Source organism: Arthrobacter sp. N1, from assembly GCF_048288285.1.
Taxonomy (GTDB): Bacteria; Actinomycetota; Actinomycetes; order Actinomycetales; family Micrococcaceae; genus Arthrobacter_D.
Map to the genome: position 1 here is coordinate 1,482,706 of NZ_CP102608.1, position 115,343 is coordinate 1,598,048.

Annotated in this window: 101 protein-coding genes, 1 tRNA gene and 2 riboswitches (2 of these 104 only partly in view); of the genes, 66 read left to right on the forward strand and 36 right to left on the reverse strand. The window is 69.8% G+C overall.

Annotated features, from left to right (window positions below; all coding sequences use genetic code 11):
• A protein-coding gene (locus NVV32_RS06615; RefSeq protein WP_055771856.1) for an S-(hydroxymethyl)mycothiol dehydrogenase crosses the window boundary here: on the reverse strand, positions 1 to 309 show its beginning. 777 nt of this gene lie to the left of the window's left edge; 309 of the gene's 1,086 nt are visible here — the first part of the coding sequence; it begins with the start codon at positions 307 to 309; its stop codon lies beyond the left edge, outside the window.
• Positions 310 to 418: 109 nt separating this feature from the next.
• Entirely contained in the window at positions 419 to 676 is a 258-nt protein-coding gene (locus NVV32_RS06620) for a mycoredoxin (protein WP_055771854.1), read from the reverse strand.
• A gap of 163 nt (positions 677 to 839) precedes the next feature.
• Between NVV32_RS06620 and NVV32_RS06625 the strand changes: the two genes are divergently transcribed.
• The 5 genes from NVV32_RS06625 (at position 840) to NVV32_RS06645 (ending at position 5,009) form a co-directional block, all read left to right on the forward strand.
• Positions 840 to 1,142, forward strand: coding sequence for a chorismate mutase (locus tag NVV32_RS06625; protein ID WP_082471544.1), 303 nt, complete (start codon positions 840 to 842; stop codon positions 1,140 to 1,142).
• 173 nt (positions 1,143 to 1,315) lie between these two features.
• Complete coding sequence (gene thrS, locus NVV32_RS06630; RefSeq protein WP_055771851.1) at positions 1,316 to 3,328, forward strand: threonine--tRNA ligase; 2,013 nt, start codon at positions 1,316 to 1,318, stop codon at positions 3,326 to 3,328.
• Positions 3,328 to 3,963: an HIT family protein gene (locus NVV32_RS06635; protein WP_055771847.1), complete on the forward strand. Its 636-nt coding sequence runs from the start codon at positions 3,328 to 3,330 to the stop codon at positions 3,961 to 3,963. Before thrS ends, NVV32_RS06635 begins: the two co-directional genes overlap by 1 nt.
• Positions 3,963 to 4,583: a phosphatidylinositol phosphate synthase gene (gene pgsA, locus NVV32_RS06640; RefSeq protein ID WP_055772325.1), complete on the forward strand. Its 621-nt coding sequence runs from the start codon at positions 3,963 to 3,965 to the stop codon at positions 4,581 to 4,583. Before NVV32_RS06635 ends, pgsA begins: the two co-directional genes overlap by 1 nt.
• A 225-nt stretch (positions 4,584 to 4,808) precedes the next feature.
• Positions 4,809 to 5,009 (forward strand): hypothetical protein, encoded by a 201-nt coding sequence (locus tag NVV32_RS06645; RefSeq protein WP_422391768.1) that lies wholly within the window; start codon positions 4,809 to 4,811, stop codon positions 5,007 to 5,009.
• A gap of 119 nt (positions 5,010 to 5,128) precedes the next feature.
• Here the strand turns inward: NVV32_RS06645 and NVV32_RS06650 are convergent, their stop codons facing one another.
• Together NVV32_RS06650 and NVV32_RS06655 are read right to left on the reverse strand one after the other, a co-directional pair.
• Positions 5,129 to 6,370, reverse strand: coding sequence for an acyl-CoA dehydrogenase family protein (locus NVV32_RS06650; protein WP_055771841.1), 1,242 nt, complete (start codon positions 6,368 to 6,370; stop codon positions 5,129 to 5,131).
• 62 nt (positions 6,371 to 6,432) lie between these two features.
• Positions 6,433 to 7,044, reverse strand: coding sequence for an AmiS/UreI family transporter (locus NVV32_RS06655; protein WP_055771838.1), 612 nt, complete (start codon positions 7,042 to 7,044; stop codon positions 6,433 to 6,435).
• A gap of 35 nt (positions 7,045 to 7,079) precedes the next feature.
• Positions 7,080 to 7,193, reverse strand: a riboswitch (SAM riboswitch).
• A gap of 199 nt (positions 7,194 to 7,392) precedes the next feature.
• On the opposite strand from NVV32_RS06655, the gene NVV32_RS06660 reads away from it, so the two are divergent.
• Both NVV32_RS06660 and pdxS read left to right on the forward strand, forming a co-directional pair.
• Complete coding sequence (locus tag NVV32_RS06660) at positions 7,393 to 8,496, forward strand: spore photoproduct lyase family protein (RefSeq protein ID WP_055771836.1); 1,104 nt, start codon at positions 7,393 to 7,395, stop codon at positions 8,494 to 8,496.
• A gap of 284 nt (positions 8,497 to 8,780) precedes the next feature.
• The gene (gene pdxS / locus NVV32_RS06665; protein WP_235498966.1) at positions 8,781 to 9,629 is read left to right on the forward strand and encodes a pyridoxal 5'-phosphate synthase lyase subunit PdxS; all 849 of its coding nucleotides are present in this window, start codon (positions 8,781 to 8,783) and stop codon (positions 9,627 to 9,629) included.
• Positions 9,630 to 9,722: 93 nt separating this feature from the next.
• On the opposite strand, the gene NVV32_RS06670 is transcribed toward pdxS, so the two are convergent.
• Together NVV32_RS06670 and NVV32_RS06675 are read right to left on the reverse strand one after the other, a co-directional pair.
• On the reverse strand, positions 9,723 to 10,493 hold the full coding sequence (locus NVV32_RS06670) for a GNAT family N-acetyltransferase (RefSeq protein WP_055771830.1): 771 nt from the start codon (positions 10,491 to 10,493) through the stop codon (positions 9,723 to 9,725).
• A gap of 25 nt (positions 10,494 to 10,518) precedes the next feature.
• Positions 10,519 to 12,528, reverse strand: coding sequence for a M3 family metallopeptidase (locus tag NVV32_RS06675; RefSeq protein WP_422391769.1), 2,010 nt, complete (start codon positions 12,526 to 12,528; stop codon positions 10,519 to 10,521).
• A 202-nt stretch (positions 12,529 to 12,730) separates the two neighbouring features.
• Between NVV32_RS06675 and NVV32_RS06680 the strand changes: the two genes are divergently transcribed.
• Both NVV32_RS06680 and NVV32_RS06685 read left to right on the forward strand, forming a co-directional pair.
• Entirely contained in the window at positions 12,731 to 14,305 is a 1,575-nt protein-coding gene (locus NVV32_RS06680) for an alpha/beta hydrolase domain-containing protein (protein WP_055771825.1), read from the forward strand.
• Between the two features lie 93 nt (positions 14,306 to 14,398).
• Positions 14,399 to 14,932: a tetratricopeptide repeat protein gene (locus tag NVV32_RS06685; RefSeq protein ID WP_055771820.1), complete on the forward strand. Its 534-nt coding sequence runs from the start codon at positions 14,399 to 14,401 to the stop codon at positions 14,930 to 14,932.
• A 44-nt stretch (positions 14,933 to 14,976) separates the two neighbouring features.
• Here NVV32_RS06685 and NVV32_RS06690 read toward each other — a convergent pair whose 3' ends face one another.
• From NVV32_RS06690 to NVV32_RS06705, 4 genes are all read right to left on the reverse strand, one after another.
• Positions 14,977 to 15,588, reverse strand: coding sequence for a hypothetical protein (locus NVV32_RS06690; protein WP_422391770.1), 612 nt, complete (start codon positions 15,586 to 15,588; stop codon positions 14,977 to 14,979).
• Between the two features lie 261 nt (positions 15,589 to 15,849).
• On the reverse strand, positions 15,850 to 16,209 hold the full coding sequence (locus NVV32_RS06695; RefSeq protein ID WP_055771814.1) for a VOC family protein: 360 nt from the start codon (positions 16,207 to 16,209) through the stop codon (positions 15,850 to 15,852).
• 137 nt (positions 16,210 to 16,346) lie between these two features.
• Positions 16,347 to 17,117, reverse strand: coding sequence for a type 1 glutamine amidotransferase (locus NVV32_RS06700; protein ID WP_055771810.1), 771 nt, complete (start codon positions 17,115 to 17,117; stop codon positions 16,347 to 16,349).
• Positions 17,117 to 18,388 carry a MurT ligase domain-containing protein gene (locus NVV32_RS06705; protein ID WP_422391771.1) on the reverse strand — a complete coding sequence of 424 codons (1,272 nt, stop codon included), beginning with the start codon at positions 18,386 to 18,388 and terminating at the stop codon, positions 17,117 to 17,119. The genes NVV32_RS06700 and NVV32_RS06705 overlap by 1 nt, the downstream gene beginning before the upstream one ends.
• Positions 18,389 to 18,732: 344 nt before the next feature.
• Here NVV32_RS06705 and pdxT point away from each other — a divergent pair, with 344 nt between their 5' ends.
• From pdxT to NVV32_RS06750, 9 genes are all read left to right on the forward strand, one after another.
• Entirely contained in the window at positions 18,733 to 19,473 is a 741-nt protein-coding gene (gene pdxT / locus NVV32_RS06710) for a pyridoxal 5'-phosphate synthase glutaminase subunit PdxT (RefSeq protein WP_422392015.1), read from the forward strand.
• A gap of 2 nt (positions 19,474 to 19,475) precedes the next feature.
• Entirely contained in the window at positions 19,476 to 20,231 is a 756-nt protein-coding gene (locus NVV32_RS06715; RefSeq protein ID WP_152814686.1) for a YebC/PmpR family DNA-binding transcriptional regulator, read from the forward strand.
• 45 nt (positions 20,232 to 20,276) lie between these two features.
• Positions 20,277 to 20,846 carry a crossover junction endodeoxyribonuclease RuvC gene (gene ruvC / locus NVV32_RS06720; RefSeq protein WP_422391772.1) on the forward strand — a complete coding sequence of 190 codons (570 nt, stop codon included), beginning with the start codon at positions 20,277 to 20,279 and terminating at the stop codon, positions 20,844 to 20,846.
• A 123-nt stretch (positions 20,847 to 20,969) separates the two neighbouring features.
• Entirely contained in the window at positions 20,970 to 21,656 is a 687-nt protein-coding gene (gene ruvA, locus NVV32_RS06725) for a Holliday junction branch migration protein RuvA (protein ID WP_422391773.1), read from the forward strand.
• Positions 21,653 to 22,768, forward strand: a complete 1,116-nt coding sequence (gene ruvB, locus NVV32_RS06730) for a Holliday junction branch migration DNA helicase RuvB (protein ID WP_422391774.1) — start codon at positions 21,653 to 21,655, stop codon at positions 22,766 to 22,768. Before ruvA ends, ruvB begins: the two co-directional genes overlap by 4 nt.
• Positions 22,769 to 22,868: 100 nt before the next feature.
• A complete protein-coding gene (yajC, locus tag NVV32_RS06735) occupies positions 22,869 to 23,462 on the forward strand; it encodes a preprotein translocase subunit YajC (RefSeq protein WP_422391775.1) in 594 nt (197 codons plus the stop codon).
• 82 nt (positions 23,463 to 23,544) lie between these two features.
• Positions 23,545 to 25,314 (forward strand): protein translocase subunit SecD, encoded by a 1,770-nt coding sequence (gene secD / locus NVV32_RS06740; protein ID WP_055771791.1) that lies wholly within the window; start codon positions 23,545 to 23,547, stop codon positions 25,312 to 25,314.
• Positions 25,311 to 26,309, forward strand: a complete 999-nt coding sequence (gene secF, locus NVV32_RS06745) for a protein translocase subunit SecF (RefSeq protein WP_055771789.1) — start codon at positions 25,311 to 25,313, stop codon at positions 26,307 to 26,309. Before secD ends, secF begins: the two co-directional genes overlap by 4 nt.
• Before the next feature lie 197 nt (positions 26,310 to 26,506).
• Positions 26,507 to 28,918, forward strand: a complete 2,412-nt coding sequence (locus NVV32_RS06750) for a RelA/SpoT family protein (RefSeq protein WP_422391776.1) — start codon at positions 26,507 to 26,509, stop codon at positions 28,916 to 28,918.
• 112 nt (positions 28,919 to 29,030) lie between these two features.
• Here the strand turns inward: NVV32_RS06750 and NVV32_RS06755 are convergent, their stop codons facing one another.
• The 3 genes from NVV32_RS06755 to NVV32_RS06765 all read right to left on the reverse strand — a co-directional run bounded on the left by NVV32_RS06755 (position 29,031) and on the right by NVV32_RS06765 (position 31,598).
• Positions 29,031 to 29,678, reverse strand: a complete 648-nt coding sequence (locus NVV32_RS06755; RefSeq protein ID WP_055771785.1) for a hypothetical protein — start codon at positions 29,676 to 29,678, stop codon at positions 29,031 to 29,033.
• A gap of 106 nt (positions 29,679 to 29,784) precedes the next feature.
• Entirely contained in the window at positions 29,785 to 31,101 is a 1,317-nt protein-coding gene (locus NVV32_RS06760; RefSeq protein ID WP_422391777.1) for a DUF349 domain-containing protein, read from the reverse strand.
• Positions 31,098 to 31,598 carry a hypothetical protein gene (locus tag NVV32_RS06765; RefSeq protein WP_422391778.1) on the reverse strand — a complete coding sequence of 167 codons (501 nt, stop codon included), beginning with the start codon at positions 31,596 to 31,598 and terminating at the stop codon, positions 31,098 to 31,100. The genes NVV32_RS06760 and NVV32_RS06765 overlap by 4 nt, the downstream gene beginning before the upstream one ends.
• Before the next feature lie 372 nt (positions 31,599 to 31,970).
• On the opposite strand from NVV32_RS06765, the gene hisS reads away from it, so the two are divergent.
• A complete protein-coding gene (hisS, locus tag NVV32_RS06770) occupies positions 31,971 to 33,299 on the forward strand; it encodes a histidine--tRNA ligase (protein ID WP_422391779.1) in 1,329 nt (442 codons plus the stop codon).
• On the opposite strand, the gene NVV32_RS06775 is transcribed toward hisS, so the two are convergent.
• Positions 33,286 to 34,569 (reverse strand): APC family permease, encoded by a 1,284-nt coding sequence (locus NVV32_RS06775; RefSeq protein WP_422391780.1) that lies wholly within the window; start codon positions 34,567 to 34,569, stop codon positions 33,286 to 33,288. The two genes, hisS and NVV32_RS06775, sit on opposite strands and share 14 nt — an antisense overlap.
• Positions 34,570 to 34,768: 199 nt before the next feature.
• Between NVV32_RS06775 and aspS the strand changes: the two genes are divergently transcribed.
• The 9 genes from aspS to hisF all read left to right on the forward strand — a co-directional run bounded on the left by aspS (position 34,769) and on the right by hisF (position 42,719).
• Positions 34,769 to 36,547, forward strand: a complete 1,779-nt coding sequence (aspS, locus tag NVV32_RS06780) for an aspartate--tRNA ligase (protein ID WP_422391781.1) — start codon at positions 34,769 to 34,771, stop codon at positions 36,545 to 36,547.
• Positions 36,548 to 36,710: 163 nt separating this feature from the next.
• Positions 36,711 to 36,853, forward strand: a riboswitch (FMN riboswitch).
• Positions 36,854 to 36,967: 114 nt separating this feature from the next.
• Positions 36,968 to 37,651 carry a nicotinamide riboside transporter PnuC gene (gene pnuC / locus NVV32_RS06785; RefSeq protein ID WP_055771779.1) on the forward strand — a complete coding sequence of 228 codons (684 nt, stop codon included), beginning with the start codon at positions 36,968 to 36,970 and terminating at the stop codon, positions 37,649 to 37,651.
• Positions 37,648 to 38,706, forward strand: a complete 1,059-nt coding sequence (ribD, locus tag NVV32_RS06790; protein ID WP_422391782.1) for a bifunctional diaminohydroxyphosphoribosylaminopyrimidine deaminase/5-amino-6-(5-phosphoribosylamino)uracil reductase RibD — start codon at positions 37,648 to 37,650, stop codon at positions 38,704 to 38,706. The genes pnuC and ribD overlap by 4 nt, the downstream gene beginning before the upstream one ends.
• A 103-nt stretch (positions 38,707 to 38,809) precedes the next feature.
• Positions 38,810 to 39,463 carry a riboflavin synthase gene (locus NVV32_RS06795; RefSeq protein WP_422391783.1) on the forward strand — a complete coding sequence of 218 codons (654 nt, stop codon included), beginning with the start codon at positions 38,810 to 38,812 and terminating at the stop codon, positions 39,461 to 39,463.
• On the forward strand, positions 39,460 to 40,212 hold the full coding sequence (gene ribB, locus NVV32_RS06800) for a 3,4-dihydroxy-2-butanone-4-phosphate synthase (RefSeq protein WP_422391784.1): 753 nt from the start codon (positions 39,460 to 39,462) through the stop codon (positions 40,210 to 40,212). The genes NVV32_RS06795 and ribB overlap by 4 nt, the downstream gene beginning before the upstream one ends.
• Positions 40,209 to 40,694, forward strand: a complete 486-nt coding sequence (gene ribH, locus NVV32_RS06805; protein ID WP_422391785.1) for a 6,7-dimethyl-8-ribityllumazine synthase — start codon at positions 40,209 to 40,211, stop codon at positions 40,692 to 40,694. The genes ribB and ribH overlap by 4 nt, the downstream gene beginning before the upstream one ends.
• A gap of 71 nt (positions 40,695 to 40,765) precedes the next feature.
• Positions 40,766 to 41,029, forward strand: a complete 264-nt coding sequence (locus tag NVV32_RS06810) for a phosphoribosyl-ATP diphosphatase (RefSeq protein WP_055771768.1) — start codon at positions 40,766 to 40,768, stop codon at positions 41,027 to 41,029.
• 66 nt (positions 41,030 to 41,095) lie between these two features.
• Positions 41,096 to 41,938 carry an ATP phosphoribosyltransferase gene (gene hisG, locus NVV32_RS06815; RefSeq protein WP_055771765.1) on the forward strand — a complete coding sequence of 281 codons (843 nt, stop codon included), beginning with the start codon at positions 41,096 to 41,098 and terminating at the stop codon, positions 41,936 to 41,938.
• Positions 41,939 to 41,948: 10 nt separating this feature from the next.
• Positions 41,949 to 42,719 (forward strand): imidazole glycerol phosphate synthase subunit HisF, encoded by a 771-nt coding sequence (hisF, locus tag NVV32_RS06820; protein WP_055771761.1) that lies wholly within the window; start codon positions 41,949 to 41,951, stop codon positions 42,717 to 42,719.
• Positions 42,720 to 42,748: 29 nt separating this feature from the next.
• Here the strand turns inward: hisF and NVV32_RS06825 are convergent, their stop codons facing one another.
• On the reverse strand, positions 42,749 to 43,393 hold the full coding sequence (locus NVV32_RS06825) for a TIGR03085 family metal-binding protein (protein WP_422391786.1): 645 nt from the start codon (positions 43,391 to 43,393) through the stop codon (positions 42,749 to 42,751).
• 81 nt (positions 43,394 to 43,474) lie between these two features.
• Between NVV32_RS06825 and hisI the strand changes: the two genes are divergently transcribed.
• The 11 genes from hisI (at position 43,475) to pyk (ending at position 59,035) form a co-directional block, all read left to right on the forward strand.
• Positions 43,475 to 43,927, forward strand: coding sequence for a phosphoribosyl-AMP cyclohydrolase (gene hisI / locus NVV32_RS06830; RefSeq protein ID WP_055771754.1), 453 nt, complete (start codon positions 43,475 to 43,477; stop codon positions 43,925 to 43,927).
• 5 nt (positions 43,928 to 43,932) lie between these two features.
• Positions 43,933 to 45,486 carry an anthranilate synthase component I gene (locus tag NVV32_RS06835; RefSeq protein ID WP_055771751.1) on the forward strand — a complete coding sequence of 518 codons (1,554 nt, stop codon included), beginning with the start codon at positions 43,933 to 43,935 and terminating at the stop codon, positions 45,484 to 45,486.
• A complete protein-coding gene (locus NVV32_RS06840; protein ID WP_422391787.1) occupies positions 45,483 to 46,346 on the forward strand; it encodes a Trp biosynthesis-associated membrane protein in 864 nt (287 codons plus the stop codon). The genes NVV32_RS06835 and NVV32_RS06840 overlap by 4 nt, the downstream gene beginning before the upstream one ends.
• A gap of 143 nt (positions 46,347 to 46,489) precedes the next feature.
• Complete coding sequence (locus NVV32_RS06845) at positions 46,490 to 46,738, forward strand: HGxxPAAW family protein (RefSeq protein WP_082471566.1); 249 nt, start codon at positions 46,490 to 46,492, stop codon at positions 46,736 to 46,738.
• Positions 46,739 to 47,566, forward strand: coding sequence for an indole-3-glycerol phosphate synthase TrpC (gene trpC / locus NVV32_RS06850; protein WP_422391788.1), 828 nt, complete (start codon positions 46,739 to 46,741; stop codon positions 47,564 to 47,566).
• A gap of 263 nt (positions 47,567 to 47,829) precedes the next feature.
• On the forward strand, positions 47,830 to 49,134 hold the full coding sequence (trpB, locus tag NVV32_RS06855; protein ID WP_422392016.1) for a tryptophan synthase subunit beta: 1,305 nt from the start codon (positions 47,830 to 47,832) through the stop codon (positions 49,132 to 49,134).
• Positions 49,131 to 49,991: a tryptophan synthase subunit alpha gene (gene trpA, locus NVV32_RS06860; RefSeq protein ID WP_422391789.1), complete on the forward strand. Its 861-nt coding sequence runs from the start codon at positions 49,131 to 49,133 to the stop codon at positions 49,989 to 49,991. The genes trpB and trpA overlap by 4 nt, the downstream gene beginning before the upstream one ends.
• Positions 49,988 to 51,097 carry a prolipoprotein diacylglyceryl transferase gene (gene lgt / locus NVV32_RS06865; protein ID WP_422391790.1) on the forward strand — a complete coding sequence of 370 codons (1,110 nt, stop codon included), beginning with the start codon at positions 49,988 to 49,990 and terminating at the stop codon, positions 51,095 to 51,097. The genes trpA and lgt overlap by 4 nt, the downstream gene beginning before the upstream one ends.
• A 329-nt stretch (positions 51,098 to 51,426) precedes the next feature.
• Positions 51,427 to 56,046 carry a glutamate synthase large subunit gene (gene gltB, locus NVV32_RS06870; RefSeq protein ID WP_422391791.1) on the forward strand — a complete coding sequence of 1,540 codons (4,620 nt, stop codon included), beginning with the start codon at positions 51,427 to 51,429 and terminating at the stop codon, positions 56,044 to 56,046.
• Complete coding sequence (locus NVV32_RS06875) at positions 56,039 to 57,496, forward strand: glutamate synthase subunit beta (RefSeq protein ID WP_055771726.1); 1,458 nt, start codon at positions 56,039 to 56,041, stop codon at positions 57,494 to 57,496. The genes gltB and NVV32_RS06875 overlap by 8 nt, the downstream gene beginning before the upstream one ends.
• Before the next feature lie 48 nt (positions 57,497 to 57,544).
• Positions 57,545 to 59,035 (forward strand): pyruvate kinase, encoded by a 1,491-nt coding sequence (pyk, locus tag NVV32_RS06880; protein ID WP_422391792.1) that lies wholly within the window; start codon positions 57,545 to 57,547, stop codon positions 59,033 to 59,035.
• Positions 59,036 to 59,135: 100 nt separating this feature from the next.
• On the opposite strand, the gene NVV32_RS06885 is transcribed toward pyk, so the two are convergent.
• Positions 59,136 to 59,738, reverse strand: coding sequence for an ANTAR domain-containing response regulator (locus NVV32_RS06885; RefSeq protein WP_422391793.1), 603 nt, complete (start codon positions 59,736 to 59,738; stop codon positions 59,136 to 59,138).
• A 146-nt stretch (positions 59,739 to 59,884) separates the two neighbouring features.
• On the opposite strand from NVV32_RS06885, the gene NVV32_RS06890 reads away from it, so the two are divergent.
• Together NVV32_RS06890 and NVV32_RS06895 are read left to right on the forward strand one after the other, a co-directional pair.
• Positions 59,885 to 59,969: transfer RNA gene (locus tag NVV32_RS06890), tRNA-Leu, on the forward strand.
• A gap of 621 nt (positions 59,970 to 60,590) precedes the next feature.
• Entirely contained in the window at positions 60,591 to 61,460 is an 870-nt protein-coding gene (locus NVV32_RS06895) for an acyltransferase (RefSeq protein ID WP_422391794.1), read from the forward strand.
• Between the two features lie 394 nt (positions 61,461 to 61,854).
• Here NVV32_RS06895 and NVV32_RS06900 read toward each other — a convergent pair whose 3' ends face one another.
• The gene (locus tag NVV32_RS06900; protein WP_422391795.1) at positions 61,855 to 62,025 is read right to left on the reverse strand and encodes a hypothetical protein; all 171 of its coding nucleotides are present in this window, start codon (positions 62,023 to 62,025) and stop codon (positions 61,855 to 61,857) included.
• A gap of 86 nt (positions 62,026 to 62,111) precedes the next feature.
• On the opposite strand from NVV32_RS06900, the gene ligD reads away from it, so the two are divergent.
• The 3 genes from ligD (at position 62,112) to NVV32_RS06915 (ending at position 64,356) form a co-directional block, all read left to right on the forward strand.
• Complete coding sequence (gene ligD, locus NVV32_RS06905; RefSeq protein ID WP_422391796.1) at positions 62,112 to 63,134, forward strand: non-homologous end-joining DNA ligase; 1,023 nt, start codon at positions 62,112 to 62,114, stop codon at positions 63,132 to 63,134.
• 143 nt (positions 63,135 to 63,277) lie between these two features.
• Complete coding sequence (locus tag NVV32_RS06910) at positions 63,278 to 63,901, forward strand: hypothetical protein (RefSeq protein WP_422391797.1); 624 nt, start codon at positions 63,278 to 63,280, stop codon at positions 63,899 to 63,901.
• 71 nt (positions 63,902 to 63,972) lie between these two features.
• Positions 63,973 to 64,356, forward strand: a complete 384-nt coding sequence (locus NVV32_RS06915; protein ID WP_152814638.1) for a response regulator transcription factor — start codon at positions 63,973 to 63,975, stop codon at positions 64,354 to 64,356.
• Positions 64,357 to 64,391: 35 nt separating this feature from the next.
• Here NVV32_RS06915 and NVV32_RS06920 read toward each other — a convergent pair whose 3' ends face one another.
• From NVV32_RS06920 to NVV32_RS06940, 5 genes are all read right to left on the reverse strand, one after another.
• Positions 64,392 to 64,883: a hypothetical protein gene (locus NVV32_RS06920; RefSeq protein ID WP_422391798.1), complete on the reverse strand. Its 492-nt coding sequence runs from the start codon at positions 64,881 to 64,883 to the stop codon at positions 64,392 to 64,394.
• Positions 64,883 to 65,062 (reverse strand): hypothetical protein, encoded by a 180-nt coding sequence (locus tag NVV32_RS06925; protein ID WP_055771699.1) that lies wholly within the window; start codon positions 65,060 to 65,062, stop codon positions 64,883 to 64,885. The genes NVV32_RS06920 and NVV32_RS06925 overlap by 1 nt, the downstream gene beginning before the upstream one ends.
• 144 nt (positions 65,063 to 65,206) lie before the next feature.
• On the reverse strand, positions 65,207 to 66,502 hold the full coding sequence (locus NVV32_RS06930) for an alpha/beta hydrolase-fold protein (protein WP_422391799.1): 1,296 nt from the start codon (positions 66,500 to 66,502) through the stop codon (positions 65,207 to 65,209).
• Between the two features lie 2 nt (positions 66,503 to 66,504).
• Positions 66,505 to 69,192 carry a bifunctional lysylphosphatidylglycerol flippase/synthetase MprF gene (locus tag NVV32_RS06935; RefSeq protein ID WP_422391800.1) on the reverse strand — a complete coding sequence of 896 codons (2,688 nt, stop codon included), beginning with the start codon at positions 69,190 to 69,192 and terminating at the stop codon, positions 66,505 to 66,507.
• 157 nt (positions 69,193 to 69,349) lie between these two features.
• Positions 69,350 to 69,838: a hotdog fold thioesterase gene (locus tag NVV32_RS06940; RefSeq protein ID WP_082471536.1), complete on the reverse strand. Its 489-nt coding sequence runs from the start codon at positions 69,836 to 69,838 to the stop codon at positions 69,350 to 69,352.
• A 172-nt stretch (positions 69,839 to 70,010) separates the two neighbouring features.
• Between NVV32_RS06940 and polA the strand changes: the two genes are divergently transcribed.
• The 3 genes from polA to rpsA all read left to right on the forward strand — a co-directional run bounded on the left by polA (position 70,011) and on the right by rpsA (position 75,783).
• Entirely contained in the window at positions 70,011 to 72,659 is a 2,649-nt protein-coding gene (polA, locus tag NVV32_RS06945; RefSeq protein ID WP_055772303.1) for a DNA polymerase I, read from the forward strand.
• Positions 72,660 to 72,717: 58 nt separating this feature from the next.
• A complete protein-coding gene (locus NVV32_RS06950; protein ID WP_422391801.1) occupies positions 72,718 to 74,016 on the forward strand; it encodes a GNAT family N-acetyltransferase in 1,299 nt (432 codons plus the stop codon).
• Between the two features lie 294 nt (positions 74,017 to 74,310).
• On the forward strand, positions 74,311 to 75,783 hold the full coding sequence (rpsA, locus tag NVV32_RS06955) for a 30S ribosomal protein S1 (protein ID WP_055771683.1): 1,473 nt from the start codon (positions 74,311 to 74,313) through the stop codon (positions 75,781 to 75,783).
• A 108-nt stretch (positions 75,784 to 75,891) separates the two neighbouring features.
• Here the strand turns inward: rpsA and NVV32_RS06960 are convergent, their stop codons facing one another.
• Genes NVV32_RS06960 through NVV32_RS06970 form a run of 3 tightly spaced genes read right to left on the reverse strand, consistent with a single transcriptional unit; the run spans position 75,892 to position 78,242 of the window.
• Positions 75,892 to 77,079 carry a class I SAM-dependent methyltransferase gene (locus NVV32_RS06960; protein ID WP_422391802.1) on the reverse strand — a complete coding sequence of 396 codons (1,188 nt, stop codon included), beginning with the start codon at positions 77,077 to 77,079 and terminating at the stop codon, positions 75,892 to 75,894.
• A 34-nt stretch (positions 77,080 to 77,113) separates the two neighbouring features.
• Complete coding sequence (locus NVV32_RS06965) at positions 77,114 to 77,518, reverse strand: hypothetical protein (protein WP_321166898.1); 405 nt, start codon at positions 77,516 to 77,518, stop codon at positions 77,114 to 77,116.
• A 10-nt stretch (positions 77,519 to 77,528) separates the two neighbouring features.
• Positions 77,529 to 78,242, reverse strand: coding sequence for a GAF and ANTAR domain-containing protein (locus tag NVV32_RS06970; protein WP_422391803.1), 714 nt, complete (start codon positions 78,240 to 78,242; stop codon positions 77,529 to 77,531).
• A gap of 236 nt (positions 78,243 to 78,478) precedes the next feature.
• Between NVV32_RS06970 and NVV32_RS06975 the strand changes: the two genes are divergently transcribed.
• Positions 78,479 to 78,817, forward strand: a complete 339-nt coding sequence (locus NVV32_RS06975) for a hypothetical protein (protein ID WP_055771672.1) — start codon at positions 78,479 to 78,481, stop codon at positions 78,815 to 78,817.
• A 126-nt stretch (positions 78,818 to 78,943) separates the two neighbouring features.
• Here the strand turns inward: NVV32_RS06975 and NVV32_RS06980 are convergent, their stop codons facing one another.
• The gene (locus NVV32_RS06980) at positions 78,944 to 80,659 is read right to left on the reverse strand and encodes a RecQ family ATP-dependent DNA helicase (RefSeq protein WP_422391804.1); all 1,716 of its coding nucleotides are present in this window, start codon (positions 80,657 to 80,659) and stop codon (positions 78,944 to 78,946) included.
• A 141-nt stretch (positions 80,660 to 80,800) separates the two neighbouring features.
• On the opposite strand from NVV32_RS06980, the gene coaE reads away from it, so the two are divergent.
• From coaE to NVV32_RS06995, 3 genes are all read left to right on the forward strand, one after another.
• Positions 80,801 to 81,802 (forward strand): dephospho-CoA kinase, encoded by a 1,002-nt coding sequence (coaE, locus tag NVV32_RS06985; RefSeq protein WP_422391805.1) that lies wholly within the window; start codon positions 80,801 to 80,803, stop codon positions 81,800 to 81,802.
• 132 nt (positions 81,803 to 81,934) lie between these two features.
• Positions 81,935 to 84,010, forward strand: coding sequence for an excinuclease ABC subunit UvrB (uvrB, locus tag NVV32_RS06990; RefSeq protein WP_422391806.1), 2,076 nt, complete (start codon positions 81,935 to 81,937; stop codon positions 84,008 to 84,010).
• Positions 84,011 to 84,325: 315 nt separating this feature from the next.
• A complete protein-coding gene (locus NVV32_RS06995; RefSeq protein ID WP_422391807.1) occupies positions 84,326 to 85,408 on the forward strand; it encodes a TerC family protein in 1,083 nt (360 codons plus the stop codon).
• 220 nt (positions 85,409 to 85,628) lie between these two features.
• Here the strand turns inward: NVV32_RS06995 and NVV32_RS07000 are convergent, their stop codons facing one another.
• The 4 genes from NVV32_RS07000 to NVV32_RS07015 all read right to left on the reverse strand — a co-directional run bounded on the left by NVV32_RS07000 (position 85,629) and on the right by NVV32_RS07015 (position 90,799).
• Positions 85,629 to 86,933: an alpha/beta fold hydrolase gene (locus tag NVV32_RS07000; RefSeq protein WP_422392017.1), complete on the reverse strand. Its 1,305-nt coding sequence runs from the start codon at positions 86,931 to 86,933 to the stop codon at positions 85,629 to 85,631.
• A gap of 35 nt (positions 86,934 to 86,968) precedes the next feature.
• Positions 86,969 to 87,442, reverse strand: a complete 474-nt coding sequence (locus tag NVV32_RS07005) for a GNAT family N-acetyltransferase (protein WP_422391808.1) — start codon at positions 87,440 to 87,442, stop codon at positions 86,969 to 86,971.
• Positions 87,443 to 87,508: 66 nt separating this feature from the next.
• On the reverse strand, positions 87,509 to 90,052 hold the full coding sequence (locus NVV32_RS07010) for a DEAD/DEAH box helicase (RefSeq protein ID WP_422391809.1): 2,544 nt from the start codon (positions 90,050 to 90,052) through the stop codon (positions 87,509 to 87,511).
• Positions 90,053 to 90,160: 108 nt separating this feature from the next.
• Positions 90,161 to 90,799: an MBL fold metallo-hydrolase gene (locus tag NVV32_RS07015; RefSeq protein ID WP_055771648.1), complete on the reverse strand. Its 639-nt coding sequence runs from the start codon at positions 90,797 to 90,799 to the stop codon at positions 90,161 to 90,163.
• Positions 90,800 to 90,944: 145 nt separating this feature from the next.
• Between NVV32_RS07015 and NVV32_RS07020 the strand changes: the two genes are divergently transcribed.
• The 13 genes from NVV32_RS07020 (at position 90,945) to secG (ending at position 105,468) form a co-directional block, all read left to right on the forward strand.
• Complete coding sequence (locus NVV32_RS07020) at positions 90,945 to 91,322, forward strand: GntR family transcriptional regulator (protein ID WP_055771645.1); 378 nt, start codon at positions 90,945 to 90,947, stop codon at positions 91,320 to 91,322.
• Positions 91,323 to 91,407: 85 nt separating this feature from the next.
• Positions 91,408 to 94,320: an excinuclease ABC subunit UvrA gene (gene uvrA / locus NVV32_RS07025; protein WP_422391810.1), complete on the forward strand. Its 2,913-nt coding sequence runs from the start codon at positions 91,408 to 91,410 to the stop codon at positions 94,318 to 94,320.
• A 77-nt stretch (positions 94,321 to 94,397) separates the two neighbouring features.
• On the forward strand, positions 94,398 to 95,063 hold the full coding sequence (locus NVV32_RS07030) for an HAD hydrolase-like protein (protein WP_422391811.1): 666 nt from the start codon (positions 94,398 to 94,400) through the stop codon (positions 95,061 to 95,063).
• The gene (locus tag NVV32_RS07035; protein ID WP_055771639.1) at positions 95,050 to 95,718 is read left to right on the forward strand and encodes a lysophospholipid acyltransferase family protein; all 669 of its coding nucleotides are present in this window, start codon (positions 95,050 to 95,052) and stop codon (positions 95,716 to 95,718) included. The genes NVV32_RS07030 and NVV32_RS07035 overlap by 14 nt, the downstream gene beginning before the upstream one ends.
• 104 nt (positions 95,719 to 95,822) lie before the next feature.
• On the forward strand, positions 95,823 to 97,871 hold the full coding sequence (gene uvrC / locus NVV32_RS07040; protein WP_422391812.1) for an excinuclease ABC subunit UvrC: 2,049 nt from the start codon (positions 95,823 to 95,825) through the stop codon (positions 97,869 to 97,871).
• Positions 97,872 to 97,989: 118 nt separating this feature from the next.
• Positions 97,990 to 98,889 (forward strand): RNase adapter RapZ, encoded by a 900-nt coding sequence (gene rapZ, locus NVV32_RS07045; RefSeq protein WP_055771633.1) that lies wholly within the window; start codon positions 97,990 to 97,992, stop codon positions 98,887 to 98,889.
• Positions 98,889 to 99,914, forward strand: coding sequence for a gluconeogenesis factor YvcK family protein (locus NVV32_RS07050; RefSeq protein ID WP_422391813.1), 1,026 nt, complete (start codon positions 98,889 to 98,891; stop codon positions 99,912 to 99,914). The genes rapZ and NVV32_RS07050 overlap by 1 nt, the downstream gene beginning before the upstream one ends.
• A 10-nt stretch (positions 99,915 to 99,924) precedes the next feature.
• The gene (gene whiA / locus NVV32_RS07055) at positions 99,925 to 100,905 is read left to right on the forward strand and encodes a DNA-binding protein WhiA (RefSeq protein WP_055771628.1); all 981 of its coding nucleotides are present in this window, start codon (positions 99,925 to 99,927) and stop codon (positions 100,903 to 100,905) included.
• Between the two features lie 129 nt (positions 100,906 to 101,034).
• Complete coding sequence (locus NVV32_RS07060) at positions 101,035 to 101,664, forward strand: superoxide dismutase (protein ID WP_422391814.1); 630 nt, start codon at positions 101,035 to 101,037, stop codon at positions 101,662 to 101,664.
• Positions 101,665 to 101,955: 291 nt separating this feature from the next.
• A complete protein-coding gene (gap, locus tag NVV32_RS07065) occupies positions 101,956 to 102,966 on the forward strand; it encodes a type I glyceraldehyde-3-phosphate dehydrogenase (RefSeq protein ID WP_055773523.1) in 1,011 nt (336 codons plus the stop codon).
• Between the two features lie 12 nt (positions 102,967 to 102,978).
• Entirely contained in the window at positions 102,979 to 104,229 is a 1,251-nt protein-coding gene (locus tag NVV32_RS07070) for a phosphoglycerate kinase (RefSeq protein ID WP_422391815.1), read from the forward strand.
• A 119-nt stretch (positions 104,230 to 104,348) separates the two neighbouring features.
• Complete coding sequence (tpiA, locus tag NVV32_RS07075) at positions 104,349 to 105,164, forward strand: triose-phosphate isomerase (protein ID WP_422391816.1); 816 nt, start codon at positions 104,349 to 104,351, stop codon at positions 105,162 to 105,164.
• A gap of 52 nt (positions 105,165 to 105,216) precedes the next feature.
• Positions 105,217 to 105,468 carry a preprotein translocase subunit SecG gene (secG, locus tag NVV32_RS07080; RefSeq protein WP_055773518.1) on the forward strand — a complete coding sequence of 84 codons (252 nt, stop codon included), beginning with the start codon at positions 105,217 to 105,219 and terminating at the stop codon, positions 105,466 to 105,468.
• A 75-nt stretch (positions 105,469 to 105,543) separates the two neighbouring features.
• On the opposite strand, the gene pgl is transcribed toward secG, so the two are convergent.
• From pgl to tkt, 6 genes are all read right to left on the reverse strand, one after another.
• Positions 105,544 to 106,359 carry a 6-phosphogluconolactonase gene (gene pgl, locus NVV32_RS07085; RefSeq protein ID WP_422391817.1) on the reverse strand — a complete coding sequence of 272 codons (816 nt, stop codon included), beginning with the start codon at positions 106,357 to 106,359 and terminating at the stop codon, positions 105,544 to 105,546.
• Positions 106,349 to 107,293, reverse strand: coding sequence for a glucose-6-phosphate dehydrogenase assembly protein OpcA (locus tag NVV32_RS07090; RefSeq protein ID WP_422391818.1), 945 nt, complete (start codon positions 107,291 to 107,293; stop codon positions 106,349 to 106,351). The genes pgl and NVV32_RS07090 overlap by 11 nt, the downstream gene beginning before the upstream one ends.
• Complete coding sequence (zwf, locus tag NVV32_RS07095; protein ID WP_055773515.1) at positions 107,290 to 108,834, reverse strand: glucose-6-phosphate dehydrogenase; 1,545 nt, start codon at positions 108,832 to 108,834, stop codon at positions 107,290 to 107,292. The genes NVV32_RS07090 and zwf overlap by 4 nt, the downstream gene beginning before the upstream one ends.
• 2 nt (positions 108,835 to 108,836) lie before the next feature.
• Complete coding sequence (locus tag NVV32_RS07100) at positions 108,837 to 110,483, reverse strand: glucose-6-phosphate isomerase (protein WP_422391819.1); 1,647 nt, start codon at positions 110,481 to 110,483, stop codon at positions 108,837 to 108,839.
• 5 nt (positions 110,484 to 110,488) lie between these two features.
• On the reverse strand, positions 110,489 to 111,601 hold the full coding sequence (tal, locus tag NVV32_RS07105; RefSeq protein WP_055773512.1) for a transaldolase: 1,113 nt from the start codon (positions 111,599 to 111,601) through the stop codon (positions 110,489 to 110,491).
• Between the two features lie 67 nt (positions 111,602 to 111,668).
• Complete coding sequence (gene tkt, locus NVV32_RS07110; protein WP_422391820.1) at positions 111,669 to 113,855, reverse strand: transketolase; 2,187 nt, start codon at positions 113,853 to 113,855, stop codon at positions 111,669 to 111,671.
• 430 nt (positions 113,856 to 114,285) lie between these two features.
• Here tkt and NVV32_RS07115 point away from each other — a divergent pair, with 430 nt between their 5' ends.
• Complete coding sequence (locus NVV32_RS07115) at positions 114,286 to 115,230, forward strand: heme o synthase (RefSeq protein WP_422391821.1); 945 nt, start codon at positions 114,286 to 114,288, stop codon at positions 115,228 to 115,230.
• 65 nt (positions 115,231 to 115,295) lie between these two features.
• Positions 115,296 to 115,343 carry the start of a dihydrodipicolinate synthase family protein gene (locus NVV32_RS07120; protein WP_422391822.1) on the forward strand. Its footprint extends 852 nt past the window's final position, so 48 of the gene's 900 nt are visible here — the first part of the coding sequence; its start codon is at positions 115,296 to 115,298; its stop codon lies off the right edge, out of view.

A 115,343-nucleotide genomic window follows, 5' to 3' on the forward strand; every position in this document is an offset into this window, starting at 1 on the left:
CTCGCCGCGGCGGCACGCCCGGCACTCGCCGCAAACGGCGCGCCAGTTCAGGATCACGCGATCACCGGGCGCCACCTGCGTGACGTCGTCACCCACGGCGCTCACGACGCCGGTGGCCTCGTGTCCCAGCAGGAAGGGGAAGTCGTCGTTGATGCCGCCCTGCTTGTAGTGCAGGTCGGTGTGGCAGACGCCGCACGTGAGGATGTCGACGAGGGCCTCGCCGGGACCCGGGTCCGGCACCAGGATGGTCTCGATGGTGGCGGGGGCGTCCTTCGCCCGCACCACGACTCCCTGAACTCTGTGCACCATGGTCTCGCTGTCCTTCCGCTGGGTACCTGCTGGCGGTCGGACCGCGTCCTGCCGGTCCGCCGTTCCCCAGCATAGGGGGACGGCGGACGAGGACGGCGCCGGGTCCGGGCTAGACGGAGAGGCGCGTCCTCACATCGGCGACGGACGGGTTGGTGGCCGTGCTGCCGTCCGGGAAGATCACGGTGGGGACGGTCTGGTTGCCGCCGTTGAGGGACGCCACGAGCTCGGCGGTGCCCTCGACCTCCTCGATGTTGACCTCCGTGTAGCCGATGCCCTGGGCGTCCAGCTGCGACTTCAGGCGTCGGCAGTACCCGCACCACGAGGTGGAGAACATGGTGATGGTTCCGGCGTCGGGCGTGTAGTCCACGGTGCTCCTCGAATCTGCGTGCGGTTCTCCCGCACGTGCTCTGATCGGTCAGCGGTCGGCATTCCCGCCCGCACCCTCCTCAACGCGCGTGGTGGGGCGGGCATTCCACGACCGACCCGCCGCCCCTGGCGCGCGCCGACCGGGGCGACGGTAGGCTCACGGCATGCCCGGAGCGAACGAAGAGCAGAACGCGATGCAGCTGGCGGCGGTCCGCGTGGCCATCAACGAGGTGGACGAGCAGCTCGTCTCCCTCATCTCACGGCGCGAGCGCCTGGTGCGGCGTGCAGGTGCCCTGAAGCAGGACGACGCCTCCGTGCGCGCGCTGGCGCGGGTGGAGCAGGTGATCACGAACGTCCGGGGCTACGCGGCCAGGCTCGGGGTGGACCCCACGGTCGTCGAGCACACGTACCGCGCGATGATCTCGGCGTTCATCGACCTGGAGCTGAAGGTGCGGCGCGAGGGCTGACTCCCCGTCGGACCTCCGCCGGTTTCCTGTGGCTCCCGCCGGCTCCCTGCAATGAGCGTGTTGGTCGGCCGTCCGCCCAGCCGATACGATCAGGACGGCGGTCCCGTGCCCTACCGGGTGCCGCCGTGCCCGTTCGGGCGACTATTTTCCACCCAGCACCGAGGAGACCTCCCGTGTCAGCGCCGCAGCCCCTGAAACTCATCGTCGACGGCGAAGAGAAGCAGGCGACCACGGGTACCACCGGCACCGAGCTGTTCTCCGAGCGGCGCGACGTCGTCGTCATGCGCATCGACGGGGAGCTGCGCGACCTCGACCAGGTTCTGCCGGACGGTGCGACCGTCGACGGTGTCACGCTGGAGGACCCGGCCGGGCTCGAGGTGCTCCGCCACTCCGCCGCGCATGTCATGGCCCAGGCCGTGCAGCAGCTGCGCCCGGGCGCGAAGCTGGGGATCGGCCCCTACATCACGGACGGTTTCTACTTCGATTTCGACGTCGAGGAGCCCTTCACGCCGGACGAGCTGAAGCAGCTCGAGAAGATGATGCTCAAGATCGTCAACGCCAACCAGCGCTTCGTCCGCCGCGTGGTGTCCGAGGACGAGGCCCGTGAGGCCATGAAGGACGAGCCGTACAAGCTCGAGCTCATCGGCCTCAAGGGCGGTGCCACCGAGGAGGACGGCGCCTCCGTGGAGGTGGGCGCCGGCGAACTGACCATCTACGACAACGTGGACCGCAAGTCCGGGGACGTGATCTGGCAGGACCTCTGCCGCGGGCCGCACCTGCCCAACACCAAGCTCATCTCCAACGCCTATGCGCTGACCCGCTCGGCCGCCGCCTACTGGCGCGGGAGCGAGAAGAACAAGCAACTGCAGCGCATCTACGGCACGGCCTGGCCCACGAAGGACGCGCTCAAGGCGTATCAGGAACGCCTGGCCGAGGCGGAGCGCCGCGACCACCGGCGCCTCGGCACGGAACTCGATCTCTTCTCCTTCCCGGACGAGCTGGGTTCCGGGCTCCCGGTGTTCCATCCCAAGGGCGGCATCATCCGCAAGGAGATGGAGGACTACTCCCGCCGGCGCCACACCGACGCCGGGTACGAGTTCGTCTACACACCGCACATCACCAAGGGCCACCTCTACGAGGTCTCGGGCCACCTCGACTGGTACCGCGACGGCATGTTCCCCGCGATGCACGTCGACGAGGAGCTCAACGAGGACGGCACGGTGCGCAAGCCCGGGCAGGACTACTACCTCAAGCCGATGAACTGCCCCATGCACAACCTGATCTTCCGGTCCCGTGGACGCTCCTACCGCGAACTGCCGCTGCGCCTGTTCGAATTCGGCTCCGTGTACCGGTACGAGAAGTCGGGCGTCGTCCACGGCCTGACGCGCGTGCGCGGCATGACCCAGGACGACGCGCACATCTACTGCACGCGCGAGCAGATGAAGGACGAGCTCACCGGGACGCTCACCTTCGTGCTCGGCCTGCTCAAGGACTACGGCCTCGAGGACTTCTACCTCGAACTCTCCACCCGCAACCCGGAGAAGTCCGTCGGATCGGACGAGATCTGGGACGAAGCCACGCGGACCCTCGCCGAGGTCGCCGAGGCATCGGGCCTCGAGCTCGTGCCCGATCCCGGGGGAGCGGCGTTCTACGGGCCGAAGATCTCCGTGCAGGCCCGGGACGCGATCGGACGGACGTGGCAGATGTCCACGATCCAGCTGGACTTCAACCTGCCCGACCGGTTCGAGCTCGAGTACCAGGCGGCGGACGGTTCGCGCCAGCGGCCCGTGATGATCCACCGGGCTCTCTTCGGCTCGATCGAACGCTTCATGGGAGTCCTCACCGAGCACTACGCGGGCGCCTTCCCGGCCTGGCTCGCGCCGGTGCAGGTGCTGGCCGTCCCCGTGGCCGAGGCGTTCAACGAGTACCTGTACGACGTCGTCGACAAGCTCAAGTCCCAAGGGATCCGCGCCCAGGTGGACGCCGGCTCGGACCGCTTCCCGAAGAAGATCCGGACGGCGAGCAAGGAGAAGGTGCCCTTCGTGCTCATCGCGGGCGGCGAGGACCAGGAGGCGAACGCCGTGTCCTTCCGGTTCCGGGACGGCAGCCAGGACAACCAGGTGCCCGTGGAGGAGGCCGTCCGGCGGATCGTGGAGGCGGTCCGCAGCCGGGAGGCGACCGTCTGATGGCGGGGGCGGACGGAGTGGACAGGCCCGTGGAGGGCGCCGCACAGGGGTACCCGGGTGATGCCGCGGTGACCGACGGCTTCGAGCTGGCGGGTGTGCCGGACGCCTTCCAGCGCCTGTGGACCCCGCACCGCCTCGCGTACGTGAAGGGCGGCCAGGACCAGGTCGGCTCCGAGGAGAGGTGTCCCTTCTGCCGTGCCCCCCGGCTCAGCGACGAGGAGTCGCTGATCGTGCACCGCGGGACCCACGCGTTCGTCCTGCTCAACCTGTTCCCCTACAACGCCGGTCACCTGCTCGTGGTCCCGTACCGGCACGTGCCCGACTACACGGACATCGACGAGGCGGAGACGGCCGAGGTGGCAGCCCTGACCCAGACCGCCATGCGCGTGCTGCGCCGCGTCTCCCACCCGACAGGCTTCAATCTCGGGATGAACCAGGGGGCGACCGGCGGGGCCGGGATCGCCGCCCACCTCCACCAGCACGTGGTGCCGCGATGGGGTGGGGACGGCAACTTCCTGCCGATCATCGCGCAGACCAAGGCCATCACCCAGACCCTCGGCGAGGTCCGGGCGCAGGTCGCCGAGGCATGGCCCTCGCGTGGGGACGACGCCGCCCCGCCGGAACCGGGCTCCTGATGCTCAACAGGTACGCCCGGGGCTTCTTCACCCGGCTGTTCACCCCGCTGGCGCGGTTGCTGCTGCGCTGGGGTGTGACGCCTGACGCCGTCACCATCGCCGGCACCATCGGGGTGGCAGGCGGTGCGCTGGTGTTCTACCCCCTCGGACAGCTGTTCTGGGGGACCGTGGTCATCACGCTCTTCGTCTTCTCCGATGTCATCGATGGGATCATGGCACGCCTGAAGGGGCACGGCGGCTCCTGGGGCAGCTTCCTCGACTCGACGCTCGACCGCATCGCCGACGGCGCGCTGTTCACGGCGGTCGCCATCTGGTTCTTCACCGGCGGACAGAATCCCGCCATCGCCGTCGCCGCCCTCGCCTGCCTCGTGCTCGGCATGCTCGTGTCCTACGCGCGGGCCAAGGCGGAGTCCCTGGGCTTCACGGCCAACGTCGGGGTGGCGGAGCGGGCCGAGCGGCTCGTGTCGGTCCTCGTGGTCACCGGGCTGACGGGCCTCGGGTTGCCGGAGGTCGTCCTGTTCACCGTCCTCGTGATCCTGGCGCTGGCGAGCCTCGTCACGGTGTACCAGCGTGTCCGCGCCGTGCGGAGGCAGTCGCTCGAGGCGGCGTCGCCCTCCTGACCCCACGCCGACGGGCCCACGCAGCGCGTGGCCGGGCCGGTGAGCAGCTGAGCGTCCCCGCACCCGTGCACGGTTGTGCGCACGGGTGGTCCAGCCGCCGGGTCCTGGTGCCACCGTCGTCCCTTGCGCCCGGCACCGATGCGTCCCGTCCGTCCGGCACCGATGAGTACCGTGCGCCCGGACCGTCTAAGGGGCACCGATGCTCCACGACGGAAGGACGGCGTCATGCCACCCCTCGGATTCCTGCCCGCGGACCTGCACATCGTCTCGCAGGGCGATCTCCTCCTCCTGCAGGCCGGCGGCACTGCCCGTGACCACCGCACCGGGCCCGGCGCCGGGAGCCGCCGGTGCCCGCCCTGGCCCGACGAGGCGGTCGACCGCGTCCTGGACGAGCTCGAGCGCAGGGACGCCGCCGTGCTGCAGTGACCCCGCCGTGAGTCACTCCCTGCGTTGCCGCGTGACGGTGACGGACGTGACGGACGCGACGGACGCGACGGACGTGACGGACGCGACGGACGCGACGGACGCGCCGCAGTCCCTCGGCATCAGGCGCCCGGCGCCGGCGCGGACCCGATGGACCAGATCCGCGGTGGTACGGCGCCGTTGACCGAATGGTCACCGACGATCCTGGCCTTGAAGACCCAGGGGTTGTGGTTGGCGGCGGTGCGCGCGTTGCGCCAGTGGCGGTCGAGGTTCTTCGCCGTGCTCACGCCCGAGGCCGCGAGGGCGCCGAAGACGTCGGACGTAGCCCGCGTGGCGAGGGCGGACAGGATCACCTGGGCCTTCGCGGTCTCTAGCTCGGCGACGTCGTTGCGCCGCTCGTCCTCGGCCTCGTCATCGAGGAACGCGCCCTCGTAGGCGTGCTGCAGCGCCCGCGCGGCACGCTCGACCGTCGCCTCCGCCGCATACGCGGCCGCGGACACCTCCCCGACGACCTGCAGGATCTGGGGATCGGCCGCGAAGGATGGAGCATTCCCGTGGCTGAAGATCCGCGTCCTGGTCCGGACCTCGCGGGCGACGTCGTGCTCCGCGCCCTTGATGGTCCCGGCAAGGACCGCAAGCAGCACCGCCTGGTAGAACGCGGTCTGGTAGGCGAACCGGGTATCGAAGTCGATGACGTTCTCGGCGTCGACGCGTGCTGCGTCGAACGTCGACGTCCCGGAGCCGGTGGTCTGCTGGCCGAAGCCGTCCCAGTCGTCGGCGTGCGTGACCCCCGGCTGGTGGGCACTGACGACGGCGATCACCTTGACGCCGTTGTCGGTGCGCTGGGCGAAGGTGTCGATCCAGTCGGCGAAGATGCTGCCTGTGGAGTAGTACTTGGTGCCGCTGACGAGGAACCCCCCGGAGTCCGGATCGGGACTGACCTTGGTGATCACGTCGCCGATCGTGACGCCGCCCACCTCGGTCCAGGAGTTCCCGACCGTCTCGCCGTCGACGAACCGCCTGAGCCACGTCTCGCGGTGCGGGCCCGAGGAGACCAGCCGGTCCTCCACGAAGGCGAAGTGGCCACGCAGGGCCTGCGGGATGTTCGGGTCGGCCGCGGCGAGCTCGGTGAGCAGCCGGAACAGCTGGGGTAGGGAGGCGCCGAAACCGCCGGCGGCCACGGGGACCCGGAGGGCGCCGAAGCCCGCGTCGATCAGGGCACGGATCTCGGCGCGGGGGAGTTCGTGCTCACGGTCCCGCCGCGAGGCTCCGTCGGCGATCCTGGCGAAGAGCGGGCGGAAGCGGGCGGCGAGGAGCTCGTAGTCGGCATCGGCAGTGCGGGTGATGTTCGTGATGGTGGTCATGACGGACCTTTCGATGAAGGGATGCAGGGCGGACAGGGCGCGGGAGGGGTGTAGAGCGGTTGTCAGGCGTCGACGGCGACCGGCTGCGCGGCGATGACCGGTACGGGCCGGCCGCCGAGGGTGACGGCGACCGCGAAGAGGGCACCGAGGACCACGGCCGTCGCGATGACGGCCGTCGTCCCGCCCGGCCAGGCGCCGTTGAGGCCGAGCAGCGCGGGGACCACGGTGCTGATTGTGCCCACGAGGATCGCGCTCCAGCCGGTGACCCGCGTGAGGCGCTCCGCGCCGCGGGCGAGGAGCAGGAAGAACAGGGTCCAGAGCGCGGCCCAGCTGATCCAGAGCACCGAGCTCACAGGGTCCTCGCGGGCTGCCGTGCCGGCGAGGACGAGGGCGAGCACGGCGACGAAGCCGCAGAACCAGCCGACGCCGGCCGATCCGAGGCCTGCGACCGAGCCCAGCCCCACGTACAGGTAGGTCAGGCCGAACAGGACGATCCCGGCCGCCGATCCGGCGGCGCCGGGATCGGACGAGGCGACGAGCAGCGCCACGACCAGTTGCAGCAGGCCGATCGCGATGTTGAAGAAACCGGCGTCGCGCGGGGTCACGCGGCCGAGCAGGGAGACGCCGTTGATCAGCAGGGCGGCCCCGGAGAGCAGGAGGCAGATGTACGACATGGGTGTCCCGTCGTCAGGACGCGGACCAGGGGTGCGCGCCGTGCTTGCCCCGACGCGGGCTGCGCGGGGCCTGATCGTCACCTGGGGCACCCCGCCACGGAGGGGGTTGCCGTCCGACGAGCCAGGGCTTCGCGTCGGAACTCTTGATCTGTCCTCCGAGGCTAGGCCGTCCCACCGCCGGTGTGCCGGAATGCGTCGGAGCGTGACCCCCGATGACCTCCGATGACGCCCCGCAGCCTCACGTGGCAGACCGGGATGCTCGGTCCGCCTCGCCCCGGAGACCGGTGCCCGACACCCGTCGCCCGCGGAACATAAGCACCCTTCGCAGTGTTGTAGAAGGTGATGACGATGCCCCAGGAACAGGATCTGACCACGATCACCCCCACGCGCCTGTGGGTCCCGCGCCATGTGCTGATCACGCGTGCAGCCTCCGACCTGCCGCACACCGCGGAGATCGTCCGCCGCTGTGAGGCAGCCGGAGTGGAGGACATCCGCGTCCTCCCCGGTAACGCCCTGACGGGGCTCCGCGGCGCCACGGAACGGGAGACCTATGCGTCGGCGAAGAACACTTTGGCCGTCGTCGTCGCACCGCCCAGTGCGCTGAAGCCCCAGCCGATCCCCCCGAGTGCCGACTGGCGGATCGACCTCGCGAAGGGTTGTCCCGCCCACTGCCAGTACTGCTATCTGGCCGGCTCGCTCCAGGGTCCGCCGGTGACCCGCGTCTACGCGAACCTCGACGACGTCCTCGACGGGGTGCGCACGCACGCCGGCCGGGGTTCCGTGACCAGCGGCACCATCGAGCGAGGTGGCGAGGGCACCACCTTCGAGATGTCCTGCTACACCGATCCGCTCGGCATCGAGAACGTGACGGGCTCGCTCGCGGCGGCGATCTCCCGCGTGGGCTCGGGAGAATTCGGCGAGGACGTCCAGCTGAGGTTCACCACGAAGTTCGACGACGTCGGCGAGCTGGTGACGCTGGATCACGGCGGCCGGACACGGGTGCGCTTCTCGGTCAACGCCGCCGAGGTGGCCAACCGCTTCGAGGGCGGGACGGCCAGGATGCCCGCACGGCTCACGGCGCTCCGCGCGGTCGCGGCGGCAGGCTACCGTGTGGGCCTGACCATCGCCCCCATCATGCCCGTCCCCGGCTGGCGTGAGCAGTACGGCGCGTTGCTCGACGACGTCGCCGCTGCCCTCGACGGCATCGAGGACGTCGACCTCACGGCCGAGATCATCACGCACCGGTTCACGCCCGCCAGCAAGGAGGTGCTGCTCGGCTGGTACCCGCGGACGAAGCTCGAGATGGACGAGGACCTGCGGAGCCGGAAGCGCTCGAAGTTCGGCGGGATCAAGTACGTGTACCCGAAGCAGACGATGAGCGAGATGCGGACCTGGTTCGTCGACGAGCTCGAGCGGCGTGTCCCGGCGGCGCGCCTCCTCTACTGGACCTGATCGGGGCATCCGGGCGTATCCGCCCGGTCCGCTGAAATCCAGGTGCAAGCCCCGTGATAGGACCGCCCCTGGCCGAGCGCCACGGCCTGTCAGCACCCACCGCCCCCCTGGAAACGGGCGGGCCGGCAGCTCTCCCGGGGGCCGCCACGGCGGCCGGAACAGTGCCCCGGGCGTCGTATCATGAAGGGTCAGCTTTTTTCTACCTTGAGGGGCAAGTTGTGTCCACCGTTGAAGACAATTCGGCAACCACAGCACAGACCGGCGGGAGCCGGGTCAAGCGGGGTATGGCTGAAATGCTCAAGGGCGGCGTCATCATGGATGTCGTCACAGCCGATCAGGCCCGCATCGCCGAGGACGCCGGTGCAGTGGCCGTCATGGCGCTCGAGCGGGTTCCCGCGGACATCCGCGCCCAGGGCGGCGTGTCCCGGATGAGCGATCCCGACATGATCGACAGCATCATCGAGGCCGTCTCCATCCCGGTGATGGCCAAGGCACGCATCGGTCACTTCGTCGAGGCGCAGGTCCTGCAGTCGCTCGGCGTCGACTACATCGACGAGTCGGAGGTCCTCACGCCGGCCGACTACACGAACCACATCGACAAGTGGAAGTTCCAGATCCCCTTCGTCTGCGGTGCCACCAATCTCGGTGAGGCGCTGCGTCGCATCAACGAGGGCGCTGCGATGATCCGCTCGAAGGGCGAGGCCGGCACCGGTGACGTCTCGAACGCCACGATGCACATGCGCACCATCCGTGCGGAGCTCAACCGCTTGTCCTCCATGGCCGAGGACGAGCTCTACGTCGCCGCCAAGGAACTCCAGGCGCCCTACGAGCTCGTCAGGGAGGTAGCCTCGGCCGGCCGCCTCCCCGTGGTGCTCTTCACCGCCGGCGGGATCGCGACGCCGTCGGACGCCGCGATGATGATGCAGCTCGGCGCGGACGGCGTGTTCGTCGGTTCCGGCATCTTCAAGTCCGGCAACCCGGCCGAGCGCGCCAATGCCATCGTCCAGGCGACCACCTTCCACGACGACCCCGACATGATCGCCAAGGTCTCGCGCGGGCTCGGCGAAGCCATGGTCGGTATCAACGTGGACGAGATCCCGCAGCCGCACCGCCTCGCAGAGCGCGGCTGGTAGTACTGCCCGTCCCCGATCAGGGACGCGAGGACCTCAGGAGGACCGCAGCCCGCACGGGCTGCGGTCCTCCTGCCGTTCCCGGCCGGAACCGGCCTACCGACCGGCGGACCCGTCGAGCTGCAGCGAGAACGTCTTCCCGCGGCCCAGCAGCGTGAAGCCGCGTCGGGAGAAGAACGCATAGCCCTGGGGAGTGGCGTTGACCGCGAGGTCGAGGGCTCCGGCTGCCGCGGCCCGCCGTGCCGTCGTCGCCACCAGGGAGGTCGCCAGTCCCTGCCGCTGGTGATCCGGCAGCACCTCGAGGTGATGGATGCCGCCGAGGCCGCGCAGTCCGGCGACGCCGGACGGGTAGAACGAGTAGGCCGCACCGGTGATGTTGCCGGTACCGGCGGACCGCGACACCGCATGCCACGCCTGGCGGGGCTGCGATCGGACCACTCGCAGTTCCTGCGCCAGGGGTCCGATGTAGTCGGGCACCTCGTCCGTCAGCCGGGCGGCGCCCGCGTCCCCGCCGCCGTCGTCGCCCTCCTTCGCCACGCCCGCGCCACCGGTGACGGCCGACACCGGTGCGGCCATCCACCACGGCTGCCAGCTCGGCTCGAAGCGCAGGTCCCCGAGCTCGACGGCGTCCACGGCCCCGTTGAGCCACACGCGGACCGAGGCGGCGCCGAGCCGCACTCCTTCGGCCAGCGCGGGCCGCACGGCGGTGGCACTGACCGCGGAGGGGAACATCAGCCCGAGCTCACGCCGCGCCGGCAGCCAGACCCAGGTGTTCCCGTGCGTCGAGAACGTCTTCCCACCCGTCGCCGTCGCCAGCGCCGCCGACCATGCCGTCTCCAGCCGCTGGCACTGCGCGATGGTCACCATGCGGGTGCGCCCGCGCGGACGCGTCTCACGCGAGACCGCGACGCACGAGCAGGGGCTGCAGGTCCGCGTCGCGTCCGCGGAACCGGCGGAAGGCCTCCAGCGGATCGATGCTGTTGCCCCGTGACAGCAGCTCGCGCCGGAAGTGGTCGCCGTTCCCGCGCGTCAGGCCGCCGGAAGTCCTGAACCACTCGACCGTGTCGGCGTCGAGCATCTCGCTCCAGATGTAGGCGTAGTAGGACGCCGCGTACCCGCCGGCGAAGATGTGCTTGAAGTAGGACGTACGGTAGCGCGGCGGGACCGGCGCGAAATCCACCCCCGCGTCCGCGAGGGCGGCGGCCTCGAAGGCGAGCGGGTCCTCGACCACCGTGCCGGAGGGGATGGAGTGCCAGGCGAGGTCCAGGAGGGCGGCGCCGAGGTAGGCCGTGGTCTCGAAGCCCTCGCCCCAGGCGCCCGCCGCGTGGATGCGGTCGATGACGTCCTGGGGGAGCGCCTCCCCGGTCTCGTGGTGGCGCGCGTAGTTCGCGACGATCTCGGGCCACAGGATCCACATCTCGTTGACCTGTGAGGGGTATTCGACGAAGTCGCGCGGGACGGCGGTCCCGGCGAACAGCGGGTAGGTGACGTCCGAGAACAGGCCGTGCAGGGCGTGGCCGAACTCGTGGAACGTCGTGACCACCTGGTCGTAGGACAGCAGCGTCGGTTCGCCCGTGCCCGGCTTCGACAGGTTCAGGTTGTTGACGACGACGGCACGCGTGCCCTCGAGCGCGGACTGGTCCACGAACGAATTCATCCAGGCACCCCCGCTCTTGGTATCGCGCGTGTAGTAGTCGCCGAGGAACAGGCCCAGCCCTGACCCGTCCGCATCGAAGACCTCCCAGACGCGGACGTCCGGGTGGTAGCCGACGAGGTCGGGGCGCTCCGCGAAGCTGAGTCCGTACAGCCGGTTCGCGGCGTGGAAGACGCCGTCGTTGATGACGCTCTCCAGTTCGAAGTACGGGCGCAGTGCATCGAGGTCCACGTCGAACTTCGCCTTCCGCACCCGCGACGCGTAGAACGCCCAGTCCCACGGCTCGATCGGGTGCCCGGCCTCGGCCTCGAGTTCCGCGGCCTCGGTCCTGGCGTTACGGACGGCCGGAGCGGCCAGCTCCCGCATCCGGTCCATGATCGCGGCGAGCGACGGCGCCGTCTGGTTGTCGGTCGCCGCCGCTGCGTGCGTGTCGAATCCGAGCAGGGCTGCGCGTTCGGCGCGGAGGGTCGCCATGCGGGTCGCGATCGCGAGGGTGTCCGCCTCGTTGCCGCGCGCTCCGCGGTTGACGGACGCCTCGTGGAGCCTGCGGCGGACGTCCCGGTCCGTCAGCAGCTCCAGTGCGGGCTGCGCGGTCGGCAGGATCAGGGTCAGCAGGTACTTGCCCTCGTGGCCCGCCTCCGCGGCAGCTCCGGCGGCGGCGGAGACGGCGTCGGAGGAGAGGCCGTCGAGTTCCTCCGCGCGATCGAGGAGCAGCGCCGAATCGTTGGTGTCCTTCAGGAGTTTCTGGGAGAACTCCGTGCTGAGGGCCGAGAGTTCGGAGTTCAGTCGGCGCAGGGTCACCTGGGCGTCGTCGTCCAGTTCCGCACCTGCCCGGACGAAGCTGCGCAGGTACTCCTCCACCAGGCGCACGGATTCGTCGTCGAGCCCGTCGAGCGGCACCCGGCGGAGACGCTCGAACAGTGGCCGGTTCAGCTTGATGTTGTCCTCGTGCTCAGCGAGCCTCGGCGCCACCTGCTGTTCGAGATCCTGGATGAACGGCGTCGCGTGGCTGACCGAGTTGCTGAAGAACACGCTCGCGACCCGGTGCAGCGTACGCCCGGCACGCTCAAGTGCCACGACCGTGTTCTCGAAGGTCGGGGCCTCGGCCGAACCCGTGACGGCGTCGATCTCCGCGAGGTGCTCGGCGAAGCCGGCGTCGAAGGCGGGCAGGTAGTGCTCCTCCCGCAGGGAGGCGAAGGGTGGCAGCTGGTAGTCGAGGGTGCTCGGCTCGAGGAAAGGGTTGCTCATGAGAACTAACTTTTGCACGTTGTTGCACGTATGCGCACCACCCTTGACCCGTCCGGATCACGCTCCCTAGGGTCGGGAATGCTTCGCTGCCTGATGATCGGCGTCCTTCCGGGGGCGCCACCAGGACAGGGGCGGCCGGCACAGGAGCCGGTTGCCGCGGAGCACGCCGGGCAGCGCAGCCCGGTCCCGAGAAGGAGCACCCATGAGAACCCGTTCCCGAACATCCGTCCTGCTGACACTGTCGCTGGCCCTCAGCGGCGTCACCGTCGCGGCCGTCCCGGCAGTAGCGGCACCACCGCCGGCTCCCGCCCGCGTCGTCGCCCCCCTCGCCGCCGACGGGACGACGCCGATCCCGGCCGTCGAGGGCCCCCTCGCCTCCACGGCGGAGTCCTACCCCTTCGGGGCGGCGGACCACCAGGAGGTCCCGCAGGACCTCGCCCGCCTCGGGTACGTGGAGGAGGAGTACCTCGTGAGCGGTACCTCCAACGTCTACACATGGCCTGCGGCAGGGCCCGCCGAGATCCGGACCCCCGACGCCCCGTACAGCACCCGCGTACTGGTCCGTAAGCCGGCCAGGGGCCAGGCGTTCAGCGGCAACGTGGTCGTCGAGATGCTCAATCCGAGCAACCTCTTCGACCTCAACATCGGCTGGGCCGTGGCCCAGGAGCAGATCGTCGCCAACGGTGACGCCTGGGTGGGCATCACCGCCAAGCCGATCGCCGTCGAGGCGCTGAAGAACTTCGACGCGGAGCGGTACGCCTCGCTGTCCTTCGCCAATCCGCTGCCCCTGACCGATCCGGCGAACTGCGCCACGGTCGCCGCCGACTCCTCCAGGACGACGGAGAACGGCCTGATCTGGGACATCTACTCGCAGGTGGGTGCCTGGCTGAGGAGCGACGACGCCACGAACCCGCTGCGCTACGGCGCGCGGACAACCCGCGTGGAGCACGCCTACGGCTTCGGCTACTCCCAGACCGGTGGCTTCCTCGTGAACTACATCAACGGCGTGCACCCGCTCGTCGTCGAGTCGGACGGAGCGCCGATCTACGACGCCTATCTCGTCGCCGTCGCCGGTGGCGCCTTCGCCGGCGCGTACCCCATGAACCAGTGCGAGCCCGCGCCACCGGCCACCGACGTCCGCCGCCAGTTCAGGGACGTCGGCGTGCCCATCATGCGCATGATGTCGCAGTCCGACTATCTCCTCGGCATCGGCTCCCGCCGGGAGGACAGCGATGCGCCGGGCGACCAGTACCGCCACTACGAGATGGCAGGCGCCGGCCACGCGACCCCCGACGAGCTCACGTTCTCGGCGTCCTCCGCAGACATCCTCGCCGCGGACCGCGCCGTCCCGCCGGCATCCTGCAACGAGGGGCCACGCAGCCGGTTCCCGAGTTCGATCTTCTTCAACGCAGCGCTGCGGAACCTCGACGCCTGGGTGCGCGACGGCGTCGCGCCTCCCCACGCGGAGCCCATCCTGGTGCGCAACGGCGCGCCGGTCCTCGACCGGTTCGGCAACGTGCAGGGCGGCCTCCGCTCGCCGTTCCTCGACGCGCCCACCAGCACCTGGTACGGCACGGCGACGGGCGCGTCCTTCTGCTTCATCGCAGGATACGAGCGCCCGCTGTCCCAGACGGTGATCGACAGCCTCTACCGGAACCACGGAGCCTACGTGAAGGCGGTCAAGGACAGCGCACGCAGCCTCGAACGTGAAGGGTTCCTGACCGCCTACGACGCACGCGAGCTGCAGAGGGACGCCGCGCAGAGCAGGATCCCCTGATGGTGGGATGAACGCAGAGAGGCCCCCGTTCCGGCGGGGGCCTCTCTGCGTGGACGGCCTGCAAGGGGACATCGGCTGTGGCAGGGTTGCCGGATGGACGAGCAGACCTGGGAACAGCAGATCGGGACCTACTGGGAGCAGGAGTTCGACGACACGCGTCCCGAGGAATCCCTCGTCCGGATGCGGGACCTGGCCGCCGTGCGGCCTGACGGCGATGCGGCAGCCCTCTTCGAGTACGCCGGCGTGCACGACGCCCTCGGTCTCGAACACGAGGCGATCCCCCTCTATCGTGCGGCGATCCGTGCGGGTCTCGAGGGCGAGCGCGCCACCCGCGTGGTCATCCAGCTGGCCAGCACCCTGCGCAACGTCGGCGCGTCGGCCGAGGCGGTGCGGATGCTCGAGTCGATGCCGGCGACGGAGGCCGACGAGGCGGCGCGTCAGGCCTTCCTGGCCCTCGCGCTCTACGACGAGGGACGCTATGGCGATGCCCTGCGCACCGCACTCGCAGCCCTGATCCCGACGCTCGACGGCTACCGGCGAGCCCTCGGTGCCTACGCCGACGAGCTGCCGAGCACGACGCCGGACCGCGGCTCGTCCCCGCAGCCTGTCATGGATCGCCCTGAGTGACGTGACGTGACGTCCGTCCTCCGCGGCACGGTCACGGCCGGCCTTCACCCCACGTGGCGGCGAGCGCGGTCCAGGCTGTCCTTCCCGTGGCGAGCGGGGTCCTGGCTGTCCGTGCCTGGGCGGTTGCGCGTCCTGAACGCCTCCGCGCCGAGGGTCGCAGCCGTGCTGCCCACGCCGAGGACCAGGCCGATGCGGGTATGCGGAAGCCGCGTGCCTCTGTCCGCAAGGCGCTCCCCGACACCGAAGACGAGCCGTTCCATTCCGACCGTCAGCGCGACGCTTCCGCCGAGGAAAGCCACCGCTGCTCCCGCGAGCACCACCGCGTGACGTACGGGGTGGCGCATCGACGACCGGAAGCGCGGGCCCCGGTGGGTGCCCGAGCGTCCATCGGTGGTCGACCGGGGTGATGGAGGATCGGCGGCGACACCCGGGTCGCCGGGCTCCGGCTCCGGTGCAGTGTCCTCGCCGGGTGAAAGCCTGCCGCGTCTCATCGCCGCGATCCCGTAGGCCGCACTGGCGGTGAGGATCATCGTCTTGGCGACGACGCGCACCGGCCTGCTCGTGGTGTAGTCGGGCAGGGCGTACCAGAGGATGATGCCCAGCCCGGACAGGAGATCGGCCAAGAGCGGGAGGGGAGGTGTGGTCTTCGGCGACATGGGATCCACGCTACGGACCCGCCCGGCGCGGGCGCATCCGCCCTCGTGCTGATCCCGGTGTCCTCCGCGCGGAGGATGGCCGCCCGTCCGGCGGAGGAGAACACGCCCAGCCGGCGGAGCAGAAGGCGCTGGACGCCAGGGCGAAGTCCGCTGGACCCCGGAGCAGAAGGCGCTGGAGGCCGGAGCGAGGTCCGCCCGGACACCGGCCGTGCCCGCCCCGGAGTCGGGCGGGCACGGCGTCGGGTCCACGTCGTCCGCAGGTCAGCCGTTCGGGGGCGTGTAGAGCTGGAGGTCGTTGCCCTCGCTGTCCTTGAACGGGAGGATGCGACCCCACGGGTACTCGCTGATGTCGCCCTCCACGGACGCTCCACCCCGGGCGGCGATGCGCTCGAGCTCGTCCTCGATGGAGCCTTCCGGCTCGAGGCTGATGACGGCTCCGCCGCCTGCTCCGCCATGGGTGGCCTCCCGTGCGTTGAGGCCGATGGTGAGCCCGCCGGCGTCGATCTCGGCCCACTCGTCCTCCTGCATGCTGACGTCCAGTCCCAGGGTGTCCCGGTAGAAGGCCAGCGCCCGGTCCATGTCCTCGACGGGGACCCAGACGGTTGCTACTCCCTTGGCCATGATGCTCCTTCCGCGGATCCGGAGGGGATCCAGAGGGTTCACGGACCCGGCCGGGCCCGTCCCTCGGCACGCTACCGGCCGGTCGGAGCCGACGCTCCGGAGGAGAGGACCCTTGACGGCGGCTCGCCCGTGCTGTCCTACCGGGGGCGCTCGGCGGCGTGGCGGCGCGCGAGATCGGCCAGGGAATCGTCCAGGCCGTCGGCGTCGAAGGAACCGAACCTGCGCTCGGCGGCGGTGCGCAGGAGGAAGTCGGCGATGGCCGGGTTCTTGGGCAGGAGCGAGCCGTGCAGATAGCTCGCCACGATGTTCCGGTAGCGCGCCCCCTCATGCTCGTCCTCAGCATTGTTGCCCGCGCCCTTGACGACGGTCGCGAGCGGCCTGACGCCTTCGCCGAGGAAGGTCTGTCCGCTGTGGTTCTCGTAGCCGTGGATGTCGCCGAATTCCTCGCTGGTGGCGACGACGTTGCCGATCAATCGCTCCGTGCCACCCCGGGTTTCGAGGTCCAGCACGCCGATCCCGGGGATCACGGTGCCGTCGTGTGTCCGGAACTCCCTCCCGAAGAGCTGGTACAGACCGCAGATGAGCAGCATCGGCGTACCGTCTTCCGCGAGCTCGCGGAGACGCGGAGCGATCGACTGGAGGTCGTCCTGGATGACCACCTGTCCGCTGTCCTGTCCGCCGCCACCGATGATGACGTCGATGTCCGCGGGGAAGGCGTCGCCGGCGTTGTGTTCGAGGATCTCGGCGCCGTAACCGCGCCAGGCGAGCCGCTGCTTGAGGACCAGGACGTTGCCGTAGTCGCCGTAGATGTTCATCTCCCGTGGGTACAGCTGCAGGATGCGCAGCGTCCCCTTCGCCGGATCGGCAGGAGCCTCGCTGAGGTGGCTGGCGGACGGTGCATCGGTCATCAGGAGACCACCTCGACCTTCGTGATCTTGGAGAGTTCGCGGCGCACGGCGAGCATCGCCGTGTAGGTGCAGAAGATGCGCTTGGGGTGGCCCGCCGAACCGCCGATGAACTGCTTGAGCCCGTCCGGGATGTCGGTCTCGACGGCGCCCACGCGGACGTCGTCGTACTTCAACCGGAGCGCCATGTCGTAGGCGCGGACGCCGCTGACCATCTCCACGCCGCCGAGTCCGAGCGAGTCGAAGTCGACGTCCCAGAGCCAGGACATGTCGCGCCCGTCGGCGTAGTTGTCGTTGATCGCGATCATCGTCGCGCAGCCGGCAGGATCGAACGACTTCAGCCCGAGCCGGAAGCCACTCGGGTTCTTCACCAGGACCAGTTCCAGGGGAAGGCCGTCGACGACGAGGCTCTCGCCCCGTCCGAACGCGGGCTCGACGGCGGCCAGGGACGCGTACAACCGGTCGTCGTCGGCGGTTCCGGCCATGACGGTCCGCGCCGCAGCGAGCGCGGCGGCCGCGTTGAAGATGTTGTAGACGCCCCGGAGGCGGAGATCCGTGCGGGTCACCGTGCCGTCCGCCTCGAACTCGGCGGAGTTACCGTCGACCGAGCGGAGGACCACGTCAGCGGGCAGGGCGGAGGCGGGAGCGGTGCCGGCCGCGCCGCGGAGTTCGTCGTCGTTCGGGAACGTGCTCCGCAGTGATGCGTCGAGGCCGAAATAGACGACGTCGGCGGTCGTGACCGATGAGGCGATACCGGCGACGCGCGGGTCCTCGCGGTTGAGCACGACGGTGCCCGTCGTGGCCAGGGCGATGCGCTCGAGCAGCCGCGTGGTGGCGTCGATCTCGCCGAAGCGGTCCAGCTGGTCGCGGAGCACGTTGAGGAGCAGGGAGAAGCGTGGGGGGACGAGCTTGACGAAGTGCACCGCGTGCGCCTCGTCGAGCTCGAGCACGGCGACGTCCGCCGTCAGGCGGCCGCGCCAGTCCACCTCGCCGAGCAGTGCGGCGGCCACGCCGCGCGTGAAGTTGCTGCCGGTGCGGTTGGTGAAGACTTTCAGGCCCTGGCCCTCGAGGAGCTCCACCACCATCTTGGTGGTGGTCGTCTTGCCGTTCGTCCCGCTGACGACGACGACGCCGCGGGGGAGGTTGGACAGCGCGCGGGCCATGAACCCGGGGTCGAGGCGCTCGACCACGAGGCCGGGAAGGGCGGAGCCGCCGCCGCGCAGGCGGGACGCGATGCGCACGGCCTTGCCCACGAGGACTGGAAGGGGATTCATGCCTCCACGATATCGCCGGGCCGGTGTTCTTCCCGCGAGGCGGGGGACGAGGCGCTCCCGGCCGGGGCGGCTACGCCCGGCCGACGACCTAGAATCGAGGGATGACCTCCCCGTCCTCCTCGGCGCCCCTGCCGACGTCGGTCCCCGTATCCGATGAGCCGATCGACGCTCCGATCGACGCGCCGATCGACGCTCCGATCGATGCGCCGGCCGACACCCGTCGATCCGGCGTGCGTCCGGTCGGCGTGCCTCCGGCCGGCGGGCGCCCGGTCTCCGGGGATCGCGCGACCACGGAGGGGAGGGCCGCGGCCGGACGGCGCGTTGTCGTCGTCGGGGTCCTCGCGGTGCAGGGCGACGTACGGGAGCACATCGCGACGATCGAGTCGCTCGGCGGGCGCGCCGTCACGGTGCGGCGTCCGGCGGAACTCGCCGCTGTGGACGGCCTCATCATCCCCGGCGGCGAGTCGACCACCATCGACAAGCTGACGCGCACCTTCGGGCTGGCCGCTCCGCTGCGCGAGCTGATCGTCGGCGGCCTGCCCGTGTACGGATCCTGCGCGGGCATGATCATGCTCTCGGATGTCATCGCCGATCCCGCCACCGACCGCTCGGGCAATCCGCAGCAGACGTTCGGCGGGCTCGACATGGTGGTGCGGCGCAACGCCTTCGGACGCCAGCGCGAGTCCTTCGAGACCGACCTCGACTTCGCGGAGCTGGCGGCCACGGGCACCGCCGCGGCCGGGGACCCCGTGCGCGCGGTCTTCATCAGGGCGCCCTGGGTCGAGAAGGTGGGCGACGGCGTCGAGGTGCTGGCGCAGGTGCCCGCCGCCGGGACACCCCGGGCGGCACCCCGGGACGACGTCGGTGACAGTTCTTACGGCGGTGGCTCGAGTGATGGCTCAAGCGATGGCTCAAGCGACGGCTCCGGCGGTGCGACGGACGGCGCAGGAGCGGACTTGGAGCCGGTCGCTAGAATTGTCGCAGTGCGTTCGGGCAACCTGCTGGCCACGAGTTTCCACCCGGAAGTGACGGGTGAGCGGCGGGTCCACGAACTCTTTATCCGGATGATCAGAGGAGAAGCGTAAGCATGTCGGGGCACTCCAAGTGGGCAACCACCAAGCACAAGAAGGCGGCGATCGACGCCAAGCGCGCGAAGTCCTTCGCGAAGCTGATCAAGAACATCGAGGTCGCAGCGCGCGCGGGCGGTGCCGACGTCGCCGGTAACCCCGGCCTCGAACTCGCCGTCTCGAAGGCCAAGAAGACCTCCGTGCCCATCGACAACATCAACCGCGCGGTGAAGCGCGGCGCGGGCCTGCTCGGCGAGGCCGTCGACTACCAGACCATCATGTACGAGGCCCGTGGGCCCCAGGGCTCGGCGCTCCTCATCGAGTGCCTCACGGATAACAAGAACCGTGCTGCCTCGGAAGTGCGGCTCGGTATCTCCCGCAACGGCGGGACGATCGCCGACCCCGGATCCGTGGCCTACCTCTTCGCCCGGAAGGGCGTCGTCACGCTGCCGAAGAACGGACTGACCGAGGACGAGCTCCTCATGTCCGTGCTCGACGCCGGCGCCGACGAGGTCAAGGAATCGGCCGACACCTTCGAGATCGTGTCGGAGCCGCAGGACCTCCGTGCGGTCGTCGAGGCCCTCGACGCGAGCAGCATCGAGTACGAGACCGACGAGGTCGAGTTCGTCCCGTCCATGCAGGTGGACCTGGACTCCGACGGTGCGCGCAAGTTCCTGAAGCTCGTGGACGCCCTCGAGGAGCTCGACGACGTCCAGAACGTGTATTCGAACGCCAACCTCTCGGACGAGGTCCTGGCCGAGCTCGAGGACGACTGACATCGTCCTGCTTGTCGGCGTCGTCCTGCTGACCGGATCCGCCCGGTGACCTACCGTGTCATGGGCGTGGACCCCGGCCTGACGAGGTGCGGCCTGGCCGTCGTCGACATCGAACCGAACCGGCGCTCGACGCTCGTGGCCGTCGGCGTCGTCGGGACGGAGGCGGGCCGCAGCCTGGACGAACGGCTGCTCGTCATCTCCGAGGCGGTCGACACCTGGCTGGACCTGCACAAGCCGGAGGTCCTCGCCGTCGAGCGCGTGTTCAGCCAGTTGAACGTGAGCACCGTCATGGGGACGGCCCAGGCGTCGGGCGTGGTCATCGTCGCGGCCGCACGCCGCGGGATCCCCGTCGCCCTGCACACGCCCACCGAGGTCAAGGCCGCCGTCACGGGGAACGGGCAGGCGGACAAGGTGGCCGTCACCAAGATGGTCACGAAGATCCTCCGCCTCGACACCCCTCCGCGGCCGGCGGATGCCGCCGACGCGCTGGCCCTCGCCATCACCCACGCGTGGCGCAGGGGAGTGGGGCAGCAGGGCGCCGCGGTGTCCGGCGGCTCGCTCACTCCGGCGCAGCGCCTGTGGGCCGAAGCGGAAGCCAGGGCCCGACGCCGGTAGGCCCGCTCCGCGGTGTGGCGGCTCGATCGCACGGCGTGACGCCGGTACCGTAGTGCATTAGAACGTATGTTCGACACCGGGCGCGCCCGGTCCATCCATCCGCACGTGCCTCTGGAGCTCCTCATGATCAGTTCCCTCCGCGGGACAGTGACCCACGTGGGCCTGCACTCCGCCGTCATCGACGTCAACGGCTTCGGCATGCAGGTCCAGGCCACCCCGCAGACCCTCTCGGGATTGCGGACGGGCGAGGAGGCCAGCGTCGCGACCGCGATGATCGTGCGCGAGGACTCGATGACGCTCTTCGGGTTCGAGGACGCCGACCAGCGCGAGGTCTTCGAGACGCTCCTCGCCGTCAGCGGCGTCGGTCCGCGTCTGGCCCTGGCCGTGCTCGCCGTCCACACCCCGGACGCCGTGCGCATCGCGGCGTCGTCGGGCGACGACAAGGCCTTCAGCAAGGTACCCGGGATCGGTCCCAAGGGCGCGCGGCGCATCGTGCTGGAACTCGCGGGCAAGCTCGTGCCGCTGGAGGCGAAGCCCGGCGTGTCACCGCAGTCCTGGCAGGGCCAGGTGCTCACGGCCATGATGGGCCTCGGCTGGTCCGAGAAGGACGCCGGAGCGGCGATCGACGCCGCCGTCGCCGAGGCGCCCGAGGTCGCCGCGTCCGGCGACGTGGGGCAGATCCTCAAGCTCACCCTCCGCAGGCTCGGCCAGGACGGCGCGCGCAGCTCCGCCCGGTCGACCACCCGGGGTCCGCGCACTCCTGCGGGCGCTGCCGGCCGGGCCCAGGCCGATGCCGGGGTGGGCGCATGACCGATCACCACCCCGAGGACGTGCCGCTGGTCGCGCCCTCGGCCGACCCGGAGGACCGCGCCGTCGAGGCAGCGCTCCGGCCGAAGAACCTCGACGACTTCGTCGGGCAGAAGCGCGTCAGGCGGCAGCTCTCGCTGGTGCTCGAAGCCTCCCGGCTGAGGGGGCGCAGCGCCGACCACGTCCTGCTGTCCGGCCCTCCCGGGCTCGGGAAGACGACCCTCGCCATGATCATCGCCGCGGAGATGAACGCGCCGCTGCGCATCACGTCCGGGCCCGCCATCCAGCACGCCGGCGACCTCGCGGCGATCCTCTCGTCGTTGACGGAGGGGGAGGTGCTCTTCCTCGACGAGATCCACCGCATGTCCCGGCCCGCCGAGGAGATGCTGTACATGGCCATGGAGGACTTCCGGGTCGACATCATCGTCGGCAAGGGACCCGGCGCCACCGCCATCCCTTTGGAGCTGCCGCCGTTCACGCTCGTCGGAGCCACGACGCGAGCCGGCCTCCTTCCCGGCCCGCTCCGGGACCGGTTCGGCTTCACGGGGCACCTCGAGTTCTACTCCACCGAGGAACTCGAGCTCGTGCTCCGCCGCTCCGCGATGCTGATGGACATGAAGGTCAGTTCGGCGTCCTTCGCGGAGATCGCCGGCCGCTCCCGGGGGACCCCGCGCATCGCCAACCGCCTGCTACGGCGTGTCCGGGACTGGGCGCTCGTCCACGGCGTCGACCTGATCGACGCACGGTCCGCCAGTGCGGCGCTGGACATGTACGAGGTGGATGCGCGCGGGCTCGACCGGCTCGACCGCTCTGTGCTCACGGCCCTCATCACCAAGTTCAACGGAGGGCCGGTGGGACTGTCCACCCTGGCCATCGCCGTCGGTGAGGAACCGGAGACCGTGGAGACCGTGGCCGAGCCCTACCTGGTGCGTGAGGGCATGCTGGGACGCACCCCGCGGGGGCGGATCGCGACCGCCGAGGCCTGGAAGCACCTCGGCCTCGTGATGCCCGCCACCGTGGCCGCAGCCATGCCCGAGGACCTCTTCTCCGTCGCGCCGGAGGACCTGATGGGCAGCGAATCCGCGATCGACAGCTGGGCCCGACCGGACCCGTGACGCGGAAGCGGTCAGGATTCCCCTTTACACTGGTGTCTTCGTCTGTGTGCCGGGGCACATCCCTGCCGCACACACCCAGACCCACGAACGGATTCGCCCAGTGCTTGCACACGTAGTTGCCCAGACCGCATCCGAAGATGCTCCTCCCTTCGACATCTTCTCGCTGCTGCTGCCCCTGGCGCTGGCGTTCCTGATCTTCACCATGTTCCGGCGGCAGCGTAAGTCGCAGCAGCAGGTCAAGGAGATGCGGACGCAGATGGAGCCGGGCACCGAGGTCATGACGCAGTTCGGTCTCTTCGGCACCATCGTCTCCATCGACCAGGAGAACAACAAGGCCGTCCTTGAACTGTCGCCCGGCACCTTCGCGACCGTCCATACGCAGGCCCTCTCGAAGGTCGTGCAGCAGGAGTCCGTCGCGGCGGAGGACACGCCCGGTACGGACGATGACGCCGCACGGCGTGATCTCGACGCCTACGACGGCGCGGTCGTCCCGGACGATGCCTCCTCGCTCGACGGTGTCGACCGGCCCGCCACCGGCGGGGCGACCGCCACCTCGCCCTCCACGGTGTCGGGTGCCGAGACCCCGGACCCCCTTCGCGAGCAGGGCGGCGAGCTGCCCGAGAGGGATCAGTCGCTGCGGGACAACCGCGACGCGCGCGACGCCCGCGACCCCAAAGCGAACCCCGACCACTAGCATTCCTCAGGGGCCGGTACTCAGCCGTGCCTGTCGTGACACCGGCGCCACGCGTGGCGCCACAGCATAAGGACACCTCACCATGCCTCGTACCGGTCCCGGGACGGCAGCCAAGCGGACACTTGTCTGGCTGGGCGTACTGACCGCACTGCTCGCGATCCTCCTCGGCTCGGGCTCCATCTGGAGCACGGCCAGCTGGAGCCCGCGCCTGGCCCTCGACCTCGAGGGCGGTACCCAGATGATTCTCGCCCCCCGGGTCCAGGGCGGCAGCGAGATCACGCCCGAGCAGCTCGACCAGGCCGTCGAGATCATCCGGCAGCGTGTCGACGGCTCGGGCGTCGCCGAAGCCGAGATCAACACCCAGTCCGGCCAGAATGTGATCGTGTCCCTCCCGGGCACCCCTGACCCGGAGACGCGGGACCTGATCCAGGCATCCGCACAGATGGAGTTCCGGCCGGTCCTCGCCGGCGGCCCCGGTCAGGCGCCCGCCGCCGAGACGCCGACGCCCGACGACCAGCTGCCCCAGCCCGCGGCCGAGCCGCAGGACGCCAGCGATCCGAACTGGATCACCCCGGAGCTGTACAAGGAGTTCGAGGCGCTCGACTGCCTCGATCCGGCCGCTCTCGAGCCCGCGGAGGAACCGGCGCCCGCCGACGAGCCCATGGTCGCCTGCGAGCCCGACACCCAGGGCAAGTACATCCTCGGCCCGGTCGAGGTACCGGGCACGGACATCTCGACCGCGAGTTACGGGCTGCAGCGGGGTGCCCAGGGCCAGGCGCTCAACACCTGGGCCGTCAACATCGACTTCAACGACGAGGGCACGCAGATCTTCCGCGAGGTCACCGAGCGCCTCTTCGCCCTGGGCGACGGGGACCCACGGAACCAGTTCGCCATCGTGCTCGACGGCCGGATCGTCTCCGCGCCCACCACCAACGCCGTGATCCCCGACGGCAATCCCCAGATCAGCGGCAACTTCACCGAGGAGTCCGCCGCGGCGCTGGCCGAGCAGCTCAAGTACGGTGCGCTGCCGATCAGCTTCGAGATCCAGAGCGAGCAGCAGATCTCCGCGACCCTCGGTGCGGACCAGTTGCGCCTGGGCCTGATCGCCGGGCTGATCGGCCTGCTGCTCGTCGCCGTGTACTCGATGTTCCAGTACCGCCTCCTCGGGCTGGTCACCATCGCGTCGCTCGTCGTCGCTGGCGTCCTGACCTACCTGGCCATCTGCATCCTCGGCTGGACGGAGAACTACCGTCTCTCACTCGCCGGTGTCGCAGGCCTGATCGTGGCCATCGGTCAGACCGCGGACTCGTTCATCGTGTACTTCGAACGCATCCGCGACGAGCTGCGTGACGGGCGCGGGCTCGTCTCCGCCGTCGAGAACGGGTGGCGCCGGGCCAAGCGCACCGTCCTCGCCTCGAAGGCCGTCAACCTCCTCGCCGCGCTGGTGCTCTACTTCGTCGCCGTGGGCAACGTCCGTGGCTTCGCCTTCACCCTCGGTCTGACCGCCATCGCCGACCTGATCGTCGTCTTCCTGTTCACGCACCCCGTGCTGCGGCTCCTCGCGAGGACGAAGTTCTTCGGTGAGGGCCACCCGTGGTCCGGCCTCGATCCCCGCCGCCTCGGGGGCATTCCCCTCTACCGGGGAGCAGGCAGGCTCCGCGAGCCCGGCGCCACCGTTCCCGCGCCGGCCGCCACGACCCGCGCCAGGAACAAGGGCGCCTCCGGTGAGGCGGAACGCCGCCTGACCATCGCCGAGCGCCGCCGCGCGGAGCAGCAGGAGGCACTCGCCGGACGTACGGGGTCCACCGTCGTCGACCGCACCGGTTCTTCCCAGAAAGAGACCCACGAATGAGCCGCACCAGCTTCGCCACCTTCGGCAACGAGCTCTACTCGGGCAAGCGCTCATATCCTTTCGTCGCCAAGCGGAACCTCTGGTTCCTGATCGCGGGGATCGCCCTCCTCGTCTCGATCGTCATCCCCGTGGTCAAGGGTGGCTTCAACCTCGGTATCGACTTCCGCGGCGGTTCGGAGTTCACCGTGTCGGCGACGGAGAACACGGAGGTGGCCGTCGGTGAGCAGGCCGTGACCGATGTCGTTCCCGACGCCGTGCCTCGCGTGACGAACATCGCCGCGGACACCATGCGCATCCAGACCGAGCGGCTCTCCGACGACGAGACCCTCAGCGTCCGCGACAACCTGGTCGCCGGCTACGGTGTCGGGGAGGACCAGGTCACGTCGAGCTTCGTCGGCCCGACCTGGGGTGAGGACGTCAGCCGCCAGGCGCTGATCGGGTTCGGGGTGTTCGTGGTCCTGGCCGCGATCCTGATGGGCATCTACTTCCGCACGTGGAAGATGTCCCTCGCCGCCATGGCGGCCCTCGTGGTCGTCATGGTCGTCACGGCCGGCCTGTACTCGCTCAGTGACTTCGAGGTCACACCCTCGGCGATCATCGGCTTCCTGACCATCCTGAGCTACGCCCTCTACGACACGGTGGTGGTGTTCGACAAGATCCGGGAGAACACCGCGGACGTGACCATCTCCACGAAACGGACCTTCGCCGAGCAGGTCAACCTCGCCGTCAACCAGACCCTGGTGCGCTCCATCAACACGTCGGTCGTGGCCATCCTCCCTGTCGCCTCGATCCTGTTCATCGGTGCGTTCGTCCTGGGGGCGGGCACCCTCCAGGACCTCTCCCTGGCACTGTTCATCGGCATCATCCTCGGCACGCTCGGTACCATCTTCATCGCAGCCCCCCTGTACGCGGCGCTGCGGCTCAACGAGCCCGAACTGAGGAAGCAGGAGAAGAAGGTCCTGAACCGCCGCTCCATGGAGGCCGCTGCCGCCTGACCGCAGCGCCGCAACGCTGATCCGCCGAGTGCATCGACGACCCCGGCGACGACTCCGACGCGCTGCTCCGGCCGCAGCATCCTTCCGGGGATGCTGCGGCCGGTGCGGTGAAAAGCCCGGCTAGACTTGGATGTGCGACCCGACCTGTGGCATCTTGAGTCCTTCCAGGGTCCGATACCGAGATGGAGGGGCTGTGCATGGCTGAAGCGGTGAATCCCGCAGTGCGGGCCGGTGACGCCCAGGACGTCGTCGCGGCCGAGGGTACCGGGCCTGTCACCACCGAGGTCCCGCAGCCTGCAGGCCGGGGGCTCGTGCAGCCCGCGTCGCCGTCGTCCGCGCCTTCCGCGAGCAGCGCCGGCGAAGTCGCCCCCGGCCGCCGCGGCCGCACCCGTGCCAGGATCGCGCGACTCACCGGGAGGGGTTCCTCCGGGTACTCGCCCGTCCTCGAGCCGCTCCTGCGCACGGTACGCGCCAACAACCCCAAGGAGGACCTGGACCTCATCCAGCGCGCCTACCTGGTTGCCGAGCGCAGCCACGAGGGCCAGACGCGGAAGAGCGGCGACCCCTACATCACGCACCCTGTGGCCGTCGCGACCATCCTCGCGGAGCTCGGCATGACCGGCACCACGCTGGCGGCAGCGCTGCTGCACGACACCGTCGAGGACACCTCCTACACTCTTGACGAGCTGAAGCGTGATTTCGGCGCGGAGGTCGCCATGCTGGTCGACGGCGTGACGAAGCTGGACAAGGTCTCCTTCGGGGATGCCGCCCAGGCCGAGACGGTCCGCAAGATGGTCGTCGCCATGGCCAAGGACATCCGGGTGCTGGTCATCAAGCTCGCCGACCGGCTGCACAACGCCCGGACCTGGCGCTTCGTCTCCCCGGCATCCTCGGCGAAGAAGGCGCGGGAGACCCTGGAGATCTTCGCCCCCCTCGCCCACCGCCTCGGCATGAACACCATCAAGTGGGAGCTGGAGGATCTCTCCTTCGCCGCGCTGCATCCGAAGGTGTACGAGGAGATCGTCCGGATGGTGGGGGACAGGACCCCCGAGCGGGAGAAGCACTTGAGCCTCGTGCGGAACCAGGTCGAGGAGGATCTCCGCGCGGTGAAGATCAAGGCCACCATCACCGGGCGGCCCAAGCACTACTACTCGATCTACCAGAAGATGATCGTGCGCGGCAAGGACTTCGACGACATCCATGACCTGATGGGCGTGCGCGTGCTGGTGGACAGCGTGCGCGACTGCTACGCGACCCTCGGCTCGCTGCATTCCCGCTGGAACCCCCTGCCCGGGCGGTTCAAGGACTACATCGCGATGCCGAAGTTCAACATGTACCAGTCGCTGCACACCACGGTGATCGGCCCCGGCGGGAAGCCGGTGGAGATCCAGATCCGGACGCACGACATGCACCGCCGCGCCGAGTACGGCGTCGCGGCGCACTGGAAGTACAAGAGCGGCGGGCGGCAGCTCGAGACCCCGGAGAACGGCGACATGGGGTGGCTCCGCAGCCTCGTCGACTGGCAGCAGGAGACGTCCGACCCGAACGAGTTCCTCGATTCGCTGCGCTTCGAGATCAATGCGCGCGAGGTGTTCGTGTTCACCCCGAAGGGTGAGGTCATGGCGCTGCCGGCCGGGTCCACGCCCGTGGACTACGCGTACGCGGTCCATACCGAGGTGGGACACCGGACCATCGGCGCCCGGGTCAACGGGAAGCTGGTGCCGCTCAACAGCGAGCTGAACCACGGCGACTGGGTGGAGATCTTCACCTCGAAGGCCGAGGGGGCCGGCCCCAGCCAGGACTGGCAGGGCTTCGTCAAGAGTCCCCGCGCCCGGAACAAGATCCGCCAGTGGTTCACCAAGGAACGCCGCGAGGAGGCGATCGACAAGGGTAAGGAGCTGCTGACGCGCGCCATGCGCAAGCAGAACCTGCCGCTGCAGCGCATGATGACGCACAGCGCCCTCATGTCGGTCGCGGAGGAGCTGAAACACCAGGACATCGCCGCGCTGTACGCGGCGGTGGGCGATGGCCACACGTCCGCGCAGAACGTGATCGAGCACCTCGTCGCGCTGATGGGCGGTCATGAGAGCGCGGAGGAGAAGATCGCGGAGACCGCGGTTGCCACGCAGCCCCGGAGGCCGAAGTTCTCCGACTCCGGTGTGACGGTCCGCGGTGTCGGTGATGTCTGGGTCAAGCTGGCCCGGTGCTGCACGCCCGTCCCGCCGGACCCCATCATCGGGTTCGTCACGCGCGGCTCCGGCGTCTCGGTGCACCGGAACGACTGCCGGAACGTGGCGGAGCTGAGGGACCAGCCGGACCGGATCGTGCCGGTCGACTGGGCGCCCACGCAGTCCAGCGTGTTCCTCGTGGAGATCCAGGTCGAGGCGCTGGACCGCAAGAGCCTGCTCTCGGACGTCACGAGCGTGCTCGCCGAGAACCACGTGAACATCCTGGCGGCGAACGTGAACACGTCCTCGGACCGGGTCGCCATGTCGCGGTTCGCCTTCGAGATGGGTGATCCCAAGTACCTGAACCACATCCTGAGTGCCGTGCGCCGCATCGACGGCGTCTTCGACGTGTACCGGACGACGGGGTCGCAGCGCCGCTGATCGAAGCACTGCCGGCCGCAGCACCGGTACCCGGATTCGTCCGGTCCTGAAACTGCAGGTGTCCGGCGGGACGACGTGGGCGGGCTGCCCGGCGCCGTCGCATGTCCCGCGCTCAGTCACGATGTGGACCCCGGGCCTGACGCAGCCGCTCCAGTGCCCGGGTCTTCCCCGGCACGCGCGCGGTCCTGGCCAGGGCCACCTCCACCAGCCGGAGCGGGCAGTCCAGGGTGGCCGAGGATCCGATGGCGCGCAGGATCTCCACCGCATCCCGCTCCTCTCCGTGCACGGCGATGTCCAGCGCCGTCCTGAGCGGTGTCGTCACGGATACGCCACCCACGAGGTTGACGTCGAACGGCCCGAGCGCCACCTGGTGCATGACGGCGGGCGAGAAGGGCGGGAGGGCGGTCGTGCGGCGCCGATGGTCCGTCACGAGGCTGATCACGCTCGGAGGAGCCGCGCAGCCGTAGATCCACGCCGCGCAGGATCGACCGAGCGCCACACGGGGGCGCACAGAGTGCGGGACGCTGTGTGCCGCCGCCCGGGACCTGGTGGCAGGATCCTCCCGGAAGTCGCTGCGGAGGTAGGAGTCCCCGATCACGAGGCGGACGAGGCCGTCGAGCCGCATGGCCTGCAGCTCGGCCGAGGTGAAGATCTCGCCTGCGTGGAACAGGGCGCCGCCGGTCGACGTCACCGGGACGGCGCCTGCCCCCAGATGGCGTTCCGGGGGTGCTGCGACGTCGGCACTGTCGAGGGGAGGCATTGGTCCAGCATCGCGAGGACGGCCTCGACGCAAAAGCCCTCCGGCGCCGATGTGGACAACGGCGCCGGAGGGCTGGTGGCTCGGCGGCCGGCGGACCGGCCCCCGGCTAGGAGAAGTCCTGGGCGGACTTCTGCAGCATCTCCAGCCACTGTTCGCGAGCGGCGAGGGCTTCGCGCGCGCCGGCGATCTTCTTCGCGTTGCCCGCACGCTCGGCCGAGGCGAGGTCCTCGCGGAGCTGCGCGATCGTCCCCTCGAGCTGGCTGAGCGCACTGTTGGTGCGCGCCTTCGTCTCGGGATTCGTCTTCGTCCAGTGCTCGTCATCCGCAGACTTCACGGCGTCCTCGACCTGGCGGAGACCGGCATCGATCCGGCCCATGTCCGCGCGGGGCACCTTGCCGGCCTCGTCCCAGCGGTCACGGATGGACTGCAGTGCCTTCTTGGCGGCGGCGAGGTCGCGGATCGGCAGGATCTGCTGGGCTTCCTTCAGCAGGGCCTCCTTCGCCACGAGGTTCCCTGCGTACTCCTCGTCGACTGCCTCGTTGACGGCCTTGCGGGCCTCGAAGAAGCGGTCCTGCGCTGCCCGGAAGCGGGCCCACAGGGCGTCGTCGTCCTTGCGGCTTGCGCGCTTCGACGCCTTCCACTCGTCCATCAGGCGCCGGTACTCGGCGGCGGTCTGGCCCCAGTCGGTGGAGGTGGACAGCTGCTCCGCGCGCTTGATGAGCGCTTCCTTGGCCTGCTTGGCCTCGGCGTTGTCGTTGTCCAGCTGGGAGAAGTATGCGCGGCGGTGGCGGTCGAACACGGTGCGGGCCGAGCGGAACCGCTTCCACAGGGCGTCCTCCGTACCGCGGCCCAGGCGCGGACCGTTCTTCTGGGCAGCCTTCCACAGCTCGAACAGCTCGTTCATGCGCGTGCTGCTGGCCTTCCACTGCACGGTGGAAGGATCGCGCCCCGAGAGCTCCTCGGCCTCCGCGACGATGGCTTCGCGGGCAGCGAGTTCCTTCGCCTTGAGCTCGTCCTGCACGGCGCGTTCGGCCTTCTCGAGACCGCCGATCTCCGCGAGGAGTGCGTCGATCCGCGCCTCCAGGGCGAGCACGTCGCCGACCATCTTGCGTTCCCCGACCTGCGCGCGCAGATGCTTGGCGGTCTTGGTCATGTCCGACGACGGCGCCTTGGCCTGGACACGCTGCTCGAGCAGGGCGACCTGGCTGACGACGTCGTCGTACTTCCGGACGAAGTAGCCGAGCGCCTCGTCACGCGTCGCATCGGGGTACTGGCCCACCGCGTGCTCTTCGCCGTCGACGAGGAGGAAGACATGGCCGTCCTCCTCGACACGTGCGAACTTCGCGGCCTCCTCGAGGGAGGTGCTGTGCGCGGGTGGAGCGACGACGGGCTGGGCGGTCTTCTTCAGCGGCCGCGGCGTCATGGCGGTGGGCAGCGGCGGCTTGGGAGCCGCGAGGCGGGGGAGGGGGTGCTGAGGGGAGCGGGTTCTGCGGCGAGGGGCGGAGCGGGCTCGGTCGTCCCGGTCGCTTCGGTCGTCGTCGCGACGTCGTCCGCTGTCGCCTCGGCTTCCGAGGTCCCGGCGTCGTCCGCTGCTGCGGCGTCGGCCGGAGCCGCGACCTCGTCGACCGTGGTGGCAGCCGTGTCGGCCTCGGTGGCCTCGGTGGCCACCGGGTCCGCCGTGCCGGCGGACGCCTCATCCGCCGTCGCGTCATGATCCGCGGCGGATCCGTCCTCGACCACCTCGTCCGCGGGAGCAGCGGGGGCGTCCGCAGGAGCCGCTGCCTCGTCGGCCTGAGCCGCCGGGGCGTCCTCCGTGCCGGAGGTCGAGGGGCGGTCGCCCATGGCACCGTCGGCCTCCGCAGCGTCCTGCTGCGTCCCGAGGCCGATGGTCGTTTCGTCGGATTGCTGACTCTCTGTCACCGCTAGAAGTCTTTCGCTCGTCGGATGGCCCTGATCAACGCCGGAGCCATGTCATGCAGGATCACACCATGCAGGGTTCAGGAGTCTATCGGTCCGGTCCCGGCCGGCGAGGGAGGCGTCCACCGGACACCCCTGCTCGACACCGGCAGTACCGCGATTCCTGCCCCTGAGGCTACTTTACCCACTGCCCTCCGTTCCGCGTCCCGGCGCGGATCACGCCGGTGCGTCCACCCGAGCGGCGCCCGGCCCCTGTCACCGCCTGCCGTCCCTTTTCCGGCTGCCCTGCCTGACGCCTAGGATTGAGGCCGCAGAACCGGACCGCCGGCAGCACGGCCGCGGTGACCGGACCCCGTGCAGGAGGAGATCAACACCATGGCCCGCAAGGCATCACTGTCCGGCTTTCCCGAGTGGCTCCCGGAAGAGCGCCTGATCGAGCTGCACGTCCTCGAGGTCCTGCAGCGCACGTTCGAGCTGCACGGGTTCTCGAGCATCGAGACGCGCGCCGTCGAGACCGTGGAGCACCTCCTGCGCAAGGGCGAGATCGACAAGGAGGTCTACGCCGTCTCGCGGCTTCAGGCCGAGGAGGCCTCGGCGTCGGAGAGCGGACTGGCGCTGCACTACGACCTCACGGTCCCGTTCGCCCGCTACGTCGTCGAGAACGCGGGGCACCTCGCCTTCCCGTTCCGCCGGTTCCAGATCCAGAAGTGCTGGCGGGGTGAGCGCCCGCAGGAGGGCAGGGCCCGCGAGTTCACGCAGGCGGACATCGACGTGGTGGGTGACGGCGTCCTGCCGTTCCGGTACGACGTCGAGCTCGCCCTCGCCGTCGTCGAGGCCTTGGGGGCCCTCCCGATCCCCGACGTCACGCTCCGCGTCAACAACCGCAAGCTGGCGGAGGGGTTCTACCGGGGGATCGGTCTCGAGGACACGGCCGCGGTGCTGCGCAGCATCGACAAGCTGGAGAAGATCGGCCCGGAGAAGGTCGGCGCCCTGCTGCGGGACGAGACAGGTGCCGACGACAGGCAGGTGGAGCTCGCCCTCGAGCTGGCGGGCATCCGCACGCCGGACACGTCCTTCGTGGACCAGGTGCGTGCCCTCGGGGTGACGAACGACCTGCTGGAGGAGGGCCTCGACGAGCTCCGCCAGGTGGTCGGCGAGGCGGCACGTCGCGCCCCGGGCCGGGTCGTCGCGGACCTCAGTATCGCCCGCGGTCTCGACTACTACACGGGGACCGTCTACGAGACGGTCCTCGACGGGCACGAGGGCCTCGGCTCCATCTGCTCGGGCGGCCGCTACGACTCCCTCGCCCGGAAGGGCAACCGCACCTTCCCCGGTGTCGGCCTGTCGATCGGGGTGACGCGCATCGTCTCGCGGATGCTCAGCCAGGGCTTCGCGACCGCCTCCCGCGCCGTGCCCACGGCCGTCCTCGTGGCACTCGCCGACGATGACGCGTGGTCGCAGGCGCAGGACGTCGCCGCGGCCCTGCGCCTGCGCGGGATCTCCGCGGAGGTCGCTGCGGGTGCCGAGAAGTTCGGCAAGCAGATCAGGTTCGCCGATCGACGGGGTATCCCGTTCGTCTGGTTCACGGCTGCGAACGGCACGCACGAGGTGAAGGACATCCGGTCCGGCGATCAGGTGGTGGCCGATCCCGCCACGTGGATGCCCCCGTCGGCTGACCTGCGCCCGGTGATCACCCGCGCCTGACCCCGCTCACGCCGTCGCGCGCCCGCCGGGCGAGCACGATCGCCCGGCCGACGAGTCCGACGGCGAGCACCACCAGCATGGTGACCACCGACGTCGCCGGGAGCGTGAAGGCGAGGACGAGGCAGGCGAGCGCGCCGGCCACGTTCAGCCAGCGCGGCGCGTACCACTGCCGGTCCGTCAGGGTGAAGGCCGCGATGTTCGCGATCGCGTAGTACAGCAGGACGCCGAAGCTCGAGAAGCCCACCACCGTCAGCACGTCCGTGGCCAGCAGGAGCACCGCGACCACCACGGCCGTGGCGATGTCGGCGACCCAGGGGACGCCGAAGCGCCGCGAGACGCGCCCCAGCAGCTGTGGCAGGTCGCCTCCGCGGGCCATGGCGAGGCTCGTCCGCCCGACGCCGGCGATGAGCGCGAGCAGCGCGCCCAGGCTCGCGAGGGCCGCGGCGAGGGTCACGACGGCGCCGCCCCGGCCCATCGAGCCTTCGCCGGGCACCGCGGCGTCGAACACGTCGCGCAGGGGTGCGGAGGCTTCCGCCAGGGCGGCCGGGCCGAGCACCCTGAGCAGGGACACCCCCAGCACGAGGTAGAGGACCAGCGTGAAACCGAGGGCGCCGAGGACGGCCAGCGGGATGGTCCTGCGTGGGTTTCGGACCTCCTCGCCCATCGTCGCGATGCGGGCGTACCCGGCGAAGGCGAAGAACAGCAGGGCCGCCGCCTGCAGGACCCCGCCGGCCCCCACGGGCACGGTGTCGGAGGCGCCCTCCGCCGGGGGCGTGCTGAGGGCGACCACGATCACGAAGGCGATCACCGGGACCACGAGCGAGACGATCACGCGGGTCGCGAGGGCCGTGCGCGTCACGCCGAGGAGATTGACGGCCGTGAGTGCGGCGACGGCGGCGACGGCCGCTGCCTTCTCGAAGCCCGGGGCGGCGTAGAGGCCGAACGTCAGGGCCATCGCCGCGCAGGAGGCCAGCTTTCCCGTCACGAAGCTCCAGCCCGCGAGGAAGCCGGTCCAGTGACCGAGCTGTTCGCGGCCGTAGACGTACGCGCCGCCGCTGGACGGGTAGCGGACGGCCAGGGAGGCCGTGGCGGAGGCGTTGCAGTAGGCGACGAGGCCGGCGATGAGGATCGCCAGGGGCAGGAACCGCCCCGCGGCGGCTGCCGCAGGCGCGAAGACCACGAAGGCGCCGGCACCGATCATCGCGCCCACGCCCACGGTGGTCGCGTCGAAGGCGCCCATCACGCGGCGCAGGGCTGGTTGCTGGGACATGGTCCTCCTCGGACGGGGTGGCCGCCGGGCGGCTGATCGCGCCGGTCGGGCAGGACGGCCGGGCGCCGTCCTCCTCCTCCGGCCGGGCAGTGTCCGGGCGCCCGGGGGCGGACCGGTAAAGTTGACTCGGTTCGCACCAACTGTAGGCAGGCGCATCGGCACCTGCGATTCATCTGACACCCCTGTGGGAAGGAATGCTGTGCTCCGCACGCATGAACTCGGCTCCCTTCGGCCCGAGCACGTAGGACAATCGGTCACCCTGGCGGGCTGGGTCGCGCGACGCCGCGACCACGGCGGCGTGGCCTTCCTCGACCTCCGTGACGCCTCCGGTTTCGCGCAGGTCGTGGTCCGCGAGGAGGACGTCTTCTCGAGCCTCCGCAACGAGTACGTCCTGCAGATCGTCGGCACCGTGCAGCAGCGCCCCGAGGGCAACGAGAACCCCGCCCTCCCCACGGGCGCCGTCGAGGTGATCGCGGACTCCGTGACCATCCTCAACACCTCGGACCCCCTGCCGTTCCAGATCGACGAGCACGTCGAGGTCGGCGAGGAGGCACGCCTCCGCCACCGCTACCTCGACCTCCGCCGTCCGGGCCCCCAGGCCAACCTGCGCCTGCGTTCCGAGGCGAGCCGCGTGGCGCGCGAGCTGCTGCACCAGGACGGGTTCGTGGAGATCGAGACCCCCACCCTGACACGCTCGACACCCGAGGGCGCGCGCGACTTCCTCGTTCCCGCGCGGCTCGCGCCCGGCTCCTGGTACGCCCTGCCGCAGTCCCCGCAGCTGTTCAAGCAGCTCCTCCAGGTGGGCGGCTTCGAGAAGTACTACCAGCTGGCCCGCTGCTACCGCGACGAGGACTTCCGCGCGGACCGCCAGCCGGAGTTCACGCAGCTCGACATCGAGGCGAGCTTCGTCGAGGAGGACGACATCATCGCGCTCGGCGAGCAGCTCGTCTCCCGCCTGTGGAAGCTCATCGACGTCGACGTGCCGCTGCCCATCCGCCGCATGACCTACGCGGACGCCATGGCGAAGTACGGCTCCGACAAGCCCGACCTGCGCTTCGGTCTGGAGCTCAGCGAGCTGACCGGCTTCTTCAAGGACACCGGCTTCGGTGTGTTCAAGGCCCCCTACGTCGGCGCCGTCGTCATGCCCGGTGGCGCGTCGCAGCCCCGCCGCCAGCTCGATGCCTGGCAGGAGTGGGCCAAGCAGCGCGGCGCCAAGGGCCTCGCGTACGTCCTCATCGACGACGACGGGAGCCTGCGCGGACCGGTCGCGAAGAACCTGACCGACGCGGAGCGCGAGGGCCTCGCTGCGGCGACCGGCGCGAGCCCCGGCGACTGCATCTTCTTCGCCGCCGGGGACGCTGCGTCCTCGCGCGCCATCCTCGGCGCCGCACGGGTCGAGATCGGCCGACGCACGGGACTCGTCAAGGAGGGTGACTGGGCGTTCGTCTGGGTCGTCGACGCTCCGATGTTCGAGCCCGCGTCGGCCGCGGTGGCTGCGGGCGACGTCGCCGTGGGTGGCGGCGCGTGGACGGCCGTGCACCACGCCTTCACGTCGCCGAAACCCGAGTTCGTGGACACGTTCGACTCGGACCCGGAGAACGCCCTCGCCTACGCGTACGACATCGTGTGCAACGGGAACGAGCTCGGTGGCGGATCCATCCGTATCCACCAGCGTGACGTCCAGGAGCGCGTGTTCGCGGTCATGGGACTGAGCGCCGAGGAGGCTCAGGCGAAGTTCGGGTTCCTGCTCGAGGGCTTCAAGTACGGAGCGCCTCCCCACGGCGGGATCGCGCTCGGCTGGGACCGCGTGGTGTCGCTGCTGGCCGGCACGGACTCCATCCGCGACGTCATCGCGTTCCCGAAGTCCGGCGGCGGCTACGACCCGCTCACCGCCGCCCCCGCGCCCATCACGGCGCAGCAGCGCAAGGAGGCGGGCGTCGACGCGAAGCCCAGGTCGGAGACCACGGCCGACCAGTAGGCCGGTCAGGTGCCTCCGCGCCCTGAGGGACGGGACACCCGGCAGGGGTGTCCCGTCCCTCCGGCGTCCGGGGCCTCATGCGCCACGCCCGCGGTGATCGCTGTGGGACGAATTGTGACGATCCGGCGGTGGGTCCGCGGGCACTGTGAAATAATCGGCGCAGTACGTGCTCCGGGGTCGGTGTAAGTCCGAACCGGCGGTGATAGTCCGCGACCCGCTCCGTCGTTCCGCACCCGCGGAACGAGGGCGGTTGAGCCGGTGGAATTCCGGGACCGACAGTCAAAGTCTGGATGGGAGAAGCACGCACAGCAGTGCACTGTCCGCTGCCCGATCGATGGGCCGTGGCTATGCCGTGGTCCGCCGCGGCACGGGGTGCACTGCTGCTATCACCCGGAGCCGTCGTAGCGGCGAAGGATCGGCATGGATTTTCTGCAGTGGCTCTTCGAAGCCCGCATCCCCGTAGGCAACGGCTCCCTGCTGCTCCGTGAGGTGGTGGGCAACGTCTTCGGGCTGCTCAGCGCCCTCGGCGGCATGCGGCGCCGGGTCTGGGCCTGGCCGGTCGGTATCGTCGGCAACGTCCTCCTCCTCACCGTCTTCCTCGGTTCCGTCTTCGGCGCCGCGAGTGCCGCCAACCTCCTCGGCCAGGCCGGCCGCCAGGTCATGTTCATCGCCGTCTCCGTATACGGGTGGCGCCAGTGGCAGGCGAGCCGACACGGGGGCGGGCAGGCCGTGACGCCCCGGTGGGCCGGGACCAGGGCCAGGATCGGCATGGTCGCCTTCATGGTCCTGGGGACCGTCGCCCTCACCCCCCTCTTCCGCGTGCTCGGTTCCTACGAGCCCGTGTGGGCCGATGCCTGGACCTTCGTCGGGTCCCTCCTCGCCACCTACGGCATGGCCAGGGGCTGGGTCGAGTTCTGGCTGGTCTGGGTGGCCGTGGACCTCGTGGGTGTTCCCCTGCTGTTCAGTGCCGGCTACTACGCGAGCGCCGTCATGTACGCCTTCTACGGGGTCTTCACCCTGGTGGGCTTCTTCGTGTGGGCCAGGGCCCAGCGCACGGCGCAACCCCGTGTCGAGGCCCTCCTGCCCGACCCCAGCCTCCGATGAGCACGACGACGCGGGTGGCGGAGGCCGAGGCGAGGGCGATGCTGCGCGCGCTGGAGCTCGCCGGTCTCGGCGTGCGTGGCGCGAACCCCCTCGTCGGCGCCGTCCTCCTGGCTCCCGACGGTATGGTCCTCGGGGAGGGGCACCACCGGGGCGCCGGCACCCCCCACGCGGAACCCGCGGCCCTCGCGGATGCCGGGGACCGCGGGCACGACCCCCGCGGCGGCACGATGGTGGTCACGCTCGAACCGTGCAACCACACGGGACGCACCGGCCCGTGCAGCGAGGCGCTCATCAGCGCCGGTGTGGCCCGCGTGGTCTTCGCCGCGGCTGACGTCAACGGACCAGCGGCGGGCGGCGCGGGCCGGCTCCGCGCAGCGGGCGTCGGGTGCGTCGGCGGGGTGGAAGCGGAAGCGTCGCAGCACCTCAACGAGCGCTGGACGGCGTCCGTCGCAGCGGGTCGCCCCTTCGTGACAGTGAAATCGGCCCAGTCGCTCGACGGGCGGGTGGCGGCGGTCGACGGCACCAGCCAGTGGATCACCGGACCGGAGGCGCGCGCCGACGGCCACCGCCTCCGGGCCCTCGCCGACGCGGTCCTCGTGGGCAGCGGGACGGTGCGCGACGACGATCCGCGCCTCACCGCGCGCGGCGGGCCTGCGGTGGACGGGACGTCCGCGGGAGCCAGGGCGACCCTGCGCGTCGTGATGGGGCTGACCCCGGTGCCCTGCGAGGCCGCCATCCGGGGTCCGGGCTTCGTCCACCTGACCACCCGGGACGTTCGCGCCGCCCTCGATGAACTCTTCGCCCGGGGGGTGCGGCACCTCCTTGTCGAGGGGGGACCGCGGATCGCCGCCGCCTTCCTCCGTGCAGATGTGGTCGACGAACTGGTCAGCTACGTGGCGCCCGTGGTCCTCGGTGACGGCGCTCCCGCCTTCCCCGACCTGGGGATCGTCTCCCTCGCCGCTGCCCCGCGCTGGGGCCTGGACGAGGCGGGCGGACCGGCCGTCCACCGACTCGGGGCGGATGTCCGGCTGCACCTCCGGCCGCCGCCCGGGTGAGCAGCCCGTCCGGCGTCCGACGCCGGACGACCCGACCCCCGGTCGATCCAGGTAGACCCACCCGTCGCTCCATCCCCTCCCGACCCACCCGAAGGAAGTACCCGTGTTCACAGGAATCGTGTCCGAGCAGGGCAGCGTCGTCTCACTCGACGTCACGCCCGACGGCGAGAGCGCGCTGCTCGTCTTCGAGGCGCCCGAGACCGGGAGGGACCTCAGTCCCGGGGCGTCGATCGCCGTCAACGGCGTCTGCCTCACCGCGGTGACGCTCGACGGCGGGCGCGTGGGCGTCGACGTCATGGGCGAGACCCTCCGACGCACCACCACGGGCGGGCTGCAGCCCGGGACGCCCGTCAACCTCGAGCGCTGCGTGCCGGCCGGCGGACGCCTCGACGGTCATGTCGTCCAGGGCCATGTCGACGGCATCGGGGTGCTCCTCGAGCGTGAGGACCTCGGCGCCTGGCACCGGCTCCGCTTCGGCCTGCCCGCGACGCTCGGCCGGTACGCCGCCGAGAAGGGGTCCGTCGCGATCGACGGCGTGTCCCTGACCGTGACCGCGGTGAGCGCGCCGGAGGAGAGCGACCAGTGGTTCGAGGTCGGCCTCATCCCGACGACCCTCAGGGAGACCGGTCTCGGCGCCAAGGCCATCGGCGATCCCGTGAACCTCGAGATGGACGTGCTCGCCAAGTACGCCGAGCGCCTGCTCGGTTTCTCGGCGGTCGACGCCCGGCGGCAGGACACGTCCGGGGACGCGCAGTGATCCGCGAGCCGGTCCGCGACGCGACACTCCTCCGCCTCGATCCCGTCGAGGACGCGATCGCCGCCATCGCGGCCGGCGGTGCAGTCGTCGTGGTCGACGACGAGGACCGCGAGAACGAGGGCGACATCGTCTTCGCCGCCGAGGACGCGACCCCGCAGCTCGTCGGCTGGACCGTGCGGTGGACCTCCGGTGTGCTGTGCGTCCCGCTCCGCGCTGAGGATGCGGACCGCCTCCTCCTGCCGCCGATGACCGCCGTGAACGAGGATTCCAAGGGCACGGCCTACACCGTGTCCTGCGACGCCGCGACGGGCGTCAGCACGGGCATCAGCGCCGCGGACCGGGCCCGGACCGCGCGAGTCCTGGCGGACGGCGCCAGCGGGCCCACGGATCTCACCCGGCCGGGCCACGTCTTCCCCCTCCGCGCTGCACCGGGCGGCGTGCGCGAGCGGGCCGGCCACACCGAGGCCGGGGTGGAGCTCAGTGTCCTCGCGGGCAAGCGCCCGGCCGCGGTGATCGCGGAACTCGTGCACGACGACGGCGACATGATGCGGCTGCCGGCCCTGCGCCGGTTCGCCGACGAGCACGGCATCCCCCTCGTCTCCATCGAGGATCTCGTCGTCTTCCTCGGGGCACGTGCAGCGTCCGGGCCCGACGGCAGCACCGGCGCCGGCGGTGCAGTCCATCGTCCGGACACCCCTGAACACCCCCTCGACATCCCCAGCGACACCACCCCGGAAGGAACAGCATGAGCGGCCACGGAGCACCCAGCATCGACATCAGCGCACTCACCACGCAGGACGGCGCGCCACTGCGGCTCGCGATCATCGCGGCGAGCTGGCACACGCAGATCATGGACGGTCTGCTCGACGGCGCCCGGCGTGCCGCCGCGGAAGCGGGGGCGGACGTCACCGAGATCCGCGTGCCGGGTAGTTTCGAGCTGCCCGTCGCCGCCGCGCGCATCGCCCCGCACGTCGACGCGGTCGCTGCCCTCGGCGTCGTCATCCGCGGCGGGACGCCCCACTTCGAGTACGTGTGCCAGGCCGCGACCTCCGGCCTGACCGACGTCAGCGTCCGGACGGGCGTACCGGTCGGCTTCGGGGTCCTGACCTGCGACACCGAGCAGCAGGGCCTCGACCGCGCCGGCCTGCCCGGCTCCTCCGAGGACAAGGGCCACGAGGCGGTCTCCGCCGCGCTGGCCACGGCCTCCGTCCTCCGGGCCTTCGGGCGGTGACGGCCGAGGTATCCGTCACAGGGCGGGCCGGGCGTGCCGAGCCGGTGCGGCGAGCCGATAGCCTAGGGGATGTGAAAACCTTTGATTCCCTGTTCGAGGAGCTCAGCGCCAAGGCCGTCGAGCGCCCTGCGGGGTCGCGCACCGTCGCGGAACTCGACTCGGGCGTGCACGGCATCGGCAAGAAGGTCGTCGAGGAGGCCGCCGAGGTCTGGATGGCCGCGGAGTACGAGTCGACGGAGGACGCCGCCGAGGAGATCTCGCAGCTGCTCTACCACCTGCAGGTCCTCATGATCGCGAAGGGACTCACGCTCCAGGACGTCTACAAGCATCTCTAGCCGCGCCGGCCCACCCGCCCGCGGCCCACGATCGCCTGTCCCACCCTCCTGACGCGAAAGTACCCCATGCTCCGTGTAGCAGTCCCCAACAAGGGCGCCCTCTCCGAGGCCGCCTCGTCCATGCTCGCCGAGGCCGGCTACCGCCAGCGCCGCGACTCCCGCGAGCTCGTCCTCGTGGACCCCGAGAACGAGATCGAGTTCTTCTTCCTGCGGCCCCGCGACATCGCGGTGTACGTCGGTTCCGGGACGCTCGACGTCGGGATCACCGGCCGTGACCTGTTCCTCGACGCGCAGGTGAAGGCGGAGGAGCTCATGCAGCTCGGCTTCGGCGCGTCCACCTTCCGCTTCGCCGGTCCGGTCGGCGACTTCGACGCCCTCGAGCAGCTCGAGGGCAAGCGGCTCGCCACGAGCTACGAGGGCTTGCTGAAGGACTACCTCGCCGAGCGCGGCATCACGGCGTCGGTGGTCCGGCTCGACGGCGCCGTGGAGTCCTCCGTGCGCCTCGGCGTCGCCGATGCCATCGCCGACGTCGTCGAGACCGGCAACACGCTGCGCGCCGCGGGGATGGAGATCTTCGGTGATCCGATCCTGCAGAGCGAGGCCGTGCTCATCGGCCGCGCGGGGGAGGCCCCCGTGGGCCTCGACGTGCTCCTGCGCCGCCTGCAGGGCGTCCTCGTGGCCCGGCAGTACGTGATGATGGACTACGACGTCCGGAAGGACCTCGTCGACGCGGCGGCGGCCCTGACCCCCGGCCTCGAGTCCCCGACCGTCTCGCCCCTGCGCGACTCCGAGTGGGTCGCGGTGCGCTCCATGGTCCGGCGGAACCAGACCAACCGCATCATGGACGAGCTGTACGAGCTCGGTGCGCGCGCCATCCTCGTCAGCACCATCCACGCCTGCAGGATCTAGGGAGGCGAGCATGAGTGTCGCCATCCGCGTGATCCCCTGCCTCGACGTCGACGCCGGACGCGTGGTCAAAGGGGTCAACTTCGAGGACCTGCGTGACGCCGGGGATCCGGTGGAGCTCGCGCACCGCTACGACCGGGCCGGTGCCGACGAGCTCACGTTCCTCGACGTGACCGCCTCCTCCGGTAACCGCGAGACCACGTTCGACGTCGTCTCGCGGACCGCCGAGGAGGTCTTCATCCCGCTGACGGTGGGCGGGGGAGTCCGCGAGATCTCCGACGTCGACCGCCTCCTGCGGTACGGCGCGGACAAGGCCTCGATCAACACCGCCGCCGTCGCGCGGCCGGCCGTGATCGACGAGATCACGAAGCACTTCGGTGCCCAGGTCCTCGTCCTGTCGCTCGACGCGCGCCGGACCCGGGACGCCGCGACGCCGTCGGGCTTCGAGGTGACGACCTACGGCGGCCGCAAGGGTACCGGGATCGACGCCGTCGCCTGGGCGAAGGAGGCCGCCGACCGCGGGGTGGGGGAGATCCTGCTGAACTCGATCGACGCCGACGGCACCAAGGAGGGGTTCGACCTCGAACTCATCCGCGCCGTACGGGCGGCCGTCGGCGTGCCGCTCATCGCCTCGGGCGGTGCGGGCGAGCCCGCACACTTCCCGCCCGCCGTCGAGGCCGGCGCGGACGCCGTGCTGGCGGCCTCCGTCTTCCACTTCGGTCCGGTGTCCGCGATCGCGGACGTCAAGGCCGCGATCCGCGCGGCAGGGTACCCCGTCCGCTAGGCGCCGGGTCCTGCCTGCAGCGGGAGGATTCAGAGACCGACGTCGGCACTCTCGAGCAGGGCGACGGCATCGGGCCGGCCCTCGAACGTGACGAGTGCCTGGGCACGGCGACCGTGGGCGTGCATGAGCAGTTCGCCCGGCTCGCCCACGATGGCCACCGATACGGGTGCGCGCTTCGCGACGTGGCGGGGACCGTCCGTCCGCACCAGCACGATCCCGAGATCCACGCCGCGGTAGAGGATGGCGGCGCGCTTCACGAGTTCCTCCCACAGGGCGTTCGCGTAGTCCTCGTCGAGCGCCCTCGGTGCCCAGCGCGAGCCGGCCCGCCGGACGTCCTCGGTGTGGACGAAGTACTCGATCAGGTTGGCGCTCTTGTCGACGGCATTGAGGCGCATCGGCGAGAGCGCGGGTGGACCGGCGAGGAAACGCCGAACGAGCGCCTCGTAGCCCGCCGGGGATCCGGCACGTTCGGCCGTCTCCCGCGTGGCGCGCTCGGTGATCGGGGCGAACCTCTTCACGACCATGCCGAGGCCCAGGGCAGGCTTGTGCTCGCGCAGGTACAGATGCGCCGCCAGATCGCGCGTGTGCCACCCCTCACAGAGCGTGGGGGCATCGGGACCGGCTGCCAGGAGCGTCTCGGCCAGGACCTCGCGGGACGGGGTTACGTAGTGCATCACTGCTGAAACTAGCACGCCGCGCGAGGGCGGTGGCAGGCGCGCCGCGCCGTCGTCGGGGCCGCACTAGAATCAGGGGTGATGCCTCCCACCACGTCCTCCCCGTCAGCTGCCGGAACAGGCGCTCCTCCGGTCTCCGAACGCCAGGCGGCGCGCGACGCGCCCCTGCTCGATCCCGCGATCGCCGGGGCCCTCAAGAAGGACGACGCCGGCCTGGTCGCCGCCGTCGTCCAGCAGTACGACACGCTCGAGGTGCTCATGCTCGGCTGGATGGACGAGGAGGCCCTCCGCCGGACCCTGACCACGGGTCGGGTCACCTTCTTCTCCCGGTCACGCGACGAATACTGGCGGAAGGGCGACACCTCCGGACACCGTCAGTGGGTCAAGGGCGTGGCCCTGGACTGCGACGGAGACGCCCTGCTCGTCACCGTCGACCAGGAAGGCGCCGCCTGCCACACCGGCACCCGCACGTGCTTCGACGGCCGCGACCTGCCCTCCGTCACCTCCAGCCGTCCCGACGCGGAAGGATCCTGACCCGCATGCAGCAGCTCGGCACCATCAGCCCCACCCTCGAGGAGTTCCGCGACCTGGCGAAGGCGCGGCGCGTGGTTCCCGTGCACCTGAAGGTCCTGGCGGATGCGCACACGCCCATCGGGATCTACCGCAAGCTCGCGGACGGCCGCCCGGGCACCTTCCTCATGGAATCCGCGGCCGTCGGCGGCGTCTGGTCGCGCTACTCGTTCATCGGGGCGCACTCCCGGGCGACCCTGACCACGCGCGACGGCGAAGCGCACTGGCTGGGCGAGCCGCCGGCCGGCGTGCCGGTCGCAGGCGATCCCGTCGAGGCGCTCCGCCTCACCGTCGAGGCCCTGCGCACGGAGCGCTTCGAGGAACTGCCTCCCTTCACCTCCGGCATGGTCGGCTTCGTGGGCTGGGAGGCCGTGCGCCACTGGGAGCGGCTGACGAGTCCGCCCGAGGACGATCTCCTGCTGCCCGAACTGGCGATGTGCCTGGTCTCCGACCTCGCCATCCATGACAACTCCGAAGGCTCGCTCACCCTCGTCGCCAACGCCGTCAACTTCGACGGCACCGACGAGCGGGTCGACGAGGCCTGGCACGACGCCGTGGCGCGGGTGCGCGCCATGCTCGCCACGCTCGTCGCCCCGGCCGAGCTCGCCGTGTCCGTCATGGCCGAGGGCACGCCGACGGCGGAGGAGTCGATGGAGCGCGTCCGGGAGTCCTGGTTCGAGCCGGAGTACCTGCGCGCGATCGAGCGCGGCAAGCGGGCCATCGTCGACGGCGAGGTCTTCCAGGTCGTCATCAGTCGCCGCTTCGAGATCGAGTGCGACGCTTCTCCGCTGGACGTCTACCGCATCCTGCGGACCACCAACCCGAGCCCCTACATGTACCTGTTCAGCCTCGAGGATTCCGACGGACGCGGCTACTCGATCGTCGGCAGCTCGCCGGAGGCACTCGTCACCGTCACGGGCGACGAGGTCATCACCCACCCCATCGCGGGCTCGCGCCCCCGCGGCAGGACCACGGAGGAGGACCGCGACCTCGCCGTCGAACTCCGGGCGGACACCAAGGAGAAGGCCGAGCACCTCATGCTCGTGGATCTCGCGCGGAACGACCTCTCCAAGGTGTGCACGCCGGGCAGCGTCGACGTCACCCAGTTCATGGAGGTGGAGAAGTTCAGCCACATCATGCACCTCGTCTCCACGGTCGTCGGTCGGCTCTCGCCGGCGAAGACGGCCTACGACGTCCTCGCGGCGACCTTCCCGGCCGGGACACTCTCCGGCGCCCCGAAACCGCGTGCCCTGCGGCTCATCGACGAGGTGGAACCGCATCGCCGCGGCATCTACGGAGGAGTGGTCGGCTACCTCGACTTCGCGGGCGACATGGACATGGCCATCGCCATCCGCTCCGCGCTCCTGCGCGAGGGCACGGCATACGTCCAGGCCGGCGGCGGGATCGTCGCCGACTCGGTGCTGGAGGCCGAGGCCCTCGAGACCGTGAACAAGGCTGCGGCACCCCTGCGGGCAGCCCTCACCGCGGCCGGGCTCCGGCCCGCGGCGGTGGACGCACCATGAGTGCCGGACGCACCGAGCGCACCGCGCCGGGCAGGTTCGCGCGGCGCGGCATCGTCGTCATGGGGATCGTGGTCCTCGCGCTCCTGGCCTTCGGTTCCACGACCCAGACCTGGCTCACCGTCCGCCTGCCGCAGGAGGCCGTGCAGACGCCGGACCTGATGATCGCCGGGAGCGACGCGTCGACCCCCGTGACGGCCTTCGCCCTCGTGGCCCTGGCGGCTGCCCTCGCCGTGTCGATCGCCGGTCGCCTCGCTCGGTGGGTCATCGCCGTGATCCTCGTGCTCTCGGGCGTCGGTATCGCCCTGTCCAGCGCGGGTGTCGCGCTCGATCCCGCGGCGGCTGCAGAACCCGCCGTCGGCGAGGCCATCGGCGTGAGCGGCCTGGCCGGTGCCGAGGCGACGGCCGGCGTCTTCCCGTGGCTCGCCGTCGCGGCCGGCGTCCTCCTGGTGCTCGCGGCCGCCTGGGTGGTCCTGGCGGGCCGCACCTGGGGAGTGAACCGACGGTACGACGCCGGGGCCTCGCGGGCGGTGACGCCTGCTGCCGGTGACCTGCAGCCCGGAGCGCCCGCGCCTTCCACAGGAGACGTAGCCCCCGGGGTGGTCCCGGTCGCCGATGACGACGACGGCCGCAGTGAAGGTCCCGTCGACGGACGTCCGGTCCCGGGAGGCGCGTCATCCTCCGCGACGGCACGGTCCGCGGCCGCGCCCGATGCACCCCCCGACCCACTGCTCCCCGCCGGGGACGAGACCGGCGGGGCATCCTCGCCCACGGCGCGCCCCTCCCGCGGCCGGTCCAGCGCCCATGCGGACGAGATCGACAGCTGGGACCAGCTCTCGCGGGGCAACGACCCGACCGGCTGACGGCCGGGCGCGTACGTCCCCACCGGTCCTCCCGACCGCCCCATCAATGGCAGAATGGAACCTGACCCGTTCGAAGGAGATTCACCATGGCATCCGAGACCCGCGCCTCCGCGACCCGCAACACCCCCGCGAACCACGCCCGGATGGGTGACGAGACGATCGGTCACGGCAACAGCCCCGCGGCATGGACCTGCGTGCTCATCATGCTGGCCGGTGCCGCTGTGGCCTCCTTCGCCTACATCCTGGCGAGCACGGAGGGCAACCACGACTTCGGCACCCTCCTCTTCTGGATCGGGATCGCGGTGATGTTCGTCGGCCTCCTCGTCGGATTCGTCCTCCGGAAGATCGGCTACGGCGTCGGCGGCTCCAAGCTCAAGAACAACGGCCACTAGATGACGGTCCTCGACGACATCATCGGGGGCGTCCGCGAGGACCTCGCGGAGCGTCGGCGTGCCGTTCCCCTCGAGGACGTCCGGAGGGCGGCGACGTCCGCTCCCGCTCCGATCGACGCCTTCTCGGCGCTCGGCTCGGGTGCGGGAGGAGACCTCGCGGTCATCGCCGAGGTGAAGCGCAGCAGCCCCTCCAAGGGCGCCCTGGCGGACATCGCCGATCCGGCGTCCCTTGCCGCGTCCTACGAGCGTGGCGGCGCCGCCGTCATCTCCGTGCTCACCGAGGAGCGGCGGTTCGGGGGTTCGCTGGCCGATCTCGACGCCGTCCGAGCAGCAGTCCAGGTGCCTGTGCTCCGCAAGGACTTCACGGTGGACGCCTACCAGATCTGGGAGGCGCGGGCCCACGGCGCCGACGTCGTGCTCCTGATCGTCGCGGCACTCACCGACGCCGAGCTCGCCGGCTTCCTCGCCCTCACCCACGAACTCGGCATGAGCGCGATCGTCGAGACCCACACCGAGGACGAGGTACGGCGCGCCGTCGCGGTGGGGGCACCTATCATCGGTGTCAACGTCCGCAACCTGAAGACACTCGAGATCGACCGCGGCGTCTTCGCCGGATTGGCCCACCTCGTGCCGGCGGGGACCGTCGTCATCGCCGAGTCGGGCGTCCGTGATGCCGCCGACGTCGAGGAGTACGCGGGCCACGGCGCGCACGCGGTCCTCGTCGGCGAGGCGCTCGTCCGGCACGACGATCCGGCCGCGACGATCGCGGATTTCCGCCGGACGGGCCGCACCGCCTGGCGGGAGTCGGGCATGGCCGCACGCGCCTGAACGCGTCGACGGGCCGGCGCCGGCAGCTCCCACCGGGGAGGGGTCCAGCCGGACCATCCATACCGGGCACGCGCCCGCCAAGCACCGGCCACCGGTCGGCACCAGCACCACCGAGCAGCACACGGGACGGATCACCGGACCCGCCGGCGCCCGCGACGCATCCCCGTCCGGGCGAGGACCAACAGGACAGGATTGCTGAAGTCATGACTGATATGCACCAGGACACGGGCCTGACCGGCACGGACGCCGGAGCAGCGGACGCCATGGACGCCGGGACGGCCGAGGCCTTCCTAAGCCACGACCAGAGCCTCCGCCACGCCCCCGGTCCGTACTTCGGCGCCTACGGCGGCCGCTGGATGCCCGAATCGCTCATCGCGGCACTCGACGAGCTGCAGGACACCTTCGATAAGGCGAAGGCGGATCCCGAGTTCACGGCCCAGGTCGCGGAGCTCAACAGGAACTACGCCGGCCGCCCCTCGCTGCTCACCGAGGCCGCGCGCTTCGCCGAGCACTGCGGGGGCGTCCGGGTCTTCCTCAAGCGGGAGGACCTCAACCACACCGGGTCCCACAAGATCAACAACGTGCTCGGCCAGGCGCTGATCGCCAAGCGCATGGGCAAGACCCGTGTCATCGCCGAGACCGGCGCCGGCCAGCACGGCGTCGCCAGCGCGACGGCGGCAGCCCTCCTCGGTCTCGAGTGCGTCGTGTACATGGGCGCGGAGGACACGCGTCGGCAGGCGCTGAACGTCGCCCGCATGCAGCTGCTCGGAGCGACGGTGGTCCCCGTGACCAACGGGTCGCAGACCCTCAAGGACGCCATCAACGACGCCCTGCGTGACTGGGTCGCCAACGTCGAGACCACGCACTACCTCCTCGGCACCGCCGCGGGAGCGCACCCCTTCCCGTCGATGGTCCGCTACTTCCACGAGGTCATCGGCGACGAGGCGCGCGAGCAGATCCTCGAGCAGACCGGACGCCTGCCCGACGCCGTGACGGCCTGCGTGGGCGGCGGGTCCAACGCGATCGGCATGTTCCACGGCTTCCTCGACGACCGCGAGGTCGCGCTGTACGGCTTCGAGGCCGGGGGCGACGGCGTGGAGACCGGCCGCCACGCCGCGACGATCACGCTCGGCCGACCGGGTGTGCTGCACGGCGCCCGGTCCTACCTGATGCAGGACGAGGACGGCCAGACCATGGAGTCGCACTCCATCTCGGCGGGCCTCGACTATCCCGGGGTTGGCCCCGAGCACGCCTACCTCGCGGACATCGGGCGCGCGCACTACGAGCCCATCACCGACGCCGAGGCCATGGAGGCCTTCAAGCTCCTCAGCCAGACCGAGGGCATCATCCCCGCCATCGAGACCGCACACGCACTCGCCGGGACCATGAAGCTCGGCCGGCGCCTCGCCGCCGACCTCGCCCCGGGGGAGCAGCCCTCGGACAGGATCATCGTCGTGAACCTCTCGGGCCGCGGGGACAAGGACGTGGCGACCGCCGCGGGCTACTTCGACCTGCTGCCGGACGACAGCGTGGAGCAGGAGATCGCAGAGGAGGGTGAGCAGCTGTGACGACACACGTCCCTGACCAGCAGCAACCGGAGCCCGGCGCAGCCGGCGCACCCGCCTCAAAGGCGGCTGCCGCCATCGAGAAGGCCCGCAGCGAGGGTCGCGCAGCCCTCATCGGCTACCTGCCCGCGGGGTTCCCCGATGTCAGGACCACCATCGAGGCCGGGATCGCCATGGCGGAGAACGGCGTGGACCTCATCGAGATCGGCATCCCGTACTCCGACCCCGTCATGGACGGGGTGGTGATCCAGGAGGCGACGGTCGAGGCCCTCGCGAACGGCTTCACCGTGCCGCAGATCTTCGACGTCGTGGAAGGCATCACCCGGAAGACGGATGCCGCGGTGCTCGTGATGACGTACTGGAACCCCGTGATGCGGATGGGTGTCCGCGACTTCGCGGAGCGCCTCGCCGCCGCCGGCGGAGCCGGGCTCATTACCCCCGACCTCATCCCCGACGAGGCAGCGGAATGGCTGCAGGTCTCCGAGGAGCTCGGCCTCGACCGGGTGTTCCTCGTCGCGCCCTCCACCTCCCCGCAGCGCATGCAGAACACCGTCGACGCCAGCCGCGGCTTCGTGTACGCGGTCTCCGTCATGGGTGTGACGGGTGCCAGGACCTCCGTCGGTGCGGCGGCCCAGGCCGTCGTCGACGCCGCGCACGACGCCGGCGCCGAGCGCGTCTGCGTGGGACTCGGCGTCTCCTCCTCCGCCCAGGTGCGCGAGATCGGCGCCTACGCGGACGGCGTGATCGTCGGGACGGCCCTCGTGGCGGCCCTCAGGGACGGTGGTGTGCAGGCGGTCGCGGACCTCACGCGCGAGCTCAGCACGGGTGCCGCCAAGGTGTCCGCCAGAGGGTCGGCATGACCGGGATCGCCGTCGCGGCGTCCATCCCGAGCCCGCCGTCCGAATGGGCGAGCTTCGCCCTCGGGCCGGTCACCATCCACGCCTACGCGCTCTGCATCCTCGCGGGCATCATCCTCGCGCTCATCCTCACGCAGAAGCGCTTCGTCGCCTTCGGCGGGCACGCCGACGCCGTGTGGGACATCGCCATCTGGGCCATTCCCTTCGGCATCATCGGCGGACGGCTCTACCACGTCGTGTCGTCGCCGGACGCGTACTTCGGACCCGAAGGGGATCTCGCCCGGATCCCGCAGATCTGGCTGGGCGGCCTCGGGATCTGGGGGGCCATCGCCCTCGGTGCCGTCGGGGCCTGGATCGGGGCGCGGCGGGCCGGGGTCAGGCTCTCCGCCTTCGCCGATGCAGCGGCGCCGGGCGTGCTCCTCGCGCAAGCCGTGGGGCGTCTCGGCAACTGGTTCAACCAGGAGCTCTTCGGCGCGCCCACCACGCTGCCATGGGGTTTGGAGATCGATGCCGACAACGCCAACTTCCCGCTCGACCAGGAACCCGGGACGCTGTTCCACCCGACCTTCCTCTACGAACTCCTGTGGAACCTCGCCGGAGTCGCCATCCTCCTGCTGCTCGCGCGGAAACTGAACCTCCGTGGCGGACGCATGTTCTGGCTCTACGCCGCCTACTACACACTCGGGCGCGTCTGGATCGAGGCCCTGCGCATCGACGACGCCGAGATGGTGACGCTCTTCGGGGTCACGCAGCGCCTGAACGTCTGGACGAGTATCGCCGTGTTCGTCGTCGCGCTGGCCGTCCTCGTGTATCTCGCCGTGAAGCGCCGGCCGGCCGAGGCGCCGTCGGTGTATTTGCCGGGCCGGGAACCGAAGGACGCCGTCGGGGCGGACGTCGACTCCACGGGTGCCACGGATACGGGCGCCAAGGACACCACGGTCACCGACGGCACCGCTGCCGCGGATGCCGCAGGTGCCGAGCCTCCCACCGATCGTGACGACGCCGGACGGTCCGTGAGTAACGCTTCAGCCACAGGTGGCCACGCCTCGGATGGAGCGGCGGACGCGCGGAACGAGCGTGGTAATCTGTCCGAAACAAACGGCTCCTGAGGATCGATCCACGCTCCGAGGACCCCGCGAGAGCGGAGCCGCGGGACTGGGTCCCCGACAGCAGTCCCCGGGCCACCGCCCCTCAAGGACGCAACACCACACAGTTGTGGACCATAGGTGCGACGGCCGGATCACCTTCCGAGCCTGCACCGGTACCGCCCTGACCAGCGCAGGATGACCACAGTGATCGCCCGCCAACAGCGCCGGGCGGCGCAGGGCCGGGCGGTGCACGCGAGATCGACAGACGGTGCCCGTTCCCCTCGGATCGGTGCCCGCGGGGCCAAGGCTGTCCCCTCCCGACGCTCCATCATGGGGGAAGGATCCTTTCTATGACTGCTTTGACGCCACACCCTCTGCAGGCGGACCCGGGCACGGACACGTCCTCGACGGACGCCGCCGAGTCCCCTTTCACGCGGTTCGCCTCGCTGCCCGAGGCCACGGGCCTGTACGACCCGCAGAACGAGAAGGATGCATGCGGTCTCGCCGTCATCGCCACCCTGCGCGGTGAACCCGGCCACGACATCGTCGATGCCGCCCTGACGGCGCTCCGCAACCTCGAGCACCGCGGCGCGGTCGGGGCGGACGAGGGCACCGGAGACGGTGCGGGCCTCCTCACCCAGATCCCCGACGAATTCTTCCGCGCCGTCGCGGGCTTCGACCTGCCCCCTGCCGGCGGCTACGTGGTCGGGACCGCGTTCCTGCCCGCCGAGGCGAAGGAGGAGGAGACCGCCCGCGCGGGACTGGAGTCCATCGCCGAGTCCGAAGGCCTGGAGGTCCTCGGCTGGCGCGTGGTGCCCGTCGTCGCCGAGCTGGTCGGAGCCATGGCGCGCGCCTGCATGCCGCACTTCGTCCAGCTGTTCCTGGCTCCCGCCGACGGTGACGCCTCGGACCTCGACGGACGCGCGTTCCGCCTGCGGAAGCGGGCGCAGAACAAGTACGGCGTGTACTTCCCGTCGCTGTCGTCGAAGACCATCGTCTACAAGGGAATGCTGACCACGGCCCAGCTGGAACCGTTCTACCCGGACCTGTCGGACGAGCGGTTCAAGACGCGCCTCGGGATCGTCCACTCGCGCTTCTCCACCAACACCTTCCCGTCCTGGCCGCTCGCGCAGCCCTTCCGGACCATTGCCCACAACGGCGAGATCAACACCGTCAAGGGCAACCGGAACTGGATGCGGGCCCGCCAGTCGCAGCTGTCCAACCCGCTGCTCGGGGACTCGCCCGAGGAGTTGTACCCCATCTGCACGCCCGGCGCGTCGGACTCGGCGTCCTTCGACGAGGTGGCCGAGCTCCTCACGCTCTCCGGCCGGCCCATCACGCACTCGATCATGATGATGATCCCGGAGGCGTGGGAGAACCACGCCACCATGGATCCCGCCCGCCGCGCGTTCTACCAGTACCACTCCATGCTCATGGAGCCGTGGGACGGACCAGCCGCCGTGTCCTTCACCGACGGTCGGCTCGTCGGCGCCGTGCTGGACCGCAACGGACTCCGCCCCGCCCGGTACTGGGTCACCGAGGACGGCCTCGTCATCCTCGCCTCCGAGGTGGGCGTGCTCGACGTCGAGCCGTCCCGCGTGGTCCGCAAGGGCCGTGTCTCACCAGGCAAGATGTTCCTCGTCGACACCGAGGCGGGCCGGCTGATCGAGGACCAGGAGATCAAGGCCGAGGTCGCCGCGGCGAACCCGTGGGGGGAGTGGGTCCGGGAGAACCTGATCCAGCTCGAGGATCTGCCCGAGCGCGAGCACGTGGTGCACACCAAGGCCTCCATCAACCGCCGCCAGCGGACCTTCGGCTACACGCAGGAAGAGCTGCGCATCCTCCTCGGCCCGATGGCGAAGAACGGTGCGGAACCGCTCGGCGCCATGGGCTCGGACACGCCGATCGCCGTCCTGTCCAAGCGTCCGCGCCTGCTGTTCGACTACTTCGTGCAGTCCTTCGCGCAGGTGACCAACCCGCCGCTGGACTCCATCCGCGAGGAACTCGTGACCTCCATGGGTGTCACGATCGGACCCGACGGCAACCTGCTCTCCACCGGCCAGGTCCGGTCCAAGCAGATCGCCCTGAAGTTCCCGGTCATCACCAACGACGAGCTGGCGAAGATCGCCAACCTCGAGACCGACGACGGCGACCGGCTGACCGTGCGCGTGCGCGGCCTGTACCGGCACGACGGCGGGGAGGCGGCCCTCCGGGCGCGCCTCGCCGAGATCTGCGAGCAGGTCTCCAGCGCCCTGAACCGCGGCGTCGAGTACGTGGTGCTCTCCGACCGGGATTCGAACGGTCAGTGGGCGCCCATCCCGTCGCTGCTCCTGACGAGCGCCGTGCACCACCACCTCCTCAAGAGCGCCAACCGCACCAAGACGTCCCTCGTGGTCGAGGCGGGCGATGTCCGCGAGGTCCACCACGTCGCGGTGCTGATCGGGTACGGGGCGTCCGCCGTGAACCCCTACCTCGCGATGGAGAGCTGCGAGGAGCTGGTCCGCAACGGCGACATCACGGGCGTGAGCGCCGAGGCCGCCGTCGCGCACCTCATCAAGGGCCTCGGCAAGGGCGTCCTGAAGATCATGTCCAAGATGGGCATCTCCACGGTCAGCTCCTACTGCGGCGCGCAGACCTTCGAGGCGCTCGGACTCTCGCAGGAGCTCGTGGACGAGTACTTCCACGGCACCCAGACGCAGCTCGGTGGCGTGGGCCTCGACGTCATCGCCGCGGAGACCGCTGCCCGGCATGACACGGCGTACCCGCAGGACGGCATCGAGGACCCGCACCGCGGCCTCGACAACGGCGGCGAATACCAGTGGCGCCGCGAGGGCCCGCCGCACCTGTTCAACCCGGAGACGGTCTTCCGGCTGCAGCACGCGACGCGTGAGCGCCGCTACGACATCTTCAAGGCCTACACGCAGGGCGTCGACGACCAGTCGCGCGAGCTCATGACGCTCCGCGGCCTGCTGAGGCTGCGCGACGACGCCCGGCCGCCGCTCCCTCTCGACGAGGTGGAGCCGGTCTCGGAGATCGTCAAGCGCTTCTCCACAGGGGCGATGAGCTACGGCTCCATCTCCCAGGAGGCGCACGAGACCCTAGCCATCGCGATGAACCGCCTGGGCGGCAAATCGAACACGGGCGAGGGCGGCGAGGACGTCGAGCGCCTGCTCGACCCCGAGCGGCGGTCCGCCATCAAGCAGGTGGCTTCGGGCCGGTTCGGCGTCACGAGCCTGTACCTGACCAACGCCGACGACATCCAGATCAAGATGGCGCAGGGAGCCAAGCCCGGTGAGGGCGGCCAGCTCATGAGCCAGAAGGTCTACCCGTGGATCGCCCGCACGCGGCACTCCACGCCCGGCGTCGCGCTGATCTCGCCGCCGCCGCACCACGACATCTACTCGATCGAGGACCTCGCACAGCTCATCTACGACCTCAAGCGCTCCAACCCGAGCGCGCGGGTCCACGTCAAGCTGGTGTCCGAGGTGGGCATCGGCACGGTGGCCGCGGGCGTCACGAAGGCCAAGGCCGACGTCGTCCTGGTGTCGGGCCACGACGGCGGGACGGGCGCGAGCCCGCTCAACTCCCTGAAGCACGCGGGCATCCCGTGGGAACTCGGCCTCGCCGAGACGCAGCAGACCCTCATGCTCAACGGCCTGCGCGACCGCGTGGTGGTCCAGGTCGACGGACAGCTCAAGACCGGGCGCGACGTCGTCATCGCCGCCCTGCTGGGCGGCGAGGAGTTCGGTTTCGCGACCGCCCCCCTCGTGGTCTCGGGCTGCATCATGATGCGCGTCTGCCATCTCGACACCTGCCCCGTGGGGGTGGCGACGCAGAACCCCGAGCTCCGCAGCCGCTTCACCGGCAAGCCGGAGTTCGTGGTCAACTTCTTCGAGTTCATCGCCGAGGAGGTCCGAGAGATCCTGGCGGAGCTCGGCTTCCGGACGCTCGAGGAGGCCATCGGCCACAGCGAGCTGCTCGACGCCCGTAAGGCGATCGAGCATTGGAAGGCCGACGGGCTGGACCTGGACCCGATCCTGCGCGGCAACGAGTTCGACTCCGGCGAGCCGATGCGCAACATGCTGAAGCAGAACCACGACCTGGACCAGCACTTCGACAACAAGCTCATCGAGATGAGCTCCGACGCGCTGCAGCACCGTTCGCCGGTCCGCATCTCACTGGATGTCGTCAACACCGACCGCTCCGTCGGGACGATGCTCGGTCACGAGGTCACCCGCACCTTCGGCCTCGACGTCTTGGCGCCGGACACCATCGACGTCACCCTGACCGGGCAGGCCGGACAGTCCCTCGGGGCCTTCCTGCCGGCCGGTATCACCCTGCGCCTGCTCGGCGACTCGAACGACTACGTGGGCAAAGGGCTCTCCGGCGGCCGGATCATCGTGCGTCCGGACCGTGCCAACGTGTTCCGGGCCGACCACAACGTGATCGCCGGCAACGTCATCGGCTACGGCGCGACGAGCGGCGAGATGTTCCTGCGCGGGCAGGTGGGGGAGCGGTTCCTCGTCCGCAACTCCGGCGCGACGGCGGTGGCCGAGGGGATCGGCGACCACGGCTGCGAGTACATGACGGGAGGGCAGGCCCTCATCCTCGGACGCACGGGCCGCAACTTCGGCGCGGGCATGTCCGGGGGGACGGCGTTCGTGCTGGACCTGGACCGTGCGCGCGTCAACAAGCAGAGCCTCGAGAACGGGGAGCTCCTGCTCGTCGACCTCGACGCCGAGGACATCGAGATCGTCCGGCGGCTGCTGATCCAGCACGTCGAGGAGACCGAGTCCACCCTCGCGGAGAGCCTGCTCGGGTCCTTCGAGGACACCATCGCCCGTCTCACCAAGGTCCTGCCGCGCGACTACGCCGCGGTGCTGGACGCCCGTGCCACCGCCGTCGACCAGGGGCTCGACCCCGACGGCGAAGAGGCGTGGACCAAGATCCTGGAGGTAACCGGTGGCTGACCCACGCGGATTCATGAAGGTGCGCGAGCGCCAGACCCAGCCCCGACGCCCGGTCCCCGTGCGCATCATGGACTGGAAGGAAGTGTACGAGGCCCAGGAGAAGGGCGTCCTGAAGGCGCAGGCCGGCCGCTGCATGGACTGCGGCATCCCGTTCTGTCACCAGGGCTGCCCGCTGGGCAACCTCATCCCGGAGTGGAACGACCTCACGTTCCGGGAGAAGGGCCGGGAGGCGATCGACCGGCTGCACGCGACGAACAACTTCCCGGAGTTCACGGGCCGGCTCTGCCCGGCGCCGTGCGAATCCTCGTGCGTGCTCGGCATCAACCAGCCTCCCGTGACCATCAAGCAGGTCGAGGTGTCCATCGCGGACCAGGCCTTCGGTGAGGGTTGGGTGGAGCCGCACCCGCCGGAGCGCCTGACGGGCCGGACGGTCGCCGTCGTCGGATCCGGACCGGCGGGCCTCGCCGTGGCCCAGCAGCTCACGCGCACCGGGCACACGGTCGCCGTGTATGAACGGGACGACCGCATCGGCGGGCTCCTCCGCTACGGGATCCCCGACTTCAAGATGGAGAAGATCCATGTGGAGCGACGGGTCGACCAGATGAAGGCCGAGGGGACGCGCTTCCGGACCGGTGTCGACGTCGGCAAGGACATCAGCTGGGGACAGCTGAAGCGCCGCTACGACGCCGTCGTGGTCGCCACCGGAGCCACGGTCCCGCGCGACCTGCCGATCCCGGGCCGTGAGCTCGAGGGCGTTCACTTCGCCATGGACTACTTGGTCCCGGCGAACCGCGTCGTGGCCGGCGACGCCGTCGAGGACCAGATCCACGCCGAGGGAAAGCACGTCGTCATCCTCGGCGGCGGCGATACGGGCGCCGACTGCCTCGGTACCGCTCACCGCCAGAAGGCCGCGTCCGTGACCACGCTCGCCATCGGCCAGCAGCCGCCCGCCGAGCGACGGCCGGACCAGCCCTGGCCCACGTTCCCGACGCTCTTCGACATCGCCAGTGCGCACGAGGAGGGCGGCGAGCGGCGCTACCTCGCGTCCACCGTGGAGTTCGTCGGCGACAACGGCGTGCTGCGCGGCATCAAGGTCGCGGAGACCGAGTTCGTGGACGGGCGGCGTGTCCCGAAGGCCGGCTCCGAACGGGAGATCCCGGCGGACCTCGTCCTGCTCTCGCTCGGTTTCACGGGCGCCGAACCCGCCGGCATCACCGAGCAGGTCGAGGCCGCCTTCGACGACCACGGCAACCTCGCGCGGGACGGCTACTACATGACGAACACCGCGGGTGTCTTCTCGGTCGGCGACGCCGGCCGAGGCCAGTCGCTGATCGTCTGGGCGATCGCGGAGGGCCGCGCGTGCGCTGCCGCCGTCGACAAGTACCTCATGGGGTCGACGAAGCTGCCCGCGCCCGTAGCACCGTCAGATCGCTCCATCGCCGTTCTCTGACCGGCCCCCACACCATCCCCACGACCCCAACACGACTAGGCTAGGTTTATGAGACGCGCAAAAATCGTTGCAACATTCGGGCCCGCAATCGCCAGCTATGAGAACACGCTCGCCGTGCTCGAGGCGGGCGTGGACGTCGCCCGGATGAACATGAGCCACGGTGACTACACCGTGCACAGCAGCACCTACGAGAATGTGCGGCGCGCCTCGGCGGAGCTGGGCAAGCCCGTCGGCATCTTCGCCGACCTGCAGGGCCCGAAGATCCGCCTCGGCCGGTTCGTCGACGGACCCCACGCCCTCGCCCCGGGGGACGTCTTCACGATCACCACCGAGGACATCGAGGGGACGCAGGAGATCTGCTCCACCACCTTCAAGGGACTGCCCCACGACGTCAACGTCGGTGACATGCTCCTCATCGACGACGGCAAGGTATCGCTCCGCGCGACCGTCGTCGACGACGTGAAGGTCACCACCGAGGTCGTCGTCGGCGGGATGGTGTCCAACAACAAGGGCATCAACCTGCCCGGTGTCGCCGTCAACGTCCCCGCCCTGAGCGACAAGGACGAGGAGGACCTCCGCTGGGCCATCCAGATCGGCGTCGACATGGTCGCGCTGTCCTTCGTCCGTGATGCCGGTGACGTCCGGCGCGTGCACGAGATCATGGACGAGGAGGGACGCCGGGTCCCCGTCATCGCGAAGATCGAGAAGCCCCAGGCCGTCGACGCCCTCGAGGAGATCATCGACGCCTTCGACGCCATCATGGTTGCTCGTGGGGACCTCGGCGTCGAGCTCCCGCTGCAGGACGTGCCGATCGTGCAGAAGCGGGCGATCGAGCTCGCCCGGCGCTGGGCCAAGCCGGTCATCGTCGCGACCCAGGTCCTCGAGTCGATGATCGACAACCCGCGGCCCACGCGCGCCGAGGCCTCTGACTGCGCCAATGCCGTCCTCGACGGTGCGGACGCCGTCATGCTCTCCGGTGAGACGAGTGTCGGGAAGTACCCGATGGAGACGGTGAAGATCATGAACGACATCATCGAGTCCACCGAACGCCACGGGCTTGAGCGCGTCCCGCCGCTGGGCAGCAAGCCGAAGACCCGCGGTGGCGCCATCACGCGCGCGGCCGTCGAGATCTCCGACCAGCTCGACGCGAAGTACATCTGCACCTTCACGCAGTCCGGCGACTCGGCGCGCCGCCTGTCCCGCCTGCGCCCGAAGAAGCCGGTCTTCGCCTTCACGCCGGTGCAGTCCACGCTGAACACCATGTCGCTCATCTGGGGCATCCAGCCCAAGCTCGTCGAGTTCGTCGAGCACACGGACCAGATGACGTCGCAGGTGGACCGCGTCCTGTTCGAGCAGGGCCTCGTCGAGGTCGACGACCTCGTGGTCATCGCCGCCGGTTCCCCTCCAGGGCAGGCAGGATCGACCAACTCGATCAAGGTGCACCGCGTCGGCGACATCACGGACGCCGGCCAGCTCCCCGACGACCACACCTCCTTCATCAAGGAGGACGTCGGCCCCTGGCCCGTCAGGAAGAAGTAGCGATCACGCGCTGACCACGAAGACCCCCACCCGATCGGGTGGGGGTCTTCGTGTAGTCGCTACGACCGGGGGGGTGGGACTGCGAGAAGTCCCCGCGGGGTCAGTTGACCTGGTTGATGATCGTCTCCGCGACCTCGCGCATGCTGAGGCGGCGGTCCATGGAGGTCTTCTGGATCCAGCGGAAGGCCTCTGGCTCGGTGAGGCCCATCTTGGTGGTGAGCAGGCTCTTGGCGCGCTCCACGAGCTTGCGGGTGGCGAACTGCTCCTGGAGGTCGGACACCTCGGCCTCGAGGGCCTTGATCTCCTCGTGGCGTGACATCGCGATCTCGATGGCGGGGATCAGGTCCGCGGGAGTGAACGGCTTGACGACGTAGGCCATCGCACCGGCATCGCGGGCGCGCTCGATGAGTTCCTTCTGGCTGAAGGCCGTGAGGAGGACCACGGGGGCGATGCGCGCCTTCACGATCTGCTCCGCCGCGGTGATGCCGTCCATGACGGGCATCTTGACGTCCATGAGGACGAGATCGGGCCTGTGCTCCTGGGCGAGGGCGACAGCCTTCTCGCCGTTGTCGGCCTCCGCCACGACCTCGTAGCCCTCGTCGCGGAGGATCTCGATGATGTCGAGCCGGATCAGCGTCTCGTCCTCGGCCACGATGACCCGGCGAGCGGGTCCGGCGGGCGTGGTTTCGGTGGATTCAGACACTGTTGCTCCTTGATGATGACGGCGTTCCGGCGGACCGCGGACGGCATGCTCCCGATCCGGGATCCAGCCTATCGGCATGTAGAGTGGTTTCGCGCACCGGCGGAGGACGGAAGTCGGCCTTCTTCCTCACAGCCGTGGCGGGCACGGCCCGAATGGCGGAATTGGCAGACGCGCTGCACTCAAAATGCAGTATCGAGAGGTGTGTGGGTTCGAGTCCCACTTCGGGCACCAGAGGCGCCTGGTCAGAGGCGGGCAGTTGAGCAAAGTGAGCACAGGAGTTGTCCTCCGGTGCACAGCGGTCGCTGCTGACGGCCATGCCAGCATCGTGGCGTGCGTATCCAAGGACGGATCAGCATCGTTCCATCCAGCTCGCGCCGACTCTCGTGGCGATGCTCGTTCCGTAGCAGCGAATCGCCTCGCTGATCATGTGGAGTTCACAGGCCCCCAGGGCGGCCGAGGGCAGCACACACCGGTCTGGGACCACCACTGCGCACAGGCCGTCCGGCAAGCGCAGGCACCACGACGCCGCGGATCCACGGTGTGAGGCAGCCGCACGCCTTTCAGCTGGTGCAGGACCGTCGGTCGCTCATCAGCGAGGGCCGGGGGCTGGGCATCGATCAATGGACACGACGGATCGGAACTGTGGGTATCCGATGCCGAACGCCTCAAGGGATTCGGCTGATGCGAGCGCGCGCCCGCTCACTGCAGGGGGGGCATGCTTTTCGTCCACACAAGCGCGACGGCCGTGACCGCCTGCTTACCGCCGTCCGCATGGCGCCAGGGTGGGTGTCTCGCTCCATGGATACGACCTTCGCCAGTCGTGGTGACGTTCCAGCAGGCGTGGTGCTCGCTATGACACGATGGACGGAGGTCTCGACGAAGGAACGCACACTCATGGATGACATCACGCCTGTCCTGCTGCGCGGAGCAGATATCAAGCCCTATTCGGACGACAACGGAAATGTCATCGAGGGAACCCCGAGAACGAACGGCTACAGCATCGTGGAGTTCAGGGGATCGAACTGCAAGCTCGTCTTCGGGGACAGCGTTCGCATGTACGGGCAGATCGCTTTCCAACGTGACGACTCGTTCGTGTCGCTCGCCGGCAGGGTCTTCTACCGGGGCCGCACCTCGTTGGGCCTCGGCTGCAGCATCTCATTCGGAGACAACGTCTACTGCGGTGTCGACCTGCAGGTGAATACCGCTGAGGGCCAGAGCATCACCATCGGTGACGACATCCTCATCGCCAACCACGTCCGCATCAAGGGCGGCGACTCCCACCCGATCTACGACGGCGTCACAGGCCAGCGCATCAACCCTTCCCGCCCCGTGGTCATCGAGGATCATGTGTGGATCGGGCAGGAGACGTTCATCATGCCCGGGTCGCACATCGGCACTGGCAGCATCATCGGTGCTCGGAGCATGGTGATGCGAGGAGGCCCGATACCTCCCCATTCACTGGCCGCCGGAACGCCGGCCTCTGTGCGACGCAGTAACGTCCACTGGGTACGGAAGCACACCCAGAACAGCTTCGACCTGACCGAGGAGATCGCGCCCATCTTCAGCCCTGAGGAGCCGGCACCCGTACCGCGTGGGTCGAAGCTTCTCACCTGTGACTCCTGCAGTTTTCAGGTGCACGCCCGGGACGAGGGAGACATCGTTGCGGCGGCCGCCCGGCACGAATTCGACGAACCGAAGCACACGGTGACGACCAGTATCTGAGCTGTGCAGGAGCGGACACGGCCCGGGATGCCCCGGCGGCGCAGGGTATCTCCGCATCGAACGGGTGGACCGGCGCGAACTGCGCAACGGTCCTCTTCCAACGAACTCTCTCGCCCCTTGTACAACGAGCGCGTCCGCCGTCGACGTCAGGGCGAACACCACCTCGTACGTCTGTGGACCCGACGCGTTCCCCTGGTCACGTGCACGCGGCTCGGGCTTCTGTCCGCTTCGAGTCCCACGTCGGGCACCAGGGGCACGGTTTTCCGGAGCGGCGGACGACACTGATGATCGCCGCCGAGCGTCAGACGGATCGACAGGCGGCGTACGACGCGTAACACCCGGGGTGTGCGAAGCACCCTGCTGTTTCGCTTGATGACCGTACGGGATCATCGCGTCATGACGACGCCGACGCTCTCACTCCCGACTCCTCCGCCCGCAGGACCAGCCCCCGGATCCGACCGATGAGCGCCAGCCGCTGCACCTGCGTCTGGGGTGCGCGACCGCTTGTCCGGCTGGTCATGGATCCCACCTGCCCCGCCTTCACGCTCCACGTGCTGCGGGACACGGCGAAAACCTTCGGGGAGAGGCCCCTGGACGGCTGACTCCCGCCGGGTCCTGCCGCCCGGAAGGACCTACGGGTACTGTGGGCGCATGGCCAGCGAAGCGATGATCCTCGACGTCGACGGACCGGAGGGCGTACGGCCGGTCCGGGTGTCCAGCCCCTCGAGGGTGCTCTGGCCCGACGTGGGCCTCACCAAGCTGGACCTCGCCCGGTATCTCGTGGAGGTCGCTCCCGCCTTCCTCCGCGCGAACGGCAGCCGCCCCGTCTCCCTGCAGCGTTTCGGCGCGGACGTGGACGGTGATTTCTTCTTCAGCAAGAACCCGCCCAAGGGTGCTCCTGACTACGTGCGGAGCGTGACCGTGACATATCCCAGCGGACGATCCCACCCCCAGCTGGTCCTCGACGAACCGGCGTCCGTCGTGTGGGCCGCACAGATGAACACCGTCGTCTTCCACCCGTGGGCGTCCCGAGCCGCCGCGCCGGATCTCCCCGATGAACTGCGGATCGACCTCGACCCCCAACCCGGCACCACGTTCGCCGACGTCGTGGCCGCCGCCCACGAGTTGCGCGCCGTCCTCGCCGGAGCCGGGCTCACGTGCTTCGTCAAGACGTCGGGCAACAGGGGGCTGCACGTGTTCGCGCCGATCGAGCCCGCCCACGAGTTCCTCGACGTCCGCCGCGCCGTGATCGCCGCCGCGCGTGAGCTGGAACGCCGGATGCCGGACCGTGTGACTACGGCATGGTGGAAGGAGGAACGCGGCGAGCGGATCTTCGTCGACTACAACCAGGCGAACCGGGACCGCACCATGGCGGGCGCCTACAGCCCGAGGGCGCTGCCACATGCCCCTGTCTCGTGCCCCGTGACGTGGGAGGAGCTCTCCGACGTCGACCCGGCGTCGTTCACGGTCGCCACTGTCCCGCAACGCCTGAGCACGGTCGGCGATCCGTGGGAGCACATGCATGACGCACCAGGGAGCATCGACGTGCTGAAGTCGTGGTGGGAACGCGATGCCGATCAGGGACTCGGGGAGCTGCCCTTCCCACCGGACTTCCCCAAGATGCCCGGGGAACCGATGCGGGTGCAGCCCAGTCGGGCACGTAGCCGGGACTGACGCGGCCTGTCAACGGTCCGTAGTCCTCAGAGCTCCCTGCCCGACGCCGATGGCCCGCTGGTAGAACAGGAAGGAACGCTGCTGCGTCCCGGTGGAACCGGGCCCGACACCGTGCCGGTCCATGTCCGGCCGCTGGGAGAACCATGAAGAAGAACGTCCTGCCATCGACCCTCCTGCTGCTGCTCGCGCTCTCCGGCTGCGGCGGCAACCCGGCCACCGGCCCCGAACCTGCCGGGCCCACGCCGAATCCGGCGGAGACGGCATCGGAGCAGGCCGCGGCCCCGTCCGACGCGCCCTCCGTGGAGGGGCTCGCGGATGCGAACAGCGGCAGCTTCGCCTTCCTCGTCGACCAGGCGAAGGGGGATGTCGTCCTGCCCGCCGAGGAGCCGGCGGACGTGGAGGCCCTGCGCGCGGAGCTGGGCGGGGACGCCGCGACCTACGCGCTGGTCACGGTACAGAATCCCGAGGGTGGCCTGACCCTCGACCTGGACACCGTGACCGTCTCCACGCCCGAGGGGCAGGAGCTGGAACTCCGACCCGCAGCGGCGGTGATCGAGGAGTGGGGCGCGGCGGCGAACGGCGGCGAGGCCGATCCGGACGTCGTGGGACTCGTGGAGGAGTACAGCGGGGGAGCGCTGCCGGGAGAAACGAGCGAACTCCTCATGATCGGGTTGTTCCCCGAACTGCCGGGCACCCTCCGGACCGTGATGGTCCAGCCGTCCGGCGGCGTCGAGGCGGTCGAGGCAACGGTCAGGCCCGAGTCCTGACCCTCCCCGCGGCTGCAGCATCCCGTCGGGCTGCGTGCCACGGCGGAAACGCCCCGGAGTAAACTTGCGGCATGCCGAGTACCGACCGCGCCCGCACTGCCGTCGTCATCGAGGACGATGACGACGTCCGGGATCTCCTGCACACCGTGCTGACCGGATCCGGTTTCCGCGTGCACACCGCGCCGGCGGGACTCGCCGGGGTCGAGATGGTGCGGCGCCTGATGCCGGACGTCGTGACGCTCGACGTCGGCCTGCCCGACATCGACGGCTTCGAGGTCGCGCAGCGCATCCGTCGGTTCTCGGGAACCTTCATCGTCATGCTGACGGCGCGCGCGGATCCCTCGGACGAGAAGCGGGGATTCGAGTCCGGGGCGGACCGCTACCTCCGCAAGCCCTTCCGGCCCGCCGAGCTGCGACGGCACATCCAGGAGGGGACAGCCACCGCCGACGCCTGACCCATGTCGGCAGGTGCCGATGGGTGGGTCCTGCGTCAGTGCGAGCGCACGCCGGCTCGGCTCACGGGTGCGGGCGGGTTCAGCGCGTCGGACGCCGCACCCGTGACCACCGAGTACACGCTCTTGTGGAGGTAGTCGACGGTCTTCTCGCCGGAGGGCCAGAGCGACGGAGCGGCGCCCGCCCCGGTCGCGTTCTCGAGTGTCTGGTCGAAGGCGAGGCGCAGCACGGTGTGAGCGGCTGTCGCCGACGGACCACGGATCCCCGTGACGGACCATATGCCACGCACCGCGCCGAGCGCGGCACCGGTGAGCCAGTGCATCGCGTGGTTCCACCCCGGGTACTGCGCCGCCTGGCCGGTGGGCCGGCGCAACAGCAGACGCAGCGTACGCGCGGGGACGTGGGAGTCCGGCCGGCCGGTGACGCGCTGCTCCAGGAGTTCTCCGGCGGTCATGGCCGCGGTCCCCAGCAGGCCTGCCGCGGCACCGCGGAGAGCCGCCCGGCCGAGGGCCGCCGCGCGCTCCGCCACTAGTTGTCGTTCCCGCGGGCATCGTCGCCGAGGTCGGTGTCGATGCCGTTGTTGTCGTCGTAGTTTCCGGTGTCCGTCCCGGAGTTGTCGCTGTCCTTGGTGCCGAGGTCGCAGCCGCCCAGGAAGAGCGTGCTCGCGGCGAGGAGGGCGGCGATGGTCCTGTGATGCTTGTCTGCCATGGGAGGCTCCGTCCGGGTGCTGTTCTGTGCTCTGGCAGGACGGTCATCGGGGACCGGCCCTCCCTCCACGGTAGGAAGAGCCGGGGAGCCCGGGCAACCATCCCGGGGGTCACAGGGCGGACTTGCTTTCCGGCACCGTGGTTCCTACCCGGCCAGGACGCCGGCCCGCTGCATGAGCCAGTTGAGGTTGTTCTGCAGGCCGGCATTCCAGGCCTCCCACGTGTGACCGCCGGGCACGGTCTGCAGCTGGACGTCGACGCCCGCCGACGTCAGGGCCGCCGCGACCTTCTCGCCCTGCGGCCTGTAGAAGCTGTCATCGGCACCGACCGTGATGATCCCCGCGGTGCCGGGCAGGGGAGTCGTCGTGACGACGTCCAGGGCATCCTGGGCCTCGAAGGCCGCCGCGTCACCGGAGAAGTAGTTCGCGATCAGCGCGTCGCGGCCCGCCTCGATGGTGGGCTCGTCCTCGCCGGAGATGTCGAGGAAGGTCGGGTACACGGACGGGTGTCCTGCCGCCAGGGTCAGCGAGCAGGTCCCGCCGTAGGAGAATCCCCCGATCGCCCAGTCCGTAGCTGCATGGGTGCCCGCCTTCAGCGTGGACTTCACCCATGCGGGGACGTCCGTGGACAGATAGGTCCCGGCCTTGCCGTAGTTGCTGTCCAGGCACAGTGACGGCGTGGGACCGGTGCTGGCAGAGCCATCAGGGAGGATCACGATCGGGGCCAGGCCCTTGTGCGCCGCGGCGTACGCGTCCATCACCGCGGGAAGCCGACCGCCCGTGATCCAGTCCTCGGGCCCGCCGGGGTCGCCATGGATGAGGACGAGGACCGGCAGGTGGGCCGGCGTGGACGCAAGATACGCCGGCGGCAGGTAGACGTAGGCGTCACCGGCCTCCACTCCCGAGACCGTCCCGGGGATCGTCGTCACCGAGATGGTCCCCGTGGAGGGCATGTCGGCCGGTGGCTCCCAGTCGTCGATGGTGGTCAACGGACCGGAGCCCTCGGGAGTGCGGACGGACTCCAGGCGGGGAACGTCCGCACCGCCGGTTACCGCCTGCAGGGTGGGAAAGGAACCGTAGTAGGCGTTGATGCTCACGGCGACCGCCACGAGGACCAGGACGGGAGCGACGACGGTCAGCACGCGCTGCCACCACCGCCGGCGGGTGCGGAGCCCCGTCGCGCCGAGCAGGACCGCCGCGATCGCCGTGCCGCCCAGCAGGTAGAACCAGGGGGGCTGTGGCGCCCCCCAGATGTTGAGGACTTCCTCGGTCACGAACCAGACCGCGACACCCCCCACCGCGCCGATCAGTGCGGCCGGGACGACGGCGCGAACCAGGTGCCGCCGGCGGCCCGCCACGAGCCACAGGAGGGCCAGTCCGCCCAGGGCGGCGAGGACGGCGGGCGCGGGCCCGTCGATGAGGTCCCACTCGAGCGGGTCCATGGCTACTCCTTCGGTCCGCCGGAGCGGGTGGGGGACGGGTCGCGCTCGCGGAGGGGCGGTGCGGGTGCGGGTGCGGGACCGGATGCGCGGACGGGCAGGGAGGCCGGCGCCGGCCCGGGTGCGGTCCGGCCCGTGCGTCGCGGCCCTGTGACGAGGAGCCGCCACACGTCCGCCGCGCCGACGTCGGGCGCATAGGCACGCGTGATGGCCTGCCCGATCGCCGGCAGCGTGGCCGGGTCCTCGAAGCACAGGTACAGCGGGACGTAGCGCGGGCCGAACTTGGCCTTGAAGGCGAAGAGGGAACGGAAGCCGTAGACCGGCTCGAGGGTGCGGCTGACGACGCCGAGCATCCGGTCGAGGGCGTCGCCCGGGTCGCCGTCGGCGTCCTTCGACCCCGACCGGGCGAGGGGAGCACCGGAGAGGCTGAGCTCGGTACAGCCCTCCGCCTGCAGGTCCAGCGCGGCCTGCGCGATCAGCACCTCGATGCTGTGCTTGAAGCCGGAGCCGCGCCGGCGCATGAAGTCGAGCGTCCACCCGGTCACCCGTCCGCCGTCGTGGATGGGCAGCCAGGACGCCACGGCGTGGACCGTCCGTCCGTCGTCGATGATGACGGAACAGCGCACGGCGGGGTCGCGGAGCTCGTCGATCCCGCCGAGGGTGAAGCCCATCTCCGGCAACGACTTGTCCGCCACCCATTCCTCGGAGATGCTGCGCACCTGGTCGAGGATCGCCGCCGGGGTCTGCACGGGATCGACCCACTCGTTGTGCACGCCGTTCTTCCTGGCCTGGTTCAGGGCGGTGCGGACGTCCTGGAACCGCTTGCCGGTGAAGGCGAGCCCGTCGAGGTCCAGGACCGTCTCCTCCGCGACCTGCAGGCGCCGGTACCCACGCGGCAGCAGGTCCGCCACCTTGCCGGTGACCGAGTACAAGCAGGGGATCCAGCCCTGCGTGTGGCAGTACTCCGAGAACCCGCGCAGTGCTCGTCCGGTGTCGGCGGCCGGTCCCACCGGACCCGCGAGGGTCAGTGCGACGCCGGAGATCACCCGGTAGGGCACGTAGGAGGACCCGTCGAACCAGTAGGAGTTGCCCGGCCAGAGGCCCATCCAGGTCATGGAGCCGCGGCCCTCCACCGAGGCGATGCTACGTGCGCGATCGCGGTCGGCGTCGTCCCCGGTGCGCCGGACCGACCGGAAGGAGCGGAGCAGGAGTCCGGCGACCACAGCCCAGAAGGCGATCCCGATCCACTCGTAGAGGATGATCGCCGCGCTGTCCGAGGGCAGGAACCCGGGGTAGACGTGCAGCGTCGCGGCGATCGGCAGCAGCCGCTGCGGGAAGTCGGCGAGGAGCGTGGGCAGCGTGGCCCCCGGGCTGAACTGGCGCGCGACCACCAGTCCGAGCCCCACGTAGAGGGTGCCGGAACCGACGAGGGCGCCGGCCGTGTGAAGCCCGATGGTGCGGTAGGTGCCGGGAGCCGCGCGAAGCACGAAGAGGCGCCGGACGAGGACCAGGAGCACGACGATCACCACGGGCTGCAGCGCCGGCACCACGAGGTCGGCGATGATCCGTTCCGGGCGTGCGCCCGCCAGGAGCGTCGCGAGCTCACCGTCCGCGCGGTGCCGCAGGAAGGTGAGGAAGGTGTGGACCGACAGCAGCGCCAGGGCCAGCTGCACCACGATCGTCCCGGCCCACGCGAAGCGCCGGCCGCGTCTCAGGCCGTCGGCGAGGACGAGCAGGAGGACCGTCGGGAGGCAGGACATCACGAGGCCCCCTGCACCGGCCCGTGCCTGCAGTTGCGCCTCGGCGCAGCGCCGCACCACGCCGCCGGGCTCGCAGGCCGCTCGGACGGCGTCGGGCGTGGCGCCCTCCACGGAGGTGAAGAGGATCCCGAGGACCGCGAACGGCCCGGTCGCATGCGGCGAGAGGGCGGCGAGCGCGGGCCCGACGGCGGCGGCGGCGCAGACGAGCGCAACCAGGACACGCGACTCACGGATGGACGGCGCAGCCGGTCGGTGCGCGTGGCGCCCCAGGAGGAGCGGCCCGGCAGCCAGACCCGCGAGGGCTGCGAGCAGGAGCGCGACGGACATCAGCGCGCCGTTGTAGAGGACGAGCGTCAACGGCAGGAGGACGCCCATGATCCTCAGCCGCCGCCGCCAGAGGGGCCCCATCCCCGCGGTGGCGGCCAGCATGGCACCGAGCATCCCGAGCGTCGGACCGCCGAGCGATGCAGTGCCGAACGCTGCCGACCAGCGGGGGAAGAGGGGTGCGACGGCGGTACCGAGCACCAGGGCGCCGATCAGCGCCGCGAGGTGGGTGACGACGACGGCGAGGGCGAAGCGCCGCGTCCCGAGCCGGGTCTCGGCGAGGATGCCGAGGGCGGCAGTCGCCGCCGTCGCTCCGAGGTAGGCGGGAAGATCCGGCGCCCAGACCAGGGACAGCAGCAGGGAGAGGGGGTGCTGCTCCGAGGTGCGGGGGGAGAAGAGGACGGACGGCGCGAGCCCGGCGGGCGGTCCGGCGGGCAGTGCACCCGTGCCGAGGGCGAGGAGCCAGACGGCGGCGAGGGCCGACAGCGCGAGGGGTGCCCTGCGGGCCGTCCGTACCGAGCTGTGCCACGCGGACCGGAGCGTCGCCGTGATCTGCCACGGAACCGATCCCGGCTCTGGTCGCAGCCCCTGCTGTGTGTCCGCCATCATCCCTCGTCCCGCCGGCGACGTGTCCCCGGGGCGGACGCCCCGGGGCGTCCCACCCCGGCCGGCCGCAGTCAGTATCCGAGCATCGGCTGACTGTTCTCTGGGCGGACGGTGTCCGTCCGCTGGACAGAAGGAGGGGCGGGCCGGGATGCGGTGGGGCTCAACCGCGCGCGTCCCTGATCATGTTGGTGATGCGGGCCGTGGACAGACGCCTGCCCTGCTCGTCGGTCATGACGACCTCGTGGGTGGTGAGCGTCCGCCCGAGATGGATCGCCGTCGCCGTGCCGGTCACCGTGCCGGAATCGATGCTGCGGTGATGCGTGGCCCCGACCTCGATCCCGACCGCCTGCCGACCTGGGCCCGCGTGCAGGGCGGCGGCGAAGGACCCCAGCGTCTCGGCCAGCACCACGTGTGCCCCGCCGTGGAGGATGCCGGCGACCTGCTGGTTCCCCTCGACGGGCATGGTGGCGACCATCCGCTCGGCGCTCATCTCCTGGAAGACGATGCCCATCTTCACGGTCAGTGCGCCCACTCCGTACCGGCCGAGCCAGCCGTGCATCTCGGGCGGGATCCCTGCGGCGGTGAGCTCGGCCAGGCGCTCCTCCGTGGGCTGCTGGACGGCGTCGGGTCGGGTGCGGTTGTCTGTCATGGCAACTAGGCTGGCACCTGTGAGTGAAACGACCAAACCTGCTGCCACCCTGACCATGACGCCACCCGCCGAGGGCACTCCGGACGGCGCCGTGGCACCGGCCGGCGGGCAGGCGTCGGCTCGGCGGAGCGACGGCTCGCGCAACAGGCTGCTGGTGATCGACGGTCACTCGATGGCCTTCCGCGCCTTCTACGCACTGCCGCCGGAGAACTTCTCCACCGACACCGGGCAGCACACCAACGCGGTCTACGGCTTCACCGCGATGCTCATCAACCTCATCAAGGACCAGAAGCCGAGCCACGTCTGCGTGGCCTTCGACCTCGACACCCCGACCTTCCGCTCGGAGGAGTACACGGAGTACAAGGGCGGCCGATCCAAGACGCCCGAGGAATTCCACGGGCAGGTGGATCTCATCATCAAGGTCATGGAGGCCATGCGGATCCCCACCATCTCGCTCGACGGCTACGAGGCGGACGACATCCTGGCGACGCTGGCCTACCAGGCGGCCGCGGCGGACTGGGACGTGCAGGTGGTCAGCGGCGACCGGGACGCCTTCCAGCTCGTCAACGACCGCGTGACCGTGCTCTACCCGAAGCAGGGCGTCACGAACATCCCGCAGATGGACGCACAGGCCATCGAGGAGAAGTACTTCGTTCCGCCCCACCAGTACTCGGACCTCGCGGCGCTGGTCGGAGAGAGCGCCGACAATCTGCCGGGCGTACCGGGGGTCGGTCCGAAGACGGCCGCCAAGTGGATCAAGCTCTACGGCGGCCTCGAGGGCATCCTGGAGAACCTGGACAAGATCGGCGGCAAGGTCGGCGACTCGCTGCGCGCCAACATCGAGGACGTGAAGCGCAACCGCCGCCTGAACCGCCTGCTCACCGACCTCGAGCTGCCGGTGGACCTCGACGCGATGGTGTCCCAGCACCCCGACCGCTCCGCCGTCGAGGATCTCTTCGACTCGCTCCAGTTCAACACCCTGCGCAAGCGCCTCTTCGATCTCTTCGGCGAGGAGGAGTCCGAGGAGGAGGGGGAGGAGCAGAGCGCCCCGGCCCACGTGATGCTCGAGGACGCTGCAGCGCTGACGCACTGGTTCGCGTCGACCAACCAGGCGCAGGCCTCCCTCTCCCTGGCCACCGAGACGACGGCCGGCGCCACGGACGTCGTGGGGATCGCGGTCGTGACCTCCCTGCAGGCCGCGTTCATCCCGCTCGAGCAGCTCGACGCCGAGGCGGAGCAGGTCCTCGGAGCCTGGTTGGCCGCCACGGACGCACCGAAGATCGTGCACGACTACAAGACGGTCGCGAAGCTGCTGCACGCGCGCGGGTTCGCGCTGGCCGGCGAGGTCGACGACACGGCGATCTCCGGGTACCTGATCCAGCCGGACCGCCGCAGCTACGAGCTGGCCGATCTGGCCCAGTACCACCTCCGGCTCTCGATCACGGCGGCCGCGAGCGATTCCTCGGGCCAGCAGGCACTGGACCTCGGCGGCAACGACGTCGCCTCGCCCGCCGTCGTCGCGGCCTACGCGGCACTCCAGCTGAGCGAGCACTTCGCCGGCCAGCTCGTGGAGCGCGGGGCCAACCAGCTGCTCGGCGGACTCGAGCTCCCGCTCGCGGAGGTCCTCGCCCGGATGGAGCTCACCGGCGTGGCCGTCTCGGTCGAGGGCCTGGACCGGCTCTACGACGACTTCTCCACCACCATCAGCGCGGCCGGGGCCGAGGCCTACCGGATCATCGGCAAGGAGATCAACCTCGGTTCCCCGAAGCAGCTCCAGGCGGTCCTGTTCGAGGAGCTCGAGCTCCCGAAGACCAAGAAGATCAAGACCGGGTACTCCACGGACGCGGATGCACTGACCGATCTGATCGTCAAGACCGGGCACCCGTTCCTCACGCAGCTGCTCGCCTACCGCGACGCGATGAAGCTGCGCCAGACGGTCGAGGGCCTGCGGAAAGCCGTGGACGACGACGGCCGCATCCACACCACCTACCTCCAGACGATCGCGGCGACGGGCCGGCTGTCCTCGACGAACCCGAACCTGCAGAACATCCCGGTGCGCTCGGACGAGGGGCGGCGGATCCGCGAGGTGTTCGTCGTCGGGCAGGGACGGAACGGCGAGAAGTTCGAGAGCCTGATGACTGCGGACTACTCGCAGATCGAGATGCGGATCATGGCGCACCTCTCCGGCGACGAGGGGCTGATCGCCGCCTTCCAGGAGGGCGAGGACCTCCACCGCTTCGTCGGTTCGCACATCTTCGGCGTGGCCCCCGAGGAGGTGACCAACGCGATGCGGTCGAAGGTCAAGGCGATGTCCTATGGCCTGGTGTACGGCCTCAGTTCCTTCGGCCTGTCGAAGCAGCTGAACATCTCCGTCGACGAGGCGCGCACCCTGATGCGCGACTACTTCGAGCGCTTCGGTGCCGTCCGCGACTACCTGCGCGGCATCGTGGAGCAGGCACGCAAGGACGGCTTCACCTCCACGATCGAGGGACGCCGCCGGTATCTCCCGGATCTCTCCAGCGACAACCGCCAGCTGCGGGAGATGGCCGAGCGCGCGGCCCTCAACGCGCCCATCCAGGGCTCCGCCGCGGACATCATCAAGAAGGCGATGCTCGGGGTGGACGAGGCCCTCACCCGGCGCGGACTCGCGTCGAGGATGCTGCTGCAGGTGCACGACGAACTCGTCCTCGAGATCGCGGCGGGCGAGGCCGCGGAGGTCGAGGCACTCGTGCGCGAGCAGATGGGGTCGGCGGCCGATCTCTCCGTCCCGCTCGACGTCTCGGTGGGCACGGGCGCCAGCTGGCACGACGCCGCACACTAGTTGCGCTCAGGGCGACGACGGGGGACCGGCACGCGGTCGCCGGGCTAGGGTGGTCCTTGTGAGCCACGACACGACACCTGCCCTCCAGACCCGCATCTTCACGCCCGATCCCGACGAGGACACCTCGGCGACGGGACGTTTCGCGACCTGGCTGAACGCCGAAGGCATCGGTTTCCACGACGGCACCTTCGATCCTGAGGACATCCCGCGCTTCCTCGAGGCGTACCAGGCCGACGGTCGCGTGCTGTGGGGTGTCCACGACGACGCCCAGCCGGCCGAAGCGCTCGGGGCCGACCATCCGGTGGGCACCTATGGCACCATGGTCCACCCCCTGAACGTCGGCTCGGCCCAGATCGAGGTCCACCAGATCACTGCGGTGACCGTCCGGGCGAGCCACCGCCGCCGGGGCATCCTGCGGTCCATGATGACGCGCGACCTGCGTGAGGCGAAGGACCGTGGCCTTCCCCTTGCGATCCTCACCGCGTCGGAGGCGACCATCTACGGCCGCTTCGGGTTCGGGGCAGCGACGTTCACGCAGAGCATCGAGGTGGACGTGCGGGAGCGCTTCGAGGTGACCGCTCCGGCCACCGGCACCACGACCCTCGTGGCCCGCGAGCACGCGGTGCGCCTTGCCGGGGAGGTGTTCGCCGGCTTCCAGGCGTCGACCTTCGGATCCGTGGGCCGACAGTACGCCTATGCGCGGCGGGCCTCCGGCGACTGGGGACGCGAGCGGCCCGTCGAGGACCGAGCCGTCCGGATGGCGGTCCACTACGACGCCGAGGGTACGCCCGCGGGCTATGTGACCTACCGCTTCGCGGGCTGGGAGACGTCGCCGCGCACCCTGAAGGTCCTGGACCTCGTCGCCGGCACCCCGTCGGCCTATCTGGAACTGTGGCGCTACCTGGGATCGCTCGACCTCATCCAGGTGGTCACCTGGGACGAGGCCCGGCGCGACGACCCCCTCCCGTGGGCGCTGCGCGACCGCCGCTGCTACGCCGTCAAGGGCACGGACGACGTCCTCTGGGTCCGCCTGCTCGACGTCCCCGCGGCGCTCGGAGCGCGGTCCTACCGCGGCAGCGGGAGCATCGTCCTCGAGGTGCAGGACGATCTCGGCCTCGCACACGGCACCTTCGCGCTGGCGGTGACGGACGGCGTCGCGCAGGTGCACACCGTCGACGACGGTACCGCCGCCGACGTCACGCTCACGGTCAACGCCCTCGGATCGCTCTACCTCGGTGGAGTCCAGGCCTCGACCCTCGCGGCGGCCGGTGGCCTCACTGCCGGCGCGGCCGAGGTCGAGCGGCTGGATGTCCTGTTCGGGCTGGCGCAGGAGCCCTACTGCATCACGCACTTCTAGCTTCGAAGGTGAGCGCCGGACCGGGTTTGGCAGGGCCCCGTCCGGGCGGCTCGCCGCGACCCGGCTGCTTTGACGGTGTTGGGGGCCGAGGCTAGACTGGACAGGCGCGTAGTGCGCTCTGGCGGGTCCCGGTGCAGACCGATGTCCTCCGCAGGGCACTACCACTGTCGAACCTCTCGAGGTTCTGTCCCTTTCGTCCACATCCGGACAGGGGAACCCGCTTCCGGCATGGCTGGAACCGCGGTGTTCACCATGACCGGAGCACGTCATCATCCACAACGGAGTCCCAACTACATGACCATCACCACCACCGAGAAGCAAGGTGCCCCGCAGGTCGCTATCAACGACATCGGCACCGCTGAGGACTTCCTCGCAGCTATCGACGCGACCATCAAGTACTTCAACGACGGAGATCTCGTCGAGGGTACGGTCGTCAAGGTCGATCGCGACGAGGTCCTGCTCGACATCGGTTATAAGACCGAGGGTGTCATTCCTTCCCGCGAGCTGTCCATCAAGCACGACGTCGACCCCGGGGACGTCGTCTCCGTGGGCGATCAGGTCGAAGCCCTGGTGCTCACCAAGGAAGACAAAGAAGGCCGACTGATCCTCTCCAAGAAGCGGGCTCAGTACGAGCGCGCCTGGGGCGACATCGAGAAGGTCAAGGAAGAGGACGGTGTCGTCACCGGTACCGTCATCGAGGTGGTCAAGGGTGGCCTCATCCTGGACATCGGCCTGCGCGGCTTCCTGCCCGCGTCGCTCGTCGAGATGCGTCGCGTCCGCGATCTGGCTCCGTACATCGGCCAGCAGATCGAAGCGAAGATCATCGAGCTCGACAAGAACCGCAACAACGTCGTGCTGTCGCGTCGTGCGTGGCTCGAGCAGACGCAGTCCGAGGTCCGCTCCACGTTCCTCAACAAGCTCGAGAAGGGCCAGGTCCGTCCGGGCGTCGTCTCCTCGATCGTCAACTTCGGTGCCTTCGTGGACCTCGGCGGCGTCGACGGCCTCGTCCACGTCTCGGAGCTGTCCTGGAAGCACATCGACCACCCGTCCGAGGTCGTCGAGGTCGGCCAGGAGGTCACGGTCGAGGTGCTCGAGGTCGATCTCGATCGCGAGCGCGTCTCCCTGTCGCTGAAGGCCACGCAGGAAGATCCCTGGCAGACCTTCGCCCGCACGCACGCCCTGGGCCAGGTCGTCCCGGGCAAGGTCACGAAGCTCGTTCCCTTCGGCGCGTTCGTCCGCGTCGAGGACGGCATCGAAGGCCTCGTGCACATCTCGGAGCTCGCCGTCCGCCACGTGGAACTCGCCGAGCAGGTCGTCTCCGTCGGCGACGAGCTCTTCGTCAAGGTCATCGACATCGACCTGGAGCGCCGCCGCATCTCGCTCAGCCTCAAGCAGGCGAACGAGGGCGTCGACGCCGACAGCACCGAGTTCGATCCCGCGCTCTACGGCATGGCCGCCGAGTACGACGACGAGGGCAACTACAAGTACCCCGAGGGCTTCGACCCCGAGTCGAACGAATGGCTCGAGGGCTACGAGACGCAGCGCGCGGCCTGGGAAGCCCAGTACGCCGAGGCGCAGTCCCGCTGGGAAGCCCACAAGAAGCAGGTCGTCCAGCACGCGTCCGACGACGCCGCCGCGGCGAACGAGCCGGTCGAGTCCAACTCGACCAGCTACTCGTCCGAGCCCGTCGTCACCGACTCCGGTTCGGGGACGCTCGCGTCCGACGAGGCACTCGCGGCACTCCGCGAGAAGCTGACCGGAGCGTAAGCCACCGGTTCACGGCTAACACAAAGGCCCCCATCCATCGGATGGGGGCCTTCGTGCATGTCGGGGGCCGTAGGGGAGGTCTTCCGTCCTTACAGGCCGGCACCTCGATCACTCGTGGGGCCGCTCCCTCCTGGTCGAGACGGTCACGGTGAAGCGGTTGGTCCGGTCGAGCTGCCGCGTGGGGCCGATGGTGCGTTCGAGGACCGGCCGGTACCGGAGATGACTGTTCCACACCGTCCAGAGCTCGCCGCCCTCCGTCAGTACCCTCGCGCACGCGTCGAAGAGGCGGTGTGCAATGCCCTCATGGACCGTGCTCCCGCTGTGGAACGGCGGGTTGAGAACGATCACGCGCGCGGAGGCATCCGGTAGGGCCGAGAGGGCATCATCCCTGCTGACCGCCACGCGGTCCGCGACCCCGTTGGCCGCAGCGGTCGCGCGCGTGGAGCCGACCGCCGACGCCGACTGGTCACTGGCGTGCAGGCGGAGGTCGGGCCGGCTGAGCGCAAGATAGGCGGAGACCGCACCATTGCCGCAGCCGAGGTCGATCACCTCTTCCTCCACCGGCCCGCCGATGCCGTCGGACACGGACCTGCCGACGGAGATGCCCTGCAGGTGAGGGAGGAGCAGTCGCGTACCGGGATCGAGCGCGGCGCCGCCGAAGGTGGCGCCGAAGGCGCGGAGTTCGAGCGGTCGGTCGAGGCCGACGTCGTGCCCGGAGCGTCGGGGGAAGGCGGCGGGGGGGACGTCCAGCGGCTCCCGGGCGACCAGGACCCTCGACTTCTGCCGCGCCAGGCTCGCGGTGACGGATCCGAAGTAGCGAGCCAGGACGGCGTTCATCGAGAGGGACATGTGCTTGAGGCGGCCGGCGGCGAACACCTGGACGTCCGGCCGGGCGTGGGCAGCGATCGTCCACGCCAGTTCGTCCAGTTCGTCGAGTGCACGGGGCAACCGAAGCAGTACCGTCGAGACGCCGTCGAGGAGTTCGGGGGAGAGGGGATAGGAGCGGTAGGCGCTGTGCAGCCCCTGCTCCGCCGCATTGCAGGCGAGGGCCCGCTCATGGACGATGCCGTCCTGGAAGGACCGCAGGTCAATCCGTCCCGTGAGGTCCGCGGCTCCCAGGGTCACCGCTCCGTAGGAATCCCCGATCGTCGCGATCCCGCCGTCGGTGCGTCGCAGGGTGTCCGCTGCGACGTCGAGCAGCAGGCGGTCCGCCGCGTCCACGGCGACCAGCTCCGGGGCTTCGAGATCGGGGCGTCGTCGCAGCAGGTCGGGATCGAAGGGGTTCACCCGGTCCATCGTAGAGCCCGTCTTCGGACGCCCGACCCTCCCATCAGGGCGTGCCGGGACTGCGACCGGCTCCGCCGTCCGGTTCGTTGTCCCCACGCCGGTCGTCGAAGAGCCAGTCGAGCGACGTGCCGTCAGGGGAAGCCCTGTCCGGGCCGGACGGTCCCTGGTCCGGCAGGTCCTGGTCCTTCCCCGCGGGGTCGGTGCTGTATGGTGCGCGCGGAGGTGGTGGGAGCCGATCGATCAGTTCGTTGGCGGCGTGGGCGAGCAGGTCCCGCTGCAGCGGAGGAAGCGTGAAGGAACCGTGCAGGTAGGCCTCCACCTCGTACTCGCCGGCATCCCCGCCGAGCCCGAAGTAGTGCAGCCACAGTTCACTGGCGTCGATCTGGGCATGCCGGATGGCCCTGAGGAGGTGGATCCGCTGATATTCGTGATCTGGATGGTTCTCCACGGGCTTCGCCTTAGTGCGAGCTACCGGCAGTGCCGTCGATCACGGTGAGGGCGACGGTCCTCACATCGGTCTTCGCGGCGGACGCCTCGTCCAGCATGCGCCTCATCGATGCTTCGGGGTTCAGTCCGTACCGCTCCATGAGGATGCCCCGTGCCGTGAGGATGACGTCCCTGGTGTTCAGGGCCTCACGGAGGGCGCTGCTCACCGTGCCGGCCGCGGTGTCCGGCTGGGCGCTGCCGAGGAGCGTTGCCGCGGGGGAGGCGAGCAGCATGAGCTGCTTGCGGTCCTGGGTCGAGAAGGCCGACGGCAGGGGCGAATACACCTTCAACGCGCCGATGCTCTTCCCGTCGTGGATGAGTGCGGTGCTGAGGGTGGAGCGGAGGGGGAGGCCGGCGACCGCTTCGCTCCAGAGCGGCCAGCGGTCGTCCTGCTGCACGTCATCGATCTGCACCGTCGACTCCGCCGCCCAGGCGGTGAGGCAGGGACCCTGTCCCAGCTCGTACTGCAGGGCGTCGGCGGCGGCCACGACGTCGTCGGTGTACCCCGTACTGCGTCTGCGGCCCTGATCGTCGATGAGTGAGACTCCGGCGCCGAGTGATCCGGGGACCGATTTCTTCACGGCCTCGGCGAGGTCCTCGACCGCCTGTCCGGCCTTCAGCTCGGTCAGGAGGAGACCCTTGAGCCGGGCGAAGACCACGGTCAGTTCTTCCATCGGTGACGTCAAGATTCCAGCCTCGGCAACAGAGTGGTTCTGATCGGATACAAAGTATCAGGATACACAGCGCCGCCCCTTGGCCATGGTCGATCGTGTCCCGGATCCGGGGCAGACAGCCGCCCGCGTACACCGGAGGATTGCTCCCGGTCCAGTGGCGGGCAGGCGGCAGGGTGCTTGCACCCCTCGATCGGCCGTCCCTAGGGTGGAATGACCCAGCATGCTTACCGATACCCCGAGGAGTCGACGTGAGCGGATCAGCAGACCACCATGCACTGCCCCTGACCGACTACGACCACATCCCGATCGCTACCCTTCCCACCCGCATCACGGGCCTCGACGCGGGTGGCCTGCAGGCGCTGATCGACTACGAGGAGGCTCACGGGGACCGGCTTCCGGTGAAGGTGGTGCTGCAGCACAGGCTCGACGCCGTGTTGAGCGGTGCCGAACTCTCGGAAGGGGCCGCCACGTCGATGCCGGAAATGGAGAGCACGGCCGGCGGGTCGCCGGTCAGCCCTGCGACATCCGGTCCGCCCACCAACCCGCCGTCGCAGGGGGATCCGACCAACCCGGCGCAGCCGAGGTGACACGGGTACGTCCGATCGAAGGGCCGTCCCCCCGAGCCGGCCGTCCCCTCGAGCCTGCCGTCGCCGGGGCGGGCCGTTCCGTTCTCGGTCTCTCCCGCGTTCGGGTCCTCCGACGCTCCATCTGGCCTAGTCGGCGGTCGCCACGCCTGTCAGCAGGTCCTTCTCCTCGATGAGCGCGAGGGAGAGTGTCTTGTAGCCGACCGTCTCGAACAGGACAGTGACGATCCCGTCCTCGTATCCCATCACGGAGCCCCGCCCCCACTCGGGGTGTTCCACCGCCGTGTCGACCGCGAAAGGGATGTCATGGTGGTCCGGCGTCTCCTCTGCGCTGCCGTCGGCACTGCCCGCCGGAGTGCCGTTCGGGGATGCTTCCTGCGTCCCGGCCGGCGTGCCCGATTCGGCTCTCCGCTCGCAGTTGTCACACGCACCGCAGGTCTTCGGGAACTCCTCGCCGAAATAGGACAGGAGGAACTGTCGGCGGCACCCTTTCGTCTCGGCGTAGCGGCGGGCCATGTCGATCCGCGACCGGTCGATCCGCTCCCGGTTCGCTGCCTGCTCCACTGCGCGGTCGACGGCCTCCCCGGCGCTCATCGTCCGGGCCCGGTACCCCTTCACTCCGTCGGTCACGCACCCCGAAGCGGCCAGGAGGTTGAGCAGGCCCGTGAGCTTGCGGGAGGAGAGACCGGTGAGGTCCTTGAGCTTCTTCATCTTCACGGGCTTCCCCTGCGCCGAGATGAGCCGGAACAGGTCCCCGAGCTGGGTGCGATGCGCGGTCTTCGCGGCGAAGAACCGACGGAGCGAGAGGTCCTCGGGCCGGTAGTGGAGGATGGCCCCGGCATCGAGCCCGTCGCGGCCGCCGCGACCGATCTCCTGGTAGTAGCTGTCCAGGGAGTCCGAGATGTCTGCGTGCACCACGAAGCGGACGTCGGGCTTGTCGATGCCCATGCCGAAGGCGGTCGTGGCGACGACGACGTCGACGCGACCGTCGAGGAACCCTTCGTGCACCGACGCACGGTCCTTCTTGCTCCGCCCTGCGTGGTAGGCGTCGGCGTTGCGGCCCCGCTCCTGGAGTTCGGCGACGAGCCGGTCCGCCGCCTTCTTGGTGGCGACATAGACGAGGCCGGGTCCGGTGAGCCCGAGCACCTGGCCGCGGACGGCGTCGTGCTTCTCCGCGTCCTCGACGTGGTGCACCACCTCGAGGTGCAGGTTCGGACGGTCGAAGCCCTCGACGAGGATCGTCGGGTCCTTCAGATGCAGACGTTCGACGATCTCCTTCTGCACGGGGCGCGACGCGGTCGCGGTCAACGCGACCACGGGCGCTCCGAGGTCCCGCACCAAATGGCCGAGCTGCAGGTAGTCGGGGCGGAAGTCATGGCCCCACGAGGACACGCAGTGCGCCTCGTCCACGACCACGAGGGAGACGTCGAGTGACCGCAGCCGCGCCACGACCTCGTCCCGCGCGACCTGCTCGGGTGCGAGGAAGAGGAACTTGGCGCGCGTCCGCTCGTCGTCGTCGGCCGCTGCCTCCCACGCGGCCTCGAGCTCGCGCTTCCGCAGGGCGGAGTTGATGACACGGGCCCGCGGCGAGCCTGCATGGGCGTTGATGGCCTCGGCCTGATCGTGCTGCAGCGCGATGAGGGGTGAGATGACGACGGCGACGCCCGGCAGCGCCATGGCCGGAACCTGGTAGATGGCGGATTTGCCGGAGCCCGTCGGCATGACGCAGAGGATGCTGTGGTCCTCGAGGACTGCCTCCATGGCATGCTCCTGGCCGGACCGCAGATCGTCCCAGCCGAAGGTGGAAGCAGCGGTGTGCTGAAGGTCCTGCAGCGTGATCGACACGGTCCTCCTCGAGAAAGTAAGTCCACTGAGCGTATTCACGGGTAACGACATTTCCCCGGGTCGGGTGAGTTGCGAGGAGACCCTTGACAGAGGGTCTCGACCGGACGACGGAGGGGGCGTGCGACGGGCTAGGGTGTGCTCATGCTGCGCATCGGTCTGACAGGAGGCATCGCCGCGGGGAAGTCCGCGGTGGCCACGGAACTCGGACGCCTGGGAGCGGTGGTGATCGATGCCGACCTGCTGGCACGGGCCGTCGTGGAGCCGGGCATGCCAGGCTTCGACGAGGTCGTCCGGACGTTCGGCACGGACGTGCTCGGGCCGGACGGCGCCCTGGACCGGCCGGCGCTGGGACGGCTCGTCTTCGGCGACAGCGCTGCGCGCGAGACGCTGAACCGGATCATCCATCCCCGGGTGCGCGCGGAGGCCGCCCGGCTGATCGACGATTCGCCGGCCGACGCGGTGGTCGTGGAGGACATCCCGCTCCTCGTCGAGACGCACCAGGCCGCGCGCTTCCACCTCGTCCTGGTCGTCGACGCCCCGGACGAGGTGCGGATCACCCGGATGATCGAGCGGCGTGGGATGGACCGCGAGGACGCCGAGCAGCGGATCGCGGTTCAGGCTCCACGCGCCGAGCGACGAGCCGCCGCGGACGCCGTCCTCGTCAATGACGGCTCGCTGGCGGAACTCCTCACCTCGACTCGGGCCCTCTGGGACGTCAGGATCGTCCCGTTCGCGGCGAACGTCCTGCACGGCCGACCGGCCGGTACCCGCCCTCCCGCCGCGCCGGAGCCCCACGGTGCCGACGACCCCGCGGGCCTCGCGGGGACGCACGGCCTCGCCCGGCGGGTGGCGGCGAAACTCACCGCCGCCCTCCCTGCCGGCGTCGCCGTCGAGCCCGGCCCCGGGTCCGACGTCGTCGTCGCGGAGGTGCTCGTACGGCCGGGATGCGGGGAGGACCTGCCTGCCGTGTCCGCTGCCCTGGCGGCGGCGGGCTTCCCGCGGACGGAGGTGCCCCGGGGCTCCGACGCCGGGGTCCACCGGTCAGGCACGGACACGGTCGTCCACCGGTCGGCGGATCCGGCGCTCGACGTCACCGTGACCGTGCTGCCCGTGGACGCTGGACTGCTCCCCGAAGAGTCGTGAGGCCCTCTTTCGGTCGCGTTCGGCACCGCGCGGGCGGGCTTCGGACGGGAAGGCCGCAGATGGCTGCCGAGCCGCGTTCAGCCCGCAGGAAAACGGGGGAGAAGTGTCACCGTCAGGCGATACCGTTGACGCATGAGTCTTGCGCAGGATATCAAGCGTGTGGTCGCGCCCTTCGAGGTCATCAGTGAGTACCAGCCGGCGGGTGACCAGCCCACGGCGATCAAGGAACTGGCGGAACGCATCAACGCCGGTGAGAAGGACGTGGTGCTGCTCGGAGCCACCGGTACCGGCAAGAGTGCCACGACGGCGTGGCTGATCGAGCAGGTCCAGCGCCCCACCCTGGTCATGGTGCAGAACAAGACCCTCGCCGCGCAGCTGGCCAACGAGTTCCGGGAGCTGCTGCCCAACAATGCGGTGGAGTACTTCGTCTCGTACTACGACTACTACCAGCCCGAGGCCTACGTCCCGCAGACGGACACGTTCATCGAGAAGGACTCCTCCATCAACGAGGAGGTGGAACGCCTCCGGCACTCGGCCACCAACGCCCTGCTCACGAGGCGCGACGTGATCGTCGTCGCCACCGTGTCCTGCATCTACGGCCTCGGTACCCCCGAGGAGTACATCAACAAGATGGTCACGCTCCGTCGTGGCGACCAGATGAACCGTGACGAGCTGCTGCGTCAGTTCGTCGGCATGCAGTACACCCGCAACGACATGGACTTCCACCGGGGGACCTTCCGGGTGCGCGGGGACACCGTCGAGATCATCCCCATGTACGAGGAGCACGCCCTGCGGATCGAGTTCTTCGGCGACGAGGTGGAGAACATCTACACGCTCGATCCCCTCACGGGCAACGTGATCCGTGAGGAGGAGGAGATGTACGTCTTCCCCGCCTCGCACTACGTCGCGGGCCAGGACCGCATGACGCGCGCCATCAAGGACATCGAGGACGAGCTGCAGGTGCGGCTGGCCGAGTTCGAGTCGCAGAACAAGCTCGTCGAGGCCCAGCGGCTCCGCATGCGCGTGACCTACGACCTCGAGATGATGCAGCAGATGGGGTTCTGCAACGGCATCGAGAACTACTCGCGCCACATCGACGGGCGCGATCCGGCTTCCGCGCCGCACTGCCTCCTCGACTACTTCCCCGATGACTTCCTGCTCGTCGTCGACGAGTCGCACGTCACCATCCCGCAGATCGGCGCCATGTACGAGGGCGACTCCTCCCGCAAGCGGACACTCGTGGACCACGGGTTCCGGCTCCCCTCGGCGATGGACAACCGGCCGCTCAAGTGGGACGAGTTCCTCGACCGGATCGGACAGACCGTCTACCTGTCGGCGACCCCGGGCAAGTACGAGCTCGGCAAGGCGGACGGTTTCGTCCAGCAGATCATCCGGCCCACGGGCCTGATCGATCCCGAGGTGGTCGTCAAGCCGACCAAGGGCCAGATCGACGACCTCCTCGGGGAGATCCGCAAGCGTACGGAGATCAACGAGCGCGTCCTCGTCACCACGCTCACGAAGCGCATGGCGGAGGACCTCACGGGCTACCTGCTGGAACACGGCGTGAAGGTGGAGTACCTGCACTCGGACGTCGACACCCTGCGGCGCGTCGAGCTCCTGCGCGAACTCCGCATGGGGACCTTCGATGTCCTCGTCGGCATCAACCTCCTCCGGGAGGGTCTCGACCTGCCGGAGGTCTCCCTGGTCAGCATCCTGGATGCGGACAAGGAGGGCTTCCTCAGGAGCACCACGTCGCTCATCCAGACCATCGGGCGTGCAGCCCGCAACGTGTCCGGCGAGGTCCACATGTACGCCGACCGCATCACGGACTCGATGGACCGGGCAATCGACGAGACCAATCGGCGCCGGGCCATCCAGGTGGCGCACAACCTCGAGCACGGTATCGACCCGACGCCTCTCCGGAAGCGGATCGCCGACATCACCGACACCATCAACCGGGAGGACGCCGATACGCGCGCGCTGCTCGAGGAGGCCGGGAAGAGCCGGAAGCCGAAGAAGGGCGCAGGGCGGCACGACGGGCTCGCCTCGGTGCCGGCGGAGGACCTGACCGATCTCATCCAGCAGCTGACCGACCAGATGCATGCGGCTGCCGGTGAGTTGCAGTTCGAGCTCGCCGGTCGCCTGAGGGACGAGATCGGCGACCTCAAGAAGGAGCTGCGACAGATGCAGTCGGCCGGTCACGCCTGACCGGCGGCATCGCGGACGTCGTCGCGCGGTCCGGGTCCCGTCCTGTCCCGATACCGGTCGGCGAGCCGGTCGCCGTCGTGCATCGTCCGCGGTGGCCCATGAGGTGGCCCCGCCGAGTCGATGTCAAGGCTCGAGGTGCCCATGCCCCGGTATTCCTGCGCCGCGGGTAGGATTGGCCGGACGTAAGGGAGTATCCCACGCGCTACGGACGTCAACACGCTGAGCATCGTTGCTCCGCCGGGCGTAGCGGTCGGTCGGCAGCATGCCGCGGCGGAGAGACTTACGGCACGTCACTGCACCCCCGGAAGGTACTCCATGCCCACATTGCCCCTCGCGTTCGAGGTCGGCACGTTCGTCGTCCTCGGCATCATCCTGCTGTTCGACCTGCTGCTCGTCGTCAAGCGCCCGCACGAGCCCTCGATGAAGGAAGCCGGCCTGTGGGTCGCCTTCTACGTGGGCCTCGCGCTCGTGTTCGCGGCACTGATGTTCGTCTTCACAGGTCCGGAGTACGGGGGGCAGTTCGTCGCCGGCTGGGTCACGGAGTACAGCCTCAGCATCGACAACCTGTTCGTGTTCATCATCATCATGGCCAGGTTCTCGGTCCCCAGGAAGTACCAGCAGGAAGTGCTGATGGTGGGCATCATCATCGCGCTGATCCTGCGCGGCATCTTCATCGCCCTGGGCGCGGCCGTGATCGAGAACTTCAGCTGGATCTTCTACATCTTCGGCGCCTTCCTCCTCTACACCGCCTACAAGCAGGCGACCGACTCGGGCGAGGACGAGGAGCACGCAGGGGACAACAAGCTCATCTCCAAGCTGAAGTCGGTCCTGCCGATGTCCGAGTCCTACGACGGCAACAAGATCCGCACCGTCGTCGACGGCAAGAAGGTCTTCACGCCGATGCTGATCGTGTTCGTCACCATCGGCCTCACGGACCTCCTCTTCGCGGTCGATTCCATCCCCGCCATCTTCGGTCTCACGCAGAGCGCGTTCATCGTGTTCACGGCCAACATCTTCGCCCTGATGGGGCTCCGTCAGCTCTACTTCCTGCTGGGCGGCCTGATGACACGTCTCATCTACCTCAAGCACGCGCTGTCCGTGATCCTCGCGTTCATCGGTGTGAAGCTCGTCCTGCACGCGATGCACGTGAACGAGCTGCCTTTCATCAACGGCGGCGAGCACATCGAGTGGGCGCCCGAGATCCCCACCTTCGTGTCGCTGGCCGTCATCATCGCGACCATCGTCATCGCCGTCGTCGCCAGTCTCATCCGCTCCCGTGTGACGGAGAATTCGGCGGCGCGCGCAGATGAGAAGGGTGAGGTCGCCGAGGCCCCCGTCGTCGACGAGGATCTGGACCATGCGGCGGGCGACGCCGGAGCGAAGGACACCCGCCGCTAGCAGGCGGAATCGTTCCGGTCCTGTCCGCGTCCTGTCCTCGTGCGGCGGCCCGGACGTGCCGGCCACTCCACACCCGACCTGACGAAGGACCCCCGTGCCGCCACGCACGGGGGTCCTTCTGCGTCCCGCTGCGCGGCACAGGCAGGACCCGGACCGCCACCGGAGGCGCCACGCGACGCCGGACGGCATCGACGCCCCGGGACACGGGCACGGGCGGGGGCTACCTCCGGGTCATGCCCAGCAGGCGGGTGAAGATCGCCTCGCCGTCGTCGGCAATGCCGTCGTGGTGGAACTCGTCCGTCTCCCAGACCTCGAGGCTGCGGACGGCCGCGGCGGTCCGCAGGGACAGGTCCCGGTCCACGTAGATGTCGTGCCGGTACACGGCGGCGGCGGCAGGCACGGTGTTCGTGGCGAGGACGTCGGCGTCGTACAGTCGCCCCCAGTCCTCCTTGACGGCGAGGAGTTCCGCGACGGGGCGGAGCGCGCGGAGGGCAGGGTCCTCCTCGAAGTACCAGGGGTAGACCATCTCGCCGGTGAGGAGGACCTCCGCGGCGTCGGGGAGGAACTGCGGATGTGCTCCGAGGACCCGCTCGGCGGCCCAGGCGGACGAGGCGCCCTGGCAGTAGATGGACTCGTGCAGCACGGCGTAGAGCGGCTGCGATGCCCGGCTCACCACGGCGTGGACCTGCTCGAGGAACACGGCGGAGAGCCGGGGCCGTCCGTCGATCTCGACGAACGCGTCCTCGAGCAGGTAGTGCAGTGCGTGCACCCGGGTGTTGCCGCCGAGGAAGGCCCCGATCATCTGGAAGCGCCGCACGGTGAGGCGTTCCCCGCTGGGGAGGACCTCCTCGACGCCGTCCAGGTGGCGGGCGATGCGCGTCACCAGGTCTCGGTCCTCGGGATACCAGGCGAAGTACTCGCGGTTGCGCTCCTCCACCCGCGCGAACGTGGCGCGGTAGACGTCGTCGGCGGGCCCGGACAGGGGAGCGAGGCCGCCCGTGATGATCGCCCGCTCCATCCCCTCGGGCGCGAGGGAGAGATAGGTGAGGGTGCAGAAGCCCCCGTAGCTCTGGCCGAAGACCGTCCACGGGCCGCTGCCGAGCGCGCGGCGGATCAGTTCCGCGTCCGCCACGATCGAATCCGCCCGGAAATGGGTGAGGTAGTCTGCCTGCTCCGCCGGAGTCCGGAAGCCGCCGAGCGTCGCGGCGTCGGCGGGGGTCGACAGGCCGGTGCCCCGCTGGTCGAGCATGAGGATGCGGAAGTCCTTCGCCGCGGCCTTCATCCAGCCCGAGAGCTGCGTGGTCCGCACACCGCGTCCGCCCGGTCCACCCTGCAGGAAGAGCAGCCAGGGGAGCCGGGCGGCGTCCGGGTCGTCGTGGTCCAGCGACGAGTATTCCCGGGCGAAGACCTCGATGGTCGGGGAGGCCGGGTCTGCGTGGTCCAGCGGCACGGTGAAGACGTGACCGGTTGCGCGGAGGCCCCTCATCACCAGCGTCGGTCCGGTGGTGTGGTCCGCTGCGTCCATCGGGGCGTCCGGGACGCCGGACCCGGCGATCGGTGTCACAGTGCGGCGACCTCGGCCAGGGCGTCGCCCGTGAGGCGGAACGTGCTCCAGCCCGACTGCGCCCGGGCTCCGAGGCTCTCGTAGAAGCGGATGGACGGTTCGTTCCAGTCGAGGACCGACCACTCGACACGGGCGTACCCACGGTCGGCGGCGATGCGGGCGAGATTCGACAGCAGCGCTTTACCGTACCCGGCGCCGCGTGCGTCGGGACGCACGTACAGGTCCTCGAGGTAGATGCCGTTGACGCCCTCCCACGTCGAGTAATTGAGGAACCACAGGGCGAAACCCTGCACCTCGCCCTGCGCCTCCGCCACGTGTGCGTAGATGGTGGGGCGGTCACCGAACAGTGCGGCCTCCAACCCCTCCGCCGTGTTCCTCACGGCGTCGGGCTCCTTCTCGTACAGGGCGAGATCGTGGATGAGCTGCAGGATCACCGGGACATCGGCCGGGCGTGCTTCGCGGATCGTCATGAGGCAAGTTTAACGACGCTGGGGCACCCGCCCGGCACCCGTCCGGCACCCGAACGGCGAAGCGGTTCAGGCTGCGGGCGCGCCCACACCGACGATCCGCACGACCGGGCTCCCCGCATCGTCGGACGCCGCGAGGTCCACCTCGGCGTTGATGCCCCAGTCCCCATTGCCCTCGGGGTCCTTGAGGATCTGCCGGACACGCCACGTGCCGGGCGCCTTCGTGATGAGCAGGAGGGCCGGACCGCGGGCCGCCGGCCCGTCGTCGATGTCCTCGTAGTCGCCGAAGTACCCGTCGAGCGCCTCGGCCCACCGATCCGCGGTCCAGCCGGACTCCGCGTCGAGGGCACCGAGCGCCTCGTCCTGCTCGTCCGCGAACAGCTTGACCCGCTGGAACATCTCGTTCCGCACCATCACCCGGAACGCGCGCTCGTTCGACGTGACCGACGGCGGTTCCTCCGGCAGGTCGACGGCGGCAGCCGCGGCCGCACCCGCGTCGATACCGGCGGAGAGCTGGGTCCACTCGTCGAGCAGGCTGCTGTCCACCTGGCGGACGAGCTCGCCGAGCCACTCCATGGTGTCGCTGAGGTCCTCCCTCAGCGCCTCGACCGGAACGGTGTGCCGCAGGGCCTTGTAGCAGTCGGCGAGGTAGCGCAGCAGGATCCCCTCGGAGCGCGTGAGGGAGTAGAAGGCGACGTACTCCCCGAAGCTCATGGCCCGCTCGTACATGTCGCGGACCACGGACTTCGGAGCGAGCTCGAAGTCGCCCAGCCAGGGCGCCGATGAGCGGTAGACGTCGAACGCCTGCTGCAGCAGTTCCTCCAGCGGCTTCGGGTAGGTCACCTCCTCGAGGCGCGCCATCCGTGCGTCGTAGTCGATACCCTCGGCCTTCATGGCCGCGACGGCCTCGCCGCGTGCCTTCTTCTCCTGCGCGTTCAGCACCTGGCGCGGCTTCTCGAGCGTGGCCTCGATGACCGAGACGACATCGAGCGCGTACCCCGGCGCGTCGGGGTCGAGGAGCTCCAGGCTTGCAAGGGCGAAGGGCGAGAGGGGCTGGTTGAGGGCGAAGTTCGCCTGCAGGTGCACCTTGAGGCGGATCATCCGGCCGTCGGGCTCCGGTTCGGTGAGCCTCTCCACGATGCCGGCGGTCACGAGTTCGCGGTAGATGCCGATGGCCCGGCGCATGAGCCGCAGCTGGGACGCCCGCGTCTCGTGGTTCTCGGTGAGGAGCCGCTTCGCCGCGGCGAACGGGTCGCCGGGGCGCTCGAGCAGGTTCAGCAGCATGGAGTGGCTGACGGAGAACGACGACGTCAGCGGATCCGGCACGCTCTCGACGAGCCGCTCGTAGGTCGGTCTGCCCCAGGACACAAAGCCCTGCGGCGGCTTCTTCCGGACCACCTGGCGCAGCTTCTTCTGGTCGTCGCCGAATTTGCCCACGGCCTTCGCCATGGCCTTCACGTTCTCGACGACGTGCTCGGGGGCCTGGACGACGACGGTGCCTGCCGTGTCGTAGCCCGCGCGGCCCGCGCGGCCCGAGATCTGGTGGAACTCCCGGGAGTTCAGCAGGCGCGTCCGGACGCCGTCGTACTTGCTGAGCGCGGTCAGCAGGACAGTGCGGATGGGCACGTTGATCCCGACGCCGAGCGTGTCCGTCCCGCAGATCACCTTGAGCAGGCCGGCCTGGGCGAGTTGCTCGACGAGGCGGCGGTACTTCGGCAGCATGCCGGCGTGGTGCACGCCGATGCCGTGCCGGACCAGGCGGTTCAGGGTCTTGCCGAAGCCCGCCGAGAAACGGAACGTGGCGATCAGTTCGGCGATCCGGTCCTTCTCCTCGCGCGTGCAGATGTTGATGCTCATCAGGTTCTGGGCTCGCTCGATGGCTTCCGCCTGGCTGAAGTGCACCACGTACACGGGGGCCTGCCGCGTGGTGAGCAGTTCCTCGAGCGATTCCTGCACCGGCGTCTCGACGTAGTAGAAGTGCAGCGGGATGGGCCGTTCGACGGAGGTCACCGTCGCGGTGGGGCGACCCGTCAGATCGGTGAGGTCCTTCTCGAACCTGCTGACGTCGCCGAGGGTCGCCGACATCAGGAGGAACTGCGCCTGGGGGAGCTCGAGGAGGGGAACCTGCCAGGCCCAGCCGCGCTGTGGGTCGGAGTAGAAGTGGAATTCGTCCATGACCACGGTGTCGACGTCGGCCAGCGCACCTTCCCGCAGCGCGAGGTTCGCAAGGATCTCCGCCGTGCAGCAGATGATCGGTGCGTCCTGGTTGACCCCGGAGTCGCCCGTGATCATGCCGACGTTCTCAGGACCGAAGATCTCGCAGAGCGCGAAGAACTTCTCGGACACGAGCGCCTTGATGGGCGCGGTGTAGTAGCTCGTGCGCCCCTCTGCGAAGGACTTCAGGTGCGCGGCGACGGCGACGAGGGACTTCCCGGATCCGGTGGGCGTGGCGAGGATGACGTTGCTCCCCGAGACGAGCTCCATGGCCGCCTCGTCCTGTGCCGGATAGAGCGTCAGTCCCCGCTCGACCGCCCACCCCGTGAAGGCCTCGTAGACCGCATCAGCGGTGAGGCGGCCGTCGTCGTGCCGGGACAGGTGCTCGTGGATCCTCATGGTGGGTCCAGCCTACCGGTGGCCTCTCACGCCGGGGGTCGGTGGGCTCACCGGACTCCCGGCCCTCCGCCGGCCGGAACGGCGCGGTCCCTCGGGGGTCCCCGCCGGTTACCAGCCGCGCTGCTTCCACTCCGTGAGCGAGCCGCGCTCCGCCCCGAGCGTGGTGCCCGCGCCGTGGCCGGGGTGGACGAGGGTGTCGTCGGGCAGGTAGTCGAAGATTCGTGTCCCGACGTCCTCGATCAGGGACGCGAAGCGGGCGGGATCGCCCTGGGTGTTGCCCACGCCTCCCGGGAACAGCGAGTCGCCCGTGAACAGGTGGGCGGGACCGTGCGGGTCGCGGTACAGCAGGGCGACGGACCCCGGTGTGTGCCCGCGCAGGTGGATGGCCTCCAGCTCGAAGCCCTCGAAGGACCCGACGTCGTGGTGCTGCAGGGCGACGTCGGTGGGGACGGCGATGTCCGCGACGTCCTCCGCGCCCGCCGCCGTCCTGGCGTGGGTGGCCTCCTTCACCTCGGCCAGCGCCCGGACGTGGTCCCAGTGCGCGTGGGTGGTGATGATGAGGGCCACGCGGGCCTCGGCATCCGTGTCCTCCTGTGCATCCGCCAGCAGGGCGAGGATCGCCGGCGCGTCGTCCGCCGCGTCGATCAGGACCTGCGCGCCCGAGGACCGGGAGGTGAGCAGGTACACGTTGTTGTCCATCTCGGAGACGGCGATCGAACGGATGGTCACTTCGCTGAGCTGGTGCATGGGTTCAGTGTAGGCAGGGGAGCGGGGCCCGCAGGAAGCACGGCGATCGGAGGTCCGGGGTACGGAGGGCCGAGGCACCCCCGCGGCCGGGGATAGGGTGCAGGTACCAGGCCCACCCGTTGCCGGCCTCCACGGAAGGACACGCATGGAGCAGGACATCCCCCGTTGGCTGAGGCTGGATCCGACGAGTGCGGTCCCGCCTTTCGAGCAGGTCAGGCACGCCGTCATGGCCGCGGCCAACTCCGGCCGGGCCGCCGTCGGAACCCGCCTGCCACCCGTCCGCGTGCTCGCCACCCACCTCGGCATCGCGGCCAACACGGTGGCGCGGGCCTACCGCGAACTCGAACAGGCGGGGGTCGTGGAGACGCGCGGCAGGGCAGGCACCGTCATCGCGGCGGGGAGCGACGACGCACGGCAGAAGGTGGGTGCTGCCGCCGAGGAATTCGCGGAGACGGTCCGCTCGGTGGGCCTCTCCGAGGCCGACGCGGTGGCGATCATCAGGGCCGCATTGCGCCGAGCGTGAACGGGTCCGTTCCCCGCGCAGTATCAGGGCGGAAGATGTCCTATTCGAATATGTCTTCGAACCCCTTTTCCCCTACAGTGGACGGGTGGCTACAGCACATTCTCTCGAGCAGCATGCCCATCACCCGGACCCCGCTCCCCAGGACCTCTCGCGTCTGATCGTCAAGGGCGCCCGCGAACACAACCTGCGCAACGTGGACCTCGACCTCCCGCGTGACGCGATGATCGTGTTCACCGGTCTGTCCGGTTCCGGGAAGTCCTCGCTCGCCTTCGACACCATCTTCGCGGAGGGTCAGCGGCGGTACGTCGAGTCGCTGTCGGCCTACGCGCGCCAGTTCCTCGGCCAGGTGGACAAGCCCGACGTCGACTTCATCGAGGGCCTCTCGCCCGCGGTGTCGATCGACCAGAAGTCGACGAGCAAGAACCCGCGGTCCACGGTGGGCACCATCACCGAGATCTACGACTACATGCGTCTGCTCTGGGCGCGCGTCGGCAGGCCGCACTGCCCGGTGTGCGGCGAGCCCGTCGCCAAGCAGACCCCCCAGCAGATCGTCGACCAGCTGCTCGAACTCGACGAGGGGACCCGCTTCCAGGTCCTCGCCCCCGTCGTGCGCGCACGCAAGGGCGAGTTCGTCGACCTCTTCCAGGAGCTGACGGCGAAGGGGTACTCGCGTGCCCGCGTCGACGGCACGCTGATCCAGCTCAGTGATCCGCCGAAGCTCGGCAAGCAGTACAAGCACACCATCGAGGTCATCGTCGACCGCCTCGTGGTCAAGGGCGGAATCCAGCAGCGCCTCACCGACTCGGTCGAAACGGCCCTGAAGCTCGCGGACGGTCGTGTCCTCGCGGAATTCGTCGACCTCCCCGAGGACGACGAGAAGCGCCTCCACGCCTTCTCGGAGCATCTGGCGTGCCCCAACGAGCACCCGCTCGCCATCGACGAGATCGAGCCGCGCTCCTTCTCGTTCAACAACCCCTTCGGTGCCTGCCCCGCCTGCACCGGCATCGGCACCAAACTCGAGGTCGACGAGGAGCTCGTGGTCCCCAACCCGGATCTCAGCCTCGCCGAGGGTGCCATCGCACCGTGGTCGCTCGGGACCGCGACCCTCGAGTACTGGACGCGGCTCCTCGAGGGCCTCGCCTCGGAGCTGAAGTTCGACATCACGACGCCGTGGCGCAAGCTGCCGGACCGCGCCCGCGAGGCGGCGCTGTACGGCAAGGACCACAAGGTGGTGGTGCAGTACAAGAACCGTTTCGGGCGCGAGCGGAAGTACAGCACGGGCTTCGAGGGTGCCATCCAGTACATCCAGCGCAAGCACCTCGAGACCGAGTCGGACCACGCCAGGGATCGCTACGAGGAGTACATGCGGGAGATCCCCTGCCCCACGTGCGGCGGGGCGCGGCTGAACCCCGCGTCGCTCTCGGTGCTCATCAACGGGCGGTCCATCGCCGAGGTCTCGGCCATGCCGATGCGGGACTGCGCGGATTTCCTCGACAACCTCGTCCTCACCGGACGCGAGGCGCAGATCGCCAACCAGGTGCTCAAGGAGATCCAGGCCCGCCTGACGTTCCTCCTCGACGTCGGACTGGAGTACCTGAACCTCGAGCGGGCCTCCGGCACGCTGTCCGGTGGCGAGGCCCAGCGCATCCGCCTGGCCACGCAGATCGGCTCCGGCCTCGTCGGGGTGCTCTACGTCCTCGACGAGCCGTCGATCGGCCTGCACCAGCGCGACAACCGGCGCCTCATCGAGACGCTCACGAGGCTCCGCAACCTCGGCAACACGCTGATCGTCGTCGAGCACGACGAGGACACGATCGCCGAGGCGGACTGGATCGTGGACATCGGACCCGGCGCCGGCGAGCACGGCGGCGAGGTGGTCCACTCCGGTCTCCTCGAGGACTTGCTGACCAACGAGAAGTCGCTGACGGGCGACTACCTCTCGGGGCGACGGAAGATCGAGATCCCGAAGAAGCGGCGGAAGATCGACCGGTCGCGCCAACTCAAGATCGTCGGTGCGCGTGAGCACAACCTGACTAACCTCGACGCCACGATCCCTTTGGGCGTGCTGACCGCCGTGACCGGCGTCAGCGGGTCCGGCAAGTCCACCCTGGTCAACGACATCCTCTACAAGGTTCTGGCGAACAAGCTCAACGGTGCCAAGCAGGTCGCCGGGAGGCACAAGCGGATCGACGGGCTGGAGCATCTCGACAAGGTCATCCACGTCGACCAGAGCCCCATCGGCCGGACACCCCGGTCGAATCCGGCGACCTACACCGGCGTCTTCGACAACATCCGCAAGCTCTTCGCCGAGACCACCGAGGCGAAGGTCCGCGGCTACCTGCCGGGGCGGTTCTCCTTCAACGTCAAGGGCGGCCGCTGCGAGGCGTGTTCCGGTGATGGCACGCTGAAGATCGAGATGAACTTCCTGCCCGATGTCTACGTCCCGTGCGAGGTGTGCCACGGTGCGCGGTACAACCGCGAGACGCTCGAGGTGCACTACAAGGGCAAGACCATCGCGGACGTGCTGGACATGCCGATCGAGGAGGGTGCCGAGTTCTTCGCGGCGTTCAGCCCGATCGCGCGGCACCTGAACACCCTGGTGGAAGTGGGGCTCGGCTACGTGCGGCTCGGCCAGCCGGCGACGACGCTCTCCGGCGGCGAGGCGCAGCGCGTCAAGCTCGCCAGTGAGCTCCAGAAGCGGTCGAACGGCCGCAGCATCTACGTGCTGGACGAACCGACCACGGGCCTGCACTTCGAGGACATCCGCAAGCTGCTGATCGTCCTGCAGGGACTCGTGGACAAGGGCAACACCGTCATCACGATCGAGCACAACCTCGACGTCATCAAGAGCGCCGACTGGGTGATCGACCTCGGACCCGATGGCGGTTCGGGTGGAGGTCAGATCATCGCGACAGGAACGCCCGAGGCGGTCGCGAAGAGCGATCGCAGCTACACCGGGACGTTCCTCAAGGAGATCTTCGACAAAGCCGCGGTCTGACCCACCCGGCTCCCGTTGGTATTCCCGGTGCGGCATGCGTGATGCATGCCGCCCGGGGACTATGGCAAGCTTGCCCGGTGCCTCCTCCGTATTCGCTGATCCTCTTCGACCTCGACGGCACCCTCGTCGACCCGGCCGGCGCCATCACCGGCGGGATCAGCGGGGCCCTGCGTTCCCACGGCCTCGCCGTCCCCGACCAGGACGCCCTGCAGTCCATGGTCGGCCCGCCCCTCCTCCACTCGCTCGGCGTCATCGCCGGGGTCCCGGCTCCGCTGCTCGGTGCCGTCATGGCGACCTACCGGGCCGGCTACCGGTCGACCGGCATCCAGCAGAGCCGTCCGTACCCGGGGGTGGCGCGGTGCGTCGGGACGCTCGCGGAGGCCGGGGCGGTCGTCGCCGTGGCCACGCAGAAACCGGAATGGCTGGCCGAGGAACTGCTCGAGGCGCAGGGCCTGCGGTCCCTCTTCGCGTCGGTCCACGGGTCCCCACGGGACGAGCGCCGGGCAGCGACGGGCAAGACCTCCATCATCCGGGCCGCACTCGACGCCCACCCCGCTGCGGCTCAGCGCGCCGTGATGGTCGGGGACCGGCTGCACGACGTCGAGGGCGCCCGGGCCAACGGCCTCCCCGGTGTCGGCGTCACATGGGGCTTCGCCGCCCCCGGCGAGCTCGAGGAGGCGGGGGCGGCCGCCGTCGTGCACACGGCCGAGCAGTTACTGGAGGTGCTCTGTGGGGGTCTATGACCTGACACGCAGCACCACGCGGGGACTCATCGCCGGTCTGTGCCGTCCCACGGTCGAGGGCCTGCACCACGTACCCAGGACCGGTCCGTTCATCGTGGCGCCCAACCACCTGTCGTTCCTCGACAGCGTCCTCGTCCAGGCGCTCATGCCCCGGCCCGTCGCGTTCTTCGCCAAGGCCGAGTACTTCACCGGCACGGGGATCAGGGGCTCGCTCATGAAGTCGTTCTTCGAGGGCGTCGGGTCCATCCCGGTGGAGCGGGGCCAGCAGGCGGCGAGCGTCGCCGCACTGAGGACGCTCCTGGACCTGCTGGAACAGGGCGACGGAGTCGGCATCTACCCCGAGGGCACCCGCTCACGGGACGGCCGGCTGTACCGGGGCCGGACCGGCGTCGGATGGCTGGCCCTCACCACCGGCGCACCCGTGGTGCCCGTCGGCCTCATCGGGACCGACGCCCTGCAGCCCGCGGGGCGCCGGGGCGTCCGGCCCCAGCACTTCACCCTGCGGATCGGTGAGCCCCTCGTCTTCGCCCGGACGGGTCCGGGCCACCCGCTGCCGGCCCGTCGGAACGCGACGGACACGATCATGGACAGCATCGCGGCGCTGAGCGGCCAGGAACGCGTGGGCCACTACAACCAGAGCCCGCCGGCGGAGTAGGCCCCCGCACCCCTGCCGGCGCCGGCCGGACGGTGGTGCAGCCGTCAGCGGACAGGGGCCCGTACGGTCGGGGCGTGTCACCGCGCAGCCCTAGGATTGATGGCGTGGCAAACCCAGTGACCTACCGTCCGAAGACCGGCGAGATCCCGCTCGATCCCGGGGTCTACCGCTTCCGTGACGAGCACGGCCGGGTCATCTACGTCGGCAAGGCCAAGAACCTCCGCTCCCGCCTGAACTCCTATTTCGCGAACCCCCAGGGCTTGCTGCCGAAGACGCGCTCCATGGTGTTCACCGCTGCCAGCGTGGAGTGGACCGTGGTCGGCAGTGAACTCGAGGCCCTGCAGCTCGAGTACACCTGGATCAAGGAGTTCGATCCGCGCTTCAACATCATGTTCCGCGACGACAAGTCCTATCCCTACCTGGCCGTCACGATGGGGGAGAAGTATCCTCGCGTGCAGGTGATGCGCGGTGACAAGAGGAAGGACACGCGCTACTTCGGGCCGTTCTACCCCGCCAAGGCCATCCGCGAGACGGTGGACACGATGATCCGGGTCTTCCCGGTGCGGACCTGCAGCAGCGGCGTCTTCAAGCGCGCGGAGCGGAGCGGCAGGCCCTGCCTCCTCGGCTACATCGACAAGTGCTCGGCGCCGTGCGTCGGACGCATCAGCCCCGACGACCACCGCGCGCTGGCCCGCGACTTCTGCGACTTCATGGCGGGGGACTCCAAGAAGTTCATCTCGAGCCTGGAACGGAAGATGGGCGAAGCCGTCGCCGAGCTCGACTTCGAAGCAGCGGCACGCCTGCGGGACGACATCGCGGCGCTCCGGCGGGTGTTCGAGCGCAACACCGTGGTCCTCTCCGAGGACACCGATGCCGACATCTTCGCCCTGAGGGAGGACGAGCTCGAGGCCGCCGCGCAGGTCTTCCACGTGCGCGGCGGCCGCATCCGCGGCCAGCGCGGCTGGGTCGTCGAGAAGGTCGAGGACATGGACACGGCCGACCTCGTGGAGCACCTGCTCCAGCAGGTCTACGGCGAGGGCAGCAGCAGCAACGAGGAGATCCCGCGGGAGGTGCTCGTACCCGTGCTCCCGAGCAACGGTGAGCAGATGCTCGAGTGGCTGCGCGGACTGCGCGGCGGACGCGTCGACGTCCGGGTGCCGCAGCGCGGGGACAAGGCGACCCTCATGGGCACGGTCGAACAGAATGCCGCGGATGCGCTGCGCCTGCACAAGAGCCGCCGCGCGGGTGACATCACCACCCGCTCCGCCGCCCTGCAGGAACTGCAGGAGGCCCTGGACCTGCCCCAGCCGCTCATGCGCATCGAATGCTTCGACATCTCCCACGTCCAGGGCACCAACGTCGTCGCCTCGATGGTCGTCGTCGAGGACGGGCTGCCCCGCAAGTCCGAGTACCGGAAGTTCTTCATCACGGGTGACGCGGCACGGGACGACACCGCGTCGATGTACGACGTCATTTACCGCCGCTTCCGCAACTACCTGGCCGGCAAGGCGGGCGAGCAGCGTGACGCCGCCGCGGACCTGCCGGATCCGGAGACCGACCCCGTTGACGACGCCGCTTCGGTCCTCGACCATCCGGAGGTCGACGGGGCGGGCGAGCCGATGCGGGACACGACGACGGCGGTCACCCGGAACCGGTTCGCCTACCCCCCGAGTCTGGTGGTCGTGGACGGTGGCCCGCCGCAGGTGGCCGCAGCGGCGCGTGCCCTGGAGGACCTGGGGATCGACGACGTCCACGTCGTCGGGCTCGCCAAGCGCCTCGAGGAGGTGTGGGTGCAGGACAGCGAGTTCCCCGTGATCCTGCCCCGCGCGTCGGAGGGCCTGTTCATGCTGCAGCGCATCCGGGACGAGGCACACCGCTTCGCGATCACCTTCCACCGCCAGAAACGGGGGAAGTCGATGACGGCCTCCGCCCTCGATGACGTCCCCGGGCTCGGGCCCGCCAAGCGGAAGTCCCTGCTCAAGCACTTCGGGTCGGTCAAGAAGATCCGCGCGGCGTCCGTCGACGAGCTCCTCGCGGTACCCGGCATCGGGCCCGCACTCGCCGAGACCGTCCGCAGCTCGCTCGCCGTCGAGCCCGGGAATGCTCCCGCACCGGCCGTGAACATGACCACGGGCGAGATCATCGAAGATTAGCTAGGCTGAAGGAGCGGTGGGTTCGAAGGCCGCACCGATCACGAGCTGACAACAGACCGCACACATCGGGGCATCCAGCGGGACCGGGCCCCCGTCGATCCGGAACGGATGCACCACGATGACTGAGGCCACGAGCCTGACTCCGGTCAAACCCACCGAGTCCGAGCTGCTGGTGGTGACCGGCATGTCGGGCGCCGGCCGCAGCACGGCGGCCAATGCGCTCGAGGACCACGGCTGGTACGTCGTGGAGAACCTCCCCCCGCAGATGCTGTCCACGCTGACGGAACTCGTGGCCCGGACACCCCAGTCCATCCCGAAGCTGGCCGTCGTCATCGACGTGCGCGGCAAGGAACTCTTCAACGACATCCGGGCCTCGCTGGCCGCCCTGCGCGCCGCCGGCGTCAACTACCGCGTGCTGTTCCTCGACGCCGACGACGCCGTGCTGGTCCGCCGGTTCGAGCAGGGGCGCCGACCGCACCCGCTGCAGGGGGACGGGCGCATCCTCGACGGCATCGCGGCCGAGCGCGAGGTCCTGAAGGAGCTCAAGCACTCCTCGGACATCGTGATCGACACGACCGAGCTCAACGTCCACGCGCTGGCCACCAGCGTCACCGAGCTGTTCTCGGAGTCCGGCCCGATCGTCCTGCGCCTCAACGTGATGAGCTTCGGCTTCAAGTACGGACTGCCGGTGGACGCCAACTACGTCGCCGACGTCCGCTTCATCCCGAATCCGCACTGGGTGCCGGTCCTCCGTCCGCAGACCGGGCTGGATGCCCCGGTCCGCGACTACGTCCTCGGGGCGCAGGGGGCCGGCGACTTCATCGACCGCTACGTGCACGCCCTCGTCCCCGTCCTCGACGGCTACCGCCGGGAGAACAAGCACTACGCCACCATCGCCGTCGGCTGCACGGGCGGGAAGCACCGCTCGGTCGCGGTGACCGAGGAGATCGCGCAGCGCCTGGCGCAGCTGCCCGGAGTGCAGGTCACGGCCCACCACCGCGACCTCGGGCGTGAGTAGTGGCCCTGTTCTCGGGTCCGTTGCCCCTCATTCCACCGGCGGCGCGCCAGACCGGTGAGGGCCAGGGCCCCGGGCCGACCGTCGTCGCCCTCGGCGGAGGCCATGGGCTGTCCGCCTCCCTCTCCGCGTTGCGCCTCCTGACGCAGGAGCTGACCGCCGTGGTGACGGTGGCGGACGACGGCGGATCCTCGGGGCGCCTCCGCCACGAACTGGGGGTGCTGCCGCCGGGGGACCTCCGCATGGCACTGGCGGCCCTGTGCGACGACACCGACTGGGGCCGCACCTGGCGTGACGTCATGCAGCACCGGTTCACCTCCCGTCCCGGCGTGGAGGGGTCGCTCGACCACCACGCGATGGGGAATCTGCTGATCGTCACGCTGTGGGAGCTCCTCGGCGACCCGGTGGCCGGTCTGCAGTGGGCCGGTGCGCTCCTCGGTGCGCGCGGGCGCGTGCTCCCGATGGCGAGTGTCCCCCTGACGATCGAGGGGGACGTCCTCAGCGAGGTGGACGGTGCCCTGCGCGTCACGAACGTCTCCGGCCAGGCGAAGCTCGCCGTCGCGGCCGAGACGGGCAACGTGAGCAACGTCCGGCTCCTCCCGGCGTCGGCCCCTGCCTGCCAGGACGCTCTCGAGGCGATCGAACTCGCCGACTGGGTGGTGCTCGGGCCCGGCTCCTGGTACACGTCGGTGCTGCCCCACCTGCTCCTCCCCGAGTTGCGGGACGCCCTCTGCCGCACCTCGGCCCGGCGCTGCCTCACCATGAACCTCAGCAACGACACGAAGGAGACGCAGGGCATGAGCGCCATCGACCACCTCACCGTGATCTCGCGCTACGCGCCGGAATTCACCGTCGACGTCGTCCTCGTCGACCCCTCCGTGGTAGCGGACCGTGCCGCCTTCGAGCGGGCCGTCGCCGGGATGGGCGGGCGCGCCGTCTTCGGTACAGTGGGAGTTTCGACCGGAAAGCCCGTCCATGATCCGTTGCGGTTGGCGACGTCCTACAACGACATGTTTGGGGAGAACTAGGAGTGTATCTGTGGCCCTGACCGCCGACGTCAAGGAGGAGCTCTCGCACCTCGACGTCAAGAAGTCCTCGGTGCGCAAGGCCGAGGTGTCCGCGCTGCTGAGATTCGCCGGAGGACTCCACATCATCTCCGGCCGGATCGTCATCGAGGCCGAGGTGGATCTCGCGTCGACCGCGCGCCGCCTCCGCGCCGCGATCGCCGAGGTGTACGGCCACAACAGCGAGATCATCGTGGTCACGGGCGGTGGCCTCAAGCGGGGTAACCGCTACGTGGTGCGCGTGGTGCGCGACGGCGAGTCACTCGCGCGACAGACCGGGCTGCTCGACACCCGTGGCCGCCCCGTGCGGGGACTGCCCTCCGCCGTCGTCAACGGCTCGACCGCGGACGCCGAGGCCGTCTGGCGTGGTGCCTTCCTCGCCCACGGATCGCTGACGGAGCCCGGGCGCTCGTCGTCGCTCGAGGTCACCTGCCCCGGCCCCGAGTCCGCCCTCGCACTCGTCGGTGCCGCCCGCCGCCTCGACATCGCCGCGAAGGCCCGCGAGGTACGCGGCGTCGACCGTGTCGTGATCCGGGACGGTGACACGATCGCCGCGCTCCTGACCCGCATGGGCGCACACGACGCCCTCATGGTGTGGGAGGAACGGCGCATGCGCAAGGAGGTGCGGGCGACGGCGAACCGCCTCGCGAACTTCGACGACGCCAACCTGCGCCGCTCCGCCCAGGCAGCCGTCGCCGCCGGGGCCCGCGTGGAGCGCGCACTCGAGATCCTCGGTGAGACCGTCCCGGAGCACCTGCGCTATGCCGGGGAGCTGAGGGTGGCCCACAAGCAGGCCAGTCTCGACGAACTGGGTCGCCTCGCGGACCCGCCCATGACGAAGGATGCCATCGCCGGCCGTATCCGGAGGCTCCTCGCGATGGCCGACAAGAGGGCCTCGGACATCGGCATCCCGGGGACCGACGCCAATGTGACCGCGGACATGCTCGACGAGTGAATGAGTGCATAGGATGGAAGAGCAAGCCCGCTCGCGGTCGATAGCTGATCCGGCGGGACTCCCGCCGTTCGGAGCCCGTGACGGGCTGCGGGCAGCGCGGGTACACGGGATCACTACATGGAGGACTACGTGAGCGACTACGTACTGCCGGATCTTGACTACGACTACGCGGCCCTGGAGCCGCACATCTCGGGCCGGATCATGGAGCTGCATCATTCCAAGCACCAGGCCACCTATGTGAAGGGCGCCAATGATGCCCTGGCCCAGTTGGCCGAGGCCCGTGAGAAGGGCGAGTTCGGGACGATCCCGAAGCTCTCCAAGGATCTGGCGTTCCATGTGGGTGGTGTGATCAACCACAGCATCTTCTGGAAGAACATGTCGCCCGAGGGCGGGGACAAGCCCGAGGGTGAGCTCGCCGCGGCGCTGGATGACGCGTTCGGGTCCTTCGACGCGTTCCGGGCGCACTTCACCGCCGCTGCGACGTCGCTGCAGGGGTCGGGGTGGGCGGTGCTGGCGTATGAGCCGCTGGGGAAGAACATCGTGATCGAGCAGCTCTACGACCAGCAGGGCAACGTGCCCGTGGGCACCGTCCCGCTGCTGATGCTGGACATGTGGGAGCACGCGTTCTACCTGGATTACGTGAACGTGAAGCCCGAGTACGTGAAGGCGTGGTGGAACCTGGTGAACTGGGCCGATGTCCAGGCCCGTTTCCAGGCCGCGAGGACCGGGGCGTCGAGCCTGATCACCCCCGGCCACTAGCCATCCGACCGCGCACCATCCGGCGCGTCATCGGCTGCAGGAAGCCACCACGCGCTGACCGGCGGGGCAACCCCGCGTCACGAGTGCGTGCGGGAACGCAGCGCTGAGTAAGGTTGGAGCCGTGCAGGGAGAGATCCCCGCACGGCTCCGAACGGATGTCCGGCTCCGCAGGGAGCCCGCAGGACCCGATCAACGTCGGCACGAAGGGGTGCCCGGTACAAGATGTATTCGTCGCCGGCGTCACCCGAGAGGGAGTGCCGACGGCACCACCTATCAAGGAGATGGAAACCCGTGACTACCCGTGTTGGAATCAACGGCTTCGGCCGCATCGGCCGCAACTACTTCCGCGCCGCCCTGGAGCAGGGTGCCGACCTCGAGATCGTGGCCGTCAACGACCTCACGAGCCCCGAGGCCCTCGCGCACCTGCTGAAGTACGACTCCGTCACCGGTCGCCTGAAGGCCTCCGTGGAGGTCGACGGCGGTGACCTCGTGGTCGGCGGGAAGCGCGTCAAGGTGCTGGCCGAGCGCGATCCCGCGAACCTCCCCTGGAAGGACCTCGGTGTCGACATCGTCATCGAGTCCACCGGCTTCTTCACCAAGGCCTCCGACGCGCAGAAGCACATCGACGCCGGTGCGAGGAAGGTCCTGATCTCGGCTCCCGCCTCCGACGAGGATCTCACCGTGGTGCTCGGCGTCAACGACGGCGACTACGACCCCGAGAACCACCACATCATCTCGAATGCCTCGTGCACCACCAACTGCCTCGGCCCCCTCGCGAAGGTGCTGAACGACTCCTTCGGCATCGAGCGCGGCCTCATGACCACGGTGCACGCCTACACGGCCGACCAGAACCTGCAGGACGGTCCCCACAAGGACCTCCGCCGTGCGCGCGCCGCCGCGATCAACATGGTCCCCACCTCCACGGGAGCGGCGAAGGCCATCGGCCTGGTCCTGCCCGAGCTGAAGGGCAAGCTGGACGGCTACGCCATCCGCGTCCCGGTCCCCACCGGCTCCGCGACGGACCTGACCGTGACGGTCGGCCGCGAGGTCACCGCGGACGAGGTCAACGCCGCCTACAAGGCAGCAGCTGCCGACGGCTCGCTGAAGGGCTACCTGTCCTACACCGAGGACCCCATCGTCTCCTCGGACATCGTGACGGATCCGGCGTCGTGCATCTTCGACTCCGGCCTGACCAAGGTCCTCGGCAACCAGGTCAAGGTCGTCGGCTGGTACGACAACGAGTGGGGCTACTCGAACCGCCTGGTCGACCTGACCGAAATCGTCGCGGCAAAGCTCTCCTAGGCGGATCCGCCCGTGGCCTACGCATCGCTCGACGACCTGCTCGCCGAGGGCGTCCGGGGACGTCGCGTCCTCGTCCGCTCCGACCTCAACGTCCCCCTCGAGGGGGAGGTCCCGTCCCTGACGGTGACCGACGACGGCCGTGTCCGCGCGTCCCTGCCCGTCCTGCGCAAGCTGGTCCAGGCAGGGGCGGCCGTGATCGTGATGGCACACCTCGGCCGGCCCAAGGGGGCGCCCGAGGCGAAGTACTCCCTAGCGCCGGCTGTCGACGTCCTCCGCGAGCTGGCCGACTTCCCGGTCCGACTCGCGACCGACACCACGGGCGAGGGGGCGCGGAGCGCTGCCGCCGCGCTGGGGGAGGGTGAGGTGCTCGTGCTGGAGAACGTGCGCTTCGACGCCCGCGAGACGAGCAAGGACGACGGCGACCGCACGGCCTTCGCGCGGGAGCTGGCCGAGCTCGCCGGGGAGGACGCTGCGTACGTGGACGACGCCTTCGGTGCCGTGCACCGCCGGCATGCGAGCGTCTTCGACATCGCAGCGCTGCTGCCCGCCTACCAGGGGGACCTGGTCAGGGCGGAGCTCGTGGTCCTCGAGCGGCTGACGAAGGACCCGCAGCGGCCGTTCGTCGTGGTGCTCGGGGGGTCGAAGGTCTCGGACAAGCTCGCCGTGATCGAGAACCTGATCGGCACGGCCGACCGCATCCTCGTGGGCGGCGGCATGGTGTTCACGTTCCTCGCAGCCCAGGGCCACCGCGTCGGCGCCAGCCTCCTCGAGGAGGACCAGATCGGGACGGTGCGAGGCTACCTCGAGCGTGGCCCCCGGGACGGCACGCAGTTCGTGCTGCCGACGGACATCGTGGTGGCGGAGACGTTCGCGGCGGATGCCGGCAGCAGCGTGATCGCCGCCGACGCCATCGAATCGGGGCCGTACGGCGCGGGGGGTCTCGGGCTGGACATCGGTCCGGTGACCGCGCAGGACTTCGCGGCGAACATCGCCGAGGCGAAGACGGTCTTCTGGAACGGCCCGATGGGCGTGTTCGAGTTCGATTCCTTCGCCGGAGGCACCCGCTCCGTGGCCCAGGCGCTCGTCGATGCGCAGGGCGCCGGTGCCCTCACCGTCGTCGGCGGTGGCGACTCCGCCGCAGCCGTCCGGGGGCTCGGCTTCGCCGATGACCAGTTCGGGCACATCTCGACCGGTGGCGGTGCGAGCCTCGAATACCTCGAGGGCAAGGAACTGCCCGGCCTCAGCGCCCTCGAGCGCGGGTAAGGCCCGACGGGGCCGGTCCGGATCCGTCCGGCGTCCCGATGCACGATCCACACCGGCGGGATCCGGAGCCCCAGGGCACCGGATCCCGCCGCCATGACACGACCATGATGGAGAAGACGATGACCACCTCGACCAACGGCGCGTTCGATCGCCGGCCGCTCATCGCGGGCAACTGGAAGATGAACCTGGACCACATGCAGGGGATCACGTTCCTGCAGAAGCTCGCCTGGACCCTCGACGATGCCGGCCACGACTTCTCACGCGTCGAGGTCTCGGTCTTCCCTCCGTTCACCGACCTCCGGGGCGTGCAGACCCTCGTGAAGGGCGACAACCTCGAGGTGGTCTTCGGCGGACAGGATCTCTCACCCGAGGACTCCGGTGCCTACACCGGCGACATCTCCGGCCAGTTCCTCGCCAAGCTCGACTGCACCTACGTGCTCGTGGGCCACTCCGAGCGCCGTACCATCCACCACGAGTCGGACGAGGTCCTGAACCGCAAGGTGCAGGCGGCCTACCGCCACGACCTCGTGCCCGTCCTGTGCGTGGGTGAGGGACTCGAGATCCGCCAGGCCGGCACGCACGTCGCCCACACCCTCGAGCAGCTGCGCCAGGGCGTCGCCGGTCTCGATGCGGATCAGGCAGGAACGCTCGTCGTCGCCTATGAGCCCGTCTGGGCCATCGGGACGGGCGAGGTCGCCGGGCCCGAGGACGCGCAGGAGATGTGTGCCGCCATCCGCGCCGAGCTTGCAACCCTCTTCGACGCCGACACAGCGGCGAAGACACGCCTGCTCTACGGCGGATCGGTCAAGGCCGCGAACGCCGCGAGCATCCTGAAGGAGCGCGACGTCGACGGCGTGCTCGTCGGCGGTGCGAGCCTCGACGTCTCCGAATTTGCTAGTATTGTCAGGTTCGAACAGCATCTGGTGACAGACTAGTTCCTGCGCCTGCCGCTCCGACGAGCGGCTTACCGAGCCTTGAAAGGGCCCCGTGGACATCCTTCGTATCATCCTGCTCGTCCTGCTCGGGATCACCAGCCTCCTGCTGACCCTGCTGATCCTGCTGCACAAGGGCCGTGGTGGCGGAATGTCGGACATGTTCGGCGGCGGGATGACCTCGAGCATGGGATCCTCCGGTGTAGCCGAGCGCAACCTCAATCGCTTCACGGTGGCACTCGGCCTCGCCTGGGGAGTCGTGATCGTGGCACTCGGCCTGATCCAGCGGTTCGCCGGCGAATCCTGACCCTTCCGGGAACGACAGGAGAGCCCCCGCTTCGACGAAGCGGGGGCTCTCTTGTCGTTCCCGAGGTGGCGGCCGTCAGCCGGCCTGCTCCTCGTCGTGGTCGATCAGCCGGCCGGGGAGCTTCTGGGCCGCGTCCTGGTCGATGAGCCACAGGGTCTTCCGGAGCCCGCGTGCGCCGGCGGCCGGCACCTGGACGTGGCCGGCGCCCGCAAGGGCGAGGCCCACGGCACCGGCCTTGTCGCTGCCGCTCACCGATAGCCAGACCTCCTGGGCGGTGTTGATCGTCTCCAGCGTCAGGGAGCCGCGCTTCGGCGGTGGCTTCGGCGCATCGGCCACGCCCACCGTCGTCGAACCCTTCGTGCGGATGCCCGCCATCTCGGGGAACAACGAGGCGATGTGGGCATCCGGCCCCACTCCCAGCAGGAGGACGTCGAATCGGGGGAGTCGGGGATCCGTCTGCACGGCATCAGGATCGGCGTCGAGCTCGGCCCTGGCGGCAGCGGCGAGCTGGACCGCATAGTCCGCTGCTGCGGCATCCTCGTCGTCGAACGCATCGCTCGCACCGAATTCGTGGACCTTCGCCGGATCGACGCCGACCTTGTCCAGGAGGGCCGCACGGGCCTGGACGGCGTTCCGCTTGGGATCGTCGGCCGCGAGGAAGCGCTCGTCACCCCACCAGACGTGCACGTTGGACCAGTCCACGGCGGTGTGCGCCGGGGACTCGGCGACCGCCCTCAGTGCCGCGGTACCGATCGAGCCCCCGGTGAGCACCACGGTGGCGGTGCCCCGGTCGCTCTGCACGTCGACGAGTCTCGTGATGAGCCGGGCCGCGACGGCTGCCGCGAGCGAGGTCTGGGACGGATGGATGCTGACTTTCGGTTCAGCGCTCACTCGTTCGTACACTCCTCAGGTTGGTGCGGGACAATCCCTCGGTGATGACCTCGCCGAAGACCTCGTCCGGGTCAAGGCGCCGCAGCTCCTCCGCGAGGCAGTCACGCAGCCCGCGGCGGGGTAGCGAGATGCGCTGCACCGGCTGGTCGGGCTGGTACAGCTCGGCGACGTCGTGACCGGGACGGTGTAGTTCGATGTCCCCGCCGCTGCGCTTCAGCCGGACCCGCTTCAGGCCCGTGCCGGCGGGTCCCGCCGCGATGGTGACGGGGGCGTCCAGCGTCATGGTCAACCACGCCGCGAGCAGGACGGTGCTGGGGGAGTCCGAGGCGCCCTCGACCGTGACGGCGGTGACGGCCTGGTCACCCTTCACCTGGTCCATGACCGCCGCGAGCTGGATGCGCCAGTTCGTCAGCCTCGTCCAGGCGAGATCGGTGTCCCCGGCCGTGTACGTGCTGCTGATGGTGAACAGGGCCGCTGTGGGGTCCTCCTCATTGGCGGAGTCGGTGATGCGACGGTGCGCGATGCTGCCGATCGACGTCTGCGCGGCGGCTTCCGGCGCGCCATGGGGCCACCAGGCGACGATCGGCGCATCCGGGAGCAGCAGGGCGGAGACGAGGGATTCGTTCTCGTCCGCGAGGTCGCCGTACCCGCGCAGAACGATCACCTCCGAGGCGCCGGCGTCACCTCCCACCCGGATCTGGCCGTCGAGCCTGGTCGGCTCGTCGGGCGATCCCTCGGCGAGGACGATGATGCGGCACGGGTGCTCGCGGCTCGCGTCGTTCGCCGCGTCGATCGCCTCCTCCTCGTACCCGGAACGCGTGATGACGACGAGTGTGAGGACGCGCCCGAGCGCGACGACACCACCGCGTTCACGCATCGCCATCAGTTCCTTGGACACCTTCGAGGTGGTGGTGTCCGGCAGTTCCACGATCATGGCCTTCTCCAGGTACGTCCATCGGCTGCGAGCAGCTCGTCGGCGGATGCGGGGCCCCAGCTACCGGGCACGTAGGGCTCGGGCTGGCCGTCGAGGGTGGCCCAGTACTTCTCGAACGGGTCGAGGATCTTCCACGACAGCTCGACCTCCTCCTGGCGGGGGAACAGCGGCGGTTCGCCGAGCAGCACGTCGAGGATGAGGCGCTCGTAGGCCTCGGGACTGGACTCCGTGAAGGAGTGGCCGTACCCGAAGTCCATCGTCACGTCGCGCACCTCGGTCTGGGTCCCGGGGACCTTGGACCCGAAGCGGATGGTGACGCCCTCGTCGGGCTGGACGCGGATGACGACGGCGTTCTGACCGAAGTCCTCCTCGTTGTGGTCCCGGAACAGCAGGTTCGGTGCCCGTTTGAACACGACGGCGATCTCCGTCACCCTGCGTCCGAGGCGCTTCCCCGCGCGCAGGTAGAAGGGCACCCCGGACCATCGCCGGGTGTTGATGTCGAGGCGGAGGGCCGCGAAGCTCTCCGTCGTGGAGTCAGCGGGGATGCCGTCCTCCTCGAGGAACCCGTTAACCCGCTCACCGCCCTGCCAGCCTGCCTCGTACTGTCCGCGGGCGGAGCGCCCGGACAGGTCCTCCGGCAGGGAGACGGCCGCGAGGACCTTCTCCTTCTCGGACCGCAGGTGGTGGGCGTCGAAGGAGATGGGCTCCTCCATGGCCGTGAGGGCGAGCAGCTGCAGGAGGTGGTTCTGGATGACGTCACGTGCCGCTCCGACGCCGTCGTAGTACCCGGCGCGGCTGCCGATGCCGATGTCCTCGGCCATGGTGATCTGCACGTGGTCCACGTAGTTGGCGTTCCACAGCGGCTCGAAGAGCTGATTCGCGAAGCGCAGCGCCAGGATGTTCTGGACCGTCTCCTTGCCGAGGTAGTGGTCGATGCGGAACACGGCATCCGGAGGGAAGACCTCCTCGACGATGCTGTTCAGCTCGCGCGCCGACTCGAGGTCGTGGCCGAAGGGCTTCTCGATGACCACCCTGCGCCACTCGCCGTCGTCGGGCTGGGCCAGGCCGTGCTCGGAGAGCTTCTGGCAGACCGTCTCGAAGGCGTTGGGCGGGATGGAGAGGTAGAACGCGTGGTTGCCCCGCGTTCCCCGGCTCGCATCCAGTTCCTCGATGCACTCCTTCAGGTCGCGGAAGGCGTCGTCGTCGTCGAACTCCCCCCTGACGAAGCGGATGCCCGCCGAGAGCTGCTCCCAGACCGTCTCGTTGAACGGCGTCCGGGCATGCTGCGTCACGGAGTCCCGGACCTGCTGGACGAAGTCCTCGTTGCTCCAGTCCCTGCGGCCGAAGCCGACGAGCCCGAAGCTCGGGGGCAGGAGGCCCCTGTTCGCCAGGTCGTAGATCGCCGGCATGAGCTTCTTGCGGGCCAGGTCGCCCGTGACGCCGAACAGGACCAGGGACGAGGGTCCCGCGATCCTGCTGAGCCGGCGGTCACGGGGGTCGCGGAGCGGATTCCCGCCACGGGTCGGTGCGCTGTCAGCCATCCTCAGCCGTTCCCGCGGACCTCGCCGGGGGCGGCGAGGGAGGCGACGACGTCCCGCAGCTGCGCGACGCCCGCGGTGCGGTCGGTGAGGTGCAGCCGGAGGACCGGACGGCCGTGGTCCGCGAGGACCTGGGCGTCACCCGCGGCCTGGGCCGCGATCAGCTCGCCGAAGGTGAACGGACGGTCCGGGATCGCGAGATCGGTGCTGCCGGCGCCGGTGAGCTGCAGGTAGGCGCCGATGGCGGAGCCGCCCTTATGGTACTGACCGGTGGAGTGCAGGAAGCGCGGACCCCACCCGAAGGTGACCGGGCGTCCGGTCGCAGCGGCGATGGGGCGACGGACGTCCTCGAGCTCCGACTGCTGGTGCCGGTCGAGGTACGCCTGGACCGAGAGGTAACCGTTCGCGGGGATGGTCGCGAGGAGTGCCTCGAGCGCCTCCGCGAGGGTGCTGGACGACCCCAGCAGTCCGGCGTCGCCGCGCACCTCGACGGCGCCGTCGGTGAAGGCGGCCGGCGTGGGCTCGGGCTGGGCGTCGAGCAGGCCGCGGGCGGCCTTCTTCGCGGCCTCGACGTCCGGCTGGTCGAAGGGGTTGATGCCGAGCAGTCGGCCCGCCACGGCGACCGCGTACTCCCAGACGAACATCTGGCTGCCCAGGTTCCCGCTGACGGTCACCCGCGTCCCGGTCGTCGACTCGTCACTCGGCGCCTCGTCGAACGGGGCGAGGACCACCGGGAGCACGTCGTCGGCGACATCGGCCAGTTCCGGAGCGTCCATCGACGCGACGACGGGCAGGAGGCCCGTGCCGAGCTTGCCGGTGGATTCCGCGATGAGCTGCTCCGCCCAGTCGGCGAAGCCGGGGAGCCCGGAACCTGCATCGGCGAACACGATCTTGTCGCGCAGGGGAGCGGTACCTCCGAGGACGGCACCCAGCTGGAGCCCGACGTTGCCGGCGTCGTCGTCACCGAGGAACTCGGCGCTGTCCTCGGCATCGTTGAGCAGCGTCTCGATATCCGCACCCGCGAGCCCCGAGGGCACGAGGCCGAACGCGGTCAGCGCGGAATACCGGCCGCCCACCTCGGGGTTGGCCGTGAAGACCCTGCGGTAGCCGGCAGCCCTCGAGGCCTCCTCCAGGGGCGAGCCCGGGTCGGTGACGACGATGATGCGCGATGCGGCGTCGATACCCGCGTCCGTGAAGGCCTGCTCGAACACGCGGCGCTGGGAATCGGTTTCCACCGTGGATCCAGACTTGGACGACACGACGATGGCGGTGCGCTGCAGCCCCTCCTCGAGGGCGGCCCGGACCTGCTCCGGATCGGTGGCGTCGAGGACGACGAGCTCGACTCCGGCCTCCTTGGTGATGACCTCGGGCGCGAGTGACGAGCCGCCCATGCCGCACAGGACGATCCGGTCCACGCCCTCGCCGTTGAGGTCCGCGCGCAGCCCGGCGATCTCGGGCAGGAGCGCGCGGGAACCGTCGAACAGATCGATCCAGCCGAGGCGGATCGACGCCTCTGGCTCGGCGTCGGCGCCCCACAGGGTGGCGTCCTTGGCCATCAGCCGGGAGGCGCAACGATCGGCGACGAGCGTGGGTACCGCGGCGTCGACGGCGGCGAGCGCATCGCCGGAGGCGGTCAGAGCGAAGGAGCCCATGGGGGTCAGCCCTTCGCTGCGTCGAGCGCGGTCTGGACGGTCTCGAGGAGCTCCGACCAGCTGGTCACGAACTTGTCGAGGCCTTCCGTCTCCAGCTTCTCGACGACCTCCTGGTAGGACACGCCGAGGGCGTCGAGCGCGTCGAGCACGTCGGCGGCCTCCGCGTAGGAGCCGGTGATGGTGTCGCCCTCGACCACGCCGTGGTCGGCCATCGCGTCGAGCGTCTTCTCGGGCATGGTGTTCACGACGTTCGCGGCGACGAGTCCCGCGACGTAGAGCGTGTCGGGGAGGTTCGGATCCTTGACGCCGGTCGAGGCCCAGAGCGGGCGCTGGGCATTCGCCCCGGCCGCTTCGAGGACCTGCCAGCGCTCGGACGAGAACTGCTCCTGGAAGACCTGGTAGGCGAGGCGTGCATTGGCGAGACCCGCCTTGCCCTTGAGCGCCGTGGCCTCGTCGCTGCCGACGGCGTCGAGCCGCGCGTCGATCTCCGCGTCGACGCGCGAGACGAAGAAGGAGGCGACCGAGTGGATCGTGGCGAGGTCGTGCCCGTTCTCCTTCGCCTGCTCGAGACCGATCATGAAGGCGTTGATCACCGCCCGGTAGCGCTCGAGGGAGAAGATCAGGGTGACGTTGACGCTGATGCCGGCGGCGAGCGTCTCGGAGATGGCCTCCAGGCCCTCGACCGTCGCGGGGATCTTGATGAGCACGTTGGTGCGCTGCACCTTGGCGTGCAGGCGCTTGGCCTCGGCGATGGTTCCCGCCGTGTCGCGGGACAGGCGGGGGTCCACCTCGATGGAGACGCGACCGTCGGCGCCGTCGGTGCGCTTGGCCTCCGCGGCGAAGAGGTCGCAGGCCTGGGCGACGTCGTGGGTCGTGATGTCGAAGACGGCCCGGTCGACGTCGGCTCCGGCCTCGGCGAGGGCGCCGACCTGGGTGGCGTACGAGTCGCCGTTCTTGAGGGCGGCGGCGAAGATGCTCGGGTTCGTGGTCACGCCGACCACGTTCAGGTCCTCGATGAGGCGCTTGAAGCCTCCCGAGTTGAGGCGTTCCCGCGAGAGGTCGTCGAGCCAGATGGAGACGCCGGCGGCCGAGAGGTCGGCGGTGGGTGTTGTGGTCATGATGTGCTCCTTGTCCGCTGCTGCGGATGAGTGCTGGTGGGTGCTGGTGCAGGACGTGCGGTGCAGGCTACTGCTGGTCGCCGGTCTCGGTGGACTGGTGGCCCGAGGCCATGGCGGCGGTGCCGTTCGGTGCGAGGGGGTCGGCGGCGACGGCCTCGAGGGAGTCCTTCGCGGCGGCCACGACGGCGTCGCTGGTGATGCCGAACTCCCGGTACAGCGTCTTGTAATCGGCGGACGCGCCGAAGTGCTCCAGGGAGACGCTGCGCCCGGCGTCGCCGACGATGCCGTGCCAGCTCTGGGACACCCCGGCTTCGACGGAGACACGGGCACGGACGGTGCGCGGCAGGACGCTGTCGCGGTAGGCGGCATCCTGGGCGTTGAACCACTCGAGGCACGGCATGGAGACGACGCGTGCAGAGATGCCCTGCGACTCGAGCTGCTCGCGCGCCTCGACGGCCAGCTGCACCTCGGAGCCGGTACCGATCAGGATGACGTCGGGGGCGCCGCCCTTCGCTTCCGCGAGGACGTACCCGCCCTTGGCCACACCCTCCGCCGAGCCGAACGTGTCGCCCGATGCGACGCCGTCGCCCCGCTCGTAGGTGGGGATGTTCTGGCGCGTGAGCACGATCCCGGCGGGGTTCTCGGTGTTCTCGAGGATGGTGCGCCAGGCGATGGCGACCTCGTTCGCGTCACCGGGGCGGACGACGTCGAGACCGGGGATGGTGCGCAGCGAGGAGAGCTGCTCCACGGGCTGGTGGGTGGGGCCGTCCTCCCCGAGGCCGATGGAATCGTGGGTCCACACGTAGATCGCGGGGACGCCCATGAGCGCTCCGAGGCGGACGGCGGGCCGCTGGTAGTCGCTGAAGATGAGGAAGGTGCCGGAGAAGGCGCGCGTGCTGCTGTGCATCACGATGCCGTTGACGATCGCGGCCGCCGCGTGCTCGCGGATCCCGAAGTGGAGGACCCGACCGTACGGGTTCCCCGACCAGGCGTTCGTCTGGCGGCTCTCGGGGATGAACGACGGCGATCCCTCGATGGTCGTGTTGTTCGACTCGGCGAGGTCCGCACTGCCGCCCCAGAGTTCGGGGAGCACGGGACCGATCGCGGTGAGGACCTTGCCCGAGGCTGCGCGGGTCGAGACGTCCTTGCCCGCCTCGAAGGTGGGCAGGCTCGCCTCCCAGCCCTCGGGGAGCGTGCGGGCCTGGATGCGCTCCAGCAGGGCCGCCTGGTCGGCGTTGGCGGCTGCCCACGCGTCGAAGCCGTGCTGCCACTCGGCGTGGGCCTCCGCGCCGCGCTGCACGACGCCACGGGCGTGCTCGAGGACCTCCGGGTCGACGTCGAAGTGCTTCTCCGGGTCGAAGCCGAGGGCTTCCTTCACCGCCGCGACCTCGTCCTTACCGAGGGCGGACCCGTGGATCTTACCCGTGTTCTGCTTGTTCGGCGCGGGGTACCCGATGATCGTGCGGAGGGCGACGATCGAGGGCTTGGAGGTCTCGTTCTTGGCCTCGACCAGCGCGGAGTACAGCTCGGCGACGTCCTCGACGTACTCACCGGTCTTCGTCCAGTCGACGCGCTGGACGTGCCAGCCGTAGGCCTCGTACCGCTTGAGGACGTCCTCGGAGAACGCGATGTCGGTGTCGTCCTCGATGGAGATGTGGTTCTGGTCGTAGATGACCACGAGGTTGCCGAGCTCCTGGTGACCGGCGAGCGAGGACGCTTCCGCCGTGACACCCTCCTGGAGGTCACCGTCCGAGGCGATGACCCAGATGGTGTGGTCGAACGGGCTGGTGCCGGCAGGGGCGTCGGCGTCGAACATGCCGCGCTGGCGGCGCTGGCCGTAGGCGAACCCGACGGACGTCGCAAGGCCCTGACCCAGCGGGCCGGTGGTGATCTCCACGCCCTTGGTGTGGCGGTACTCGGGGTGCCCGGGCGTGAGTGAACCCCAGGTGCGCAGCGCCTTGAGGTCGTCGAGCTCCAGTCCGTACCCGGAGAGGAACAGCTGGATGTAGAGGGTCAGTGAGGTGTGGCCGGGGGAGAGGACGAAGCGGTCGCGTCCGGTCCACTCGGGGTCCGAGGGGTCGTGCCGCATGAGCTTCTGGAAGAGGAGGTAGGCCGCCGGTGCGAGGCTCATCGCCGTCCCCGGGTGTCCGTTGCCCACCTTCTCCACGGCGTCCGCCGCGAGGATGCGGACGGTGTCGACCGCCTTCTGGTCCAGCTCGGTCCAGGTCAGTTCCTGCTCTTGCGTCTGTGGCACGTTTCCGGGCCCCTCTCTGTCCGGAACGGCCGCTCAGCTGATGACGGGCATGCCTGCTGGCATGCCGTCGGACTGGCCGTTCACCGTTGAATACTGCATGTAAGGCTCCGCACGGCGACAGCACTGTGCCCCGGCAATCTATTCCGGGCGCGCATCCGCGGCGGGCTTTCGAACCCACACTATCCCTTCAGCTCCGCTCACGTCCGTGGGAGTCCAAGAATGTCGTTGCTCACATCCGGCGGTTGCATCCGGCGCCGGAGGAGGGGTCTGCGCGGCGAGGACGGTAGGCGTCCGTGACGCCCGACCCGCGGGAAGGAGCGTCACGGTCCCGCGACCGCCCGCCGTTCCCACCGCCCACCGATTTCTACACAGCGTAAAAGGGTATGATGGGCCTTGTCTTTTACTCCGGAAGAAACGAAAGTGTTGCCTTGTGAAGACCCAGCAGGCTCCTGCTCCGGCACGTTCCCCGCAGGCCCGTCAGGGTTTCGGTCGCAAAGCGAAGGCCTACCTCGCGCTGACGAAGCCCCGCGTGATCGAGCTGCTCCTGGTCACCACACTTCCCACCATGATCTTCGCCCAGGGCGGGTTCCCTCCCCTCGGACTGATCCTCGCCACGATGGTCGGCGGGGCCCTCGCAGCCGGTAGCGCCGGCGCCTTCAACTGCTACATCGACCGCGACATCGACAAGCTGATGCACCGCACCGAGAACCGGCCCCTCGTCACGGGGGAGGTCACCCCGCGCGAGGCACTCGTGTTCTCCTGGGTCCTCGGAATCGTGGCGATCGCCGTGCTCTGGTTCGGCGCGAACCCGCTGGCGGGCATGCTCGGTGTCGCAGCCATCTTCCTCTACGTGGTCGTGTACACGCTGGTCCTGAAGCGTCGCACCTCCCAGAACATTGTCTGGGGTGGAGCAGCGGGCTGCATGCCCGTGCTCATCGCGTGGGCCGCGGTCACCGGTTCCGTGGATTGGCCCGCCGTCGTGCTGTTCCTCATCATCTTCCTGTGGACCCCGCCGCACTACTGGCCCCTGTCCATGAAGTACAGCGACGACTACAACGCCGCCAGCGTACCGATGCTCGGAGCCATCGCCGGGGCCCGCACGGTGTCCGTCCAGGTGGTCCTCTACGCCTGGGCCATGGTCGCGTGCTCGCTCCTGCTGATCCCCGCCGGTGCCGGCTGGGTGTACTCGGTCGCGGCCCTCGTCGGCGGTGCCTGGTTCATCCGCGAATCCCACCGCCTCCACTCCCTCGCACAGCAGGGTGAGCTCAGCAACAAGGCCGCGATGAAGGTCTTCCACGGGTCGATCAGCTACCTGACGGTTCTCTTCCTCGCCCTCGCCGTCGATCCGTTCGTCGGATCGGCCGTCCTGGCCTGATCTTCTGCCGCCCCGGTCCGCCCGCACGGTCGATGACCGGTGGGACGAGCCCCTAGGCTGTCGGCATGGACTTCACCGGCCTGATCGCCTACCCACTCACGCCCTTCGACTCG

Excerpts from the sequence above, each read along its gene's own strand:
- NVV32_RS06625 (WP_082471544.1), top strand. The coding sequence starts at position 840 with ATGCCCGGAGCGAACGAAGAGCAGAACGCGATGCAGCTGGCGGCGGTC.
- NVV32_RS06635 (WP_055771847.1), top strand. The coding sequence starts at position 3,328 with ATGGCGGGGGCGGACGGAGTGGACAGGCCCGTGGAGGGCGCCGCACAG.
- pgsA (WP_055772325.1), top strand. The coding sequence starts at position 3,963 with ATGCTCAACAGGTACGCCCGGGGCTTCTTCACCCGGCTGTTCACCCCG.
- NVV32_RS06645 (WP_422391768.1), top strand. The coding sequence starts at position 4,809 with ATGCCACCCCTCGGATTCCTGCCCGCGGACCTGCACATCGTCTCGCAG.
- NVV32_RS06650 (WP_055771841.1), bottom strand. The coding sequence starts at position 6,370 with ATGACCACCATCACGAACATCACCCGCACTGCCGATGCCGACTACGAG.
- NVV32_RS06655 (WP_055771838.1), bottom strand. The coding sequence starts at position 7,044 with ATGTCGTACATCTGCCTCCTGCTCTCCGGGGCCGCCCTGCTGATCAAC.
- NVV32_RS06660 (WP_055771836.1), top strand. The coding sequence starts at position 7,393 with ATGCCCCAGGAACAGGATCTGACCACGATCACCCCCACGCGCCTGTGG.
- pdxS (WP_235498966.1), top strand. The coding sequence starts at position 8,781 with ATGGCTGAAATGCTCAAGGGCGGCGTCATCATGGATGTCGTCACAGCC.
- NVV32_RS06670 (WP_055771830.1), bottom strand. The coding sequence starts at position 10,493 with ATGGTGACCATCGCGCAGTGCCAGCGGCTGGAGACGGCATGGTCGGCG.
- NVV32_RS06675 (WP_422391769.1), bottom strand. The coding sequence starts at position 12,528 with ATGAGCAACCCTTTCCTCGAGCCGAGCACCCTCGACTACCAGCTGCCA.
- NVV32_RS06680 (WP_055771825.1), top strand. The coding sequence starts at position 12,731 with ATGAGAACCCGTTCCCGAACATCCGTCCTGCTGACACTGTCGCTGGCC.
- NVV32_RS06685 (WP_055771820.1), top strand. The coding sequence starts at position 14,399 with ATGGACGAGCAGACCTGGGAACAGCAGATCGGGACCTACTGGGAGCAG.
- NVV32_RS06690 (WP_422391770.1), bottom strand. The coding sequence starts at position 15,588 with ATGTCGCCGAAGACCACACCTCCCCTCCCGCTCTTGGCCGATCTCCTG.
- NVV32_RS06695 (WP_055771814.1), bottom strand. The coding sequence starts at position 16,209 with ATGGCCAAGGGAGTAGCAACCGTCTGGGTCCCCGTCGAGGACATGGAC.
- NVV32_RS06700 (WP_055771810.1), bottom strand. The coding sequence starts at position 17,117 with ATGACCGATGCACCGTCCGCCAGCCACCTCAGCGAGGCTCCTGCCGAT.
- NVV32_RS06705 (WP_422391771.1), bottom strand. The coding sequence starts at position 18,388 with ATGAATCCCCTTCCAGTCCTCGTGGGCAAGGCCGTGCGCATCGCGTCC.
- NVV32_RS06715 (WP_152814686.1), top strand. The coding sequence starts at position 19,476 with ATGTCGGGGCACTCCAAGTGGGCAACCACCAAGCACAAGAAGGCGGCG.
- ruvA (WP_422391773.1), top strand. The coding sequence starts at position 20,970 with ATGATCAGTTCCCTCCGCGGGACAGTGACCCACGTGGGCCTGCACTCC.
- ruvB (WP_422391774.1), top strand. The coding sequence starts at position 21,653 with ATGACCGATCACCACCCCGAGGACGTGCCGCTGGTCGCGCCCTCGGCC.
- secD (WP_055771791.1), top strand. The coding sequence starts at position 23,545 with ATGCCTCGTACCGGTCCCGGGACGGCAGCCAAGCGGACACTTGTCTGG.
- secF (WP_055771789.1), top strand. The coding sequence starts at position 25,311 with ATGAGCCGCACCAGCTTCGCCACCTTCGGCAACGAGCTCTACTCGGGC.
- NVV32_RS06750 (WP_422391776.1), top strand. The coding sequence starts at position 26,507 with ATGGCTGAAGCGGTGAATCCCGCAGTGCGGGCCGGTGACGCCCAGGAC.
- NVV32_RS06755 (WP_055771785.1), bottom strand. The coding sequence starts at position 29,678 with ATGCCTCCCCTCGACAGTGCCGACGTCGCAGCACCCCCGGAACGCCAT.
- NVV32_RS06760 (WP_422391777.1), bottom strand. The coding sequence starts at position 31,101 with ATGACGCCGCGGCCGCTGAAGAAGACCGCCCAGCCCGTCGTCGCTCCA.
- hisS (WP_422391779.1), top strand. The coding sequence starts at position 31,971 with ATGGCCCGCAAGGCATCACTGTCCGGCTTTCCCGAGTGGCTCCCGGAA.
- NVV32_RS06775 (WP_422391780.1), bottom strand. The coding sequence starts at position 34,569 with ATGTCCCAGCAACCAGCCCTGCGCCGCGTGATGGGCGCCTTCGACGCG.
- pnuC (WP_055771779.1), top strand. The coding sequence starts at position 36,968 with ATGGATTTTCTGCAGTGGCTCTTCGAAGCCCGCATCCCCGTAGGCAAC.
- ribD (WP_422391782.1), top strand. The coding sequence starts at position 37,648 with ATGAGCACGACGACGCGGGTGGCGGAGGCCGAGGCGAGGGCGATGCTG.
- ribH (WP_422391785.1), top strand. The coding sequence starts at position 40,209 with ATGAGCGGCCACGGAGCACCCAGCATCGACATCAGCGCACTCACCACG.
- hisG (WP_055771765.1), top strand. The coding sequence starts at position 41,096 with ATGCTCCGTGTAGCAGTCCCCAACAAGGGCGCCCTCTCCGAGGCCGCC.
- hisF (WP_055771761.1), top strand. The coding sequence starts at position 41,949 with ATGAGTGTCGCCATCCGCGTGATCCCCTGCCTCGACGTCGACGCCGGA.
- NVV32_RS06825 (WP_422391786.1), bottom strand. The coding sequence starts at position 43,393 with ATGCACTACGTAACCCCGTCCCGCGAGGTCCTGGCCGAGACGCTCCTG.
- hisI (WP_055771754.1), top strand. The coding sequence starts at position 43,475 with ATGCCTCCCACCACGTCCTCCCCGTCAGCTGCCGGAACAGGCGCTCCT.
- NVV32_RS06835 (WP_055771751.1), top strand. The coding sequence starts at position 43,933 with ATGCAGCAGCTCGGCACCATCAGCCCCACCCTCGAGGAGTTCCGCGAC.
- NVV32_RS06840 (WP_422391787.1), top strand. The coding sequence starts at position 45,483 with ATGAGTGCCGGACGCACCGAGCGCACCGCGCCGGGCAGGTTCGCGCGG.
- NVV32_RS06845 (WP_082471566.1), top strand. The coding sequence starts at position 46,490 with ATGGGTGACGAGACGATCGGTCACGGCAACAGCCCCGCGGCATGGACC.
- trpC (WP_422391788.1), top strand. The coding sequence starts at position 46,739 with ATGACGGTCCTCGACGACATCATCGGGGGCGTCCGCGAGGACCTCGCG.
- trpB (WP_422392016.1), top strand. The coding sequence starts at position 47,830 with ATGGACGCCGGGACGGCCGAGGCCTTCCTAAGCCACGACCAGAGCCTC.
- lgt (WP_422391790.1), top strand. The coding sequence starts at position 49,988 with ATGACCGGGATCGCCGTCGCGGCGTCCATCCCGAGCCCGCCGTCCGAA.
- gltB (WP_422391791.1), top strand. The coding sequence starts at position 51,427 with ATGACTGCTTTGACGCCACACCCTCTGCAGGCGGACCCGGGCACGGAC.
- pyk (WP_422391792.1), top strand. The coding sequence starts at position 57,545 with ATGAGACGCGCAAAAATCGTTGCAACATTCGGGCCCGCAATCGCCAGC.
- NVV32_RS06895 (WP_422391794.1), top strand. The coding sequence starts at position 60,591 with ATGACACGATGGACGGAGGTCTCGACGAAGGAACGCACACTCATGGAT.
- ligD (WP_422391796.1), top strand. The coding sequence starts at position 62,112 with ATGGCCAGCGAAGCGATGATCCTCGACGTCGACGGACCGGAGGGCGTA.
- NVV32_RS06910 (WP_422391797.1), top strand. The coding sequence starts at position 63,278 with ATGAAGAAGAACGTCCTGCCATCGACCCTCCTGCTGCTGCTCGCGCTC.
- NVV32_RS06915 (WP_152814638.1), top strand. The coding sequence starts at position 63,973 with ATGCCGAGTACCGACCGCGCCCGCACTGCCGTCGTCATCGAGGACGAT.
- NVV32_RS06925 (WP_055771699.1), bottom strand. The coding sequence starts at position 65,062 with ATGGCAGACAAGCATCACAGGACCATCGCCGCCCTCCTCGCCGCGAGC.
- NVV32_RS06930 (WP_422391799.1), bottom strand. The coding sequence starts at position 66,502 with ATGGACCCGCTCGAGTGGGACCTCATCGACGGGCCCGCGCCCGCCGTC.
- NVV32_RS06935 (WP_422391800.1), bottom strand. The coding sequence starts at position 69,192 with ATGATGGCGGACACACAGCAGGGGCTGCGACCAGAGCCGGGATCGGTT.
- NVV32_RS06940 (WP_082471536.1), bottom strand. The coding sequence starts at position 69,838 with ATGACAGACAACCGCACCCGACCCGACGCCGTCCAGCAGCCCACGGAG.
- polA (WP_055772303.1), top strand. The coding sequence starts at position 70,011 with ATGGCCTTCCGCGCCTTCTACGCACTGCCGCCGGAGAACTTCTCCACC.
- rpsA (WP_055771683.1), top strand. The coding sequence starts at position 74,311 with ATGACCATCACCACCACCGAGAAGCAAGGTGCCCCGCAGGTCGCTATC.
- NVV32_RS06960 (WP_422391802.1), bottom strand. The coding sequence starts at position 77,079 with ATGGACCGGGTGAACCCCTTCGATCCCGACCTGCTGCGACGACGCCCC.
- coaE (WP_422391805.1), top strand. The coding sequence starts at position 80,801 with ATGCTGCGCATCGGTCTGACAGGAGGCATCGCCGCGGGGAAGTCCGCG.
- uvrB (WP_422391806.1), top strand. The coding sequence starts at position 81,935 with ATGAGTCTTGCGCAGGATATCAAGCGTGTGGTCGCGCCCTTCGAGGTC.
- NVV32_RS06995 (WP_422391807.1), top strand. The coding sequence starts at position 84,326 with ATGCCCACATTGCCCCTCGCGTTCGAGGTCGGCACGTTCGTCGTCCTC.
- NVV32_RS07000 (WP_422392017.1), bottom strand. The coding sequence starts at position 86,933 with ATGGACGCAGCGGACCACACCACCGGACCGACGCTGGTGATGAGGGGC.
- NVV32_RS07005 (WP_422391808.1), bottom strand. The coding sequence starts at position 87,442 with ATGACGATCCGCGAAGCACGCCCGGCCGATGTCCCGGTGATCCTGCAG.
- NVV32_RS07010 (WP_422391809.1), bottom strand. The coding sequence starts at position 90,052 with ATGAGGATCCACGAGCACCTGTCCCGGCACGACGACGGCCGCCTCACC.
- NVV32_RS07015 (WP_055771648.1), bottom strand. The coding sequence starts at position 90,799 with ATGCACCAGCTCAGCGAAGTGACCATCCGTTCGATCGCCGTCTCCGAG.
- NVV32_RS07020 (WP_055771645.1), top strand. The coding sequence starts at position 90,945 with ATGGAGCAGGACATCCCCCGTTGGCTGAGGCTGGATCCGACGAGTGCG.
- rapZ (WP_055771633.1), top strand. The coding sequence starts at position 97,990 with ATGACTGAGGCCACGAGCCTGACTCCGGTCAAACCCACCGAGTCCGAG.
- tpiA (WP_422391816.1), top strand. The coding sequence starts at position 104,349 with ATGACCACCTCGACCAACGGCGCGTTCGATCGCCGGCCGCTCATCGCG.
- NVV32_RS07090 (WP_422391818.1), bottom strand. The coding sequence starts at position 107,293 with ATGATCGTGGAACTGCCGGACACCACCACCTCGAAGGTGTCCAAGGAA.
- zwf (WP_055773515.1), bottom strand. The coding sequence starts at position 108,834 with ATGGCTGACAGCGCACCGACCCGTGGCGGGAATCCGCTCCGCGACCCC.
- NVV32_RS07100 (WP_422391819.1), bottom strand. The coding sequence starts at position 110,483 with ATGGGCTCCTTCGCTCTGACCGCCTCCGGCGATGCGCTCGCCGCCGTC.
- tal (WP_055773512.1), bottom strand. The coding sequence starts at position 111,601 with ATGACCACAACACCCACCGCCGACCTCTCGGCCGCCGGCGTCTCCATC.